Annotated in this window: 111 protein-coding genes and 2 tRNA genes (1 of these 113 cut by a window edge); 44 read left to right on the forward strand and 69 right to left on the reverse strand. The window is 59.6% G+C overall.

All coding sequences use genetic code 11. From position 1 onward, the window contains the following. Positions 1–80: 80 nt before the first annotated feature. Together QQL64_RS14440 and QQL64_RS14445 are read right to left on the reverse strand one after the other, a co-directional pair. The gene (locus QQL64_RS14440) at positions 81–2,165 is read right to left on the reverse strand and encodes a S46 family peptidase (RefSeq protein ID WP_284400920.1); all 2,085 of its coding nucleotides are present in this window, start codon (positions 2,163–2,165) and stop codon (positions 81–83) included. 169 nt (positions 2,166–2,334) lie between these two features. Next, on the reverse strand, positions 2,335–3,252 hold the full coding sequence (locus tag QQL64_RS14445; RefSeq protein WP_284400922.1) for a LysR family transcriptional regulator: 918 nt from the start codon (positions 3,250–3,252) through the stop codon (positions 2,335–2,337). A gap of 126 nt (positions 3,253–3,378) precedes the next feature. On the opposite strand from QQL64_RS14445, the gene QQL64_RS14450 reads away from it, so the two are divergent. The 4 genes from QQL64_RS14450 to QQL64_RS14465 all read left to right on the forward strand — a co-directional run bounded on the left by QQL64_RS14450 (position 3,379) and on the right by QQL64_RS14465 (position 8,817). After that, positions 3,379–4,128 (forward strand): SDR family NAD(P)-dependent oxidoreductase, encoded by a 750-nt coding sequence (locus tag QQL64_RS14450; RefSeq protein WP_284400924.1) that lies wholly within the window; start codon positions 3,379–3,381, stop codon positions 4,126–4,128. Positions 4,129–4,191: 63 nt separating this feature from the next. Then, a complete protein-coding gene (locus QQL64_RS14455) occupies positions 4,192–4,731 on the forward strand; it encodes a carboxymuconolactone decarboxylase family protein (protein ID WP_284400926.1) in 540 nt (179 codons plus the stop codon). Between the two features lie 806 nt (positions 4,732–5,537). Beyond that, the gene (locus tag QQL64_RS14460; RefSeq protein ID WP_284400928.1) at positions 5,538–7,277 is read left to right on the forward strand and encodes a phospholipase C; all 1,740 of its coding nucleotides are present in this window, start codon (positions 5,538–5,540) and stop codon (positions 7,275–7,277) included. A 142-nt stretch (positions 7,278–7,419) separates the two neighbouring features. After that, on the forward strand, positions 7,420–8,817 hold the full coding sequence (locus QQL64_RS14465) for a cytochrome-c peroxidase (protein WP_284400930.1): 1,398 nt from the start codon (positions 7,420–7,422) through the stop codon (positions 8,815–8,817). 75 nt (positions 8,818–8,892) lie between these two features. On the opposite strand, the gene QQL64_RS14470 is transcribed toward QQL64_RS14465, so the two are convergent. The 3 genes from QQL64_RS14470 to QQL64_RS14480 form a co-directional block, all read right to left on the reverse strand. Continuing rightward, positions 8,893–9,285 carry an STAS domain-containing protein gene (locus QQL64_RS14470; RefSeq protein WP_284400932.1) on the reverse strand — a complete coding sequence of 131 codons (393 nt, stop codon included), beginning with the start codon at positions 9,283–9,285 and terminating at the stop codon, positions 8,893–8,895. Between the two features lie 4 nt (positions 9,286–9,289). Continuing rightward, positions 9,290–11,605, reverse strand: coding sequence for a SpoIIE family protein phosphatase (locus tag QQL64_RS14475; protein ID WP_284400934.1), 2,316 nt, complete (start codon positions 11,603–11,605; stop codon positions 9,290–9,292). A gap of 471 nt (positions 11,606–12,076) precedes the next feature. Further along, positions 12,077–13,135, reverse strand: coding sequence for a 3-keto-alpha-glucoside-1,2-lyase-like domain-containing protein (locus QQL64_RS14480; RefSeq protein ID WP_284400936.1), 1,059 nt, complete (start codon positions 13,133–13,135; stop codon positions 12,077–12,079). 412 nt (positions 13,136–13,547) lie between these two features. Here QQL64_RS14480 and QQL64_RS14485 point away from each other — a divergent pair, with 412 nt between their 5' ends. Together QQL64_RS14485 and QQL64_RS14490 are read left to right on the forward strand one after the other, a co-directional pair. Next, positions 13,548–14,099, forward strand: a complete 552-nt coding sequence (locus QQL64_RS14485; protein WP_284400937.1) for a carboxymuconolactone decarboxylase family protein — start codon at positions 13,548–13,550, stop codon at positions 14,097–14,099. A 146-nt stretch (positions 14,100–14,245) separates the two neighbouring features. Further along, positions 14,246–15,094: a helix-turn-helix domain-containing protein gene (locus tag QQL64_RS14490; RefSeq protein WP_284400938.1), complete on the forward strand. Its 849-nt coding sequence runs from the start codon at positions 14,246–14,248 to the stop codon at positions 15,092–15,094. Between the two features lie 66 nt (positions 15,095–15,160). Here QQL64_RS14490 and QQL64_RS14495 read toward each other — a convergent pair whose 3' ends face one another. Further along, positions 15,161–15,547: a nuclear transport factor 2 family protein gene (locus QQL64_RS14495; RefSeq protein ID WP_284400940.1), complete on the reverse strand. Its 387-nt coding sequence runs from the start codon at positions 15,545–15,547 to the stop codon at positions 15,161–15,163. 299 nt (positions 15,548–15,846) lie between these two features. Here QQL64_RS14495 and QQL64_RS14500 point away from each other — a divergent pair, with 299 nt between their 5' ends. The 3 genes from QQL64_RS14500 (at position 15,847) to QQL64_RS14510 (ending at position 20,074) form a co-directional block, all read left to right on the forward strand. Next, entirely contained in the window at positions 15,847–16,902 is a 1,056-nt protein-coding gene (locus QQL64_RS14500; protein WP_284400942.1) for an alpha/beta fold hydrolase, read from the forward strand. 141 nt (positions 16,903–17,043) lie between these two features. Further along, positions 17,044–17,997, forward strand: a complete 954-nt coding sequence (locus QQL64_RS14505) for a hypothetical protein (protein ID WP_284400943.1) — start codon at positions 17,044–17,046, stop codon at positions 17,995–17,997. Between the two features lie 121 nt (positions 17,998–18,118). Then, complete coding sequence (locus QQL64_RS14510; protein WP_284400944.1) at positions 18,119–20,074, forward strand: alpha/beta hydrolase family protein; 1,956 nt, start codon at positions 18,119–18,121, stop codon at positions 20,072–20,074. A 228-nt stretch (positions 20,075–20,302) separates the two neighbouring features. On the opposite strand, the gene QQL64_RS18275 is transcribed toward QQL64_RS14510, so the two are convergent. The 4 genes from QQL64_RS18275 to QQL64_RS14525 form a co-directional block, all read right to left on the reverse strand. Beyond that, positions 20,303–20,617 carry a DUF1634 domain-containing protein gene (locus tag QQL64_RS18275; protein WP_404601040.1) on the reverse strand — a complete coding sequence of 105 codons (315 nt, stop codon included), beginning with the start codon at positions 20,615–20,617 and terminating at the stop codon, positions 20,303–20,305. Next, entirely contained in the window at positions 20,614–21,468 is an 855-nt protein-coding gene (locus QQL64_RS14515; RefSeq protein ID WP_284400945.1) for a sulfite exporter TauE/SafE family protein, read from the reverse strand. The genes QQL64_RS18275 and QQL64_RS14515 overlap by 4 nt, the downstream gene beginning before the upstream one ends. 7 nt (positions 21,469–21,475) lie before the next feature. Further along, complete coding sequence (locus QQL64_RS14520; RefSeq protein ID WP_284400946.1) at positions 21,476–22,228, reverse strand: GntR family transcriptional regulator; 753 nt, start codon at positions 22,226–22,228, stop codon at positions 21,476–21,478. Between the two features lie 90 nt (positions 22,229–22,318). Then, a complete protein-coding gene (locus tag QQL64_RS14525) occupies positions 22,319–22,807 on the reverse strand; it encodes a DUF417 family protein (protein WP_284400947.1) in 489 nt (162 codons plus the stop codon). 368 nt (positions 22,808–23,175) lie between these two features. Between QQL64_RS14525 and QQL64_RS14530 the strand changes: the two genes are divergently transcribed. The 9 genes from QQL64_RS14530 to QQL64_RS14570 all read left to right on the forward strand — a co-directional run bounded on the left by QQL64_RS14530 (position 23,176) and on the right by QQL64_RS14570 (position 30,454). Then, entirely contained in the window at positions 23,176–23,484 is a 309-nt protein-coding gene (locus QQL64_RS14530; RefSeq protein ID WP_284400949.1) for a YciI family protein, read from the forward strand. 152 nt (positions 23,485–23,636) lie between these two features. Further along, positions 23,637–24,728, forward strand: coding sequence for an alpha/beta fold hydrolase (locus QQL64_RS14535; protein ID WP_284400951.1), 1,092 nt, complete (start codon positions 23,637–23,639; stop codon positions 24,726–24,728). A gap of 163 nt (positions 24,729–24,891) precedes the next feature. After that, positions 24,892–25,263, forward strand: a complete 372-nt coding sequence (locus QQL64_RS14540) for a YciI family protein (protein WP_284400953.1) — start codon at positions 24,892–24,894, stop codon at positions 25,261–25,263. A gap of 90 nt (positions 25,264–25,353) precedes the next feature. Next, the gene (locus QQL64_RS14545; protein WP_284400954.1) at positions 25,354–25,782 is read left to right on the forward strand and encodes a VOC family protein; all 429 of its coding nucleotides are present in this window, start codon (positions 25,354–25,356) and stop codon (positions 25,780–25,782) included. A 180-nt stretch (positions 25,783–25,962) separates the two neighbouring features. Beyond that, complete coding sequence (locus QQL64_RS14550; RefSeq protein WP_284400956.1) at positions 25,963–26,550, forward strand: hypothetical protein; 588 nt, start codon at positions 25,963–25,965, stop codon at positions 26,548–26,550. A 153-nt stretch (positions 26,551–26,703) separates the two neighbouring features. Then, positions 26,704–27,012 (forward strand): DUF1161 domain-containing protein, encoded by a 309-nt coding sequence (locus QQL64_RS14555; protein ID WP_284400958.1) that lies wholly within the window; start codon positions 26,704–26,706, stop codon positions 27,010–27,012. Positions 27,013–27,127: 115 nt separating this feature from the next. Further along, positions 27,128–27,802 carry a hypothetical protein gene (locus tag QQL64_RS14560; RefSeq protein ID WP_284400960.1) on the forward strand — a complete coding sequence of 225 codons (675 nt, stop codon included), beginning with the start codon at positions 27,128–27,130 and terminating at the stop codon, positions 27,800–27,802. 637 nt (positions 27,803–28,439) lie between these two features. After that, positions 28,440–29,243: a DUF4349 domain-containing protein gene (locus QQL64_RS14565; RefSeq protein ID WP_284400962.1), complete on the forward strand. Its 804-nt coding sequence runs from the start codon at positions 28,440–28,442 to the stop codon at positions 29,241–29,243. A gap of 653 nt (positions 29,244–29,896) precedes the next feature. Next, a complete protein-coding gene (locus tag QQL64_RS14570; protein ID WP_284400964.1) occupies positions 29,897–30,454 on the forward strand; it encodes a sugar O-acetyltransferase in 558 nt (185 codons plus the stop codon). 16 nt (positions 30,455–30,470) lie between these two features. On the opposite strand, the gene QQL64_RS14575 is transcribed toward QQL64_RS14570, so the two are convergent. Then, positions 30,471–31,667 carry an FAD-dependent oxidoreductase gene (locus QQL64_RS14575; protein WP_284400965.1) on the reverse strand — a complete coding sequence of 399 codons (1,197 nt, stop codon included), beginning with the start codon at positions 31,665–31,667 and terminating at the stop codon, positions 30,471–30,473. Between the two features lie 869 nt (positions 31,668–32,536). On the opposite strand from QQL64_RS14575, the gene QQL64_RS14580 reads away from it, so the two are divergent. Further along, entirely contained in the window at positions 32,537–32,827 is a 291-nt protein-coding gene (locus QQL64_RS14580; protein ID WP_284400966.1) for a hypothetical protein, read from the forward strand. A 402-nt stretch (positions 32,828–33,229) separates the two neighbouring features. On the opposite strand, the gene QQL64_RS14585 is transcribed toward QQL64_RS14580, so the two are convergent. The 6 genes from QQL64_RS14585 to QQL64_RS14610 all read right to left on the reverse strand — a co-directional run bounded on the left by QQL64_RS14585 (position 33,230) and on the right by QQL64_RS14610 (position 40,683). Beyond that, positions 33,230–35,239 (reverse strand): ATP-binding protein, encoded by a 2,010-nt coding sequence (locus tag QQL64_RS14585; RefSeq protein WP_284400968.1) that lies wholly within the window; start codon positions 35,237–35,239, stop codon positions 33,230–33,232. 16 nt (positions 35,240–35,255) lie between these two features. After that, positions 35,256–35,966: a DarT1-associated NADAR antitoxin family protein gene (locus tag QQL64_RS14590; RefSeq protein ID WP_284400969.1), complete on the reverse strand. Its 711-nt coding sequence runs from the start codon at positions 35,964–35,966 to the stop codon at positions 35,256–35,258. Then, positions 35,966–36,601, reverse strand: coding sequence for a DarT ssDNA thymidine ADP-ribosyltransferase family protein (locus tag QQL64_RS14595; RefSeq protein ID WP_284400970.1), 636 nt, complete (start codon positions 36,599–36,601; stop codon positions 35,966–35,968). Before QQL64_RS14595 ends, QQL64_RS14590 begins: the two co-directional genes overlap by 1 nt. A gap of 231 nt (positions 36,602–36,832) precedes the next feature. Then, positions 36,833–37,369, reverse strand: a complete 537-nt coding sequence (locus QQL64_RS14600; RefSeq protein WP_284400972.1) for a hypothetical protein — start codon at positions 37,367–37,369, stop codon at positions 36,833–36,835. A 128-nt stretch (positions 37,370–37,497) separates the two neighbouring features. Then, positions 37,498–38,919: a glycosyl hydrolase family 28-related protein gene (locus QQL64_RS14605; RefSeq protein WP_284400973.1), complete on the reverse strand. Its 1,422-nt coding sequence runs from the start codon at positions 38,917–38,919 to the stop codon at positions 37,498–37,500. A gap of 255 nt (positions 38,920–39,174) precedes the next feature. Continuing rightward, positions 39,175–40,683, reverse strand: coding sequence for an MFS transporter (locus QQL64_RS14610; protein ID WP_284400974.1), 1,509 nt, complete (start codon positions 40,681–40,683; stop codon positions 39,175–39,177). Between the two features lie 613 nt (positions 40,684–41,296). On the opposite strand from QQL64_RS14610, the gene QQL64_RS14615 reads away from it, so the two are divergent. Next, complete coding sequence (locus QQL64_RS14615; protein WP_284400976.1) at positions 41,297–42,790, forward strand: porin; 1,494 nt, start codon at positions 41,297–41,299, stop codon at positions 42,788–42,790. Between the two features lie 72 nt (positions 42,791–42,862). Here the strand turns inward: QQL64_RS14615 and QQL64_RS14620 are convergent, their stop codons facing one another. After that, a complete protein-coding gene (locus QQL64_RS14620) occupies positions 42,863–43,303 on the reverse strand; it encodes a hypothetical protein (RefSeq protein WP_284400977.1) in 441 nt (146 codons plus the stop codon). 129 nt (positions 43,304–43,432) lie between these two features. Further along, positions 43,433–44,458 (reverse strand): patatin-like phospholipase family protein, encoded by a 1,026-nt coding sequence (locus tag QQL64_RS14625; protein WP_284400979.1) that lies wholly within the window; start codon positions 44,456–44,458, stop codon positions 43,433–43,435. Between the two features lie 686 nt (positions 44,459–45,144). On the opposite strand from QQL64_RS14625, the gene QQL64_RS14630 reads away from it, so the two are divergent. Next, entirely contained in the window at positions 45,145–45,735 is a 591-nt protein-coding gene (locus tag QQL64_RS14630) for a dihydrofolate reductase family protein (protein ID WP_284400981.1), read from the forward strand. Positions 45,736–45,988: 253 nt separating this feature from the next. On the opposite strand, the gene QQL64_RS14635 is transcribed toward QQL64_RS14630, so the two are convergent. The 4 genes from QQL64_RS14635 to rplM form a co-directional block, all read right to left on the reverse strand. Then, positions 45,989–46,336 (reverse strand): YciI family protein, encoded by a 348-nt coding sequence (locus QQL64_RS14635; protein WP_284400983.1) that lies wholly within the window; start codon positions 46,334–46,336, stop codon positions 45,989–45,991. A gap of 403 nt (positions 46,337–46,739) precedes the next feature. Beyond that, positions 46,740–46,813: transfer RNA gene (locus QQL64_RS14640), tRNA-Gln, on the reverse strand. A gap of 67 nt (positions 46,814–46,880) precedes the next feature. Beyond that, on the reverse strand, positions 46,881–47,273 hold the full coding sequence (rpsI, locus tag QQL64_RS14645; protein ID WP_284400985.1) for a 30S ribosomal protein S9: 393 nt from the start codon (positions 47,271–47,273) through the stop codon (positions 46,881–46,883). A 9-nt stretch (positions 47,274–47,282) separates the two neighbouring features. Continuing rightward, complete coding sequence (rplM, locus tag QQL64_RS14650) at positions 47,283–47,711, reverse strand: 50S ribosomal protein L13 (protein WP_284400986.1); 429 nt, start codon at positions 47,709–47,711, stop codon at positions 47,283–47,285. Between the two features lie 126 nt (positions 47,712–47,837). Here rplM and QQL64_RS14655 point away from each other — a divergent pair, with 126 nt between their 5' ends. Both QQL64_RS14655 and coq7 read left to right on the forward strand, forming a co-directional pair. Then, positions 47,838–49,040, forward strand: a complete 1,203-nt coding sequence (locus QQL64_RS14655; protein ID WP_284400987.1) for a (Fe-S)-binding protein — start codon at positions 47,838–47,840, stop codon at positions 49,038–49,040. Next, a complete protein-coding gene (gene coq7 / locus QQL64_RS14660) occupies positions 49,040–49,693 on the forward strand; it encodes a 2-polyprenyl-3-methyl-6-methoxy-1,4-benzoquinone monooxygenase (RefSeq protein ID WP_284400988.1) in 654 nt (217 codons plus the stop codon). Before QQL64_RS14655 ends, coq7 begins: the two co-directional genes overlap by 1 nt. A gap of 183 nt (positions 49,694–49,876) precedes the next feature. Here coq7 and speD read toward each other — a convergent pair whose 3' ends face one another. Beyond that, on the reverse strand, positions 49,877–50,662 hold the full coding sequence (gene speD, locus QQL64_RS14665; RefSeq protein WP_284400989.1) for an adenosylmethionine decarboxylase: 786 nt from the start codon (positions 50,660–50,662) through the stop codon (positions 49,877–49,879). 246 nt (positions 50,663–50,908) lie between these two features. On the opposite strand from speD, the gene crp reads away from it, so the two are divergent. Continuing rightward, positions 50,909–51,646, forward strand: coding sequence for a cAMP-activated global transcriptional regulator CRP (gene crp, locus QQL64_RS14670; protein WP_404601041.1), 738 nt, complete (start codon positions 50,909–50,911; stop codon positions 51,644–51,646). A gap of 146 nt (positions 51,647–51,792) precedes the next feature. On the opposite strand, the gene QQL64_RS14675 is transcribed toward crp, so the two are convergent. From QQL64_RS14675 to QQL64_RS14740, 14 genes are all read right to left on the reverse strand, one after another. Beyond that, positions 51,793–52,749, reverse strand: a complete 957-nt coding sequence (locus QQL64_RS14675; RefSeq protein WP_284400993.1) for a bifunctional helix-turn-helix transcriptional regulator/GNAT family N-acetyltransferase — start codon at positions 52,747–52,749, stop codon at positions 51,793–51,795. 79 nt (positions 52,750–52,828) lie between these two features. After that, the gene (locus QQL64_RS14680; RefSeq protein WP_284400995.1) at positions 52,829–53,515 is read right to left on the reverse strand and encodes an HAD family hydrolase; all 687 of its coding nucleotides are present in this window, start codon (positions 53,513–53,515) and stop codon (positions 52,829–52,831) included. Positions 53,516–53,530: 15 nt separating this feature from the next. Beyond that, the gene (gene trpC, locus QQL64_RS14685) at positions 53,531–54,325 is read right to left on the reverse strand and encodes an indole-3-glycerol phosphate synthase TrpC (protein ID WP_284400996.1); all 795 of its coding nucleotides are present in this window, start codon (positions 54,323–54,325) and stop codon (positions 53,531–53,533) included. A gap of 41 nt (positions 54,326–54,366) precedes the next feature. Further along, positions 54,367–55,434, reverse strand: coding sequence for an anthranilate phosphoribosyltransferase (gene trpD / locus QQL64_RS14690; RefSeq protein ID WP_284400999.1), 1,068 nt, complete (start codon positions 55,432–55,434; stop codon positions 54,367–54,369). Continuing rightward, complete coding sequence (locus tag QQL64_RS14695) at positions 55,431–56,030, reverse strand: anthranilate synthase component II (protein WP_284401000.1); 600 nt, start codon at positions 56,028–56,030, stop codon at positions 55,431–55,433. Before QQL64_RS14695 ends, trpD begins: the two co-directional genes overlap by 4 nt. Positions 56,031–56,111: 81 nt before the next feature. Then, on the reverse strand, positions 56,112–57,068 hold the full coding sequence (locus QQL64_RS14700) for a DMT family transporter (protein WP_404601068.1): 957 nt from the start codon (positions 57,066–57,068) through the stop codon (positions 56,112–56,114). Between the two features lie 33 nt (positions 57,069–57,101). Then, positions 57,102–57,776 (reverse strand): hypothetical protein, encoded by a 675-nt coding sequence (locus QQL64_RS14705; protein ID WP_284401002.1) that lies wholly within the window; start codon positions 57,774–57,776, stop codon positions 57,102–57,104. A 3-nt stretch (positions 57,777–57,779) separates the two neighbouring features. Continuing rightward, positions 57,780–59,255, reverse strand: a complete 1,476-nt coding sequence (gene trpE, locus QQL64_RS14710; RefSeq protein ID WP_284401004.1) for an anthranilate synthase component I — start codon at positions 59,253–59,255, stop codon at positions 57,780–57,782. A gap of 53 nt (positions 59,256–59,308) precedes the next feature. Further along, positions 59,309–61,315 (reverse strand): ATP-binding protein, encoded by a 2,007-nt coding sequence (locus QQL64_RS14715; RefSeq protein WP_284401006.1) that lies wholly within the window; start codon positions 61,313–61,315, stop codon positions 59,309–59,311. Between the two features lie 36 nt (positions 61,316–61,351). Continuing rightward, positions 61,352–61,957: a hypothetical protein gene (locus QQL64_RS14720; protein ID WP_284401008.1), complete on the reverse strand. Its 606-nt coding sequence runs from the start codon at positions 61,955–61,957 to the stop codon at positions 61,352–61,354. Continuing rightward, positions 61,945–62,634 carry a proteobacterial dedicated sortase system response regulator gene (gene pdsR / locus QQL64_RS14725; RefSeq protein WP_284401010.1) on the reverse strand — a complete coding sequence of 230 codons (690 nt, stop codon included), beginning with the start codon at positions 62,632–62,634 and terminating at the stop codon, positions 61,945–61,947. Before pdsR ends, QQL64_RS14720 begins: the two co-directional genes overlap by 13 nt. Before the next feature lie 736 nt (positions 62,635–63,370). Further along, positions 63,371–64,039 carry a ribulose-phosphate 3-epimerase gene (rpe, locus tag QQL64_RS14730; RefSeq protein ID WP_284401012.1) on the reverse strand — a complete coding sequence of 223 codons (669 nt, stop codon included), beginning with the start codon at positions 64,037–64,039 and terminating at the stop codon, positions 63,371–63,373. Between the two features lie 108 nt (positions 64,040–64,147). Beyond that, positions 64,148–64,945 (reverse strand): co-chaperone DjlA, encoded by a 798-nt coding sequence (gene djlA / locus QQL64_RS14735; protein WP_284401014.1) that lies wholly within the window; start codon positions 64,943–64,945, stop codon positions 64,148–64,150. Then, positions 64,942–65,265, reverse strand: coding sequence for a c-type cytochrome (locus QQL64_RS14740; protein ID WP_284401016.1), 324 nt, complete (start codon positions 65,263–65,265; stop codon positions 64,942–64,944). Before QQL64_RS14740 ends, djlA begins: the two co-directional genes overlap by 4 nt. 82 nt (positions 65,266–65,347) lie before the next feature. Between QQL64_RS14740 and QQL64_RS14745 the strand changes: the two genes are divergently transcribed. From QQL64_RS14745 to QQL64_RS14755, 3 genes are read left to right on the forward strand one after another with little or no spacing between them, the layout of a single operon-like run. Then, a complete protein-coding gene (locus tag QQL64_RS14745) occupies positions 65,348–66,244 on the forward strand; it encodes a phosphoribosylaminoimidazolesuccinocarboxamide synthase (protein WP_284401017.1) in 897 nt (298 codons plus the stop codon). Positions 66,245–66,257: 13 nt separating this feature from the next. Further along, entirely contained in the window at positions 66,258–66,740 is a 483-nt protein-coding gene (locus QQL64_RS14750; RefSeq protein ID WP_284402204.1) for an Mpo1 family 2-hydroxy fatty acid dioxygenase, read from the forward strand. Next, positions 66,737–67,150: a hypothetical protein gene (locus QQL64_RS14755; RefSeq protein WP_284401019.1), complete on the forward strand. Its 414-nt coding sequence runs from the start codon at positions 66,737–66,739 to the stop codon at positions 67,148–67,150. Before QQL64_RS14750 ends, QQL64_RS14755 begins: the two co-directional genes overlap by 4 nt. Positions 67,151–67,198: 48 nt before the next feature. Here the strand turns inward: QQL64_RS14755 and tkt are convergent, their stop codons facing one another. Next, a complete protein-coding gene (gene tkt, locus QQL64_RS14760) occupies positions 67,199–69,193 on the reverse strand; it encodes a transketolase (RefSeq protein WP_284401021.1) in 1,995 nt (664 codons plus the stop codon). A gap of 280 nt (positions 69,194–69,473) precedes the next feature. Here tkt and QQL64_RS14765 point away from each other — a divergent pair, with 280 nt between their 5' ends. Beyond that, positions 69,474–70,076 (forward strand): outer membrane protein, encoded by a 603-nt coding sequence (locus QQL64_RS14765; RefSeq protein ID WP_284401023.1) that lies wholly within the window; start codon positions 69,474–69,476, stop codon positions 70,074–70,076. Between the two features lie 105 nt (positions 70,077–70,181). Here the strand turns inward: QQL64_RS14765 and QQL64_RS14770 are convergent, their stop codons facing one another. From QQL64_RS14770 to QQL64_RS14790, 5 genes are all read right to left on the reverse strand, one after another. Continuing rightward, the gene (locus QQL64_RS14770) at positions 70,182–71,186 is read right to left on the reverse strand and encodes a class I fructose-bisphosphate aldolase (RefSeq protein WP_284401025.1); all 1,005 of its coding nucleotides are present in this window, start codon (positions 71,184–71,186) and stop codon (positions 70,182–70,184) included. A gap of 131 nt (positions 71,187–71,317) precedes the next feature. Then, a complete protein-coding gene (locus QQL64_RS14775) occupies positions 71,318–71,833 on the reverse strand; it encodes an energy transducer TonB (protein WP_284401028.1) in 516 nt (171 codons plus the stop codon). A gap of 101 nt (positions 71,834–71,934) precedes the next feature. Then, on the reverse strand, positions 71,935–73,407 hold the full coding sequence (gene pyk / locus QQL64_RS14780) for a pyruvate kinase (RefSeq protein ID WP_284401029.1): 1,473 nt from the start codon (positions 73,405–73,407) through the stop codon (positions 71,935–71,937). A 143-nt stretch (positions 73,408–73,550) separates the two neighbouring features. Then, positions 73,551–74,363 carry a S1/P1 nuclease gene (locus QQL64_RS14785; protein ID WP_284401047.1) on the reverse strand — a complete coding sequence of 271 codons (813 nt, stop codon included), beginning with the start codon at positions 74,361–74,363 and terminating at the stop codon, positions 73,551–73,553. Positions 74,364–74,415: 52 nt separating this feature from the next. Then, the gene (locus QQL64_RS14790; protein ID WP_284401049.1) at positions 74,416–74,880 is read right to left on the reverse strand and encodes an OsmC family protein; all 465 of its coding nucleotides are present in this window, start codon (positions 74,878–74,880) and stop codon (positions 74,416–74,418) included. A gap of 167 nt (positions 74,881–75,047) precedes the next feature. On the opposite strand from QQL64_RS14790, the gene gap reads away from it, so the two are divergent. Beyond that, complete coding sequence (gap, locus tag QQL64_RS14795) at positions 75,048–76,061, forward strand: type I glyceraldehyde-3-phosphate dehydrogenase (RefSeq protein WP_284401051.1); 1,014 nt, start codon at positions 75,048–75,050, stop codon at positions 76,059–76,061. Positions 76,062–76,136: 75 nt separating this feature from the next. On the opposite strand, the gene tpx is transcribed toward gap, so the two are convergent. The 6 genes from tpx to hppD form a co-directional block, all read right to left on the reverse strand. Continuing rightward, entirely contained in the window at positions 76,137–76,637 is a 501-nt protein-coding gene (gene tpx / locus QQL64_RS14800) for a thiol peroxidase (protein WP_284401053.1), read from the reverse strand. 85 nt (positions 76,638–76,722) lie between these two features. Further along, positions 76,723–77,706 carry a fumarylacetoacetate hydrolase family protein gene (locus tag QQL64_RS14805; protein WP_284401055.1) on the reverse strand — a complete coding sequence of 328 codons (984 nt, stop codon included), beginning with the start codon at positions 77,704–77,706 and terminating at the stop codon, positions 76,723–76,725. Positions 77,707–77,728: 22 nt separating this feature from the next. Further along, positions 77,729–78,313, reverse strand: coding sequence for a lectin (locus QQL64_RS14810; protein WP_404601069.1), 585 nt, complete (start codon positions 78,311–78,313; stop codon positions 77,729–77,731). 5 nt (positions 78,314–78,318) lie between these two features. Further along, positions 78,319–79,617 carry a homogentisate 1,2-dioxygenase gene (gene hmgA / locus QQL64_RS14815; protein WP_284401058.1) on the reverse strand — a complete coding sequence of 433 codons (1,299 nt, stop codon included), beginning with the start codon at positions 79,615–79,617 and terminating at the stop codon, positions 78,319–78,321. A gap of 209 nt (positions 79,618–79,826) precedes the next feature. Continuing rightward, positions 79,827–80,117, reverse strand: a complete 291-nt coding sequence (locus tag QQL64_RS14820; RefSeq protein WP_284401059.1) for an endonuclease domain-containing protein — start codon at positions 80,115–80,117, stop codon at positions 79,827–79,829. A 53-nt stretch (positions 80,118–80,170) separates the two neighbouring features. Further along, positions 80,171–81,265 (reverse strand): 4-hydroxyphenylpyruvate dioxygenase, encoded by a 1,095-nt coding sequence (gene hppD / locus QQL64_RS14825; RefSeq protein WP_284401060.1) that lies wholly within the window; start codon positions 81,263–81,265, stop codon positions 80,171–80,173. Positions 81,266–81,378: 113 nt separating this feature from the next. Here hppD and QQL64_RS14830 point away from each other — a divergent pair, with 113 nt between their 5' ends. Next, positions 81,379–81,852 carry a MarR family winged helix-turn-helix transcriptional regulator gene (locus tag QQL64_RS14830; protein WP_284401061.1) on the forward strand — a complete coding sequence of 158 codons (474 nt, stop codon included), beginning with the start codon at positions 81,379–81,381 and terminating at the stop codon, positions 81,850–81,852. A gap of 57 nt (positions 81,853–81,909) precedes the next feature. On the opposite strand, the gene QQL64_RS14835 is transcribed toward QQL64_RS14830, so the two are convergent. Next, positions 81,910–83,367 carry a peptide MFS transporter gene (locus tag QQL64_RS14835; protein WP_284402205.1) on the reverse strand — a complete coding sequence of 486 codons (1,458 nt, stop codon included), beginning with the start codon at positions 83,365–83,367 and terminating at the stop codon, positions 81,910–81,912. Between the two features lie 129 nt (positions 83,368–83,496). Next, positions 83,497–84,345, reverse strand: coding sequence for a tryptophan 2,3-dioxygenase (locus tag QQL64_RS14840; protein WP_284401063.1), 849 nt, complete (start codon positions 84,343–84,345; stop codon positions 83,497–83,499). A 213-nt stretch (positions 84,346–84,558) separates the two neighbouring features. On the opposite strand from QQL64_RS14840, the gene pdhA reads away from it, so the two are divergent. From pdhA to QQL64_RS14855, 3 genes are read left to right on the forward strand one after another with little or no spacing between them, the layout of a single operon-like run. Beyond that, a complete protein-coding gene (gene pdhA, locus QQL64_RS14845; protein WP_284401065.1) occupies positions 84,559–85,644 on the forward strand; it encodes a pyruvate dehydrogenase (acetyl-transferring) E1 component subunit alpha in 1,086 nt (361 codons plus the stop codon). A gap of 3 nt (positions 85,645–85,647) precedes the next feature. Further along, positions 85,648–86,628 carry an alpha-ketoacid dehydrogenase subunit beta gene (locus QQL64_RS14850; protein ID WP_284401067.1) on the forward strand — a complete coding sequence of 327 codons (981 nt, stop codon included), beginning with the start codon at positions 85,648–85,650 and terminating at the stop codon, positions 86,626–86,628. A gap of 21 nt (positions 86,629–86,649) precedes the next feature. Beyond that, the gene (locus QQL64_RS14855; RefSeq protein ID WP_284401069.1) at positions 86,650–88,020 is read left to right on the forward strand and encodes a dihydrolipoamide acetyltransferase family protein; all 1,371 of its coding nucleotides are present in this window, start codon (positions 86,650–86,652) and stop codon (positions 88,018–88,020) included. A gap of 46 nt (positions 88,021–88,066) precedes the next feature. Here QQL64_RS14855 and QQL64_RS14860 read toward each other — a convergent pair whose 3' ends face one another. Continuing rightward, entirely contained in the window at positions 88,067–89,443 is a 1,377-nt protein-coding gene (locus tag QQL64_RS14860; protein WP_284401070.1) for a sensor histidine kinase, read from the reverse strand. Further along, the gene (locus QQL64_RS14865; protein WP_284401072.1) at positions 89,440–90,135 is read right to left on the reverse strand and encodes a response regulator; all 696 of its coding nucleotides are present in this window, start codon (positions 90,133–90,135) and stop codon (positions 89,440–89,442) included. The genes QQL64_RS14860 and QQL64_RS14865 overlap by 4 nt, the downstream gene beginning before the upstream one ends. A 183-nt stretch (positions 90,136–90,318) precedes the next feature. Between QQL64_RS14865 and QQL64_RS14870 the strand changes: the two genes are divergently transcribed. Then, complete coding sequence (locus QQL64_RS14870) at positions 90,319–90,831, forward strand: Spy/CpxP family protein refolding chaperone (protein WP_284401074.1); 513 nt, start codon at positions 90,319–90,321, stop codon at positions 90,829–90,831. Positions 90,832–91,026: 195 nt separating this feature from the next. Then, positions 91,027–92,610 (forward strand): inorganic phosphate transporter, encoded by a 1,584-nt coding sequence (locus tag QQL64_RS14875; RefSeq protein WP_284401076.1) that lies wholly within the window; start codon positions 91,027–91,029, stop codon positions 92,608–92,610. Positions 92,611–92,635: 25 nt separating this feature from the next. On the opposite strand, the gene QQL64_RS14880 is transcribed toward QQL64_RS14875, so the two are convergent. From QQL64_RS14880 to QQL64_RS14905, 6 genes are all read right to left on the reverse strand, one after another. Then, positions 92,636–94,006 carry a tryptophan--tRNA ligase gene (locus tag QQL64_RS14880; protein ID WP_284401077.1) on the reverse strand — a complete coding sequence of 457 codons (1,371 nt, stop codon included), beginning with the start codon at positions 94,004–94,006 and terminating at the stop codon, positions 92,636–92,638. Between the two features lie 113 nt (positions 94,007–94,119). Beyond that, complete coding sequence (rocF, locus tag QQL64_RS14885) at positions 94,120–95,043, reverse strand: arginase (protein ID WP_284401078.1); 924 nt, start codon at positions 95,041–95,043, stop codon at positions 94,120–94,122. Positions 95,044–95,147: 104 nt separating this feature from the next. Further along, a tRNA-Thr gene (locus tag QQL64_RS14890) sits at positions 95,148–95,223 on the reverse strand. A gap of 30 nt (positions 95,224–95,253) precedes the next feature. Beyond that, positions 95,254–95,976 carry an SPOR domain-containing protein gene (locus QQL64_RS14895; protein ID WP_284401079.1) on the reverse strand — a complete coding sequence of 241 codons (723 nt, stop codon included), beginning with the start codon at positions 95,974–95,976 and terminating at the stop codon, positions 95,254–95,256. Between the two features lie 32 nt (positions 95,977–96,008). Continuing rightward, positions 96,009–96,767: a type III pantothenate kinase gene (locus QQL64_RS14900; protein WP_284401080.1), complete on the reverse strand. Its 759-nt coding sequence runs from the start codon at positions 96,765–96,767 to the stop codon at positions 96,009–96,011. Then, positions 96,764–97,735: a biotin--[acetyl-CoA-carboxylase] ligase gene (locus QQL64_RS14905; RefSeq protein WP_284401083.1), complete on the reverse strand. Its 972-nt coding sequence runs from the start codon at positions 97,733–97,735 to the stop codon at positions 96,764–96,766. The genes QQL64_RS14900 and QQL64_RS14905 overlap by 4 nt, the downstream gene beginning before the upstream one ends. Before the next feature lie 186 nt (positions 97,736–97,921). On the opposite strand from QQL64_RS14905, the gene QQL64_RS14910 reads away from it, so the two are divergent. Further along, positions 97,922–98,278 (forward strand): hypothetical protein, encoded by a 357-nt coding sequence (locus QQL64_RS14910; protein WP_284401084.1) that lies wholly within the window; start codon positions 97,922–97,924, stop codon positions 98,276–98,278. A 56-nt stretch (positions 98,279–98,334) separates the two neighbouring features. Here the strand turns inward: QQL64_RS14910 and QQL64_RS14915 are convergent, their stop codons facing one another. From QQL64_RS14915 to dusA, 4 genes are all read right to left on the reverse strand, one after another. Continuing rightward, positions 98,335–99,747 carry an ATP-binding protein gene (locus QQL64_RS14915; RefSeq protein ID WP_404601070.1) on the reverse strand — a complete coding sequence of 471 codons (1,413 nt, stop codon included), beginning with the start codon at positions 99,745–99,747 and terminating at the stop codon, positions 98,335–98,337. After that, the gene (locus QQL64_RS14920) at positions 99,713–100,399 is read right to left on the reverse strand and encodes a response regulator transcription factor (RefSeq protein WP_284401086.1); all 687 of its coding nucleotides are present in this window, start codon (positions 100,397–100,399) and stop codon (positions 99,713–99,715) included. The genes QQL64_RS14915 and QQL64_RS14920 overlap by 35 nt, the downstream gene beginning before the upstream one ends. Continuing rightward, positions 100,399–100,719, reverse strand: a complete 321-nt coding sequence (locus QQL64_RS14925) for a PepSY domain-containing protein (RefSeq protein WP_284401088.1) — start codon at positions 100,717–100,719, stop codon at positions 100,399–100,401. The genes QQL64_RS14920 and QQL64_RS14925 overlap by 1 nt, the downstream gene beginning before the upstream one ends. A 90-nt stretch (positions 100,720–100,809) precedes the next feature. After that, positions 100,810–101,811, reverse strand: a complete 1,002-nt coding sequence (gene dusA / locus QQL64_RS14930) for a tRNA dihydrouridine(20/20a) synthase DusA (protein ID WP_404601042.1) — start codon at positions 101,809–101,811, stop codon at positions 100,810–100,812. Between the two features lie 226 nt (positions 101,812–102,037). Between dusA and QQL64_RS14935 the strand changes: the two genes are divergently transcribed. Next, positions 102,038–102,814, forward strand: coding sequence for a ferredoxin--NADP reductase (locus QQL64_RS14935; RefSeq protein ID WP_284401090.1), 777 nt, complete (start codon positions 102,038–102,040; stop codon positions 102,812–102,814). Between the two features lie 7 nt (positions 102,815–102,821). Here QQL64_RS14935 and QQL64_RS14940 read toward each other — a convergent pair whose 3' ends face one another. Continuing rightward, positions 102,822–103,397 carry an RIO1 family regulatory kinase/ATPase domain-containing protein gene (locus QQL64_RS14940; protein ID WP_284402208.1) on the reverse strand — a complete coding sequence of 192 codons (576 nt, stop codon included), beginning with the start codon at positions 103,395–103,397 and terminating at the stop codon, positions 102,822–102,824. Positions 103,398–103,585: 188 nt separating this feature from the next. On the opposite strand from QQL64_RS14940, the gene QQL64_RS14945 reads away from it, so the two are divergent. After that, complete coding sequence (locus tag QQL64_RS14945) at positions 103,586–104,065, forward strand: DUF456 domain-containing protein (RefSeq protein ID WP_284402210.1); 480 nt, start codon at positions 103,586–103,588, stop codon at positions 104,063–104,065. 80 nt (positions 104,066–104,145) lie between these two features. Then, positions 104,146–105,921, forward strand: a complete 1,776-nt coding sequence (locus QQL64_RS14950; protein WP_284401091.1) for a DUF885 domain-containing protein — start codon at positions 104,146–104,148, stop codon at positions 105,919–105,921. Positions 105,922–105,990: 69 nt separating this feature from the next. Here QQL64_RS14950 and trhA read toward each other — a convergent pair whose 3' ends face one another. Both trhA and QQL64_RS14960 read right to left on the reverse strand, forming a co-directional pair. Then, positions 105,991–106,659 (reverse strand): PAQR family membrane homeostasis protein TrhA, encoded by a 669-nt coding sequence (gene trhA / locus QQL64_RS14955; RefSeq protein ID WP_284401092.1) that lies wholly within the window; start codon positions 106,657–106,659, stop codon positions 105,991–105,993. A 94-nt stretch (positions 106,660–106,753) separates the two neighbouring features. After that, on the reverse strand, positions 106,754–107,194 hold the full coding sequence (locus tag QQL64_RS14960) for a hypothetical protein (protein ID WP_404601071.1): 441 nt from the start codon (positions 107,192–107,194) through the stop codon (positions 106,754–106,756). A gap of 347 nt (positions 107,195–107,541) precedes the next feature. On the opposite strand from QQL64_RS14960, the gene QQL64_RS14965 reads away from it, so the two are divergent. Next, complete coding sequence (locus QQL64_RS14965; RefSeq protein WP_284401096.1) at positions 107,542–108,201, forward strand: energy transducer TonB; 660 nt, start codon at positions 107,542–107,544, stop codon at positions 108,199–108,201. 88 nt (positions 108,202–108,289) lie between these two features. On the opposite strand, the gene QQL64_RS14970 is transcribed toward QQL64_RS14965, so the two are convergent. Beyond that, on the reverse strand, positions 108,290–108,577 hold the full coding sequence (locus QQL64_RS14970) for a hypothetical protein (RefSeq protein ID WP_284401098.1): 288 nt from the start codon (positions 108,575–108,577) through the stop codon (positions 108,290–108,292). Between the two features lie 459 nt (positions 108,578–109,036). Between QQL64_RS14970 and QQL64_RS14975 the strand changes: the two genes are divergently transcribed. The 3 genes from QQL64_RS14975 (at position 109,037) to cls (ending at position 112,673) form a co-directional block, all read left to right on the forward strand. Next, positions 109,037–109,615 (forward strand): cysteine dioxygenase, encoded by a 579-nt coding sequence (locus QQL64_RS14975; protein WP_284401100.1) that lies wholly within the window; start codon positions 109,037–109,039, stop codon positions 109,613–109,615. A gap of 48 nt (positions 109,616–109,663) precedes the next feature. Next, entirely contained in the window at positions 109,664–111,031 is a 1,368-nt protein-coding gene (locus tag QQL64_RS14980) for an FAD/NAD(P)-binding protein (RefSeq protein WP_284401102.1), read from the forward strand. 241 nt (positions 111,032–111,272) lie between these two features. Continuing rightward, positions 111,273–112,673 (forward strand): cardiolipin synthase, encoded by a 1,401-nt coding sequence (gene cls / locus QQL64_RS14985; protein ID WP_284401105.1) that lies wholly within the window; start codon positions 111,273–111,275, stop codon positions 112,671–112,673. A gap of 3 nt (positions 112,674–112,676) precedes the next feature. Here cls and QQL64_RS14990 read toward each other — a convergent pair whose 3' ends face one another. Beyond that, on the reverse strand, positions 112,677–113,060 hold the full coding sequence (locus QQL64_RS14990) for a hypothetical protein (RefSeq protein WP_284401116.1): 384 nt from the start codon (positions 113,058–113,060) through the stop codon (positions 112,677–112,679). Between the two features lie 87 nt (positions 113,061–113,147). Between QQL64_RS14990 and pncA the strand changes: the two genes are divergently transcribed. Beyond that, positions 113,148–113,683, forward strand: the 5' portion of a protein-coding gene (gene pncA, locus QQL64_RS14995) for a bifunctional nicotinamidase/pyrazinamidase (RefSeq protein ID WP_284401117.1). It continues 103 nt past the right edge of the window; only the first 536 of its 639 coding nucleotides appear in the window; its start codon is at positions 113,148–113,150; its stop codon lies beyond the right edge, outside the window.

Raw genomic sequence — 113,683 nt, forward strand, 5'->3', positions numbered from 1 at the left:
CGAATGCAAAAAGCCCCGCTAATGCGGGGCTTTTTTTGTGCATCCTTTTAAGTTGTCTTGTGCAGCAGCATCTGGATTCGTTACAGATGGCCCTGCGTCAGCTCATCGGCCAATCGCGGCAGGTTGTAGACCTTGCGCACGGCCTCGACCAGCGCGGCGGTGTCGACGGCTACCGCACGGTTGTTGCTGCCGTCGTAGACGAAATCGCCGCCGAGCGAATGGATGTTGCCATCGAAGATCAGACCGACGGCGTGCCCCTGGCGATCGATCACAGGGCTACCCGAGTTACCGCCAATGATGTCGTTGTCGGTGACGAAGTTCATCGGTGTCGACAGGTCCAGCTTGTCTTGTGCCTTGATCCAGCTATCCGGGAGCTTGAAGGGATCGGCACCCGTGGCGCGCTTGTACAAGCCATCGAAGTGAGTAAAAGGCGGCACCGGTTCGCCGTTTTCATTCCAGCCCACAACTTTGCCGTAGGAGAGACGTTGCGTGAAGGTTGCGTCCGGATAGCTGGACATGCCATCGCGATCGAAACGTGCTTTCGCAATCGCCTCGTCGGCCTTGTCGGTGGGCGCCTTCACTTCGTCTTCGTAGGCTTTGCGAATCTTGCGCGATTCCGGATCGATCTGTCGTGCCAGCTCGATCATCGGATCGTTGGAAGCCTCGATGGCTTTCTCGCCACCATCCCATAGCTGCTTACGCACCGCGGCATCGCCAAGCTTGGTGCCGCCGACCAAATGTTGTGCGAGCTGATCAGGCGATTGTTTGCCGAGTACTTCATGCACGGTCGAATCGTCTGCACCGAGCGCCTGCCGCAACTTGCCCAGCGACCAGGCCAACATGTTTTCTTCAAACTGCGGATAGAACGGAACGTCGGATTCCACCTGTTGCTGCACAGCCGGGAGATTCGCATCGCGGAATTCAGGCAGGCGATCAGCATCTGGCTTGTTGCGTTCGGCAGCGGCGCGAACCAGGGTGCGGGCATCGCTAAACAGTTGCCCGGTCTGGTCACCGAATCCAAGGCCCGCCTCCAATTGCATGAAGCGCACCTGCAGATCCTTCGCACGCTGTTGCGCGCGTGCTAGATCCGCCCAAGGATCGCCATATTTGGCGCGCCGCGCCGGCGTCGCCGCCATCCACTGCCGCAGCGATGCATCCTGCTGCTGTTTGTGCTGGATGAACTGCTCGTCGTTCAAGGTCTGCAGCCAGCCGTCGTAAACTTTGATGGCGTTTTCGATGCCGAACTGCAATTCCTGTGATTCCTTGGTTTGCTGGGCACCGCCGCGGCTGTATTGCCACAACACACCGCGCACCTCGGAAAGCAGCGCATAGATAGGTATGAGACGGTAATCGCGCAGCGCGGACAATTGGCTCCAGGTCAAACCGCGCCGCGTCGAGCCGGGATTGCCCACGACAAAGGTCATGTCGCCCGCTTTCGGTCCCTGCGTATCGAATTTGAAGAATTGCGGCGTGTTCGCCGGCTTGCCGTCGACATAGGCGCGAAAGAACGTCACGTCCAGGTCATAGCGCGGAAAATTGAAGTTGTCCGGATCGCCGCCGAAGAAAGCGATGCTCTGCTCCGGTGCGAAAACCAGGCGCACATCTTGGTAACGGCGGTACTTGTACAGCGCATAGCTGCCACCGTTGTAGAGGGTGATGACATCGCAACGCCAGGTCTTGGCATCGCCGTTGACGCAGCCCTTCTCCAGCGTGCTGTCGATTTCGTGTTCGGCCTTGATGCGGTCGGCACCGCTCTTGCCGGCCGTGGCCGCATTCACCTGGCTCGTGACGTCGGTAATGGATTCGAGCTGGTTGAGCTCGACATCGGGGCATTTCGGTTCGTCCTCTTGCTTGAGGGCGACGTATCCGGCGGACATGTAATCCTCATGCCCTTTGGACAACTGGGAGAGACAGGCGTTGGCGCAATGGTGATTGGTCATCACCAGACCATTGGCCGAGACGAACGAACCGGAACATCCTTCCGCAAGCCGCAAAGCCGCGTGCTGCACCAGATCTATCCACTGCGGGCTAGGCGTAAAGCCATAGCGTTGCTGCATCTGTTTGACCGGCAAGTGATCCATGGTCCACATGCCTTCGTCCGCCATGGCCGCTCCTCCCCCCGCAACGAGTAGGCCAGCCAATGCAAAACAGAACACCTGCTTCATAGCGATCTCCTCGTGGCGGAAGGGTCCCGATGTGGCCCTTCGCAGTGCAACGGAGTATGAGATCGGCGTTACAACATAACAACGTGACCCTTGGCATGGGGGACAGTTCGACTCTTTTCCCCTCGGTGCTGTCATGACACCCGTCGGGCAAGACAATCATGCAATGACCTCAGGTCACGCCGAGTCCCTGGGCGAGATGATCGGAAAACGCCCGTACCTTCGCCGAGTGACGCCGCTCTTGCGGCGTGACGATATGGATCGGCGACAGTACCGACCAGTCGGGCAGCACGCGGACGACCTCACCACTAGCGATTTCATCTTCAAACAGCCATGAAGGTGTGTAGCCAATACCCATGCCTGCAAGGACGGACGCGCGAATGACTTCACTGCTATCGGTCTGCAGGTTGCCCTCCACTTTGATGACCCGCGCAGTACCTTCGGGATCGGCAGCACCCGGACCTGCGGCGACGCGCCAGGTGTTGCGCATGGTCGTTCCGGTGTAGACGATGCAGTTGTGTCGCTCAAGATCGTCCGGCGATTTGGGAGGCTTGATTCCCTTGGGTAAGTTGCGCAGATAGTCCCGATGCGCCACCAGCTCGCGCCGCGACATCCCAATGGGTCGAGCAATGAGACGGCTATCCGGCAATTCGCCAATACGCACGGCGACATCAATGCCACGTTCCACCAGATCGATGAAGCCGTCACTGAGTCGCAGGTCAATTTTTACTTCGCGATGCTTGGCCAAAAATGTCTGGACCAATGGCATGAGTTTGAGCCGTCCAAAACCGACCGAAGCGGCGACACGCAACCAACCCTTCAATTGCTGTTCGCCACGCTTCAGTGACGTTTCCGCTTCGGCGATCTCCCCCACCACACGCCTGACCTGCTCGAAATAGCGTTCGCCTTCTTCTGTAAGAGCGAGCGACCGAGTGGTGCGAATCAGCAGTTTCGCGCCGAGCACATTCTCAAGCGCTGCCACCTGCTTGCTCACGGCGCTCTGCGTGGTGTTGGATTCCTTGGCCACGGCAGAAAAGCTCCCCGCTTCCACCACGCGCACAAAGACCTTCATGGCTTGCAGCTTGTCCATGACGATGCCTCATTAATTCCAAATAGGAATTAATGATATATCAAATAAAGGTCTAGTTGATGTGTGTGGAATCAATCAAAGTGCTCCCAACGGCAACACACCTACCCCGCCTAAAGGAGCCACCTCATGAACACTTCCGTCGTACTCGTCACCGGCGCACTCACCGGCATCGGTCGCGCCACCGCCATCGCTTTTGCCAAGGAAGGTGCTCGCGTCGCCGTCAGCGGCCGCCGCGAAGAAGCTGGCCAAGCGCTGGCCGCAGAACTTCGCGCCATGGGTGCCGAGGCCGAATTTATCCACGCCGACGTGCGCTTCGAGGCTGATGTTCGCCAGCTGATCGAGCAGACCATTCAGCGCTTCGGCCGCATCGATGTGGCAGTCAACAACGCCGGCACCGAAGGACAGCTAGGGCCCATCACCGAACAGTCCTTGGACAACTACGAAAACACCTTCGCGACGAATGTGCTGGGCACACTCCTGTCAGTGAAACACGAGATGCGTCCCATGCTCGCCCAGGGTTCGGGTTCGATCATCAACATCTCGTCGATCGCCGGAAAGGTCGGCATCGCCGGCGCCGCCATCTATGTGGCCAGCAAACACGCGGTGGAAGGCATCACCAAGAGCGCCGCGCTTGAGGGCGCCGCGTCGGGTGTTCGTGTCAACGCCGTCGCCCCTGGCCCGGTTGCCACCGACATGCTCGAGCGGTTTGTCGGTCGCAGCGAGGAAGCCAAGTCCGGATTTCTCTCGTCGATACCTGCCAAGCGCGAAGCAACGGTAGACGAAATCGTGCAGACCATCGTGTTCCTCGCCAGCGACAAGGCGCGCTACCTCACTGGCCAGTCCATCGGTGTCGATGGCGGCTACACCGCGCAGTAATCCAACGATCTTTACACCGCTGATTCAACAACCCCCACCACCTCACGTTCCAGGAGAATCATCATGACCAAGTTCAATGTTCCCACCCGCGACGAAGTCTCCCCCGCCAACCAGGCGCTGTTCGACACCCTCAAGAAGGGCCTGGGCTCGGTTCCCAATCTCTACGCCACGCTGGCTTATTCCGAACATGCATTGGGCAACTATCTGGCCTTCCAGAATGCCAAGAGCAGTGTCACTGGCAAGGCTCGCGAAGTCGTCAATCTGGTCGTGAGCGAAGTCAACAGTTGTGAGTACTGTCTTGCGGCGCACACCGTCATCGGCAAGATGCATGGCTTCACCGATGCGCAGGTGCTCGAAATTCGCAGCGGCACGGCCAGCTTTGACAGCAAGCTCGACGCACTGGCCCGTTTAGTAAAGAGCATCGCCGTCAAGCGTGGCCACGCCGATCCTGCCTTGGTCGACGCCTTTCTCGCCGCGGGCTGGACCAAGGAGAACCTTGTGGACGTCATCGTGATCATCGGCGATAAGACGGTGACCAATTACTTGCACGGCGTGACCGGCGTGCCGGTAGATTTCCCCGTCGCTCCCAAGCTCGCAGCCTGATCGCAGAACAAAAGGCGAGTGCGCTATGAGTTTCCCCCCAGCGCATTCGCCTCATTAAATGCAACGTCTTCAAGTTTTCAACAAATGACCTATCCAGCGCAAAGTCCGCTTTGGGTCGAGAGCGGACCTTTTCGCAAAACGCTGGCAAGGCACGAGTATTCAGGCTGACTAGCAAAACTCAATCTAACCCTGGTCTCTGCCTTTTTCTTTTTGCTCGCTGCTCTGAACGGCTTTTGTGACGAAGCGCATGCAATTAACACCCATCGCCAAGCAAATAGACGTCTCATTAAGAAAAAACCGTCTAGATTGTGCATAGGGATAGCGCAAGCAGCTTCTTCTCGTCCGCACTGTCTGGAGCGGTTCCATTTCCGTTTGCGCCTCGACGGTGCGCACTAATACAAAAGGTTTCTATATCGGCCACACCGCGCGCGGTGGAGTTGGCGCTTGCCTGAGCCCAGCTGTCGCCAGCCAGTTGCTGGCTCGCCTACCTTCAGGAGCACATACATGAAACGTATGCCCGACAAGCCAGCCGCGGCGACGATACCGGGGCTGAGCGGACATTGAGGGATGTGCGCATTCCTGCCGGAAAGTACCCGAATCAAAACGAAAAGTGAGACGGAGTTCCTGCGATGTGTGCGGGTGCGCTCGGCTGTCCCGGAACCTTCACATCCAGATGGTTCAATTCGGAGCATGCCAAGGACTTTGCCATCAGCGCAGCCCGTGGCCTGTCGTGAGGGGAAATCTACAGAAATGAAATGGGTGCTGTACCAACCCTGTGTCGTCGTACCCACTCCAGGAGTTTGCACATGTCCAGTCTTCGTATGTTCCGCAAGACCATCTTGCCCGCGTCGATCGCCTTGATGGGATTCTCGCTCGCCTACGCCCAGGTTGATCCGAGCTCGAATCAGAACGCCGATTCTTTTGCGCATTCTCCGTGGCACGGCGACGGCCGCTCGCCACAAGATCGGATCCCGACGGCAACGCCGATCAAGCATCTCGTGGTGATCTTCGATGAAAACCGTTCGTTCGATCACTACTTCGGCACCTATCCCGTGGCGGCGAATCCTCCGGGCGAACCGGCGTTCAGGGCTAAGCCCTTTACGCCCGCGGTTGACGGCCTGACGCCGGCACTGCTGAACGACAATCCGAACAAGCTAAACCCCATCAACGGCGTGAATGCGGTGAACCCATTCCGACTTGATCGCACTCAGGCCAACACCGAGGGCCAGAACCATAGCTACACGCCGGAGCAACTCGCGTACGACAACGGCATCGCCGACCGTTTTCCCGCCTTCACGGGTAACAACACGGTGACCACCACCGGCGCGTTCGGTACGAATGGTCTTGTGATGGGTTACTTCGATGGCAACACCGTCACGGCGATGTGGAATTACGCGCAGCACTTCGCCATGGACGACAACGCTTATACCGACACCTACGGTCCCTCGACGCCGGGTGCGATTGCCGTGGTATCCGGCACCAACAACGGCGCCAAGGTCGTGCTCGGTTCGGCCTCGACCATCCCCGACACCCAGGGCGGCCTTACCCTGATCGGCGATACCGATCCTGCCTATGACTCCTGCTCCTCGACCAGCAACACGGTGATGATGACATCGAAGAACATCGGCGACTTGCTCAATGCCAGCCACATCACCTGGGGCGGTTTCATGGGCGGCTTCGACCTGACCGCCGTAAACGAAAACGGAACCACCGGTTGCAAGCGCAGTACCTATTCGAGCGTACTGGATGCCACCCCAACCGACTACACGCCGCACCACAACTGGTTCCAGTATTACGCAAGCACCTCGAACCCGATGCACACGCGCCCCACCTCGACGGCCCAGGTTGGCTACACGGACGACAAGGACAGCACTTCGACGCCCGTGCACCACGAATACGACGTGAACGATTTTTTCAACGCCGTGTCGTCTGGCAACTTCCCGTCGGTCAGCTATATCAAACCGCCCGCGGTGGACGATGCGCATCCGGGCAACTCCGATCCGCTGGATGAGCAGTCCTTCGTGGTGAATGTGATCAACTTCCTGGAGAAGCAACCTGATTGGGACAGCACCGCCGTCATCATTACCTACGATGACTCCGATGGCTGGTACGACCATCGCTATGCCTCGCCCACCACATCGTCCTTCGATTCGACCACTCCGGAAGGAAAGGTGGTCGGTGCCGACCAGCTCAATGCTCCGGGTGTCTGTAATGCATCGGGCGCCGCGCCGGGCGTAGGTGTGAATGGCGGTACCGTCAACGGCCGCTGCGGCCCCGGTACGCGTACGCCGTTCCTGGTGATCTCGCCTTATGCGCGCGTCAACTATGTCGATGACACGCAAATCACGCAGGCTTCGGTGGTGCGCTTCATCGAAGACAACTGGTTGAATGGCGAGCGCATCGGCCAAGGCTCGGGCGATGCCACCACCGGCAGCATCATGAACATGTTCGACTTCAACCGCCGCCGCTTCGATCTTGCGCAACCGTTGTTCCTCGATCCCAATCAGGGTACGCCGATCCACAAACGCTCGCCCTGGCATTCCTGATCACAGGCATGCAATCAGATCGTTGCCTGATTCATCCTCGCACATGGCAACTGAAGCCCATCTCTGCTCCGCGACACATCGCGGAGCAGAGAAGTTTTAAAGTCCATATCGCATCCCGTCACGTCATCGCCTTGGAGTGCCTTTGACATCGGAATCCTCGACATTGCGCATGCACGCACAGTGCAAGCGGCATCGCTTATTCAAAGTTCTGCTTGGCACGGTTTGCGCGTTCAGTTGCGTCACTAGCTACGCGTTTCTCGACAAGGCCACGACGCTGCAAAGCGATGTCGCTGACGTTAGCGGTATTAATCCGCATCCGGTCCACCTGAAACTTCCGCAGGCGAACCCGCTGAGCGCCGTTGCACAACTTGGTAAATCGCTGTTCTTCGATCCGATGCTGTCGGGCTCTGGACGGCAGTCCTGCGCCTCCTGCCACAGCCCCGCCTACGGCTACAACCCACCTAACGCGCTAACCGTGCAGCCCGGCGGCGTGGACCTGCACAAGGTCGGGTATCGGCCACCTCTATCGCTTGGCTACTTGTACCGGCAACCGCCTTTCAGCATCGGACCGGATCCAGCCGATAACGATGTGGCGCCCGACCTCAATGCGATAGCCGCATCCGCGCGCGGCAATCCGCGTGCAAGCAAGCAAGCCGGCATGGTGCCCGCCGCGCCCGCGATGGTGGCGCAAGGCGGCCTGTTCTGGGACGGCCGTGCCGATTCACTGCAACGACAGGCCTATTTGCCTTTGCTCAATCCGGTGGAAATGGGCAACACCAGCATCGATGACGTTGCCAACAAACTCGTGCACAGCCGCTACCGTCAAACGTTCGCCCTGCTGTTCGGGCCCGGCATTCTGAATGACCCGCAGCAACTCGTTTCCGAGGCGATGTTTGCCATCGGCCGCTTTCAAATCGAAGACACGTCTTTTCACCCTTTCACCAGCAAGTACGACGCTTGGTTGCAAGGACTGGCCCCACTGACACCCGCTGAAATGCGCGGACTGCGCCTGTTCAACGACCCTAAGAAAGGCAACTGCGCGGGCTGCCACCTCAGCCAACCTGGGCGCGATGGCCTACCCCCACTGTTCACCGACGCCCAATACGAGGCATTGGGCGTACCCCGCAACACAACACTGGCGTTTAACCGGGATCCGCATTACTACGATCTCGGCATCTGCGGCCCGTTCCGCAAAGACCTCGCGCGTCAAACGCAATACTGCGGCATGTTCCTCACGCCCACTCTGCGCAACGTGGATAAGCGCGCAGTGTTCTTTCACAACGGCGTCTACCACTCGCTGACGCAGGTACTCGATTTCTACAATTTGCGCAGCGTCACGCCGGCGAAGATCTACCCGCACGATGCCAGCGGCAAGCTGGACCTCTACAACGATATACCTGCCGCCTATCAAAGCAACGTGGACACCACTGATGCACCCCTCGACCGCCACGTTGGCGATCCGCCGCCGCTCACCGCCCGGGACATCCAGGACATCATCACCTTCCTCCACACACTGGACGATGGCTACCTGCGTGAGTGACAAAAGCAAAGCAAGGCGGCGCACACTGGTGAATAGACAGAATCACCACTTTTCTGCTGCCCCTGCCTTACCCAGTCAGTTATCTTCCTCATCCCCATCGACAATTTGCCGTTGGATACGGTCGAGGTAGTTATCCAGCTCCGTCACGCTGGAGAAGACGTCGCTGACGGGCACCGCTTTCACAATATCGAATACCTTGCGTACCTGAGGTTGCGGGTTGACGAGGAGAGCGTAACCACTGCGTGCTCGCATCGCCTTGCGAATCTTTGCGACGCTGCGCAGTCCAGCGCTGCTTATGTAATCCAGCGAAGAGAGATCGAGTACGACGGTGCTTCCCGTCGCCATCTGTTGCAACACCCCAACAGCCGCCTCGTCGAACTCGCCGAAAGTCATTGCATCGAGCCGGCCCTGCAAATGCAGAGTAACGCGTTGAGGCGACGAACTTTCACTACGCACACTGAAGCTCATGGTCTTACTCCGGCTTATGGGGATAGATAAAGCGCAGTTGGAGGTGATTGCCCTGCGCGTCGTGCGCGTAATTGAGGTCACTGGCCATAGCGCGCACTAGATGAACGCCGAGGCCGCCGTCGGTGTCGCGATCGGCGATGTCGCCGGTGAGCAGGATCGGAGGTGACTGCAGCGGATCGAAAGCTTGCCCGTCGTGATGCAGCTCAACCATGATGGCGCCGCTACTTAACGTCAGGCGCAAGCCAATCTGGCCCGCACGTGGCTCCTCGCGACCGTGCTGAACCATGTTGACCATCAGTTCCTCGAGCACCAATCGCACGTCATGACGAACGTCGGGATCGATGCCAGCCGAATGCAGCTCTCTATCACAGCGTTCGAGCATGTCGAACACTGCATCCATGGAAGCGTCGATAATCACGTCCAGCATTGACGCGCTCCTCCCCGGCCCAGCGTGGTGCCAGCGTAACGCAAGCACCGTGATGTCATCGGCCTGACTACGGCCTGCCGCAAAGCTCTCGACGTCGGTCACAAGATAGCCCGCGGGGTCGCCATCTTCGTTTTCTGCGTATCGAGCTAGACAGGCAAGCATCCTCTCCTGACCGTACATCTGCAAAGCATGATCGGTGGCTTCGGTGATGCCATCGGTATACATGAGCAAGTTGTCACCGGGACGCAATCGCAGACGATGCACGGGATAAGTGGCTTCCTCATCCAAGCCTAGTGCCGGACCCGTATCGAATTCCAGTAGACGTGGCACATCCCTTCCCCACAGAACCGGAGGCTCGTGACCGGCGCTGGCCATGATCAGTTGACCGCTGATGGTATCCAGCAAACCGCATAGCAGACTGACGAACATGCAACCATCGTTATTGCGGCAAAGCTCCTCATTGAGTAATTGCAGCAGTTGTTGCGGCGACTGAGCGCGTGGCGCCATGGCCTTGGCTAACGTGATCGCGCGCGCCATGAACAAGGCCGCAGGAATGCCTTTGTCCGAAACATCACCCACGATGATATAGAGACGCTGATCATGCAGCATGAAATAGCTGTACAGGTCACCGCCGACCGTTCGCGCGGGTTGAAGAACAGCATGCAGTTCGAAGTTGCTGCAACGTGCATCCAGATAGTGAGCTCCTGGGAGTAGCGCCGTCTGAATCTGTTGAGCAATCTCCAACTCGCTAGTGAGACGTTGCTGTTCGCGCGCTACCCGGGTTCGCTCGGCCAGATGTTCTGCAAGATCGAGACGCATCCGATCGAAGGCGTGTGTCAGCCTTCCGATCTCGTCGTGCTGGCGAACCTTAGGCAAGGTAAAGTCGAGCGCACCGCGAGCCACTTGCTCCGCCCGTTCTGTCAGCACGCCGAGCGGGTTCATGACACGCCGGGTAATGACGAATACCAACACCGTCATGGCCAGTAGCGCCAGCCCGCCTATACCCAGTGCGGCGAGGAAGGCGCGTTGGACGCTGGCATAGATCCAGGATTCCGGTATGGCAAGTATGAATTGCCATTGCGTGCCCTTGATGGGCGAGTGATAGATCCATACGGGATCGTCCGAGCGCGAAATCTGGGTGGTCATTTCGCGTATAGGTTTGGCGTCGGGGTGGCTGAAAACGTCAAGCAGTCCATCTTTAGCCTGCTGTCCGATCAACCCAGGGTTGTCACTCGCGAGGTAAATGCCCTGCTGATCGATGACGAAAGCCTCGCCCCCGGGAGGCTTGTTCAATCCGCTCAAAACACCCTGCAGCCAATCAAGCGTAACGTCTGCATTGAGAACACCCGTGACCTGCCTGTTAGCCAGAATGGCGACCGAGTAGTTGACCAGCTTGCGATGCCTGGACTGAGAGAAGAACGGTTGCTGCCAGCAGCCTCCTATGCAGGTCAAACCTGTGCGAAACCAAGGCCAATCCCAATAGGGGCTGGGATCTTGCAACATATCGCGACTTAGCAATGTGCCATCGTCACGCCGACTGATGAAGGGAGAGCCGCTGGTCGTCGCTGCAGCCGTCGAGTGCGGAATGTATGCCGCCGCCAAGCCTGCCAGATCAGGATTGTGCTGCATGACATCGTGGATCAGAGACTGTGCGTCATCCGGCCGTGGGCCTATGAGGCTGGCAAGCATCTGCGCACTGTTGGTGACTTTGTCGAGGCGTTGCTGGATGCGATTACCCCCATCGCTGGCCAGCGCCTCGGATTCACGATGAGTCTGTTCAAGGATTTGATGGCCCATGAATCGAAAGAGCAGCAACCCGCCGGTGACGATCACCAGCATGGTGCCAGCCAGAACCCATAGCGCCAGCCGTGAAGCAATGCCGCGTACCGCCATGCTGCCCCCTTTAAAAGGAATCTGGCCAGGCGGCCTAATCGCCCGCAAGAGAACCTGACCTCCATCGTAGACAGTTGATCCGCTTACGACCTTGAGAGTCGTCGCAAAAAAGGCGCCACCCAGGCACAAGCAACCACGCCGAATAAAGCTCAAAAAAGCGGTGCCAAAAAAGCAACGCCAGCCCTATCGAGCCACCGCCACTGACCAAAGAAAGTCTGCCCCTTTACATGCTGAGCCCCGCTCAGTGGATACCAGTTTACTCCGGTCATTTGCGCGACCTGCGCTCTGCGACACATCCTGAGATGTGCTGGCACCTTCCTTTTGGTGCCGGATCCGGCCGTAACGGCACTTTTTCTTTCCGCGTATCAGGGCATCCGCTATGGGTCGAAAGCAGACCCTAGTCATCGGTAGGACAAATTTAATCGGCCTATGACAACGGGCTTCATTGTTCTCGACGGAAAAGTTGCCCACTCACCATTGAATGCCATCGGTGTTGGGAAACCGCATCATTAAACCCCAGCCGAAATGCTGTACGCCGCCGCCAAAGCTATCATCCAGTAGCACATCAATCTCATTTCTGCCTTGTTTTAAGGGCAAATTAAACGCTCCGTTGTCAAGCGATAACCGTCCATCTGGCGTCTTGCTCGCCCCCGGGACGCCGTAGAGATTCTTATCGGCGTAGACCAGCTCGCCGTTTACAAAGACCCATGCTTCGCGTGTCCAGCCGACAGAAACGTGTTTGACCTGTGCATGCTCGGACGTCACCTCTGTCTTGAGCCAAGTCGCAATGATCGCGTTACCTTTTTGAGACTCGCCCAAGGCTGCCGTTACGTTGATAAGGCCTGTCGAATCCGCATGCAGCACGTGCTTGAACGCATCCGTAGCGGGGAGAGATTTAATAGATGGAGCGACGCCCGTGTTCTGACCTAGCTTCGCATCGAAGGTGGACGGCATGATGAATGCGTTCGACGCCAGCCAACGTGTGACGAGATGGGCGTCGCCTACGGCAAGCGATTGTTTCGGAGTTTCTGTAGGAGTGGCCGAGGCAATCGTCAGATGCGCGTAGGACGCGGGGCCGTGAAGTTTGATGGTCCCGTTGTCGAATGCGCCAACTAGAAGATTGTCTCGTGGCGCAGATACCAGCGTGCCGTTAACCCAAACGTGCATGGATCGGCCATCCACGGACAGTTTGACGTGATTCCAGACGTTAGCTCCAAAAAGCGCTCGTGCTTGGTTGTCGCCAAACAAATCCCATTCGAAGATTCCGTGGTCAAGCCGCATGTATTGAACACAGTCATCCGACGTTGCACAGTCAGCGGACGGTCTGAAATAAAGCGCCTCCCCCGTATTACCTCGCAAATGAAAAGTGAGGCCAACGTTGCCGCCCGGGGACTTCATATCGAACTCGATCGTTCCACTGGAAAAAGTCGTCGAGTTGAGTTCAGCACTGCCTCCTTGGGCGATAACGATGGCGCTCTCATCGGCCAGAAATGTAACGTTTCCTTTTGTCGTCCAGGCACTCGCAATCATGGGTGTTGAGGTAGGAGCACGACTGGTAGCTCTCAATGGCGTAGTTGAAGCAAGCGCAAGTACAGCGGCAATACTCAGCTTGAGATGCTCTGCCCGTAAAGAAATGCGGGGCGTAGATGGGACACGATCCATGATGATTTGTGCAGTAAGCGGCGCATGCCGGGGAGCCAACATAGGCGTCGGCGAGCCAAGTGAACAATACAAATGTTGTCAACTGGACTAGTTACGTCGCGAAACGGGCAAGACCTGCAACCAAATGGACGCGACTCGACGCCCCTTATCGGCTGGGGCTTCTAGCGTTCGTATTACCTCGCACGTAATTGCGGCTATTTCCACAACGGCTAATGATGTCGCCAAGCCGACGAACGCAGCCGGTCAATGTCCCCTATCCCCAACTTGTGAGATCACCATCATGAAACCGTTCCCCGTTCACACCATCGAGTCCGCACCTGAAAAGTCCCGCGCTTCGTTGGAAGCACTGCAGAGTGCTTTCGGCATGATTCCGAACATCGCGGCCGCCATGGCGACGTCGCCTGTGCTGATCGACAGCTTGGTAGGCCTTTTTGGAAAGGTCCACGGCGGAAGCTTCCCCGAAGACCAGATTCAGATCGTTTTGCTCACCGATGCCGTCGCCAATTCGAGCCGATGGGCGGTCGCTTTCCACAGCGCACTCGCTTTACAGCAAGGGATTGACGTTGCTGACGTCGACGCTATCCGCGCCGGACATCTTCCGGCCGATCCAAAACGTGCGGCATTGTCGGCCTTGGCGCGCGCCATGATCGAGAAGCGTGGCCACCTCACCCAGCAGGACATGGATCAGTTCCTGGATGCCGGCTTTGACAAGGCGCATTTGCTCGAAGTCATCGCGATCGTCGCGGCATCCACGATCACCAACTACACTGCCACCATCACGAACCCGCCACTCGAAGAGGCTTTCAAGCAACACACTTGGGCGCGTGGTTGATAGCCTTTCACCGCTGGCTCGCTGCACCCCTGCACATCGCAGTGGGTGCAGTTTTTGCCGATACGTGCCCTTGCACTTACCTCGTTCTAGCTCTCTATTGGACAGACAAGAAGAGCTGATCGCTGGCAACGCACTTCGGAACTCCCATGAGCACACCTAAGAACCCCCAAGACTCGTCCCACAATGAACTAGGTCGCCTACTCCGTCATTGGCGCGACATTCGCCGTAAAAGCCAAATCGAGCTTTCGCTCGATACCGGCGTATCGCAGCGACATATCAGCTTCATCGAAAGTGGACGCAGTGCGCCAAGCCGGCCAACGCTGATCAACATTGCCCAGGCACTGGATGTGCCATTCCGCGACCGCAACGCATTGCTGATGGCGGCTGGCTTTGCGCCGGTCTACAAGGAAGACGCCTGGAACGCCGAAGAAATGAGCAGCGTAACGCGCGCGATCGAACGCATCCTTCTTCACCATGAACCGTTCCCAGCTCTCGTGATGGATCGCTACTGGAACGTGTTTATGAGGAACGCGTCAGCCTCACGCTTTTTCAACGCATTCATCGACCTCGAAGCACGCCCCGAACCTCGCAACATGCTCCACCTCATGTTCGACCCGACAGGCATGCGCCCATTTATCGTCAATTGGGAAGAGACGTCCAAAGCGTTGATCCAGCGCATCCATCGGGAGGCGGTGGGCCACACGCTGGATGAGCGCGCCCGCGAGCTCTTAGCGTCGCTGCTTGCCTATCCAAACGTCGATCCCACCCTTCGCATCATCGAAGCCTCGGGGCATGAACCCACACTGCCGATGGTCCCGCTCAGTTTTCAAAAAGATGGGCAGGTGCTGCGCTACTTCTCCATGATCACCACGGTTGGCACGCCGCAGACCATCACTACGCAAGAGCTACGCATCGAGTCGATGTTTCCCGCTGACGAAGCCACTGAGGATGCTCATCGCCGGTTGATAGAACATCCAGGCAAAGGCCGGCGCTGAAAGTACGCCGCCGCGATCTTACTGAGTATCGCTGAGCTGCTACTTGTGGAATATGGAGGCCATTGATCACGCCCCTCGCTCGACCCACTGAGCACGCCAAGCAGGCGCGGCGAACGGATCGGCGAAGTATTGAGTCTCGTGCGCCACCTTTCCATCCCGGAACTCCATGATGCTCACGGTGTACGCGGGCTTGCCCTCGTAGGTAATCACATACTCGGTAACCCAGAGATTGCCCTCTCCTGCGATACGCCGGATCGCGAACCCCGACGGTTTACCTGGGTGATGGCTACGAAGCGCTTGCAGGTTATGCCGGCCGTGAATGATCTCGCCTGACTGTGGGTACTCGCACACGGCATCATCGTGATAGATCTCATGCTCGGCAATTTGATCACCCGCAGCGGATGCAGCCCAATGTCGATCGATGGCCATCCGGATGTTCTGCGCTTCCATCATCGGCCTCCCTATTGAGCCTGCGTGCTTGCGGCACCAACACTTGGTACGTATCTAATGCCTGAGTCAAGCGACGTGCGATACGCGTATCCGCTTGGACGGTTAAATAGGTTGCGCTTAGCCTAGCTGGCACACAAGTGCTCGCGTAGTCTGTGGGTGTTGTGTCGACCGGCTGAAGTCGCAACCCAAAACGGACACCGCTGAGCGATCCCGATTAAAACCAAAGCCGGCATAGCGTTTGATTCATCTTGTGGTAAAGATAGCCTTTAAAGAAAGTGCGTTAAGGGAACCAGGGGGAATTCATGATGAAAGCAACCGCATTCGCGGTGTTGGCCATTGCGGGCTTGTCACTGGCTGCGCCAGCCTCCGCGCAAAAGACGCCAGTAAAGCCGCAAATTATCGACGACCCGGCCTACACCAAACCTCAGCAACTTGTAGATATCGGAGGCGGCCGACGCCTCAATCTTTATTGTCGCGGCGACGGCTCGCCTACCGTGGTGTTTGATACGGGCCTGGGCGCTTCCACTGTCGCTTGGGGCCTGGTCCAGCCGACTATTGCCAAGAAATATCGAGCCTGCTCGTACGACCGTGCCGGGATTGGCTTCAGCGATGCCGCTACACGACCGAGCGACGCCCAAAACGACGCCGAAGATCTACACGCGCTATTGCATGCCGCTCATGTCGATCCGCCCTATATCCTGGTCGGGCACTCCGCCGCCGGCATGGCTGTGCGCGTTTTTGCTGATCGGTATCGCGACGAAGTGGTCGGCATGGTCATCGTCGACGGCTCGCATGAAGACCAGTCCAACCGCGAATGGGCCATCGATCCGCCCGGCGGCAAAGCGCGATGGGATACCAGCCTAAAAGACACAAGCTGCCTGGATGCCGCAAAGAATGGCGCGATTGCCAAAGGCAGCCCGGCCTACAAGAAATGCGTGGGGGATGCCGATCCGCGTTATAGCCAGGCCATCAACGATGCCATCTTGAAGTACGGCGCAATGCTCAAATGGCAAGCGGCCATCGCCTCCGAGTTTAAGAGCGTCTTCTACGCTAGCGCGGAAGAGACACGCGCCACCCGCAAGGATTTCGGCGACATGCCCATCATCGTGCTGACGCATGCGCCGTATCCGCGCAATAAGGATTGGACGCAGCAGATGCAAGACCAACATACGCTGGTATGGGAAGACATGCACAACCAGGTCGCCGCGATGTCGACTCACGGCGTCAATGAAATCGTGCCGCGCTCGGGTCACCTCATTCAGCTCGATCGGCCCGAAATCGTGATCGATGCGATCGAACAAACCATCTCAATCGCCAATGACGAAGCTCAGCAATCCATGGTGACATCGAGCAAATAGTTACGTGTGGCTTAGTCAGTCATTGGGTCGGCTGTCACCGTAACTGATAGCCGAATGTCCCCTTCCGACCCGAAGCGGACATTTTTTAACTAGCGAACACAATTATTAACTCAATCGGATCAACCCAAACAGGGAGTGGGCATGGAAACCATTTGTGAGGCTTGTGGCTATCAAAGGAAACCGACTGATCAGGCACCTGATTGGCAATGTCCTTCTTGTGGCAAGGCGTATGCGAAGACCTCGCATCATTCGCAAGGGTCATTTTCGGGCTACGCACAGAGCTCCGTCTCTGAGTCGGGCAACAGACTGGACGAAGTGCCTGCCTACCAGCAACAGCCGAGCGACTCTGCTTATAGCGAAACAGAGAAAACCAGTACGAAGTATGCATGGGTCTTTGGCGCTGTTTTCGGGATCTTCGTTATCTGGGGTATCCCGATTCTCAGCAATCCGTCGTCAGCATCCGCCATCCTGCTGCACGGCGACGTTGGATTTGTATGTATCGCCCTTCTCGCGATCATGGGAGTCGTTGTTGTCACTAGGCGCCTAAGCGCGAAAGTCGACCTCAATGATCCCATGTCCAAATTTGCATTTTTTGCCAAATTTCTCGCACTGTTTTGCACGGTATTTTTTGTCCTCATGGCCATTTGGCTACGCAACCAAGAACGCACTGAGGTCAAAATCCAGCTCAATGGTCAACGAGCGATGGCGGATGTCGTCCGCATCTATACGGGATCCTGCGGAAAACGTTCTTGCAGCATAAATGTGGAATATGCGTTTACGCCGACGTCTGAAACGAGCGGAGTATCGCAACCTATACATGGCTATGCCCAGCTTGGAACAAGCAACCGTCCAAATGACCCCGATGTCGTTTATGCCAAGACAAATCAGCATGTCCCCATCGCCTATGAAGTTGATCATCCTCAAGTATCGGCACTGAACTTCAATGACGATGTTTTTCGGATCGATCATGGCGAACAGTACCGCCGTACCCTCGCCTTATTTGGCGAGATTTTCTTGGGGATCTTTCTGATAGGGCTCGCAGCAGGGGGCCTTAGCTATTGGTTGAATTCGGGCAAACAACCCAATCCCGATTGAGTTGCGACGTCAGGACACTGCCAGCCTGCGACTGTTTGGCTACACTGGCGCCACGCGGGCGGCCCTGGGGAGCAGGTTGGTCGAACCGTATAACGCATCGTGTGCAATCAGGGGATAAAACATGAGGAATGGACGTGCGCGCGCCTTGGCGGCCGCGCTGTGTTTATTGATGCCTGCCGTCGTCGCAGCCGGCGACCCAGTGTCGGTGGAAGCTTTCGCGCATCGAGGCGGTTTTTCGATGCCCAGGCTTTCGCCCGACGGAAAGTATCTCGCCGTAGCCCTTGAGCAGGGCGAAGACCACTCCGTGCAGATTTACCATCTCGACGACATGCACCATCCGAAAAATCTGCGACTGCCCTTTCACCAGCTTCCGTACGACATCGAGTGGGCGGGACCCGAACGCCTGGTGGTCGAACTGGCTAAATTCGTGGGCACGCTCGATCACCCGGAACGGCAGGGCGAAATCATCGCCGCCAACGCGGACGGCAAGCGGATCCTACCGATGTTCATTCGCGAAGAGGCCCAGGCCGGGCGCGGCGGCCTGCAGTACACGGCCGACAACGGTTATGCCACCATCGCCAGCTTGCCTTCGAAAGCCAACGGTCACTTCTACATGCAGACGTACATGTGGAACGACGAAAAGAACACCTGGCTGTACGACGTCAATGCCGACAACGGCGTCCGCCACCTGATCGGCCAGATCAATGTGGGTGACATGGACTTCACCCTGGATCCAGACGGCAAGGTGCGCTACGCGCAAGGCTTGGACTTATCCGCTAATTACGTCGTCTATCGCATGCAGAACGACCGGTGGGTGTCGCTTGCCGACGGCGAACACGGCGACCGCTTCGAACCCATTACCTTCTCGCAAGACAAGCAGCATCTGTATGCACGCACCAGCGTCAAAGGCGGCCCGTTGTCGCTCGTGCAAACGAATGCGGACGGTACCCAATCGCAGCTGCTGGCCAAGGACGACTTCGGCAGCGTCGGCTACGTGCAATGGACGCCGCAAAACGAACCGATCTCCGCTTCGCCCGTTACCGGCATTCCGACGTCGATCGTTATCAACGGCGACCAGCCGCTGTCTCAGATTTATCAAGTACTGCTCAGCAAATTTCCAAACCAGTTCGTTAGTTTCTCCAGCTTCAGCGAAGACGGAACCATCCTGATTTTCAAGGTCAGCAGCGATCGCGACCCTGGCACGTATTACCTGTTCGACATGAAAGCCAGGACGGTGGCGAAATTATTCTCAGAGAACGCAAGCATCGATCCCGACAAGATGGGCTCGCGTGTGCCCATGCATTTCATTGCCAGTGACGGCATGCCGCTGGAAGCGATTCTTACCGTGCCGCACGGTGCCACCATGAACAACCTGCCCATGGTGCTGTTGCCGCACGGTGGCCCGTTCGACATCAGCGACACCTGGTTTTTCGACACCGATGCGCAGTTCCTCGCGAGCCGCGGCTATCTGGTCCTGCAAATTAACTATCGCGGATCGGGCGGTCGCGGCCCTGGGTTCGTCGATGCCGGATACGGCAAATGGGGAACGCGCATTCAGCAGGATCTGATCGACGGTGTGAAGTGGGCCGAAGCGCAACACTATGGCGACCCTAAGCGTGTCTGCGTCTTTGGCGGCAGCTTTGGCGGCTATTCGGCGATGATGACCGTGATCCGCGCGCCGGGCCTTTTCAAGTGCGCGATCGGTGAGGCTGGCATCTACGATCTGGCCATGATGTACGACAAGGGCGACATCAAGGAGCGGACGATCGGAAGAAGTTACCTGGAGCAAGCCATTGGCAAGGATCCGTCCGAACTCGCAGCCAATTCACCCGACAAGCTCGCCGACAAGATCGACGTGCCCGTGCTATTGATTCACGGCGAGGCAGACGAACGCGCGCCCTATGCACAGGCCAAGGCGATGCGCGCCGCATTGGAGGCCGCGCACAAGCCTTACGAATGGCTGATCAAACCAAACGAAGGGCACGGTTTCTACAAGGAAGAGAATCGCGTGGACATGTACAACCACGTGCAGAGCTTTCTCGAAAAAAACATCGGGCCTGGCGTGCAAGCGAACTAACGGTCTGAAACGATTCCCTCCGCTTTGGGTTGCTGATGCCGCAACCCAAGGCGGACAGTTCGGTCCAGGCCTGTGTGCACATATGTAGTTAGTCAGATGTCTGGAAATCTTCATGTCCCAGTCAAGTGATCCACTTGGCGCTATCGTGGACGCCTTGACCCTGTCGCCGAGCATCAAAGTCTGCTTAACCTTGTCCCCTCGATCGATTCATCGAGTGCCTCACTGCAATCATCCCGCAGCAACGCCAAGCAATGTCGATGCAACCAAGATCGCGAGGACAAGAGCAGAGATCAGAGCGAAGTCGAATTCACGGCGGAAAAGAAAGCACACACCCATCGTCGCGACGCGGAGGGTCGGGAGCGCAATCAACAGGACGATTCCGGTTGAGACAAGTCGATCAGCTCCCGATCGTGCGCTTGCGCCAAACATGCGCAGCACCATCCCGATCGCGATGAGCCAGCATGACGCCCCGCTTCCACGGCTCAGGAGCCACGCCAGGCGGCCGTCCAATCGATCAGCAGCGCTGCATGTCGGCGTCGTCATGCCGCAAAGACTCTGCGTACGCCCACCGCTGCGAAAACCATCTGAATCGCCAGGACCAGCAGCGCGACTACGAAGACCAAGCGAAGTTTGTTCGGCGAGACGAACACCAGGAGGCGTGCGCCCAGAAGCGCACCGACGACCGACCCCAGGGCGACAGGGCCCGCGATCGCCGGCACGATCGCGCCGCGGATGAAATAGGCGCCCGCGCTCGCGGCTGCCGTTACACCGATCATGAAGTTCGACGTCGCGGACGAGACCTTGATCGGCAAGCGAAGTGCGGTGTCCATGGCCGGGATCTTTAGTACACCGCTGCCGATCCCAAGTAGCGCGGACAGCAGCCCGGCACCGTACATCAGGGCGAGGCCCGCCGGCAGGCGCTCGACCCGATAGGCCACGTCGCCGCCGATGGCGCGGTCCGGATAGACAGAGTCCAGCCGGCGCACCCACCCATCGGTCGGTCCGCCATCAGGATGCGCAGTGGCGTTCCCTCGGCGCATCAGCATCTGCCAAGCGGAAACCAGAAGCACCATGGCGAATACCGCATAGAGAACGGGAACCGAAACGACTCCGGAAAGCAGCACGCCGGTCGCGGCTCCGAGGGTGGTCGCTGTCTCCAACACAATCGCGAGCCGCACGTTCGTAAGACGCTCCTTGAGGAACGACGCAGCACTACCGCAGGAACAGGCGATCACGGAAACGACGCTGGAACCAATGGCGACACGAACATCCACACCCGCGATGAGGGTCAAGATGGGGACGATGAAGATGCCGCTGCTCATTCCAAGCGCCCCACCCAGGGCACTCGCACCGACCGAGATACAAAAGAGTCCCGGAACAGAAGTTGCCAGCACGTCTATCTCACTTCTGGGTATGTGAGACGCGGCGTCGCGCCAGGCGTGTCTTGAACCGAATGTAGTCGCCTCGGTAATACAGCCTTTCGTGGTCGACGGCGCGATGTCCCGAGGTGTAGGAAGTGCGTTCGATCAAGAAGATCGGACTGCCGACAGGAATTTCCAGCGCCATCGCAACGGTGGGATCAGCCACGGTGGCTTCCAGAACATATTCAGCCTCGACCAGCGGCGTGTCGTATCGCTCTTCCAGCAGAGTGAAGATGGGCTCGTTGGCGAGGTCATCGGTCATCACCCTGCGGCCGAGTTCCTCCGGCAGATAGGTCTCGTCGAACGAGAGCGGCACGCCATCTGATAATCGCACGCGCCGGATTTGCACCACCGTTGTCCCTGCAGGAAGTGCAAGCTTGTCTGCGACGAGCGAGGTGGCTGGAACAATCTCTCGACTGAGCACGCGGGCTGTGGGCGTTCGGCCCAAGGCCCGCATATCCTCGACGAAGCCGGTCAACTCTGCGAGTTCTTGAACCATTCTCGGCGAGGCCACGAATGTCCCTCGACCACGCCGGATTTCCACCAAGCCCTGCCGCACGAGGTTCTGAATCGTCACGCGGACGGTGGTCCGACTCACGCCAAACTCGCGGCTCAGTTCCTCTTCCGATGGAAGTTGCGTTCCAACAGGCATCGCACCGCTCGAAATGCGAGCTGCGAGAACATCTTCGATCTGGGCGTAAAGCGGCAGACGCGTTGAAGGGCTTTCGGACATGCTGAGACGCAACCTCTTTGGGGTGTCGACGAATATCTAGTTGGGCACCTGCTTGGCGTCAGCGGAAAGCGTGGCGGGCATGGCAGAAACTCAGTTTATTCGAAGACGAATAACCGTTTTCGGCAGGGATGCCAAAAACAAGACGAGGCAAACACAAAGAAGCACGATGTCCTTGTATAGAAATTCTCCGGCAAGGTTCCACGCGATGGGGTCCGTGGACAGGCTCCATGTCACGACGCCTGGTGTCGTGAAGAAAAACGACCAGGTGATCATGAACGTGCCGACACCCATCAAGGAGCCGAGGGCCGACAGAACGGGGACGAATGCTCCAGCAGCAAGCAACACTGCCGTTGTCAGCTCGACAACACCAAGCACATTCGCCTCACCCCGAATTCCGAATATGGATAGCCAGGAAACAAACGGGCTGTTGGCGATATACACGGCGATGCCATGTGCCGATTGCGGCGTGAATTTCTGTATGCCGAACGAAATAAAAATCAGAACCATCACCCATCTGAGAATGGCCAGCAGCCAATAGGAGCCTTCGCCCCGCTCGGCGATGTTGAACTCTTTAAGCATACGTATCCTCTTCTTTCGTCTGCCGCCGCGCAGATACTGCGGGCAAGGTATTCAGGTCGATCCTGCGCCAACGGTCCTGTGATTCGGTCTTCACGCAGACAGTTGGGCGTCCGCAAACCATCCGACCCGGAGGGATGGGCGTATCACGGCGGTCCTTTATCTGTATGGGCACATCATGACATCATGATGTCTCTATGTCAAACGTATCCATGCCAGGCGGTGCTCTCGGGTCTTAGACGAGTTGAGAGCAAAACCATGTCCGCTTTCGACCCCTGGCAGACATCTCATAGCCTGGCTCTAACCGCCTTTGCCCGTCCGTATATTTAGGTAGTTAGGCATCACTCGACACCCCAGGAGCCTCCTGTGCCATGAAATACTTCTTCTGCAAATTGATTCCTCCCCGCGCCACCTTCGCTCAAGACATGACTCAGGCGGAGCGGGCCCTCATGGGTCAGCACGTCGCGTACTGGCAAGACCTGATGCACAAGCAAAAGGCTCTCGCGTTCGGACCTGTGGCAGATCCTCAAGGCGGCTACGGCATTGGGATCATTGCCGCGAGCAGTGACGCTGAGATGGAGATACTTCGCGAGAACGATCCAACCATCAAGGCGAATGAGGGCTTTCGGTTCGAAGCTCTGCCGATGCCGCGGTTGATGAGCCCCTTAGTCACCCAGTGACGCTGGCGCCGCCGAACAATTTGCTGCAGTTGACCGTCATCCCACTACGCGGGCTGCCGGCAGCTGAGCTTAAGCGTTGAACGTCTGTTTTCGACCCGAAGCGGACACTGCGGAGCTAAACGTTTTTCGGATCGTACGCATCACAGTGCCTCTTGCTGTCAGGCGACAAGGAATTCTGCATGACACGTTTTCGTTCCGTACTTACGGTCGTATCGATTCTCAGCTCGTTAATAGCCACCACCGCACCCGCCGCTCCACCGGAATCGCTTCCGGCATCGGCATACACGCATCCGCAAGAACTCGTCGTCGTGGCACCCGGCCGGCGGCTCAACGTTTATTGCCTCGGTGAAGGCTCGCCAACGGTGCTTTTCGATGCTGGGCTGGGTGACGGCACAATGGGTTGGCGCGCGGTGCAAGGTGAGATTGCCAAGACGACGCGCGCATGCACTTATGATCGGGCCAACTATTTTTTTAGCGACACCGTCGATCGGCGCGCGACAGCGCAAGCGGCCGTCGAGGATATGTTGGCGCTAATCGATCACGCCAAGCTGGGTGATCGCGTGATCCTAGTTGGACATTCTCGCGGTGGATTAAATGTCCGTCTGTTCACCTACGAACATGCCAATCGTGTCGCAGGGTTGGTATTGGTTGACCCCACCGTCACAGAGAAGCTGTCTTCGGCAGCGACCGCATACTATGTTCACAAATACGAAAACTATCTCGCGCGAGGCCAGCAATTGGAAAATTGCTGGCACGCGGCGCAGCAGCACGCATTGCAACCTGAGGGCGCGGACTCCTTGAAGTGCCTGGACGACTTCGGCGCCCAGCAAGATCCAAACGAACGGGTGCTGGCGCACACCATCCGAACCATGGAGACGCAACCCGCCTACCAGGCGACCCTTTTCTCGGAACGACAAAACTTGTTCTATCCCATCGACAACGACGGGGATTCGATCGACGGGCGGAGTATCGCACTGGCCGAGCACTCGCTTGGCGACCTCCCACTGGTAGTGATTTCGGCCGATTGGTTCAAGTCGATCACCTTCAAGGGCACGCCAACGGTCGAGCAAAGAGAGTTTTTGTCATGGAATAGTGAGCAAATGCGCCATATCGCCGACGAATCGACGCGAGGTCAGTTCATCAAAGTGCCGAGCCGACACTACGTCCAAAAAGAACGACCCGACGTGGTGATTGGCGCCATTGAGCATCTTATCCACTTGTGCCGTGTGCCGGCGTATCCCTAGGCTGAGAAATGAGGTGGATTCTCCAGCCAATGGAGCAGGTTTAATGTCCGCTTTCGACCCATAACGAACAGGGTGGTCGGGACCCGCTACAAACTCCCCAAAGAATTGTCGATTTCCGATCATCAGCTTCGTCGCCAGTGCATCCCAACCCAATGGAGCTCCCATGAAATACCTCGGCCTGGCCTACTTCACCCCCGAAAAATTCGCTGCGATGGCGCCGGACAACGTCAAGGATTTGATAAGCCAATGTCCGGCATTGGACGAGAAGATGCGCGCTACCGGCAAGGTTCTGGTTTCCGCGTCGCTTGGCGATCTGGACAGCTGGAAGACGCTTCGCCCACGCAACGGTAAGACGCACATCAGCGATGGGCCTTACATCGAGTCGAAGGAAGTAGTGGGCGGCCTGTTCATCATTGAGGCGGACAGCCATGACGAGGCGCTACGCATCGCATCCATGCACCCGGCTGCCACGCTGGGCGAAGCAGGCGGATGGGCCGTTGAGCTTATCCCTATGGATTTTTACCTGGCCCGATGAGGGTTGCTGTGCGCATCAATTGGGAGTGTCTGCTCTCGACCCGAAGCGGACCTTTTCCGCATTGGCTTTGAAGCAACAAGAAGAGGGAAAATGATCGATCACGTCTACATCTCCGTCACCAACATCGACAAGTCGCTGGCGTTCTACTCTGAAGCCCTGAAGCCGCTCGGCTGGCGCCTGTTCGGCAACTACGACGCCGCTTCAGGTCCCGAGAGCGTCCCGGATCTTTACGGCATTGCTGATGATGCGTATCTCAGCGGGAAGGCGGTCGGATCAAGCGTCTGGCTACGGCAACGCAAGCCCGGCGAGACCGGGCTCTACATCGGCATCGTCTGCGATACCAATGAATTGGTCGACGCTGCCTACGCGGCTGCCATCAAAGCCGGTGGCACCGACGAAGGTAAACCAGCAGATCGCACCTACTTCGCCCGAGGCTACTACGCAGCTAACGTCGCCGACTTCGATGGAAACCGTATTGAGTTCGTGCACAAAGCGTGGAACCCGAAGCGGCACCCGTAGCCATCGAACAAGAAGGGATCACCTTTATCTCTTCTGTATGCTGGAACCGTATGGTCGCTAATAGTCCAAGATAGGAGCGCCGCGGTGCCCCATTCGCCATGTCCGCTTCCGACCCGAAACGGACGCTCGTAAGACAAGTCTTGGATCGCAATCGGCACTAGCAGCGAAAGGGCGTGGCACATGGACACCGCTATCTCAAAACCAACCATCAGCGCACGCTGGGCCCCGGTTTTAGTTCTGCTTTTGATCGTTGTCTTAATGGGCAACGGGGCGCAAGACACCCATCTATATGACAACGTCACCTGGTACGCGGTAACTCCGCTCAGCGGCATTCTAGGGGCCTTGGTGGCGTGGCTTTGGATGCGTGACTTCCGGGCGAAAGATTACAAATACAGGGACCAGTGTGGGGGTAACTCTCAGGATGAGCCTTCCACAGCTGCCCTTAAGGCATTGTTTATTGGCTGCGTCATGGCCGCCTTCTTTTGGGGGATCATTCAAAGTCTGCTATTACTTGCAGTCCGAATCATGCCGGCAACGCCAGTTACATTCGCGACAACCGTGACTGGTTTGGAAAATCGCAGAGGATGTCATTCCATCGTCGTTGTTTACAGGGACACCTTTACCTCTGGTGAGGCAAGGCAGTGTGTCGCAAATGCGCCAGGGCAAAGACGGATTGGCGAACCGGTAACTGTGGATGAATTCGCCGGGCTTTTGGGTACAAGGTTCGACCGAATCACCTACAAGGATGTGCCCTATGGCGGCAGGTAACATGTACGCCTTGGCTTAGGAATTAATTGTCCGCTTTCGACCCAAAGCGGACAGTTGAAAAAAGGTCAGAGTGCCTCTTCTGTGAGTTAAAAGTGACTCTGACCTTTTTTCTCGCTACCCCATTTCTTAAAGAAGTCCAACCAAGGAGTAAACATGAAGTCGCATATGTCTATCGTTGCCCTAGCATTGATCACGTTGCCATTGTTTGCCCACGCCTCTTGCGATGCCGTGAAATCCGATATCGACGCAAAGATCAAAGCGCACGGCGTTAATAGTTATAGTTTGGAAGTGGTGTCTGCCGATCAGGCAGATAAGAACGAAGGCAAAGTGGTCGGGCGATGCGAGGGCAACAAAGTCATTGTGTATTCCCGTGGGCAATCCAAGGTAAGCGACGAGAACTCAAACAGTGTGCTGCCTCTGCAACCTCCCGCACCGACTCGATCAGGCCAAACCGGCGGGTGATCGTAGGTACTCTGCGAAATTAGCCAGGGTGAGACGAGGCTTCAAATGCATGGCCTGAAGCAAGCAGATGTCCGCTTTCGACCCAAAGCGGACATACTTCTGGAGGGGGAGGCACATGACGGCGGTTGCAACATCGCGGGTGGTCGCAGAGATATATCGTGGCATCGATTTCCCATCCGATTGGATAAGCAAGCCCGAAACAATCGGTGTTGGCATGACCCGGGACGTGCTCCTTTCAGTCGTGGTGCTCTTCGATGAAAAGCTCGAGCTTCTCGCTGCCTGTTGGCGGGTGGAAAATGGCGATGAAAAGTTTGTCCGAAGATGCGTGGGAGAGGCCGGACAGAAAGACCTCCTCGCGGATTTCGACAGGGTGTTGAGCGAGGAAAGTCTTCGTGTCGGTGCCCCCGACCTATTCGCCACTCTGGTGTGGGCTCCCACGGACCTGCGACCGGACCAAGGCAAGAAGATCAATAAGCTGGTAGTCCAGTCTGGCAGATCTGCATCGATAACCGGTTGGAACATGGCGCCGCCGCTTATCGTGGCCAATGCAGGCAATCTTCTCCTGATGACACGGCGCGCGGACAATGGGCTTGATCTTCCCGTTCCAGAATCGGCTGGGGAAATGATCGCCTCCCTGAGCGAAGAGGTTCCGCAGCTCATGATTGTGTTGCCTGGAAACTATGCGCTTGAGCCAGAAAGGTGGTCGATCCAGAAGAAGATGGCGGTGTTCTTTGGCAGTCTGCTATTGCTCGGCATTGCCCTGAGCGCTTTGGCCCTGAGATTTGAATGAGAGGCGGCGTTACATTGGGCGAGGTCAAGCGTGCGGTGAACATCCGGTTTCGACCCAAAGCGGCCCATGCGGTGATAGACGTCTTGTCAATACGGAGAGCCTGTGAGTATTTCGATTTACTACAGCGCAGCGAGAGGTCATCCGCTGACAAAGGCGGAAAGCAGCGCTATTGCAGCGCTTGTTGACCAATACGCCATCAACAAGCAGACCGCAAAACGAAGCTGGTTTAGAAGGCCGCCCAACTGGGAGGCTTTTGGCATTTACGATCGCGCGAACCCAGGTCAACCGAACGCGATCTTTGAGGGTTCCACGAGGCTTCCTGACAATAGTCAGGAAGCTATGTGGATCGGGTTGCAGCATTGGTGTCGGTTGCTGTCGGAGATCAGGAGGTCAGTGGCAGGTGCATCTTGGTCCGTACACGTCGACGATCACGAGATTCCTTGGAATTCGGCAACGTCTTCCTACGATCCAGCCAAGTAAACCCGCTGTGATTGAGCGGCCAATCCTTGGAGAGCGTTTCTTCCATGGAAGCCGTAGGATTAACGTCCGCTTTCGACCCATAGCGGACATAATTTTCGCGGCTCGACTTGAAGCTGAGTTAAGCAAAAGCGGACAACTACATTTACAGGGAGAGGGCATGTCCACTGCGAAGCGTTGGATACTGGTAGCGACACTGGTGCTAGTGGTCGCCGGGTGTTCGAAGAAGCAAGAAGTAGGGCCGTTGCCTGTTGCGGGTGAAACAGGCAAAGCGGGAGCTAAGCTGGCCTATGAGCATCATCTGCGTATTGAATTGCAGCGGGAACAAATTGCGCCACGTATGGCCGCCGTACGCGAAGCCTGTGAGTCGGCACGATTCGGTGCTTGCAACGTATTGCGCCTCGATCAGAGCGAAGAAAGCGGATCTCTAACGGTACGTATAGTCCCCTCAGGCGTCGAACCAATTAGCGCTCTGGCTAGTCAGAGTGGAAAGCTGGCTTGGCGACAGACGCAGGCGGAAGATCTGGCCGACGCGGTGAACGACAATCAACAGCAACTAAAAGAACTCGAAATCTATTCGACTCAGATAGAGCAACTTGCCGAGCGCAAGGATCTCTCGGCGAGTGACCTCATCGCGTTGAGCCATGAACGCGCGCAAATACAGATCGAGCGCGAGAATTTGCAAAATACCGCCGCGCAGCAGCAAAGGCGCATCGACACGAACCTTCTGCAGATGGATTTCACCGACGAGGCACACGGACGTCATCTTGGTATTACTTTCGGCGAATGGACTGATCAGCTGTATGACGGCATTCGCGATACCCTCTCGATGCTTGCATATGGCATTCCGTTCTTGTCGCTGGCTTTCCCACTGGCACTGTGCTGGCGATGGCTCTGGCGCCGGGTGACGCGAAAATCACGCGAACGTCGCGCTCGTTTAGAAAATAAGGACGAAAGTACTTAATACGGTTGGTCATGTTTTAGGACATGGTGGATCAATTTGGTGCTAGTGGAGTGTCCGCTTTCGACCCAAAGCGGACCTTACTCGTGAAAACTCGAGGAAGTGATGAAAGTCGGTTACGCGAACACCATCGTCCTCCTACACCTCAGACAAGCGTTAGAGAACCTCTTGATGGGGAAAGTCTGCTTAACGGAGGGCGTTAGGGAGGTTGTGCAGTGGTGTTGGTCCAATCATGGTTTGGATGACGAGTTGTTTCGCCCGTTTATCGGAGTCGACTCTGAAACAGATCGGTTTCCTGTTGGCCAGGTGCGCCAGCTGTGGAGCACTGAGGGACTTGCGGCGGTAGATGCGGGGAGAGTCGCAGCTGAGGAGCACTACAGGGCCTGGATCATGGATAGTGTAAATAGTTTGCTGGGTGCTGTGGCCGCGGAATTAGCGACATCCGCGTTCACCGATCCGGCTCCCAAATGACGTCCGCTTTCGACCCAAAGCGGACGCTTCGAAACGGAGCAATACAACCAGGCCGATGAACCACATCGCCTCGGTCATGACGATGCTCGCATTGGCGGGATGCCCTAATGCTTACTATCCAACGAATCTCGGCGCCGCGACAATGCGCCGAACGCTAACTCGACCGCGCCGGAGGAAAATAACGAATGACGAGTGATGATCGCACCAAGATCATTCCCAGGAGAACACCGGAATCAGCGGCCATGTCGGCAAATGTCAGACGGGCGATGGCGATCACCGCCGCTCTCAACCGTTTGACGTACGACGATGCAGATGAAGTCCGGGCCTTGTTCAGCGATCTCATCGGCAAGAAGGTGGACGACAGCTTCTTATTGATACCGCCCTTCTACACCGCAAGCGGCGTCGATATCAGTGTCGGGCGCAATGTCTTCGTCAATCAGAATTGCACGTTCTATGACCTTGGCGGGCTCGACATTGCCGACGATGTGATGATCGGGCCGAACGTGAGCATCATCACGACGGGTCATCCCATTGAACCTTCTCAGCGGCGCGCCTCCGTCATCGCGAAGCCCATCGCGATTGAGAGAAACGTCTGGATCGCAGCCAGCGCGACCATCATCGGTGGCGTAACCGTTGGAGAGAACTCGGTCGTCGCGGCGGGTTCGGTCGTCACCAAGGACGTTCCACGGAATACCCTTGTCGGGGGAAATCCGGCGCGGGTCATTCGTTCGATTGCCGAATGAGGAAACGTCCGCAGCGTCAGGTGCTGCGCATCGTCGCCATGATGTCGGCAAGCTGCCGCACTGCAGCCTCGGAGGCTGCACGATTGGGCGTGAGGTCGCTGTTGTTGAAGTTGCCGGTGTCGCCCATCACCTGCACCAGCACGCCGTCACGGCGCGGCACCATGCTGAGGCCGCGGGCATTGAGCGCGTAATTCACTTCGGGCTGCGGAATCAGACGCGCGGTCTGGCCGCGCACGGGAATGATCGACTCGTCGTTGAACAGAGCCCTGGCGCCGTAGCCTGTGGCATTGATCAGGGTGTGCTCGGGCAGCGCCTGCAATTCGCGCGGATGGTTGAATTCGCGCACGATGATTTTTCCGCCGGCCAGCTGGAAGTCGGATATCAGCATGCGTGCATAGCTGGTGATGTTGAACATCATGATGCTGAAACGCCGCGCCGGTTGCGGGAAAGGCGTGCTGCCCACGGGCAGCGTGACGGACTGCGGCCCGAGATCGCTGATGCGATCGCTCAAATCACCGTACTCCGGTTCATCGGAGACCGTGTCTTTTTGCTGGCCCTGCGTAGTGTCGAGCAGGTGATAGCCGTCGATCCATTCGATCGGATCGCCGGGCAGCCCCAGCATGCTCTGGTACATGGCATAGGAGGTGCGCGCCATGGTTTCCCAGCGATCGCCGAACTCCGCGGCGTGCTGCGCGTCGCAGATGCGCGAGTCCGGCGTCCACAGGCCGGTGGCGCGCATCGAGAACACATCCGGCGGCAACGCTTTGGCATAGATGCGCACCGACATGCCGGCACGCTGCGCCAGCAGCGCCGACGTGAGCCCTAGCGCACCGCAGCCGATGACACCCAGCTCGCGCACGCCGGTGGCCTGCGCCATGCGCACGGCGAGCGTGCTCGAACCCCACGACAACGACCAACCGCTGCCGCCGTGTCCGTAGTTGTGCACGACGGCTTTGTTGCCGAACTTTTCCAGCTCGATACGCGGCCCCGCCGCGCGGAAAGGACGGGTGCATACGTAGACGCCGGTGATGCGGTCCACCTCCGCCCTGACCGGCGCCAACTCCGCGACGCCTGATGCCAACTGCGCGGCGCGCGGCGGAACCGTGGGCTTTGCGTTCGGCACGATGGCTTGCCGGGCGCAGCCGGCGAGTGTGGCGGTGGAAGCCAGAGCGAGCATGGTGCCCGCGTGGCGCAGAAATTGACGTCGTTGCACGGACACACTCCCTTGCGGTATGGAAACAAGCCGCTGTGTAGATGGATCGGCGAAGCGTAACCCAACCAAGCTACCCACTGCCGACGCGATATCTGTGTTCGTAAACCACGCGTTCGCTGCGTCAGTCAGGTTTTGCACATGCGTGAACATGCGCAGCGATGAAGCCTTGCTGCTTTCACATCGTGTCGACGCGGTCCATGACGTTGCACTCGCGTTATAGCGGTTTCATGGCAAGCATCTGTCAGGCGGCTGTCGAGACGGTCGCAAACGCATGGCAACGTGTTCGTGCTACCGGAATTCGCACGTCGTTGGCGATCGGCAATCCATAACTTCGCCGACACGTTCGCAAAACCTCAGCATTGTCATCGGCGCTGCGTCTGTATTCGCTGACAGATGCGCATACGGCACCTGTGCCAAGGTCCGACTGTCGGGCGTGCCCATCCGCATTGATGACACGACACGCCCGACATGAGTGAAGTAGCGCGGATCGCCTGGGCTGCAACCCAAACGATCCGCTGGCCACAACCAACTAAAGAGACTGGAGTTGATCATGGTTACGCTCGATCATAAGGCACTCGCACGTCTTCGTGCCCCCGCTGTGCTGATTTTGTACTGCTTCACCGCCGCTCATTCTGGGCGACGTCGAGCAACCTAGGACGTTTGCTGAAAACGGAATCGGCCGGTTCCGACGACGCATGCAGGATTTTTCCTGTAGTCCTTCACGCCGCGCGCAATACGCGGCGTGACCTACGGTTATGGAGCAACCCTATGAACGACAAAATCGCTGGTTACACGTTGTCCGAAGATAGCTATTACGCCGCCCACATCGTCTTGAGTGGCGCCTACCCCATCGCGCAAAGGACCGTTCGATGAAAGAGAAAGACGCAGGAGCGTGGCTCACCCTCAGCACCAGTTACTACCCTGCCGCTGTCGGCAGCCCGCTCGCCCTGTTGGATGATGCCTACATGCTGTTAGAACGCGCGCATGGCGTGGTTCACATGATGCGCGGAGCCATCCAACTCTCGCCGTGCGTCGATATGCGTTCGCTGGCGCTTGCCATGCAAGCCGTAGAGACGCTGATGGAAATGAGTGCAGGCTCGACCGAAGCGGCGCATGTGCGCTTCGAGCAGATTGGAGATAGCTGGATCACAGGCCACTGACCTACCGGTCAGAGTCGCGCATCAAGGTGACTCTGACCACTTTTCTCCCCAGCGACTCAAGTAAAGCCGCCCCTGGCCGATAACCCTACTGAAGGCCCTCAGCCGGCACGGGAACCGGTGCGCCTATCGAAGGGAGAAGAGCCATGACCACATCCGTCGTTAACGAACTGATCCTGCATAACCTGACCTGCTCGCAATGCCGAGCGGGCGAGCCCTGCCTAGTCGCCGAGCACATTCATGACTGTTGGCCTCGACGCGTTGGGCCGCTAGCTGCTGCCAGCTTGTTGCAGATTTCGACGGGTGTCGAAAATGAGCGGATGGCGCCTATCAAAGTTAGCGTGCCGCAGTTCAGTCGGTTTTAGTGCGAAGAAAGTGCTCCGTAACGTCTATCAGCCCGAAACCTTACAAACCCAACTTGTAGAAGAAAACTCTGTTCCTCAATCCAGCGTCCTTAAGCACTTTGTCCCAACTCAGAACTTCGATATAGAGGTTGATGTTGTCGTGCCAATTAAACCAGCCAAGACCATCCGGCATAACTTTGAAGTCCTTCTCACGCGCAAGCCACTTCTTGACCTTCTCCGTCAGGTCACAAACCACGTAACCGTAGAACGGCGTGTTCTCCGCCACTAGGATGTTTCGCCCTTCCGGAGTCTTGTACTTTCCGTCTTTAATGTTGTTGACGTAGCGAATGATTTGCTGAACCGGGTCTTCCTTGGAAGATGGATTCACGAAATCATCGCGCTGGGGCTTCTTGAACTCAAAGATGGTGACTGGGTTGCTTGCCTCGTTGTCTCCACGGTAGGCAACGGGTTGGTCATAGACGATGATATCTGGGCGTTCTGAACGCCCCTTGTTCAACGGGATGTCTGAGGAAAGGTATCGAGTGAAGTTCAACCTCTCATCAAGCAACCACAAATTATGTTCTTTGTACTCCAGCGATTCACTGTCTTTCTTTCTTGGGAAGATGATGTCGTGAAGGACACCCTCATCTTTGTACTCATTGCTGGCAGTTAGCTGAAGGCTCTTCTCGAATAAATCTAAAACGTTCTTGCGTAGCGCTACATAGTGAACCAAATCGTTTTTACTGGTCTCTGATATGCGCTCAACGATATCGGATATGCTCTTCTCAAAATTCTCAACACTTCCGTCGCTGAGAATCCTGCTTACTTCACGACGAATTCTGGCCTCGTCCTTAAACTTCTCCTCCTGAAGCCTCGCCTCAATCTGCTCGCTGGACGGGTTATAGGGAAACGAGTTCAGGTCCGTCTTCTTCAGAATGTCCTTGTGCCAGGGCGCCTCTTTTTCGACGTAGGACGTGATTTGCGCGACCTTCTTCTCTTGACGAGAAGTAACTTCAGAAGCAATGGCGTCCCGCGTCAGTTCGGCCGCTACTTTTTCAATCTGAGATTGAGAGATGCCATACAGCGCATCGCTCTCCTTTTGGAATTCAAACCCTCCGCGCTCAAGTGATACGTGGTCGTTCAGATAATCCCCGAACACGTATGTCTTGATAACGTAGTTCCTCCCCTCATCAGCAGACTCATCAGGTCTATGCTCATAGAAATCTTCCACAAACTCTGGAATGTAGCTATGCGTCGGATTCTCTGTGACCTCACGATTGTGAGCAACGAGACTAATTTTACTTTTCGTATTGCGTGGAGAGAAGAACTTAAATATACGAACATGAAAAGTATGCTCACGACCGTTCACATCGAAAGAGAATGAACCATCTTGGACGGGTACCTCCTTGATGACCGCTGTCTTCTCTCCGAGATAGTCATTGAGGACAATCTCTGCACTACCATCCCCCTCCACCAAGGTTATCCGAGGGCAGACATAGTTCTCTGCGATGAAGTAGGGCAGGAGCTTTTCTACAATGCCTTTGGCTATAGTGAGGAGTCTCTTATTAAGGCGATCAGCGTGCCTCACCGAACCCAAGCAAACCTTGGTTCCCGTAGTGCTCTGCGTTGCTTCAGAGATCCGTTCGTTAACGATAATCTCCGTGTCTTTCCCCATCTCAAACTGACGGCGCTTCAACGAGCTTCCATTCGAAAATGTGCTGTCAATCGTGACGCTGTCGAAGTACTTCAAGCAAGTGAACCGACCAAACCCCTTACCTCCCTGACTGATCTTGTTGTCGGTGTAGAGAGTATCGAAGGCGTTTCGATTCACATCGTTGAAACCGACCCCGTTGTCTTCAACATAGATGGAGTCAACAGCAGGGATTGCGCCATCCTCGTCATCCATCTCCATCTGCGGAGAGCGCTTAACGGTGACCATCACAAGACCACCCTCAGGCTTACCATCTTCAATAGCCTGGATTGCATTGACTACAAGCTCGACAACCGGAGTGTAGACAGTCGTGCCCGTCTTGATATTTTCGACTGCACGCTTGATGTTGACATTGCTCATCGTTTAACCATCCAAGTCAATTGAACCCCAGACCTTCCTGCGGGGTGCTATTCATGTGTGCGTTGCTTACCTTGGCGGAACTTATCGTATCCAGATAGTAGTCTCGATCTTTGAGAAGGTCGCTCGTCAAAAGCCCCCGCTTGCATAGGGATACATACAGTGCGGCCGCGTACGCTTGGCAGTTTACGGACCTCTCAGGATTGAAAGCGATATCCGAGAAAGCACTGTACTTCAGCACCTGCAATGCAAGGTCTTCTTGTTTATGAAGTGCGTTGATATACAGCCAGTCGTAGAAGGCAGTTCGCGGCAGCAAATCCCAATCCATCCCAAAGAATTGGAACTTGATAAGTCGACCCGACTCTTTCAGCCTCGGATCTCTCTTAGCATCTATGGAACGCTTATCGAGAAGGTCCTTGTAAGGCCCCCCCCTCTCAAAAACCTTGCTGGCCTGGAATGCACATTCCAAGCTGAATTCCCGACCATGCTTTACGGTCTTGATCATCAAGTTGAAGGCACTGAGAGAAACCCCGAGCTCGTCCTTTGACTTGCTCGATATCTCAAGCACACGATCTAATTTAAGTAATTTCCCTGCTTCTTCATGCAGCGAATCGATAGACTTCTGAGACTGACTTACAGCCATCCCAGGGAACCATTTGAACTGCACCATCTGAGTCTTGACGAATTCAGGACCGTGCAGTGATGGCATGAAAATTGGCCGCTCAGCCATTACGCAACAGCCTTCTTCCAATGCTTGAAATCTTTACGGGGAGAGAAGTAGCCTGGGATTGTCCTCACGATCAATCCCGGATATGCCGCTTCGAGTCGCTGCTTTAGGTCTTCCTTTTCAACAATCACACCCAAAATGGCATCACGCGGAACGCCATCCAATAAAAGTACCTCGGCCTGAGGATGCGTGGGCAATTTATCGAGGATGCCCAAATCGACCCTTCGCTTCTCCCCAAAATCGTCATACATTGCCCTGAACGCCTGTAACGTCATCCTCTCTGCGATGGAGATATCCGTCACCAAATTCGAAGCAGCATTGCATTGACAGAATGCCACGCGTGTCTTCCAAAGAACGGCTGCATTGATGACTACAACCACCCATTGCACATCCGGGTTTTCCTGACGAAGCCTGTAGAACATCTGATAGTTTGGAAATTCAATAGAGGCGCAGATAGCATCAGTTCCGTCTAACCTCATGTCGTCGTTACAACCGTCCTTGTTCACCAGACGATTTCGCGGAATCAGGCCTTGGGCCAGAATTGAATCAAGGTTGGCCAACCTAGTGAAGTGCATCAGATACCTAACCTGTCGTTCGGTAGCGAACGCTTCAATATACCTAGCAATTCCTGCACTCATCCCTGAAGCCCCCTTCAGACACCAGACAGTTCTGTTCACTTAAATGGCTAAAAGTTCTTTTACAGAGCGAACGTCCAACCACCCTCCCCATTTCAACCCATCCCACCGAGCATACAGCGCAGTCGCAATCCATAGCTCATGTGTACAGAAAAAGGGGCAGCCCCCCTTGCAGCGAGACATTTACAGAAGGACTCTAACCCCTATTTTGCGGGTGAACAAACCCGATCTTGATCAGTTGAGCACGAACGAACTCTGCAGCGGCACGACAGCGCCCCTTACGTTGTCTTTAAGCGTTACGCGCACCACCCATTTTCCCGATGGGTCGTCCGGATCTCCCCTGAAGCCAATAACAGGCGTCGAGAGAAAAAGATGGGTTGGAGCCTCCTTGATCTTCCCCTGGAAACATACCGCCCCGACTTGATGGATCGACGAGGTTCCATCAGGTCGTGTTACATCTAGATCGCACGTTACATTCGCGCCGCCATTGCTGTCGAGCAGAGGATTGGCGAAAAGAATAAGTACAAAGATTTCCTTTCCCCGGGCAACGGTCTTCGCCTCGGTGAAATGAGGAACAGTGTCGGAGGGCGTTTGCCACTTCGCATTCCAATCGGCGTCTGACGTGACGACAAGCCAGCCGCCAAATTCATCTACTGAATTGCGAGATTCGGTGTTTTGTGTGAGATGGCCGCCCTGATCTTTCCAACCTTCTTGACCAAATGCCGGTATCGCCAAGGTAGCAAGAGCGATCAGCAAGATTAGTTTCTTCATGACGATCAATATCCTGGAAACGAATAAGGGACGGAGGTAGTTAAAACCATCTCAGCTTACCTACGTCCGTCGCCTTACCGCAGTGCCCATATGGCAAGATTCCACTAAATCAACCTTGAAGCGTTGTTTCAAACTTCTGCTTGCCAGTAGATAGTCGCGGCTGAGCCGCTTGCGCCCGCCACGTTGCGAACAGAGACCTGGAACGACGTGGAAGTAATACCGAATGGTTGGTACGTCTGAGCGGCAACCGAGCCATTGACCCATACCTTCGTAGGAGTTGCGCCAAGGCCGTGCGCAATGGTGCCACCATCAGAAATGTTCGCTGCTGCACCGGAATTGCTTATGCCGCGTACACGTACTGTACCGCCACCATTATTGACAACCGGAATTGCAAAACCCTGAATTTCATTGGCGACCACAGAACCATTAGTGCAATTGGCCCCAATATTCACACCGCTGCTGGACCCTGGACCAATGATGAGATTGTCGGCGACGAGGAACTGGTTCACATAGTCGAGTACTACCATGCCGCCACCGCTAAAGGAACCTCCCGTATTAGTGAAGCTATTTCCGATGATCATCACCTTATTAACGATTGCGGTCGCGAGGCCGATGATCTGAATCATTACGTCCATCGCGTAGTAGCCGACAAAGATATTGCCGGTCACAATTATGTTCTGGAAAGGCACCGTGCCACTGGAGCATATAAGTTGAACAGGTAGTGCGGAATCAGCATTCTGATTAGCATCAATAGAATTGTTCGCAATCATAAATTGAGCGGTTGGAGTCGCCGTGCTGTTGGCGAGTTGTGCCCATATCGCCTTAGACATGAGGAACTTGTTGTCTACGATACGCGTGCCACCTCCACCTACCCAGTAGATGCCAATTGCCGTGACTGCGCCGAGAAACGTATTTCCGCTAATACATTGGTCGCCTTGATCTTTGCTGTACTGATTGTCCAGAAAAATGCCATAGCCGCCAGCGGGGATGCTCCAGAACGTGCAATTAGTAATATTGAAGCTGCTAGCAGATATCGCTCTGACACCAATATAGACATTATCGAATCGACAATTGAACACAGACGAAAAGGTATTTGCCACGCCCATGGTGACCGTAGTGTCTTCAAGCGCAATTGCTGCGCCATCAGTAGGTGTACCGGTAGATCGAAAGCAAAGATCATTGAATGTAACTGCTGCCTGTGTATTCACTAGAAAGACGTACGCAGTTGGGCTGTTGGGCTGAATGACCGTACCGGTTCCAGATGTGTTATCGCCTGACCCCGCGCCACAGATCACCATACCAGTGCTGACGGTCACCTGGCCGCAGACACATGTACCTGCTGGGAATTCAACGATACTGGCCCCTGAATTTACAGCAGACTGAACTGCCGCAGTGTCATCGGTTACACCATCCACTTTGGCGCCAAATTGCGTAACGTTCACCACATAGGTAGAAGTTGGCGCTGATTGTGCCGATGAATCGGTTGCGCTTAAGGCGATTGCTCCGCCTACAGCAACCGGTATGGCACTAAGAAATTTTCTTCTTTCCACGAATTTGGCCCTGTATCGTTAGTTGAAATCGGAAAATTATCAGGAAACCGTCACTCTTTGTGATTCCAAAAACGGTACCAAAACGGTGCCAGCTTGACTTTCTGACAGTATCTACCAACTCCCGGGACCAGCCACAGGCGACCGATAAACCAATCTGCGCCAGTCGTTAGGCTGGCGGTGTGCCTGATCGTTATCTTGATTGCTCAGCGGCACCGCGAACTTCCCTGGCAAACCACGTTGCCATCGGCAAGATACCTACATACCGCTGCTTTCCAGGGAAACGCCATTGGTTGCCGGCCCGAACAAACCGATCACCGCAATGCCCACCACCATCGCCATGGCAATAAAAAACGCCACGGCCATCACGCCGCCCGCATTCAAGAAGTAGCCCACGGCAAGCCCCGCGAAAGCCGCGGCAATACGGCTCCACGAATAGACAAAACCCACCGCCGTCGCCCGAATCCGGGTTGGATAAAGCTCCGCCTGATAGTTGTGATAGGCGTACGACATCACGTTGGAGGCGAGGGTGAATACCACGCCCAAGACGATGAGCACCGCCGGCAACGTCGCATTGGCGAAGCCGAGCATGGCAAGCCCCATGATCAAGAGGCCCCAGATGATCTGCGACTTCCGTTCAATCCTGTCCGCGAACAGCACGCCAAGCAGCGGCCCAAACGGATTGGCCACGGCGATGATGAAGGAGTACTCCAGACTATGCGTAATGGTGATGCCGCGCGCGATCAGCAGCGTCGGCACCCACGCGGCAAAACCATAGAAGCCGATCACCTGCGCCATATTGAACAGGGACAGCATCAGCGTGCGTCCACGATAGTGCGCGGAGAATATCTCCCCGAAGCGCCCTGCTCCCACCTCCTCGGCAATGTCGCTCTTTGGCGCCGGCAACGGTCGCCCGGTTTCTGCCTGAACTCGGGTTTCGATGGCGGTGGTCACCCTGTCCGCTTCTTCCAGGCGCCCCTGTAAGGCGAGCCAGCGAGGGCTCTCCGGTATGCGGCGTATCAGCAGCCATACAAGGCCTGCTCCCGTGGAACCGATCAACACAACCCAGCGCCAACCATCCAGTCCCAACGGCGCAATAGGCACCAACAACCAGGCAAGCAAGGCCACCACCGGAACCACGCTGAAGGTGATGAACTGGTTGACGGAAAACGCACGGCCGCGCTCAGCGCTGGGAATGAGCTCCGATATGTAGGTGTCGATGGTGACCAGTTGCACCCCAAAACCGACACCGGCAACGAAGCGCCACACATTGACCATTTCACCCGAATGCTGGAACGCCATGATGGCCGTACACACGACGTACCACACCAATGACCACGTAAACACGGGACGGCGGCCGAAACGATCGGCAAGCTGACTGAAAAGCACGACACCCGCCCATAGGCCGGCAAAGGTGCTGAAGACGAAAGTACCGAAACCGGCGACCTTGATCGCGTCCAGATGCGCAAAAAAACCTAACGACTGTGCCGTGAACAATCCGGACTTCGTCATGCCGGGCGCGACGTAACCGGTGAAGAACAGATCGTAGAACTCGAACACACCGCCCAATGAAATCAGAACGATGATGGTCCACACCGTGCGCGACGGCGGCAATCTATCCAGGCGTGCCGCGATTTGCGCAGAGCCGATGTTGGATGCCGTCGCTTTGGACGGCGATGATTTCATATCGGATGACGCATGCGCGGATGCGCCATACGAAACCTGCGAATTCACGGGGATGTCGCCATCGTGTTCTGCGTTTTGCATCGATCCGTTCCTTTATTCCCCGAAAAAATAACTCTGCGTGATTACTCGCCGTGACTGGCCGTGAGCTTATGAATGTCTCACGAATATGCGGTGACGCCCATTGATTCGCCGCCCCAGCATGCGAAGACAACGAACACGTAATTAATTCGTCCCCACCATTGCAGATAGACGGCTTTATCACAACAGGTTGACGCATCGTGCCGCGATGTCGGCAGCAATAAGGGAATTACCTTACTTCCAGACACAGCAGATGTTGACAGTTGCCGGCAGCGTTAAAGAGCTGGCAAGTGTTGAACAGACGCGCACGATAACGACAACGAAAGCGTCGTCGCGTTCGGCTTCGAATAATTTCGAATGAAGTCACCGCACGATGCCGTTCGTATCGTAATTCAAGAGCTATTGATCGCTCGTAAGGCGCCGCAATGGCGTAAAGACAAGATCGATAGAACAAAACTAAAAGCAACAACTATGGAGAGGAAGACTTTCGATGTTAGCCACGAGGGGTAAGGTTTTGACGTTCCAAAAATCGCGACGCCTACGCATAGCGCTTCTCAGTAGCGCCGCTCTCGCCATATCGCTGCCCGTCATCGCCCATGCCGACGAACTTTCTGACTTGAAGAAGGAAGTCCAGGCTCTTAACGCGCGCCTGGCACAGCTCGAAAAAGAAAAGTCCCAACCTGCGGCTCAAGAAACGCTGGTCCGCCAACAAGATGCCAAGGTGATCGCCAACACGTCTGCCGGCGATGTACCGGCAACGCCCAAGACGGAGAACAGCGACAACGTGCTCGGCGTTCTTCAGCAGCCCATCATGCTTTATCACGGCCATGACACGTCGCTGCATATTTACGGCATTATCGAAGGCACTATCAGCGGCTGGTCGAACCAGCCGAACGCCAACGGCAACGGCAAGCCTTCATGGGCTACCGGTTTCCAGACCGCTTGGTTCAGTGGTAACCGCCTGGGCTTCGATGTCGATCATGCCCTGACATCAGCCGAAAAGTTCGGCCTGCCTGATTTGAAGGTCATCGCCAAACTCGAGGCCGAATTTGAATCACCCTCCGGCAATATGGACACTCCCGGCGTGTTGTTTAACCGTGACGCCTGGATTGGCTTTCAGAGCCCAGAACTCGGCAAGTTGACTTTCGGCCGTCAAAACACGGTCACGCGCGACTTTACGCAAACGTGGGGCGACCCTTACGGAACGCCGTTCGTGTCTCTGAACGAGGGCGGCTACTCGAATGTCAACAATTTCAAGCAGATCATCTTCTATTCCGCCTCATCGACCACCACGCGTAACGACTCTGGAATTGTCTGGAAAAAGTCGTTTCTTGGCGACCATATGATCGTCGGCCTCGACTACTCCTTCGGCTCCCAAGGCGTCGGCGGCAGCGGCAACGGTGGCATTGGCAATATGCCGCTGCTGGACGGCGGCGGCGGCAGCCCGGGACAATTCAAGGTCGGCAGCAATCAAGCCATTTCGCTTGCCTACAACAATTTGGAGGTCGGCGGAGGCCAGTTAAGCTGGAACGTCAACTATAACCGCTCCTCTTGCGGCAACTTCGGCGACGATCATTGTGACGCCTCCGACCCAAGCGCCGGCAACTATGTCAACCAGAACACTAACCAGGCCTTCCTGACAGGCGGAACGTACGTCTTTGACGGTTGGCGAGTCGGCGCCGGTTATATCCGCTACATCGCGCAACAGCACACTAACACGGGCAATCTCGGCGACCGGAAGGATAATGTCTGGATCGTCGACGGTACGATTCCTGTCAGGCCGATCAGCAAAGATCTCGACTTGTACTGGGGCGCCTGGGAAGCGTTTGGGCATAACAGCGCTCTTTATGCTGGCAACAACCTTGTCGTTCTACCGTTCTTTATTTCAACTGCGAACAGCACGAAGACCGTCAACGGCAGCCGCATCAATGCGACGGTGAGCCTGATGTATCACCTGGACAAGCAGACCGATATCTATTTCGCCTACGACTACCAATTGGGTAGAGGTGGTTGGAGCCATACTCTTTTTGACACACAAGGCAATGGTGGTGGCCCCAGCTTGCGTGCTGAGACGACTGGCATCGGCACTGGAGTCCGGCTCAAGTTCTGATCGACGTCGTTCTGGCCCAAGAACAAAGAGTCAACATTTCGTGGAAAAAGGAGTCAGAGTCCTTTTTCCACGTCATCGATAGCGGCGTCCGAATAGCCTTCTCCGCAACTCTTTGAGCAAGAAGTCGATCAATTCCTGTGCAAATGAACCAAACCCAGGAATAGCACCTGCCAAACTCCCAAGAATCGTACTGCCCTTGGACAAGACTTCTTCAAGCCGATCGTCACTGGCTGTATCGCGGAACGACAGCAAGGAAGATTCAAACGAATCTAGCTTGATGGCAAGATGATCGCCGGTAAGTCCAGCCAAATACATGCTTTCAAATCCTTCGGGCGAGCGAATTTCCTCGCGACCGGACAACTCCTCGATACGCTTCATTGCATCATGAAGAACAGATGCAAGATGCCTTCTGAAACTTGCTCGAAACAGAACTTCCTGACAACGATCGAGCATGTCGAGCAGTTCAATCATTGTCAGCATGAAATCGCGCAGGGATCTGACTTCGTTAGGCATGGGAATATCCTCATGATGTGTTGCCCTGGCCGGCAGTGATTCGACTTACCGAGCTGGATGCATGAGCTCACTGCACGTTGGCACTGAGCTCTGCGGTGTCGTGTATCCGCGCCGTTTTGCCACAACAGCTCACTGCCAGTTCTGTTTCACCCAATTGCGCACGCTCTGCCATGTCGGCGTATTCATGTATTTGCTCGTCGCCTGGACCAGCACGTCTACATCCTGCCAGTTGTCCAGCGGGTAAGGTTTATTGAGGGGAACGTTGCCGCGCTGATAAGCACCACCCAACACTTGGCCGGTCTGGACCGCAGCCAGTTCCGCCGTGGCATCCATGGTCAGATTAAGGAGGGCCATCGCAGGGACGACCCCATTGGCGCCACTACTCCACGGATAGAGCCAGCTGGTCACCCCCCAATTCAATGGATCGCCGATGGCGGAAGGCGGAATGCCCTGGGGGCTATCGCCGGTGCCCAGCGATAGCATGCGCAGGCTGGCCAAATTGGGCACGATTTTCTGATACAGCAGCTCTGTCACCGCCGTCATCGACGGGTTGTTGGCAAAGACTCCCCCATCGGCAAAGAAACCGTAGTCGTAGCCTGCGCCCATCACGCGGTGCGGTGGGAAGTAGGTGGGCGCAGCGGATGTGGCGAGTGCTGCATCGACCATGGTGATATTGCGATAGGCGTTGCTGGGGCCATTGGAAATCGTGCAAGGAATCCAGCTGCGACTGGCGCTATCCCACAGTTGCGCAGAATTGACTGCTACAAATTTTTTTGCCGACGACATTAGCGCATTGCCCACCAACTGCTGGGCGATCTGCTTCAAACCACTGGCGACATACGCGCAGCTGAAATAGCCCGGTCCGCTGGACAAGTCGGTCGCAGACGCGCCCAACGGCCTTTCTTTGTGCTTGTCGTCCAAAAGCCATCCGTTCGGCGTAAATACCGTCGAACCTTGGTTCAAATAGACGTCCACAATGGTCCCGATGGGCACGCCGGTCGACAGTCCCAGTGCTAACAAACCGCCTGTGGAGGTTCCAACGAAGCCGTCGGCATTGGCGACGATCCCAAACTTTGTATCGAGGTCCTGGATGAGCAGCGCGGTGATCAACCCACGGATTCCACCGCCATCGCAACTGAGTATCTTGAAAGCCATAGCATCACTCCTTTAATGAATGGACTTGCGTAAAGAAAAATGCGTTCGTCGCATCCGCCGTACCTCGCATCGTGTGCGATGCGATCACGTCCAGACATGACCTCTGCGACACGCGTGGAGATCGCGCATTGAACAAATACCCACGTTGAAACGTGTCTAAGACGACAGACGCGTCGTTTCCTGCTTCATAAGCCCCCGGTTCCTTTGATGACGCTCACCACTCGTGGCATTGCGCCCGCGAATTCCGCTAAATCTGCGCCCGGGCTTGTGACGCCCATGTCTTTTCCAAGTTACTCGCCTGCTAAGAGCGAAAAGGGGGTCAGAGTCTGAGGTTTCCCCACGATTTTGCTCGTCATCCCGGCGCAGGCCGGGATCCAGTTCGAATAACGGTGCGAAGCACTCAACCACTGAAAAGCTATTCAGTGTGCTGCGCACGCTTTTTTCACTGGATCCCGGCCTTCGCCGGGATGACGAGCAAAAAAGCATGTGGTATGTCGTTCTAAATCTATCCCCATGACTTGTTCTCGATTTTCGATGGCAGAACGTGGGGATACCTGAGGCTCTGATCCCTTTTGGAAATTTTCCTGGACAACGTGTCGAAGTCTGGTCTCGCCGTTCGTTGTCATAGTGACGCACAAGACAACCAACCCGACTGACGCAGCGACACACACTTGAGGAGACCCAGCATGCGCAAGCTCAAAATCATCGAACATATCTCGCTGGACGGCGTCATCGAGGTTTCCAACGGTCTGGGCGACAGCGACTTCCCCTACGGCGATTGGACCGCGCCGTATCGCTCGCCTGCGGGGTTAGAGAAAGTACTCGCGATTTATGGCGAGACCTTCGATGTGTTGATTGGCCGCCGAACCTACGATCTGTGGTCGGGTTTCTGGCCGAAGGCACCGAAGAGTCCGATGGCGGACCGCCTGAATGCGGCGACGAAATATGTCGTAACCCATAGGCCAGAGAGCCTGGCATGGGGACCGTTCGTGGGTGTTGGACCGGATCTCGTGGACAGCGTTCGTCGCATCAAGGCGAAGGACGGTCCGGACCTGATCCTCGCGGGAAGCTCGACGCTAACGTCGGCACTGATCGAGCATGGGCTGGCGGATGAGATGATTCTGCTGGTCAATCCTGTCCTGCTGGGCAAAGGAAAGCGCCTTTTTGCAGAGGGAACTCCGCCGCGAGCATTCGCGCTGGAAAGTTCGCACACGTCGCCAACGGGCATCGTCATCAATGCCTACAAGGTCGCTGGACCTTTGCAGAACCTGAGATAAGCAGAAAAGGGGCAGCGCTCGAGGTGTCCCCACGTTTTTGCTCGTCATCCCGGCGCATGCCGGGATCCAGTTCAAATAATGGTGCGAAGCACTCAACAACTGAAAAGCTATTCAGTGTGCTGCGCACGCTTATTTCACTGGATCCCGGCCTTCGCCGGGATGACGAGCAAAAAAAGCCTGTGGCATGTCGTTCTAAATCTATCGAGCAAACTCATTGAATGAAGCTGCAGCGATTTCGACTTACATTCGCCCCTTAGCTGTAGCCAAGAAACGCACGCACCTCGACGGGTGCACGGCAGGCGACGACGGCCTTGCTCCCCCACGCCAGCGCCTCATCCATATCGGCGGCTTCCAGTATCCAGAAACCGCCAATGTGCTCCTTGGACTCGATGTACGGGCCATCGGTAACGACCACTTTGCCGCCGGACTGCTTACGCAACGATTTCGCCTTATCGGCTGACTCCAAGCCGCCGGCGAAGAACCTGGCGCCCGCGGCGGCCATCTCTTCGTTGAGCGCGTCGATGTCGCGCATCATCGCCTCGCCTTCGAGGGAGGGGTCGTAGTTTTCGGGGTGATGAATTGCAACCAGATATTGCGGCATGTCTTACTCCCGTAAATCAGTTTCAGGCGGGTTGATTGTCGGCCTTCATTGTCACAACGAATGGATGGAACTGGATTCGACTGATTGTTCGGAAAATTTGCGTGTTGGTATGTGTCGGACAATTTCTGGGGAGCAGAAAAAAGGGCGTCAGGGACCTTTTTCGAATAATTGCCACCGCTAGTGCTTAAAGCATAGCGTGGTGTGCTTCGCACGGTTTATTGGATGGGAGACTAGGATTGTTCGCCCCATCCATGGGGCTCACCCCTCCGCGCTACGCGCTCCGGGGCCAGCGCATTCGCGCTGTCCAAATTCGTTCCAGACGAATTTGTCGAACGGAAGGTTCGAGTCCGAAAGTCTCCCAGCCATACGCAAAAAGCCCGCCTTCCGGCGGGCTTTTTGCGTATGGCTGGGAGACTAGGATTCGAACCTAGATAAACGGAGTCAGAGTCCGTTGTCCTACCGTTAGACGATCTCCCAATGTCGTACCGAGCGGCGCGCTCTGACTTGGTGCGCCGGACGGCCGAATCGCTGCCTCTTGCGAGGATTAGCGCTTCGAGAACTGGGTAGCGCGACGTGCCTTGTGCAGACCGACCTTCTTACGCTCGACTTCACGGGCGTCGCGGGTCACGAAACCAGCCTTGCGCAGCGGGGACTTCAAGCTTTCGTCGTATTCGATCAGGGCGCGGGCGATACCGAGGCGGATCGCACCAGCCTGGCCGGTGATGCCACCGCCGGCGACCGTCACCTTGATGTCGAACTTGTCGACGCTCTGGGTCAGTTCGAGCGGCTGGCGCACGATCATGCGCGAGGTCTCGCGACCGAAGAACTGCTCGAGGGTCTTGCCGTTCACTTCGATCGCGCCGTTGCCCTTGCGCAGGAACACGCGAGCGGCGGAGGTCTTGCGGCGGCCGGTGCCGTAATTTTGCTGAATCGCCATGATGCTTCCTTAGATTTCCAGCGCCTGCGGCTGCTGTGCGGTATGCGGATGTTCGGTGCCACCGTATACCTTGAGCTTGCGGTACATGGCGCGACCCAGCGGGTTCTTCGGCAGCATGCCCTTCACGGCGATCTCGATCACGCGCTCGGGATGGGTCGCCAGGAGATCTTTCAGGCTCATGGTCTTGAGGTTACCGACGTAACCGGTGAAGCGGTGGTACATCTTGTCGTCCAGCTTGGCGCCGGTGACAGCCACCTTCTGCGCGTTGATCACGACGATGTAGTCGCCGGTGTCGACGTGCGGGGTGAATTCGGGCTTGTGCTTGCCGCGGAGGCGACGCGCGATCTCAGTCGAGAGACGACCGAGGGTCTTGTCCGTGGCATCAACCACGTACCAGTCGCGCTTGACGCTTTCCGGCTTGGCGCTGAACGTTTTCATTTCGGAATACCTGTCTGCCGCCACAAGGACGGTAAGCGGAATCGATGGAACAAAGGCGCGAGATGATAGCGAAGCTTTCATCCATCGCGCAAGCCCAACAACGGGCTGCGAGCTGCGAATGATAGCATGAACGGCATGCCTTCTGAGAAGCCCCACCATCGCATTGCCGTGCTGGCCGACCAGTGTGTGCAATGCGGCCTGTGCCTGCCGGTCTGCCCCACCTATGCCCTGGACGGCAACGAAGCTGAATCGCCACGCGGGCGCATCGCCATCGCCGCGGCGCTGGCGCGGGGTCAGGTTTCGCCCTCTCCGGCGCTGCGCGAGCCCCTGGATCACTGCCTGGGCTGCCTGAATTGCCAGCGCGTTTGCCCCGCAGGCGTGCAGTATGAGGAATTACTGGTGGAAACGCGCGCCCTGCTCGGGCCTGCGCCAGCGCGACCCCGGCTTTTGCTGGGGCTGGTCAAACGACCGAAGCTGAATCGTTGGCTGCAGCGGGTGGCCCACTGGACTGGAGCGGCCAGCTGGCTTCCAGCCATTTTCGGCACCCGGGGCGATTCTCCCTGGAGGATGGCCTTGTCGCTGCTTGGGAGTAGCCAGCCGTCATCGCCACTTCCCGCTTCGCCCAAGGCGGAGTCGTCAAGCCAAAGCGACACCGTCGCCTTGTTTCCCGGCTGCGCGGCGAGTGTTCAAGATGCCGAGGCCGAACGTGCCGCAGAAATCCTGCTGAGTGCCGCCGGTTATCGCGTGGTGCGCATGCCCGCTTTCTGCTGCGGGGCGCTCGATCTGCATGACGGTGCGGCGGCCGATGCCGAGAAATCGGCCGCGCGCGTGCAGCAAGCGTGGGCTTCCCTGCGCGCCGAGCGGCTGGTGACGGTGACTCCCGGTTGCCTTAGCGCGTTGCGCCGCGCGCTGCCGGATGTGCGGGTGGATGACCCTTACCGCTTATTGACCGAGCGCATCGAATCGCTGCGATTCCGCCCGCTGCCACGTCGGGCCGCCTTGCATGTGCCCTGCACGCAGGCGAACGTCGCTCGCAGCGATGCCGCGCTGATGCAGCTGCTGCAACGCATCCCTGATCTTGAGCTGCAACGCCTGCCCGCCCCGCCCTACTGTTGCGGTGCGGCCGGCAGTCACGTCCTGCAATTTCCCGAGCGTGCCCGACGCCTGCGCGATGACATGCTGTCTCACGTCAATACGCTGGATGTGCAACTGCTTCTGTCGTCCAATATCGGTTGCCGACTTCATCTCGCCGCCGGACTCGCCGAGCAGGTTTCGACGTTACCGACCATGCATCCGCTGACCCTGCTGGCGCAACAATGGGAATCTTGATGAGCACTGTCATGAACGCGCGCACACTTTCTCCACTCGATCGTCTGCTTGCCGGCATCGAACGCGCCCTCGAAACCGTAGCCGGTGCGCCGGAGGCCAACCGTGCATCGCCTGCACACGGCATCGCTGACGCCGAGATGGATGATGCCGAACGTCACCATGCCGCTGGCCTGATGCGCGTCAATCACACGGGCGAGGTTTGCGCGCAGGCCTTGTACGACGGTCAGGCAGCGCTCGCGCGCAAGGAAGAAAACCGCGCCCATCTGCAACATGCTGCCGCCGAAGAAACGGATCACCTTGCTTGGTGCGCGGAACGTTTACGCGAACTGGACAGTCACCCCAGCCGGCTCAATGCACTGTGGTATGCCGGCAGCTACGCCATCGGCGCCATCGCTGCGTTGGCCGGCGATCCGGTCAGCCTTGGTTTTGTGGTGGAAACGGAAAAGCAGGTGGAAGCTCATCTGGCCGAACATCTCGACAAACTGCCGGCGCAAGACGAGCGTTCGCGCGCGGTGCTGCAGCAGATGCAGGCTGAGGAAGTGCAGCACGCGGAGAATGCGCAGCAGCGCGGCGGTATCGCGTTGCCGTTTCCGATACCGCAGTTGATGCATGTGAGTTCGATGGTGATGAAGACCATCGCATATCGGGTCTAGGCCAAATGCTTAGCCCTCTCCCCTACGGGGAGAGGGTTGGGTGAGGGGCCAATCTTGCGCAGCTCCATCTTTCGAAGCGTGCTCCGATGCAGTTCTATCGCAAGATCGCCCCTCACCTCAGTCCTCTCCCCGAAGGGGAGAGGAAGTAAAAAGAAACCCGCCTTTCGGCGGGTTTCTTTTGGATCACATCAGGTTGCGGCCGTGGAACAGTTCTTCGATTTCACGACGCAGCAGCGATTCGATGCGCTGGCGTTCCTTGAACGAAAGATCGTCCGCGTGCGCCTCGAACAGGTAGGTGTCGAGGTCGAAGTCTTTGATGTGCATCTTCGTGTGGAAGATGTTTTCCTGATACACGTTCACATCGAACATCTCGTACTTCTGGCGGATGTGGCGCGCCAGGTAATCCTGCACCGAGTTGATCTTGTGATCGATGAAGTGCTTCTTGCCCTTCACGTCGCGGGTGAAGCCGCGCACGCGGTAGTCGCACACCACGATGTCGGACTCGAAACTGTCGATCAGGTAGTTCAGGGCCTTCAACGGAGAAATCACGCCGCAGGTGGCAACATCGATGTCCGCGCGGAAGGTCGCGATGCCGTTGTGCGGGTGCGTTTCCGGGTAGGTGTGGACGGTGATATGGCTCTTGTCCATATGCGCCACCACGGCACCGGAGATGGTGTCGCGGCCCAGCTTCTCCAGCACCGGTTCCTCGGAGATGAGGATGGTGACCGAGGCACCCTGCGGGTCGTAGTCCTGGCGGGCCACGTTGAGGATGTTCGCGCCGATGATCTCGGCCACGTCGGTGAGGATCTGAGTGAGACGATCGGCGTCATACTGCTCGTCGATGTACTCGATATAGCGCTGGCGCTGGTCTTCCGACACTGCATAGCAGATATCGTAAATGTTGAAGCTCAGGGCCTTGGTCAGGTTGTTGAAACCCTGCAGGCGCAGACGGGGAAGGGGTTTCACCACGGCGACACTCCATGGCCGGGTCACGGCCGACAGGTGAGGCGGGTTAGCTACAAGGGTCCCCGCTGGATTGGACAGGCATGCTGGACCCTTATCCTGCACGCCTCTTGTGTACGGACGATGGCAGCTGCCACCATCCGGAAGACTGCGAAGTATGCGGCATATCGATGGAAAACAGAACCTACGGGGTTTTCATCGACTTTGCCATAATGCGAAAGTTGCCAGGGACGCACATGATATGGTCGCGGGATGGGACGGCCCTTAGGACAACTTAGCTTGGGGAAAAATTCTGTGGTGCAGCTGAAATATCAATTACAACAAGCTTTCGAAAAGTCACAGGCTCCACTCGGCTTCGCGCCTGACCCCGCCGCCATGGAGCGCTTCCTCGGTCTCTGCCATCGCCGCCGCTACCCCGGCAAGACGGCCATCATCCGTCCCGGCGACCCCGCCAATACCCTTTATTACGTCATGGAAGGCTCGCTGGCCGTCTGCACCGAGGACGAACAGGGCCGAGAACTGATCCTGGCCTATATCAGCCGCGGCCAGTTCATCGGCGAGATGGGGCTGTTCGTGGAGCAGGCCCAGCGCGAATCCATGGTGCGCACCCGCACACCCTGCGAAATGGCCGAGATCAGCTACGAGCGCCTGTTCCAGCTGATGGAAGGCCCGCTGCGCGACGAATGCCCGAAGATCCTGTTCGCCATCGGTTCCCAGCTCACCCACCGCCTCCTGCGCACCTCGCGCCAGGTGAGCCGGATGGCCTTTATGGATGTGACCAACCGCATCTCGCGCACGCTGCTGGATCTTTGCCAGGAGCCGGATGCGATGAGCCATCCCGCCGGCACCCAGATCCGCATTTCGCGCCAGGAAGTGAGCCGCATCGTCGGTTGCTCGCGCGAGATGGTCGGCCGCGTGCTCAAGCAGTTGGAAGAGCAAGGCATGATCGAGGTCTCCGGCAAGACCATCGTGGTGCGCGGCACCCGCTAATGCTCCGCCTCCTCTCCCCTCCGGGGAGAGGACTGAGGTGAGGGGACACGCTCGCCTCAGTCTTAATTAAGAGCCACGCTCTTACCTGTAACCACTCGGCAAGATTGGCCCCTCACCCCAACCCTCTCCCCGAAGGGGAGAGGGAGTTACGTGCGACCGGGTTCGTAAATCATGTAGACATCCGCCCGCTCGTAATGCGAGCCCGGGCGGATCGTCGGCTGCAGTCGGAATCCGGCCTGCTCGTACATGCGAAGCGCTGTCTTCAGGATGCTGTTGGACTCCAGAAACAGCTGCGTGCCCTCGCGCCGATGGTATTCGGCGATGGCAGCATCGAGCAGGCGCCGGCCCGCGCCTAACCCCCGAAAGGTTTCGTCCACGCTCATCTTGGTCAGCTCGAACACGCCGGGCGACTCCTGCAACAAAGCGCAGGTGCCGATGATCTCCTTGCCCAAGCGCGCGAAGAAAATGGCGCCGCCGGGTTGCAGGATGTAACGCTCGGGGTCATTCAGCACGACGCGATCGATATCCTCGATGCGGAAGTAGCGTTCCAGCCACTGTGCGTTCAAGCGATAGAAATGCTCACGCAGCTCTGGCGCATACGGCACGATTTCCAGCGGCTTGGCGATCAGCGCGGTATGTTCGGCCAAGATGGCCTCGGCCACCGGCCGCTCCTGCAACGCACGCTCGCAAGCCGCGATGGCATCCAGCAATTGCGTTGCATGTTCGCCCAGCGAAGCCGTGACACCCTGGCGCACCGCGCACCAGATGGGCCCCAGCTCGGACAATGAACTGTGCGCCTTGTCCGTCAGAGTCAGCACGCTGCGACGGCCATCCGCCGGATCGCGCCGGCGCCGCACCATGCCCGCGCGAACCAGCTTGTCAGTGAGCTGGCTGACGGCGGAGTGGGTTTGGCCGATCGCATCGGCCACCTCCGTCACCGAGCGGGGGCCGACATCCCATAGATAGCGCAGCACCGGCAGCCAGCGCGATTCGATGCGTGCGCCGCGTGCCTGATAGACCTCGTCTGCGGCGCCATAAAAGTGATCGCTAAGCGCCTTGAGGCGGCTTCCGATGGCCAATTTTCCCAATGATTCCAGGTACATGACTTGTCTCGCCGAACAGATACGTAAGTGCTAACGTATCTCGGCCGAACCTGGCCTGCAAGTGCCCACCAGAGGGAAATCAATACCAGGCGACCCGCGTCACCGAACGACCCAGCGCCTTCTCCATCCGCTTACACAGTTTGGGGGTGCCGTTAACCAACACCGGCTGATGCGCCTGCTTGAGCATCTGCATATCGAGCATGGAATCGCCGTAGGCGACGCGCCAGCTTTTCACGCCCTTCGCAGCAAGGCTTTGCACCTTGCGACGTCCCACGTTGTGCACTTTCCATCGCATGCCGAACCATCCCGGCTTGAACTGCGAGCCGATAACGCCGACTTCGGGCAAGCCGAGCTGCGACAGCAAACGCGTGGCCAGCGCTTGCTCGCATCCTGTCACGACGATCACTTCATCCCCTTCCGCGACGTGCCGGCGTAGAGCAAGCAAACCGTCGCGGCAAAACTGACCTTTACGACGTACCACCTGATCAGCAAATGCGTCGACGAGGCGCCGATAGCGTTCCTGCCCCATACCGAATAACGCCACGTGCACCAGCGTACGAGCCGCCCACCATCGCCAGAACACCAGGCAAAGGAGCCACCAGGGCATCGTCAGTACCGCGAGCACTTTACTCAGCAGCGACTGCCGGTAGCGGTCGCGCATGAACATGGCGAACGAATCGCCGTGAAACAGCACGCCATCGAAATCGAACAGCACCGTACGCGACGCGCTGGCATCGCTACCGGCAGTATCCGGCACGTCAGTCATTTCCCCTGTACTCATTCAGTGCGTGCCGAACAATCGCTTCAGCTCCAAGCCCGGATCGGCGGCGCGCATGAATGCTTCGCCGACCAGGAAGGCGTTGATGCCCGCATCGCGCAGACGTGCCACATCGGCAGGTGTGTGGATGCCTGATTCGGCCACCAGTACACGGTCGTATTCCATCAAGTGTTGCAGTTCGAGCGTAGTGTCGAGCGAGGTCTCGAAGGTGCGCAGGTTGCGGTTGTTCACACCGATCAGCGGCACGGGCACGGCTTGCGCGCGTTCCAGTTCCTCGGCGTCGTGCACTTCGCACAGCACGTCCAGATCCAAGTCCGCGGCGAGCAAGGACAGCTCGAGCAAGGCGGCATCGCCGAGCGCAGCGACGATCAGCAGGATGCAGTCGGCGCCGATCGCGCGCGCCTCGTACACCTGATAGGGATCGATCACGAAATCCTTGCGCAACACCGGCAGCGAGCACGCCGCGCGTGCCTGCAGCAGGAAATCTTCGCAACCCTGAAAAAAATCTTTGTCCGTGAGCACCGACAGGCAAGCCGCGCCACCCACTTCGTAGCTGCGGGCAATCGCGGCCGGATCGAACTCGGTGCGGATCACGCCTTTGCTGGGGCTGGCTTTCTTCACCTCGGCGATCACGGCCGGAAGACCTTCTGCGATCTTCGCCTCGATCGCGGCGGCGAAGCCGCGGGTGTCGGGCATGTCGGCCACGCGCGCCGACAACTCTTTCAGCGGCAATTTCGTGCTGCGCTCGGCGAGCTCTTCCGCCTTGCGGGCAAGGATGCGTTGAAGAATGTCAGTCATGGGCGTGCGATCGGCGCTGGTAAAAAACGAAACCGTGGGGCTTAGCGACTGGAACTACCGATAGTATCGGCAAGTCGCTGCGTGGTTGCTACGAATGCGTCCATTTTGGCACGGGCGGCGCCGCTGGCGATGGTGGCACGGGCCAACTCGATACCGCTGGCGACAGAGCTGGCCAGACCCGAGGTATACAGCGCGGCGCCGGCGTTCAGGCAGACGATGTCGTGGGGTACGCCGTGCCGGTCCTCCAGCGCCTCCAGCAGCATCGCTTTCGAGGCGTCGACGCTTTCCACCCGCAGGTTCCGGCTGGACGCCATGGCCAGGGCGTAGTCCTCAGGCTCGATTTCGTATTCATGCACTTCGCCGTTGCGCAGCTCGCCCACCAGGGTGGCGGCGCCCAGCGAAATTTCGTCGATGCCGTCGCGGCCCCACACCACCATGGCGCGCTGCGCGCCCAGCGCCTGCAGCACGCGCACCTGGATGCCGACCAGATCGGGGTGGAACACGCCCATCAGGATGTTCGGCGCACCCGCCGGATTGGTGAGCGGCCCAAGAATGTTGAACAGCGTGCGCACACCCATTTCCTTGCGCACCGGCGCGACCACTTTCATGGCCGGATGGTGATTGGGCGCGTACATAAAGCCGATGTCGGTTTCGGCCATGCATTGCGCGACTTGCGCCGGGGACAGATCGATCCGCGCGCCGAGCGCTTCGAGCACATCCGCGCTACCGGACTTGGACGACACACTGCGTCCGCCGTGCTTGGCGACACGCGCACCCGCGGCCGCGGCCACGAACATCGAGGCGGTGGAAATGTTGAAACTGGAAGCGCCGTCGCCACCGGTACCCACGATATCGATGAAGTGCGGATGCGGCGGCGCGTCGACCTTGCCCGACAGCTCGCGCATCACGCGCGCCGCGCCGGTGATTTCACCGACGGTTTCCTTCTTCACGCGCAGGCCAGTGATGATGGCAGCCGTCATCAACGGACTCACTTCTCCGTTCATGATCTGCCGCATCAGCGCGATCATCTCGTCGTGGAAGATCTCGCGATGCTCGATCGTGCGCTGTAGCGCTTCCTGCGGCGTGATGGTGATGGAGCGTCCGGTCATGCCGCGAGCTTTTTCTTCGGCAAGCCGAGGAAATTGCGCAGCAGATCGTGACCGTGCTGGGTCAGGATCGACTCCGGATGAAACTGCACGCCTTCGACGGCCAACGTCTTGTGACGCAAGCCCATGATCTCGTCGATCGAACCGTCCGCGTTCTCGGTCCACGCCGTGACTTCAAGGCAATCGGGCAGCGAGGATTGCTCGACGACAAGCGAGTGATAACGCGTGGCTTCGAACGGATCGGGTAATCCTGCAAAGACGCCCTGCCCGCGATGGCGCACCGGCGAGGTCTTGCCATGCATGATCTGCTTGGCGCGAATCACCTTGCCGCCGAAGGCCTGGCCGATGGCCTGATGTCCGAGGCACACGCCGAACACGGGAATGTCGCCACCGAGCTGCGAGAGCACATCCAGCGAAATGCCTGCGTCGTCCGGCGTTCCCGGACCGGGCGAAATCATGATGTGCGACGGCCGCAGCGCACGGATGCCGGCGATATCGAGCGCATCGTTGCGCACCACCTTCACCTCCTGTCCCAACTCGCCCAGGTACTGCACGAGGTTGAAGGTGAAGCTGTCGTAGTTGTCGATCATCAGGAGCACGGGCGGGATTCCGGCAGGGATGCGATACGGGGCAGCCATTATCCATCGAACGCGGTGGATGTGGACGATGGGTACAGGCACTCAGACGGCGGGCGCCGGGGTCGGTTCGGCATGCCGCCACACCGACCAGCTCACCCCGGCCACCAGCAGCACGATGGCCGCAATTTCCAGCGGTCGCGGCCAGCGATGGTCGTAAATGAAGGCGTAGAGCAGCGCGAACAGCGTCTCGAATACCAGCAACTGGCCGGCCAGGGTCAGCGGCAAACGGCGGGAAGCGGCGTTCCACAAGGCGTTGCCCAGCCAGGAAGCGCCGATCGCCAGCAGCAGATTGACCAACCAGAACACTTGCCAGCGTGCGGGAGGAAGGGCCTGCTGCACCCAACCCGCAGGCAGTAATAGGACAAACAGCCATAACAGCAAGCCAAGCAAGCCCGTCACGGCACCCCACAACATGGCCCATTCATTGCCGGAGAAATGGGCGGTGCGGCGCAGGTAACGCGCATTCTGCACCGCGTACCATGTCCAGCAAGCCAAGGCGCCCATCGCGCAGGCCATGCCGATGCAGCGACTGAGGACGCTGGCATGTGGCCCGCTGCCCACGCTAAATACATCTGCATTGATGCAGGCGATACCGGCCAACACCATCAACAGCGGCCATGCCAGTCGCGACAATGGCACCGAACCATGATCGCCATGGCCGATCAACGTCACGGACACAGGTAACACACCGATGATGAGTGACGTTGCCGCTACGCCAACTTCATGCACGGCAAAGCCGAGCAACACGTAATACAGCAGGTTACCCACCAGCGCGAAGCGCACCAGCGCAAAAAAATCACCGCGCGTGAGTCGCGCCATCACACTGCGCGCCGTCGGCAACAACGCCAGCGAGGAAACGATGCCGTACATCACGTAACGTCCCGCGCTCAGCAGCACAGGCGAAAAATCGCCCAGCAGGCGCGGCACCAGAAACACCATGCCCCACATCGCGCCAGCCAGTAACCCGTACAACACGCCACGCTGCATGACGTTCCTTATGCCCTCAAAACCCTATAGCCGCGCGTCCCATGTTTACGGTCGCGCCAGTACTTGCCGCGTATAGCTTTCGATGACAAGACTGAAAGGCTGGTTGTCGCCGGTGTACAGCACCGCGCGATGCTGCAACACGTGATCGGGAATCGCCAGCGGCTGGTTGCTGGTTGGTGGCAACGGGGTGCCGCTGTCCCAGCCTTCCGGCAACGGCGACCACAGCAGATCCGCTGAAAGCGTCTGGCGACGGAAGTGCAACGGCTGAACGACTTTGCCGAACGGCACATCGGACGTATCGAGTTGCCGATTCATCTCTGGCGTCAGGTGCGAAGGCACGTACCAGTTGTCCGCATCCGACAGCACCGCATCGCCGCAGCTCAAGGCGACCCGGCGGTAGCGCACCGGTTCTTCCGGACCGATGCCGAGTAAGGCGCGCGCACCATCAGGTAACGGCTTGTCGGCACCATGCACGCGCTGCGCAACGATCTTGGCTTCCGGCGCGAGGTGATGCGCGCCGCACCATTGCTCCAGTGTCAACGTCGCACTCGGGTGGCTGAGCAATTGCGCATTGAGCGTCTGCAATTCGGCCAACGCCTGCGTGCGGCTAAACGGCGTATCGGGCCAGCCTTGCGATGATTGGCGTGCCGACAACGACGACGCGACGATCAACATCGACAACACAGCAAGATGGCGAGCACAGCGAATGACGTTTGGCATGGCTCACAATCCCTTGGCGGCTTGAGCGACCGCACGGAACAGCGCGCGGCCCTTATTCATCGTTTCTTCCCATTCCGATGCGGGATCGGAGTCGTACACGATGCCCGCACCCGCCTGCACATGCAGACGGCCGCCTTGAATGACCGCCGTGCGAATGGCGATGGCGGTGTCCGCATCGCCCCACCAGCCGATCCAGCCGATCGCGCCCGCGTAGATGTTGCGTTTGTAGGGCTCGAGTTCCTGGATGATCTCGATCGCACGAATCTTCGGCGCGCCGCTGAGGGTGCCGGCGGGAAAGGTCGCCTTGAGCACGTCCATGTAGGTGAGATCCGGTTTCGCCCTGCCCTGCACTTGCGACACGATGTGCATCACGTGCGAGTAACGCTCAACGGCGAACGATTCGCTGACTTCGACACTGCCCGTTTCGCTGATGCGGCCGATGTCGTTGCGGCCCAGGTCGATCAGCATCACGTGCTCAGCGCGTTCCTTGGGATCGGCGAGCAGTTCCGCTTCGAGCGCCTGGTCCTCTTCGTCGGTGGCGCCGCGCTTGCGCGTGCCGGCGAGTGGGCGCACCACCACTTTGCCGTCCTTGAGGCGAGCGAGAATTTCCGGCGACGAGCCGACGATCTGCGTATCGCCCAGGTCGACGAAATACATGTACGGCGAAGGATTCATCGCGCGCAACGCACGGTACACATCCACCGGTCGCGCGTTGAAACCTACACTCAGGCGCTGTGACGGCACCACCTGGAAAATATCACCGGCGCGGATGTATTCCTTTGCGCGCTCGACCATCGCCTCGAATTCTTCACGCGTGAAGGAGGATTTGAAATCGCTTTCGTCGAGCGCCGTGGATTGCGTGAGCTGCGGATACGCGGCGCCGCTTTGGCGCAGACGATACGTCAGTGCATCGAGCCGGCGCTGTGCTTGCGCATATGCCTGCGGTTGCGCCGGATCGGCGTGCACGATGAGGTACAGGCGACCTTTCAGGTTGTCGAAGACGGCAACCTCCTCGGCCAGCATCAACAGCACGTCCGGCGTGCCGAGTTCGTCCGCGCGATCCCATTGCGCCAGCCGTGGCTCGATGTAGCCGATGGTCTCGAAGCCAAAGTAACCGACCAGGCCGCCGCTGAAAGCCGGCAACTGCGGTAAGCGCGGTACGTGATAGTGCTGGCGAAGTTTCTCGATTTCGGCGAGCGGATCGTCCAGATGGCGGCGCTCGACGACCTCGCCCGCGTCTTCCACTTCCAGCTCGTGCCCGCGCAGGCGATATACGCGCTTGGCCGGCAAGCCGATGATCGAATAGCGCCCCCAGGTCGCACCGCCTTCCACCGATTCGAACAGGAAGGTATACGGGCCGTCGGCCAGCTTGAGATACACCGACAGTGGCGTATCCAGATCGGAAAACACCTCCCGCACCAGCGGGATGCGGGTATGTCCTTGCGCGGCAAGCGCATCGAATTCGTCGCGGGAAATCACGTAAGGTTCCGGATGGCCGAACGGGGAACGGCCATTGTAGGGGATGAACACGCTCAACCCGCTAGGCGCTGCCGTGGCATACCGTGCAGACGAAGGCTGAAAGCCACGCCGCTGCCGTCTTCGAGGTTGCGCGCGGAGGCAACGCCGCCATGGCGTTCGGCGACCAGACGCACCACGTACAGGCCCAGACCGAGATGCGGCGCATCACCCGGCGTGGCCTTGTCACGCAGGCTCACCAGTGAATCGAACAGGCGGCCCTGCATCGCTGCCGGCAATGGCGGCCCCTGATTCGCCAGCTCGATCTCGGCGCCGCCGTCGATAGCGCGCAAGCTGAGGCGTAGCCAGCCATCGGAGGGCGTGAACGAAAGCGCGTTGTCGAACAATTTGTCCAGCGCCTGCGCAATCAGTTCCGGCGCGCCATGCATGTGCAGCGGCTGGTGAGGCAACGCGCATTCAAGCGAACGAGTGCCAGCTAAGGGCCGATAAGCCTCTGCACAACCGCGCACTACGTCGGCCAGGTCCACATCCTCCGGCTCGGCAGCGGCGATGGCCCGCTCCATCCGGCTTGCCTCGCTCATCGCACGGACCAGCGTGCCTAGACGCGCCACGCCATCGCGCGCACGTGCCAGATAAGGCTGCGCTTCGTCGGAAAGCTCGGCGTGTTCGAGATTGTCGAGCGAGGATTTCACAATCGCCAGCGGCGTATTGAGCTCGTGCGAAAGCTTGGAGGCCAGCGTGCGCAGATAATCGGTGTAGCCACCCACAGCTTCGAACAGGCTCTGGAAGCTGCGCGCCAGATCACCGATTTCATCCTCGGCGTGCGCCATCGGGAAATGGCCCTGTATCCACTGGCCATCCAGACGTCCATCGTTGAGCTGCGCACGCTCCACCGCATCGCGCAAGCGACCCAGGCGCAAACTGAGGCGTGTGGCAAACCACAGCAAGATGGCGCCAGCAACCAGCATCACCCCGAAACTGGTGAGCAGCAGGCTCAGGAACGCGCGATTGGCAAGCAGCGGCACAGCGCGACTAGCCTGTTCCAGCAAAAGCACACCGACCACGGTTTGATCGCGCTCCACCGGAACGGCCGTCGCCAACACCACACTGTCGCGTTGTTCGCCCTGGCGCCAGACCGTTGCGGAGGTTCCGTCGCGCGCGCTTTGCACTTCCGGCAGATCCAGCCGCGGCACATCGGTCGTCCAGGGCTCGGCTTCCTCCAGCGGATTGGCCAGCAGCGAGCGGTAAACCACGGAAGAGAGCCAACCCGGCTGGGAACCGGAGGTCGTCAGCTTGCCGCTTTGAGCGAGCAACCAACCGGAGGGGGTGAGCAGACGCGCACGCGTGTCTTCCGGCGCCAGCCGCGACAGCTCCTGCGAAACATTCGTGGAGTAACGCCAGAGCGGGCGCACCTCGGCAGCAACGGGATCGCCGCCATTGGCGGCCGTGTAAACGCCGACACCCAACGCATTGAGTCCAAGGCCGGATGGCAGACGCAATTCCGCGTGATAGCCGCTGCCGTCCTCCTGCCATTGACCGGTTATCCGGTCCGGCAAGTCGCCAGCCGGTGGATCGAGCAGTTGCGCGGTGAACGCACCCGGCGCCGCGCTCGCCAAAAGATAGCGGCGATGCTGCGCGCCCTGAATCAAATCCAGTACCACGTGATCAGACGAAAGCGCGTTGGCATCGCCGGCATCGGCGCGCGTGCGGCGCGCCGTGCGCACGTCGATGTACATATAGAAACCACTGTCGTCCTCGGCGAGCAGCAGCTTGCCCTGCTTACCTAGCGGCTGGCTCCACGGCGTCATCGGCGCCCAGTCGTCGCCGTAACCATCAACGGTGATGGGGTTCAGCGCCTGCTGCACATACCAGCCCGTGCCCGATTGCGGCAGCGGCACATCCGTAACGGCAAGGCTACGCGCTACCGCCGTAGCCGTAGCCGTCAGCGCCTGCTCCTGCCCCTGGCGCAACAGAGTCTCCATCTGCCGCACGTACAGCCATCCCGCCACCGGCAGTGCAAGGGTACACAGTGCGACGAGCAGCAGTTTTTGGCGCAGACTCATGCTTCAACGTTCCAACCAGCGTAGCCGTGAAGCAGCCTAATGCGCCGCGGGTTTGCCAGTCGAGTGGGATGGTGGAACAAAGGTGGCGTAGCTGGAATGCTCCGCTACTTCCTTGAATAACTTGAGCAGCTGCTGACGCATCGGATCCGTTGCGCCAATGGCCACCGACCAACTGTATCGGATACCGGCAACCTTTCCGGGATCGCAGAACACGATCGCGTCATCGGTGTGGTCACTGCCCGAATACAGCACGCCACGACAGGGCATATGCGGATTGTTCACGGGCAACGATGCGACTTTGCCGGCCGGATCGAGTTGCAGATAGTGCTTGCGATCGTCTTGCAATTCGGCATCCAACGTCGGGAGTTTGGACGGCCATACATTGAGCACCATGACTCGATTGGGTTTGCCCGTCCACTCACCCTGATAAAGCACGTAATTCACACCAATCGCGCTTGCGTATGTGCAGCAGTCTTTTGTCCACCCGGTCGGCGCTGTCGTGCTGATCGTCCAACCAGGCACGTTGGCATCGGACGCACCGTGCGCCTCAACGGCGGGATTGGCCTGCTCCGCAGCCATCGATACACCGGCACACAACAGCAGGCCGGCAAGCATCCAGCGTACGCATGTCACGGACGCCACCGATACCCCACACCATGCACGGTCTCGATCGCATCGAACTCCGGCGCCACAGCGATGAACTTCTTGCGGATGCGCTTGATGTGCGAGGTGATGGTGGCGTCGTCCACGACGAGTTCGGCTTCGCGCATCAGCTGATCGCGGTTTTTAACGTGACCCGGGAAGCGCACCAGGGTGTGCACCATCCAGAATTCGGTGACGGTGAGCGGTACTTCGGCGTTGTTCCAGGTGATGCGCATGCGCTCGGACTCGAGCTTCAATGGTCCGTGTCCGATCACGGTTTCGCTGGACGTCGGTGCCTTCAGCGATTCGATGCGCCGGAACAGCGCGGCGATGCGCGCTGCCAGCTGATGCAGGCTGGTGTCTTTGCTGAGGTAGTCGTCGGCGCCTAGGCGCAGGCCGGAAATCACGTCGAAATCTGAATCGCGCGCCGTGAGGAAGATGATCGGCAATGTGGCCGACTTCGCGCGGAGTTCGCGACAGAGATCGAAGCCGCCCTCCGGTTCGTCGCCGAGGCCGATGTCGATAATGACCAGCTCCGGTAGGCGCACGGCAAAGGCACTGGATGCCTCTTGGCGCGAACCATAGCCGCGTGTGTCGTAGCCGAAGCGGTTCAAGGCTTCTACGTAATTGGCGCGGATCAGCGGTTCGTCTTCGACGATGGCGATGTTGCGACCCATGGGGGATTCCTCCTGAAGATGTCGGGCAGGTTGCTATGTGGGTCGCACTTGCGCAAGCCGCACAACGTGTTTGCCCGCGTTCCGCCAGATTCCGTCGGCTGATCGCCCTTGAGGCGTCGGTTGCCGCGCCCTAGCGAGGTGTTTGATATCCCCAAGCCAACCACGAGCATCACACCATGCGCGCCGACCCCTCCATCGACCCCAATGCCGAACTTCGTACTTTCGAGCCGCTGCGCGTGGTGCTGGCATTAGGTTCCCTGCTGCTCGGCCTCTTGCTGAGCCTGCATTGAGGAGACATCTATGCCATCCCGCCACTTTGTTGATGCTGCCGTGGAAAGCCTCGGCGCGACCGGTCCGCAAGGATGCTTGCCGGTCGCGCCAGCGGGCGAGCCGGATCCGGACTGGCAGCCTTTATAAACCGCATTACCAAGCCGTTTCCCGAGTCGTTCCTGTCCCGGCGTTCCTTCCCCTCCCTTGACCCCGGAGGGGATTTTTTTGGGGTGTCGAAATTATTTGCCCCAGCCGGGAACCATTCGGGGAAGACCCTGTCCGAATATTTGGCAGGCGTGTAATCCATTTTGCCGTGGAACTCGCCGGGGCTGAAACGACGGCCGAGCCTCCCGTCCTTCAGCCACGTGCAGGCCACTCCTGCCAATGGTGTCTCCTCTAGCGTCTTTCCGACGCCCCTCCAGCCCGGCACAGATTTCCCCCTGTGCCGGGTTTTTCTTTTTGCGACTTAGCCGATGGTTTCGCGCATCCGCTTGATCACGGCCTGATAGTCCGGCGCGTTGAAGATGGCCGAGCCGGCCACGAAGGTATCGGCGCCGGCCGCCGCGATCTGGCCGATATTGTCGGCGGTCACGCCGCCATCCACTTCGAGCCGGATCGCACGGCCGCTCTCATCGATGCGACGGCGCACGAGGCGCAGCTTCTCCAGCGCTTCGGGGATGAACTTCTGGCCGCCGAAACCCGGATTCACCGACATGATCAACACCATGTCCAGCTTGTCGAGCACGTGGTCGAGCCAGTTCAGCGGTGTCGCCGGATTGAATACCAGGCCAACCTGGCAACCGGCATCCTTGATCAAGCCGATGGTGCGATCCACATGCTCGCTCGCTTCCGGATGAAAGCTGATGCAGCTGGCGCCCGCCTTGGCGAAATCCGGCACGATGCGATCCACCGGCTTCACCATCAGGTGCACGTCGATCGGCGCGGTAATGCCGTAATCGCGCAGCGCCTTCAGCACCATCGGCCCCATGGTGAGATTGGGTACGTAGTGGTTGTCCATGACGTCGTAGTGCACCCAGTCGCCACCCGCGGCCAAGACCTTGGCGGTGTCCTCGCCCAGCCGCGCGAAATCGGCGGAGAGGATGGAGGGAGCGATGATCGGAGACTGCTTGCTCATGACGAAGCCTTGGGGGCAATAGTGAGTGGCGAGAAAGCGAAAAGCGGCTGCCACTCTCCGCATGACCCACCTGGACGAAAAGCCATTGGGATTTGCTAGGCGGCCATTCTACTTGAAGCCCCGCTCCGCCTTGATCCGCTCGTACGCCGCATTGATGTCGCTGGCGCGAGCCTCCGCGCGCTTGCGCATCTCTTCGGGCAGGTCGCCCAGTCGGTCGGGATGATGTTCGGAAATCAGCTTGCGATAGGCGCGCTTGATGGCGCGATCGTCCGCATCGCGTGCGATGCCTAGTACGGCATACGGATCGGGCCCCTGGGTGTTGCGTTGTGGCGGAACATAGCCGCCTTGCCCCGGGCCATGACCACGCGCACCGGTGTGCCAGACAAAGCCCTTCATCGCCATCAGAGCCATCAACTCCATGTCGCTGACGCGCAGGGCGAAAGCGAGCTGGCGCAGGATCGCCATTTTTTCCGGTGGAGGATTGCCCTCGGCCAGCACGGTTTCGATCACGACATCGAGCAGTGGAAAAGCATGGTCGCGACGCAAGCCGGCCCACTGACGCAGCGCATTGATCGGCGTACTGACATCGAACTCGGGCTGCTTGCCTGCATTGAAGGCGTTGATGGCCTGCTGGCGCATGGCGGTATCCAGGCCCATGCGGCCCATCATGCGTTCGGCAACGGCGATTTCCGCTTCGGACACGCGGCCATCGGATTTGGCGATCGCTCCCAGCAAGGCGAACAACGGCGATACATAGCCGCCGGCCTCGGGCGTTGCGCTACGGCGTTGGCTGAAGCGCAGGTTGTCGAGCACGAAGCCGACGATCGCGCCCACGCCGGCACCGACGATGCCATGACCAAGCAACAGGCCCGCCATGGCGAACCAGAAGGTATAGGTGTAGCTCATGGTTGTGCGGCAGCCTGTGGTTGCGGTGTTTGCGCGCTATACCAGCGTGCCAACTGGTCCAAATCGGCGTCACTGACCGGGCCGATGGCCGCGCGCATCAGCGGCACATTGCGGCTGCCGTCGCGGTAGTCCTGCAGTGCCTTGCGCAGGTAATCCAGCCGCTGGCCCGCCAGATTCGGCGCGCCAGGTATCTGCGCCATGCCGGTTTCGCCGTGGCAAGCAGCGCACAGGCCGAGCCGTACCGGCTTCTGCGGCATATCGGTGGCAAGCGCTGGCAGGGCACAGATCAGACCGAGTGCCGCGATCAGTACGGTTCGCATCAGCAGAGAGTGAGGGCTAAAGCGGCCGATTCTAGCAGCGTCGCTTACAATAGCCCGCTCGTTTGGCCCATCGGAGCGCACCGTGCCCACCACCCTGTTGCAATCGAACCTGCCTGGCCTGGAACTGATCCATCGCGGCAAGGTGCGCGACGTCCACGCCCTGCCCGGCAACCGGTTACTGATCGTCGCCACCGACCGGCTCTCGGCATTCGACGTCGTGCTGCCTGATCCGATTCCCGGCAAGGGCGAGATGCTCACCCAGATTTCCAACTTCTGGTTCGGCAAGACGGCGCACATTGTGCCCAACCATCTGCTGCACACGCCGCTGGACGAGGTGCTGCCGAAGGGCACCGATCTCGCGCTTTATAGCAAGCGCGCCGTTGTGACCAAGCGATTGAAGCCGGTGCCGGTGGAAGCCATCGCGCGTGGCTATCTGATCGGCTCGGGCTGGAAGGATTACCAGGCCACCGGTTCGCTGTGCGGCATCAAGCTTCCCGCAGGGCTGCGTCAGGCCGAGCAATTGCCGGAACCGATCTTCACGCCGTCGACCAAGGCTGCCGTGGGCGATCACGATGAGAACGTTAGCTTCGACGCCGTCGTCGCAGCGGTCGGCAAGGATCTGGCAGAGCAGGTGCGCGACGCCACGCTGGCCATCTACAAGTGGGCAGCCGCGTTCGCCGCCGAGCGCGGCATCATCATCGCCGACACCAAGTTCGAGTTCGGCACGGACGAACACGGCAAGTTGTACGTGATGGACGAAATGCTCACCCCCGATTCCTCGCGCTTCTGGCCGGCCGAGCAGTACAAGATGGGTATCAGCCCGCCCAGCTACGACAAGCAGTTCGTGCGCGACTACCTGGAAACGCAGAACTGGAACAAGAAAGCGCCCGGCCCGCATGTTCCCGCCGAGGTCATCGCCGGCACCGCTGCCAAGTACGCCGAAGCGCTGCAGCGCCTCGCCGGCATCACGCTGAGCTGAGCACGTGAATACGATGCACTCCAACACACGCAGCATGCGCGATTGGCTCGATAGCTACAGTCGCGACCACCAAAGCTCGACTAACCGTCTGCTGCACTGGATCTGCGTGCCGCTGATCGTGTGGAGCGTTATCGCGTTGCTGTGGACGATTCCGGTACCGGCATCGTTGCTGCGCCCGGGTGCGTGGTCCGTGTTCGCGATCGTGCTGGCGTTTACCTGGTACTGGAAGCAGTCGCGTCGACTTGGCGCGGCGCTTTTGCTGGCCTTGGCGCTATTCGCGCTGATCAGCTATGTCGCATTCCAGCAGCTGGGACCTAGCCAATTGCGCTGGGTTGCGGTCGGCGTCTTTGTCGTCGCGTGGATCGGGCAGTTCATCGGCCATCTGTTCGAAGGACGCCGCCCGAGCTTCTTTACCGACCTCGCCTATCTGCTGATCGGCCCGGCCTGGTTGATGGATAAGCTGCTGCGCCGAATCGGTTTCAAGGAAACCACATGACGGGCTTGCTCACGCTGCTCAGCAGCATCATCTGGTGGGTGTTGTGCAGCAGCGTCGTAGCCATTCTTCCCGCGCTGATTGTCTGGATCGTGTTGCGCTGGAGCGAACGCACGGCGGTGGTATTCAACCGCACCTATTTCGCGTGCCTGGTGTGGAGCCTGCTCACCGTTTTGATCAGCGTGATGGCCGCCGCGCGCGTTGGCGTGGCGCATCCACCGTTCGGTCCGCTGCTCGCCAGCAGTACGTTCCGCGCTTCGCTAGTGGTGTCGATGCTGGTGGGGGTCATCGCTTTATGGCGACTGATTCCGCGCGTCGATGCTCGCCGCATTCGCCTCGGTAGCGCCTGCGTAGCGGTCGCTGTCGTGATGGCGATCAGCTTTGGCGTACTCACGACGCTGATCAGTCTCTGAGCGAATGCCATCCCGGCGTCACCGGGATGGCACCGCGCCACGTCTTGCTTAGCCGATCACCTTCTTCACGGTGTCGACCACATGGGCGACCGTGAAACCGAAGTTCTCAAACAGCTTCGGCGCCGGTGCGGAAGCACCGTACGTGGTCATGCCGACCACCGCGCCATCCAGACCCACATACTTGCCCCAGAAATCGACGCTGGCCGCTTCGACGGCCACGCGCGCGCGGCACCAGCCCGGCAGCACGCCTTCGCGATATTCCAGCGGCTGTGCGTCGAACACTTCGGTGCAGGGCATCGACACCACGCGAACGGGCACATTCTGCTGCGCCAGCGTGCGTGCTGCTTCCATCGCCAACTCCACTTCCGAACCGGTGGCGATCAGGATCGCCTTGAACTTGGTATCCGCCGGATCGGAGAGCACGTAGGCGCCGCGCGTAATGTCCGCCAGCTGCTGTGGCGTGCGCTGCTGATGCTTCAGCGTTTGACGCGAGAAGATCAGGCACGACGGCGCGCCCTTGCGCTCGATCGCCACTTTCCACGACACCGCAGATTCCACCGCATCGCAGGGACGCCATACACGGTTGTTCGGAATCAGGCGCAGCGAGCCGAGATGCTCGATAGGCTGATGCGTCGGACCGTCTTCGCCCAGACCGATCGAATCGTGCGTGTAGACGTGAATGACGTGCGCCGGAATCAGGCAACCCATGCGCACTGCGTTGCGCGCGTAGTCGGAGAACACCAGGAAGGTGCCGTCATACGGAAGGAGGCCGCCATGCAACGCAAGACCGTTGGCGATCGCCGTCATGCCGAATTCGCGCACGCCGTAGTGAATGTAGTTGCCACCGGGGCCGGTGATGTTCTTGCTGCCCTTCCACATGGTGAGGTTGGAACCGGCCAGGTCGGCCGAACCGCCGACCATTTCCGGCAGCAGCGGACCGAACGCATCCAGTGTCATCTGCGAGGCTTTGCGCGAAGCGACATCCGGACCATCGGCCTGCATCTTTTCGACGTAAGCCTGCGACTTGCTCGCCCAATCTTTCGGCAATTCGCCGGCGATGCGGCGGCGGAATTCGGCCGCGAGTTCGGGGAAAGCCGCTTCGTATTTGGCGAAGGTCTCGTTCCACTTCTGTTCGCGCAGCGCACCTGCCTTCTTCGCATCCCAGCCGGCGTAGATCTCGGCAGGAATTTCAAATGGCGGATAACGCCAGTCGAGCATGTCGCGTGCGGCGGCGACTTCGTCTTTGCCCAGTGCTGCGCCGTGCGCTTCTTCCTTGCCCTGCTTGTGGGGAGCGCCGAAACCGATGATGGTTTTGCAGATGATCAGCGTGGGCTTTTCGCTCTGCGCCGTGGCCTGGGCCAATGCGTTCTTCACTGCTTCGGCATTGTGACCGTCGACCACGCCGATCACGTTCCAGCCGTAGGCTTCGAAACGTTTGGCGGTGTCGTCGGTGAACCAGCCTTGCACTTCACCGTCGATGGAAATGTTGTTGTCGTCGTAGATCGCGACCAGCTTGCCCAGCTTCCAGGTACCCGCGAGCGAAGCCACTTCATGCGAGATACCTTCCATCAGGCAGCCGTCACCGACGAATACGTAGGTGTGATGGTCGACGATGGTGTGATCAGGGCGATTGAAGTGAGCGGCCAGCACCTTCTCCGCCAGAGCGAAGCCGACCGAGTTGGCGAGACCCTGGCCTAGCGGACCGGTGGTGGTTTCCACGCCTGGGGTGTCGCTGGCTTCCGGGTGGCCCGGCGTCTTGGAATGCAGCTGGCGGAAGCGCTTGAGTTCGGCCATCGGCAGATCGAAACCGGTCAGGTGCAGCAGTGCGTACTGCAGCATCGAGCCGTGGCCATTGGAGAGCACGAAACGATCGCGATTCGGCCACTTCGGATTGCCGGGGTTGAACTGCAGGAAGTCGTTCCATAGCACTTCGGCAATGTCCGCCATCCCCATCGGCATGCCGGGGTGGCCGGAGTTGGCCGCCTCCACAGCGTCCATGGCTAAGGCGCGGACGGCGTTGGCGAGTTCGCGACGCGTGGTCATCAGGCAAGTCTCCAGAGGGGCAGCTTATAAATATAAAGACGCTATTGTCGCCGATCGTTATCCGGCTGTCGCCCAAACCGGGGGCAAGTACGACATTCGCCTACCGATCAAAGGGTTGACATTAACTAGCGCTTAATACTGTACCCGACGGTATTGAAACGCTTCAGGGCCTTCCCCATCTAATGCGCAGGCACCGACAACGAGCGGTTGCCCGGCCGGGGTTTTACCTCTCCCCAAGGCGCCACCGGCCCGGATACAAACAAGAATCAAGGAATTCCCCATGAAAAAGACGTTGTTTGCTATTGCCCTGACTGCCGCTGGCCTCGCTACCGGACCCGCCGTTTTCGCCCAGACCGCTCCCGCCTCGATCTCCCAGCAGGGTTGGTATGTAGGTGCAGAGGCCGGTTACGGCGAAATCAACAAGGGACCCTATAACAACAATGGCAACGCCATTGGCGGCCTCAAGGGCGGCTACCGCTTCGCCATCAACCCCAACACCTCGATCGGCGTGGAAGCCGGCTATCAGTACCTGGGCCAAGTGGATGCCCGTGGCGCTTCGGGCGATTCCTCGCTGCGCTCCAAGCTGTACGGTCCGACGCTCGGCGCGAACCTGCGCTACAACTTCACGCCGAACTGGTACGGCGAAGTGCGCGGCGGTGCTTTCTACGCCCAGGGCCAAGGCCTGACCGATAGCGCCAACCCGTCGTATCAACGCTTCGATCGCACCCGTTACTACGCCGGTGTGGGCGTGGGCTACAACCTCACGCAGAACTGGAGCGTGGGTGTGAACTACAACTACTACGACGGCACCAGCAGAGGTGGTAACCACGGCGTGCAGTTGCAGACCAACGCTGTTACGGTCGCCGCGGAATATCGCTTCTGATTGCAGTTGCGTAGTAGTACCGACGTAACATCGTCGATGTTGAAACAGAAAGGGCGCCTTCAAGGCGCCCTTTCTTTTATTTGCATGACCCGTTGTGGCGAGCGATCAGCCTTTCCACTGGCCCAATGCGGCGAGGCCATTGTCCTTGGCACGCGCGGAGACGGTCTTCTGCGCTTCGGTGTAGTTGGCCTTCATGTCCTTCGACCACAGCTTGAGTGCAGACTGCTGCATGGCGCGACCGTAGGAGAAGGAAAGCGGCCACGGGTGCGGGCCCATGCGATTCATCGCATTGAGGTGCGCGGTGGACTGCTCATCGGTCTGACCACCGGAGAGGAACACGACGCCCGGCAGCGTGGCCGGCACGGTGGTCTTCAACACGCGCACGGTGGCTTCGGCGACTTCTTCGACGCTGGCCTGCTCGTCCGAATCCTTGCCCGGAATGACCATGCTGACCTTCAGGATCGTGCCTTCCAGCAGCACGTTCTGCTCATACAGCGCATTGAACAGGCTGCGCAGCACGGCTTCGTGCACTTCGTAGCTGATCTCGATGCTGTGATCGCCGTCCATGATCACTTCCGGCTCGACCATCGGCACGATGCCGGCTTCCTGGCACAACGCGGCATAGCGTGCCAGCGCATGGCAGTTGGCTTCGATGGCGGTGGAGCTGGGATTGTCTTCGCTGATGTTGATCACGGCGCGCCACTTGGCGAACTGTGCACCGAGCTTGACGTATTCGGCCAGACGGTCGCGCAGACCGTCGAGACCTTCGGTCACCACGTCGCCCGGGAAACCGGCCAGCGGCACGGGACCCTTGTCGACCTTGATGCCCGGGATGATGCCGTTCTTCTTCATGACCTGGGTGAACGGCACGCCGTCCTTGGTCGATTGACGGATCGTCTCGTCGTACAGGATCGCGCCCGAAATGTGATCGGAGAGATTCGGCGCGGTGAGCAGCAGCTCACGGTACGCGCGGCGGTTCTCTTCGGTGTTTTCGATGCCGACCGACTCGAAGCGCTTCTTGATGGTGTTGGTCGACTCATCGATAGCGATGATGCCCTTACCGGGCGCGACCATCGCCAGGGCGATGCTCTCGAGATCTTCAATACTCATGGGACGACTCCGTAAAACTTGGGCGGCATTCGGCCGCAAAGATAGGTGCCGCCCTGGCGGGCGGTGAGGCGGAAGCGCGGAATTATAGCCTCATCCGGCCGGGGTGGTGACCCCGGCCGGGCCGAAGCGGGTCAGCTATAGCCGGGAAGCTTGCAGGCAGCGGTCACTGCCTGGCGCTTGGCGGGGTCATCGGGCGTATTGAAGGGAACGACGTAGTAAGTCGAAACCGGCATTTGCTGTCGGTTATCCCCCGTGTCTTGCCGCACGTCCAGGCTCTTGCTACTGGCAGCCTTCTGCCCGCTGGTGGGTTTCTTGCTCAGGTCCGTATAAGCCCCGTAACGAAAGTGCGAAACCATACCGACTGCGGCGGGACCCAGGTCGCTAGGCGGAACCATCTTTGCGACCTTGGCCTGCTGCGGTACGCCATCGGACCCGATGATGTAAGTCACGGCAACGCAGCCAGGTGTGTAGAGATTCACACCGCTGTTGGGCAGATCCACGTCTACATCCGTGGTCAGCAATATCCAGTAGTGACTGAGGCTCTCAGGCGAAACCATACGCATTTGCTGCGCCAGCGCCGCTGTGGTGGCGATCGACGTCGTCAAAGCGAATAGCCCTAGACAAAAGCGGCGGGGAATCCTGCTCATGGGGCAACCTCCTTGCGTGGAGAGCTTATTAAAGCAAATTTACCGTGTTTCTGCGTTGCGCCCGCGTTATCGCTGACGAATCATCTTTCCGCTCGCAGAACTCAAAGATCGCGCAGACTCTCCACCATGCCGTCGGCGCCAACCGAAAGTAGCTTGAGCGTGTTGGTGCCACCACCGCGGCCGATATGGTCGCCGTGGGTCAGCACCACGCGATCGCCTTCGGTGAGCTTGCCCATCGCAAACAGCTGACGCACTGCCTCGCGCGCGGAGACAGCCGGATTCAAGGTGTCGTGCGTGAATTTCACCGGCTGCACATCGCGCAGCACCAGCATGCGGCGACGCGCATCGTCGAACGGCGAGAGTGCGTAGATCGGCACCGCACTGCGGTAGCGCGACAGCCATTGCGCCGTGGCACCCGATTCGGTCAGCGCGACAATGGCGCGTACGCCCACTTCGCTGGCCAGCAACATCGCCGCCAGTGCAATCGCCTGATCGGTGCGATCGAGGCGGTGCCCGGCCGTGGCGAGGTCTTCCTTCGGCTCGAACTGACGTTCGGCACCGAGGCAGATGCGGCGCAACGCGGCGACGGCCTTGTCCGGATGCGCACCTGCGGCCGATTCCTCCGAGAGCATCACCGCATCGGTGCCATCGATCACCGCATTGGCCACGTCGAGCACTTCGGCGCGAGTAGGAATGGGCGAGCGCACCATCGACTGGAGCATCTGAGTTGCGGTGATGACCGCGCGATTGCGCTGCACGGCCTCACGAATGATTTTTTTCTGCAGACCCGGCAATTCGGCATCGCCGATTTCCACACCCAGGTCGCCGCGCGCCACCATCACCACATCGGAAGCATCGATGATTTCGCCGAGTACCGGAATCGCATCGGCGCGTTCGATCTTCGCCACCAGCGACGCCTTGCCGCCGGCCTCGTGCAGCAAACGACGCGCTTGATCCATATCGGCGCCCGAGCGCACGAAGGACACTGCAAGAAAATCCGCGCCGATCTCGGCGGCCAGACGAATATCGGCCTTGTCCTTGTCCGACAGCGCGGCAACAGACAAGCCGCCACCCTGTCGATTCAAACCCTTGCGATCGGAAAGACGTCCGCCGATCAGCACCCGGCAACGTACCTCGGCGCCGACCACTTCGAGCACGGTCAGCGCCACCAGGCCGTCGTCAAGCAACAGTACGTCACCCGCATTCACATCCTTCGGCAAGCCGAGGTAGCTCACGCCGACGCGGCTCGCGTCGCCCGGAGGGGCATCCGCGCGGCAGTCGAGCACGAACGAATCGCCATCGCGCAGTTCAACCGGACCATTGGCGAAACGCTCGACGCGGATCTTCGGACCCTGCAAGTCCGCCAAGATGCCTACCTCGCACCCAACCTTCTCTGCGGCCTTACGCACCGCGACAGCCCTGGCGCGGTGATCGTCGGACTGACCATGGGAAAGGTTGAGGCGCACCACATTCACGCCTTCGCTGATGATTCGTTCGAGCATGCCTGGTGCGTCGGTCGCGGGACCCAGGGTGGCAACAATCTTGGTGCGGCGGGAATGAGTTTCGGTAGTCATCGCTTCAGTAATCGCAGTCGTCCACAGAGCCTAACAGAATTACGTTAGAACTCGGCAACCTCTTGCGATGCTGCGCTGCATCGACATGCATCCCTGGACGGCCAGACGGCCAAAACAGAAATAAGACAACCCTTATTTCGTGCTTAGCCGTTCTGCAGCGCGATATTGAGTACTTCCGCCAACCGCCTCCCCGCGTCGCGCAGCCGACCATCAGCTACGGGCAGCTCAGCATCGATATAGGCCTGATCGATCTTGTGGCCTGACGGATAAATGTCGTGCGTGATCTGGCACGACTCTTCCGCCCATTGCGCAGCCGGGTTGTCCAAAGGAGCTACGGGGGGTGGTAGCGGCGCGAAGCCTTCCGCGTCGAGCATCTTTGCGTAAGCTTTCCAATCCAGACCGCGCGTACCGAGCAAACCGGAGTCCCACACGCGGTGCAGGTTCATGCCCTGCCCCTGGAATTGCACCTGGTAGGTGTTGCCACCCACGTCGTCGCGGTAACCGGCATGCAGTGGCTGGTGGATGTCGCCGATGAAGTGCACAAGAAATTTGAGCGCCTGCAACCTTGCCGTATCCGACTGGCTACGGTCGCTGAGGATGGCGATGTAGTGCGGGATAGCCGCGACCACGCACTTGCCGTCCTTGCAATCGCGCGGCGGCACGTAGACGCAGGACGGGTCGCGAAAATCGATGTAGTGCAACGGCCGCGTTTCCTTCCACAACGCCTGTTGCGCAGGATCATTGCGGATTTCGTCCGGCCAGCTGGCGATGTCGGCCAACGACTGCGTGTGATCTAGAGCGAGCAGATGTGCCACTTCCGCTTCAGCGGCAGGGCTCAGATGGCGCTGCGCGAGCTCGGCCACCACGCTGTGTCCAAGCGGCCCCCATGCCTGAGCAGCCGGCGCGATAGTCAGGGCGACGAACAAAGCGGTGGCGATGCGGCGTACCGGAGACATGCGAAGCGTCCGAGGTTGGAAACCCCGCATCGTGCCACACGCGTCATGACATTCAGACGTTGCTGGTATGCACCACGGTGCCCGAGGCATCGCGCACGCTGACATCTACCGCGATACCTTGCCGCACACTCTCGGTGACGATGCAGAAATCCTCGAACTGAGCCAGCGCACGATCGATGTGTTCGAGTGCGGAGGCTGCATCCGCCAACTGCAAGTCCACGGCGACATGCGTAACGCGCCAGCGACCGTGTTCGTTGCGCGTCATCGTGGCACGCGCCTTCGTCGCCAGCTGACCCGGGGCGTTCTTAAACTTGCGCAACGCGAACAACAAGCTCGCCGCGAGACAGTTCGCCACGGCCGCCACCAGCAAGCGCGAGGGATTAGGCCCCGCTTCGCCGCCCAGCGGGGCCGTTTCGTCGGTCACCAGATCCGGGATGGCGGTGCCATCGAAGCGGACGCGAAACTCGTAGTCGCCTGTCTGCTCCAGGCTCAGCTCGATCAACTGCTCGTCGCTCATGGGTTTCTCGGGGGAATGGGTGCCAGGAGCGTGATCCTGCCTGCGCCAGGCGGCTCGAACCAGTCCCAGATGAGAGCCACCCCCGGTTCGGGCTAAAATGCGGGTTTCGGCGGTCCGTCGGGGCCGCCGTTTTGCTGCTCCATCATTCCTTCGGAGGACGCTGTCCCATGGCCATCAAGGTCGCCATCAACGGTTACGGTCGCATTGGCCGCAATATTCTGCGCGCGCTGTACGAAGCCGGTCGCACGAACGAGTTCCAGATCGTCGCGATCAACGACCTCGGCAACGCCGAGACCAACGCGCACCTCACCCAGTACGACACTGCGCACGGCAAGTTCCCGGGCCAGGTCTCGGTGGACGGCGGCGATCTGATCGTCAACGGCGACCGCATCAAGGTATGCGCCGAGCGTGATCCGTCCAAGCTGCCCTGGGGCGCGCTGGGCGTGGACGTGGTGCTGGAATGCACCGGCCTGTTCACCTCCAAGGCCAAGGCCGGCGCGCATCTCGCCGCTGGCGCCAAGAAAGTGGTCATCTCCGCCCCTGGTGACAAGGATGTGGACGGCACCTTCGTGTTCGGCGTCAACGACGACAAGATCACGACGGCACACCAGGTCATCTCCAATGCTTCCTGCACCACCAACTGCCTCGCGCCGCTGGCCAAAGTGCTGCACAACAAGATCGGCATCGTGCACGGTTTGATGACCACCATCCATGCCTACACCAACGACCAGGTGCTGACGGACGTCTATCATTCCGACCTGCGCCGCGCCCGTTCGGCCACGATGAGCCAGATCCCGACCAAGACCGGCGCCGCCGCTGCGGTGGGCCTGGTGCTACCGGAACTCAACGGCAAGCTGGATGGTTTCGCCATGCGCGTGCCAACCATCAACGTGTCGGTGGTCGACCTCACCTTCGTCGCTGCCCGCAATACCACTAAAGAAGAAATCGACGCCGCTATCAACGAAGCCGCCAACGGCGCGCTGAAGGGCATCCTGGCGGTGAACACTCAGCCGCTGGTGTCGGTGGACTTCAACCACAACCCGGCCTCTTCCACCTACGACGCTACGCAAACCCGCGTCATGGGCGGCACGCTGGTGAAAGTGTTGAGCTGGTACGACAACGAGTGGGGTTTCTCCAATCGTATGCTGGACATCACCAAGGCGCTGATGGCCGCGAAGTAAGTCCAACCGCGACCAAACTCGAAAAAGCCGGGCTATGCCCGGCTTTTTTTTTCGCGCACTACCGAATGCAAGCCGTCACTTCAATGCAGAGAGCGCCGCATCGTAATTCGGTTCGTTTGCAATCTCACCCACCAATTCCGTGTGCACTACCTTGTCATGCTCATCGAGTACGACAACGGCGCGCGCAGCAAGTCCGGCCAGCGGGCCGGAGGCGAGAGCCACGCCGTAATGCTTGAGAAAATCGTGTCCGCGCATGGTCGAAAGCGTGACCACGTTGCTCAAGCCTTCTGCACCGCAGAAGCGCGCCTGCGCGAAAGGCAGGTCCGCCGAGATACACAGGACGACGGCATTGTTCAACTGGCTGGCTTTTTCGTTGAAGCGGCGTACCGACGTAGCGCACGTCGGTGTGTCGACGCTGGGAAAGATATTCAGCACCTTGCGTTTGCCGGTGAAGCTGGCGAGGGTGGCGTCCGAAAGATCCTTGGCAACGAGGCTGAAGGCCGGCGCCTTTTCGCCCACGGCAGGAAGATGGCCGTCAACCTTGACTGGATTGCCCTTGAGGGTGACCTGGGACATGGGTAACTCCTGGCGTTTGTGAGAGAGGTATCACGCGAAGATAGCGCCGATACTCCGGCGCGTCACCTGTTCACCGCGAAGGGTATTACTTCAACGATGCAATCACTTGTTCGATAGCGCCGAAGATCGATGCGCCGCGCTGGTCCGTAACATCGATGCGCAGCGTGTCGCCAAACTTCAGAAACGGCGTGCTCGGCTTGCCGTCGCGCAGCGTCTCGACGGTGCGCTGCTCGGCCAAACAGGAAGCACCTTTGCTGGTGTCTTCATTGGCAATCGTGCCGGAGCCGACAATGCAACCTGCCGCAAGCGGACGCGTCTTGGCGGCATGCGCCACCAACTGCGCAAAGTTGAAATGCATATCCACGCCGCATTCGGGTTCGCCGAACCACTTGCCGTTCAACCAGGTGCGCATCGGCAGGTGCAGCTTCTCGCCCTGCCATGCATCGCCGAGTTCATCGGGTGTGACGAATACAGGCGACAGCGCCGAACGAGGCTTGGATTGCAAAAATCCGAAGCCCTTGGCAAGTTCGGCCGGAATCAAGCCGCGCAGGCTTACATCATTCACCAGACCCACCAACTGGATGTGACCGGCAGCTTGCTCGGGCGTGACCGCCATCGGCACGTCATCGGTCACCACGACGACTTCCGCCTCCAGATCGATACCGTAATCCTCGCTCGGCACTACCACCGGATCGCGCGGCCCTAGGAAGCCGGCGCTGGTGGCCTGATACATCAGCGGATCGACATAGAAGGATTCCGGCACTTCCGCACCGCGCGCACGTCGAACGCGTTCCACGTGCGGCAGATACGCGCTGCCGTCGACGAATTCATACGCACGCGGCAGCGGCGCGGCCAGTGCTTTCATGTCGAGAGCGAACGCACCCGTCGCCTTGCCGGCGTTGAGCTGCTCCGACAACGCGTTCAAGCGCGGCGCCGTGTTTGACCAATCCTCAAGCGCCGCCTGCAGAGTTGCCGCGATACCTGCGGCCTTGACCGCCTGCGTCAGGTCGCGACTGACCACGATCAGCGTGCCATCGCGGCCGCCTTCCTTGAGACTGCCCAGTTTCATGCCTTCACTCCATCGGCCGCGTTCACGAGCAGCCTTCCACGTAATCGATTTGCGGCGGCACACCGATGCGCCACCTGCTAATTTTTCCTGCGGCATCCGTTTCGAACAGAAGCACGCCTTGATGGTCGCCGGCGATGCGCAAATAAAGTGCACCCGGCAAATATTTGTGCGGTGTTTCCTCGATGCGATTGCCGTACAGCGCGCGAATCTCGGCCACCGTCATACCGACCTTGCCACCACCGGGCGCAACTTCCTTGGCGTTGCCCACGTCGTAACGCACGAAGCGGCCCTGCTCGAACATAAAACCGAAATCGGAAGCCGACTTGATCCACTTGGGTGTCAGGTAATAACAACTTCCGTCGGTAGTGGCGGTGCCCGCCAGATCGCCCTGCCACGCGTGGCGGAATGTTCTCTCGTCCATGCCAAAGCGCATGTCGCCAAAGCCGTCATAGCGCGCCATGCTCTCTGGGGCTACCGCTGCCGATGACGTGACAGGTGATGTTGCCGCAGCAGCTGCCGTAGAAGCACTAGTCGTCGGCGACGATGCCGGCGGCGCGCCCTGACAACCTGCGAGCAAGGTTGCACTGGCGACGAGGATGGTCAGCACGTGTTTCACGCACGCTCCGGATCGAAGTGCTTGGCGATACCCTGCCAGCACGTGTAGTAATCCTGCTGCAGCTGCGGGGCCTGCATCGCCTGCTTGGTCGGATGGATCACTTTGCGCGTCTCGAACATGAAGGCCATGGTGCCGGTAAGGTGATCGGGCTTGCTGACATCCGCCACGCTCGCCTTCTCAAAACTTGCCGCATCCGGACCGTGCCCGCTCATGCAGTTGTGCAGACTGGCACCACCGGGCGCGAAGCCACCGGCTTTGGCGTCATACACGCCTTCGATCAGCCCCATGAATTCGCTGGCCACGTTACGGTGGAAATACGGCGGACGGAAGGTATGCTCGGCCACCAGCCAACGCGGCGGGAAAATCACGAAGTCGACGTTCGCGGTACCGGGCGTATCGCTCGGCGAGGTCAGCACCGTGAAGATCGACGGATCGGGATGATCGACGCTGATCGAGCCGACCGTGTTGAACCGCGTCAGATCGTACTTGTAAGGCGCGTAATTACCGTGCCAGGCCACGACGTCCAGCGGTGAGTGATCGATGCGTGCAGACCACAGCGCGCCTTGGAATTTGGCGATCAGTTCGAAGTCGCCTTCGACATCTTCGTAGGCGGCATGTGGCGTGAGAAAGTCGCGCGGCAAGGCCATGGAATTGGCGCCGATCGGTCCGAGATCCGGCAAGCGCAGCAGACTTCCGAAGTTCTCCGCGACGTAACCGCGCGCTTCGCCGTCCAGCAGCTCGACGCGGAAGCGCACGCCGCGCGAAATGACTGCAACCTCCAGCGGCTTGACGTCCAGCACACCCAGCTCGGTGGCGATGCGCAGACGTCCTTGCTGCGGAACGATCAGCAACTCGCCGTCGGCGTCATAGAAAAAACGCCCCTGCATCGAACGATTGGCAGCATAGATGTGGATGCCGCAGCCCGCCTGCTCGGCCGGACCACCGTTACCGGCTAGCGTCACTAGCCCATCGACGAAATCGGCGGGCGTTGTGGGCATGGGCCACGGATCCCAGCGCAGCTGGTTTGGCGTAGCGGGCATCTCGTCGAAACGATTGTGGAAGCTGGCATGCGCACGCGCTTCAAACGGCTTATGCATCGCCGCCGGCCGAATGCGATACAGCCAGCTGCGGCGATTGCTATGCCGCGGCGCCGTGAACGCGCTGCCCGACAACTGTTCTGCATAAAGCCCATGCGGCACGCGCTGCGGCGAATTCTGGCCGGTCGGTAGCACGCCGGGAATCGCCTCACTGGCGAACTCATTGCCGAAGCCGGATTGGTAGCCCTTCGATTCCATCGTCAGTTTCACTTTTGCCTTGTCGGAACTCCCCTCTCCCTCCGGGAGAGGGGCTGGGGGTGAGGGTACGGGGCTTGCGCGATCTCAAACAACACGCCCCGATCAAGTTCTCATCCGTATTACTTGCACAGCACTCAAAAACTGCGGCTTTCAAGCGCACACAAAATTCTTTCAAGCACCGCCTGTGTCTGCTGCAATGCTTCGTTATCCTAGAAACGTAAAACTTCCAGACCTTGCGACTCCAGATACCGCGTACGCTTTACGTCCACTTGCGCATTGTGCTGCGAACCATCCAGCTCAACCACCAAACGTTTCACATCGCAGTAAAAATCGACAACATAGGGTGGCACTGAATGTTGGCGTCGAAATTTGTATCCGCCTAGGCGTCTTCCACGCAGGTAGTACCACAGCTTTTGTTCCGCTTCAGTCTTTGCCTGCCGCAAATCTCGTGATTGATCTCGCGTTCTTGTCGGTAATGGCGGTTTGATGTGTCCCGGCACTGTCGCACCCTCACCCCAACCCCTCTCCCGATGGGAGAGGGGCTTTAAAAGCGTTACAGCACGCCGCGTTTCATCTGATCGCGTTCGATCGATTCGAACAGCGCTTGGAAATTGCCTTCGCCGAAGCCTTCATTGCCCTTGCGCTGAATGATCTCGAAAAAGATCGGGCCGATGTTGTTCTGCGTGAAGATCTGCAACAGCTTGCGTTGCTTGGTCTCGGGATCGGCGTCGATCAGGATCTTGTTCTTCGCCAGGCGCGGCACATCCTCGCCATGGTTGGGGATGCGCATGTCGATCACTTCGAAATAGGCGTCCGGCGTGTCGAGAAATTGCACACCCTTGGTGCGCATCGCCTCTACCGTGTCGTAAATATTGTCGGTGAAGCAGGCAATGTGCTGGATGCCTTCGCCATGATAGGCGTCGAGGTATTCGTTGATCTGGCTCTTCGGATCGCTCGACTCGTTGAGCGGAATACGTACGATGCCGTCTGGCGCGGTCATCGCCTTGGACACCAGGCCGGTCTTGGCGCCCTTGATGTCGAAGTAGCGGATCTCGCGGAAATTGAACAGACGCTCGTAGTAATCGGACCACTTCTGCATGTTGCCGAAGTAAAGGTTGTGCGTGAGGTGGTCGATGAAGGTGAGGCCGAAACCGGTCGGGTTCTGATCTGCACCAGGAATCGGCGCATAGTCGCCGTCGTAGATGGTGCCGGCGTTGCCGTAGCGATCGATCAGATAAAGCATGCAGTCGCCGATGCCCTTCACCACGGGCGCATTGACGGCCTTGGTGTCAGCCTTTTCGGTGACCGCCTCTCCGCCGTTGGCCAGCACCATCTTGAGCACGTCGGCGGCTGGCTTCTTGAAGCGGATCGCGAAGCCGCATGCGCAAGGGCCATGCTTGGCGGCAAAATCGGCGGCGAAGGAAGCCGGATCCTCATTGACCAGGAAGTTCACACCACCCTGGCGATACACCGTGATCGGACGATTCTTGTGCTTGAGCACGGCCGAAAAGCCCATGCTCTTGAACAACGCATGCAGCTCACCGCTACGGCCAGCCGGCGCAGCAAACTCGACGAATTCGAAACCGTCGATACCCATCGGGTTCTCGAACGTGGTGACCTGCATGCCGAGGTTGGGCTGGGCGTTCATGGTGCTCTCCTGATCGAGTCGAGGCGCGACGGCGACTATTGCAGCGTGCCACCATCGGGATAAGATCACCGTTATAGTTACATATGAAACTAATTGCAAGGAACACTGCCGCAATGCCCGCATCCCGCAAGCCCGCCCCTGTCGGTGCCGAACACGCCCCGCTGGAACTGGAGCATTTCCTGCCCTACCGGTTGTCGATTCTTTCCAACACCGTGAGCCAGGCGATCGCGGACGATTACCAACGCCGCTACGACCTCAGCGTGACGGAATGGCGGGTGATGGCGGTGCTGGCGCGATTCCACGGATTGTCCGCGCGCGAGGTGGCGGAGCGCACCGCGATGGACAAGGTGGCCGTAAGCCGCGCGCTCGCCCGGCTGGTGGAAGCCGGCCGCGTCCACCGCGATACCCACGGTAACGACAAACGCCGCTCGGTATTAAGCCTGACCGAGGCCGGCTGGCTGATTCACGACGATGTGGCGCCGATGGCGCGTGCGCGCGAACGCGAAGTACTGGCGAAGCTGGACGCGGAGGAACGCGATTGGCTGACGCGGATTCTGGACAAGCTGCAGCCTGTGCAGAAGCCATAAGTGGAAAGGCGTGAGAAACGAGTGTCGCTTTAGCCACTCGTTTCTCACTTCCGATCTTTACTTCACCCCATGCATCAGGCGATTGATCAGCGGCGAAATCAGCAGCAGCAACACGCCGGCACCCGCCAGCAGCCAGAAGCTGAAAGTAAACCCGCTCAAGGCTGATGCCGCGGTCATCCCGTTTTCGCCGCTGATGTGCCCGGCCAGTAAGCCCGACAGATTGCCGCCCACGGCGAGCGAGAGAAACCAGCCACCCATGGCGACACCCACCAGACGCGGCGGTGCAAGCTTGGTCACCATCGACAAGCCGATCGGCGACAGACACAGCTCACCCACCGTCTGCAGCACATAGCACGCGGTCAACGGCCAGAACGGAATCAATCCGCGCACATCGATCAATCGTGAGAGCGCATACATCAGCACCAGGAAACCGAATCCGTTGAAGATCAGGCCAAGACCGAACTTGCGCGGAATGGATGGCTCCTTGTGCCGTTTCGACAGATACGCCCACACCAGCGACACCACCGGCGCCAGCACGATGATCGCCAACGGGCTCACCGACTGGAACCAGCCGACAGGAAACTCCCAGCCGCCGAACATCTTGCGATCGACCATGTTTTCCGCGAGGAAATTGAACGAGGTGCCGAGCTGGAAGTAGAACATCCAGAACAGCAGATTGAAGGCGAAGATGATCAACATGGCGATCACGCGCTGCACCTGCACCGTGTCGTGGCGCACCGCCTCCACGATCAGCATGGTCGCTACACCGACGAAGAGCAGGCCAAGCAGCCACTGCAGCCCGATCGCGCCGATCTTCGACAACAGCAGATACACGATCGGCACGGCAACAACCACGCCCACGAATACCCACAGCACGCGCATGCGGCTCGAAGCCTCCGGCGCCGGACGCCCCACGCCACGCAAACCGCGACGTCCGAACCAGAACCACAACAGACTCAGCACCATGCCGACACCGGCTGCACCGAACACCAATCGATAGTTCTGCTGCAGCGGCGTGTCGGTGAAATAGCTGGCCAACCAGCCGGTGAGCAAGGGCGCGACAAACGCGCCAGCATTGATGCCCATATAGAACAAGGTAAAACCGCGATCGCGCCGTTCGTCTTTCGGTCCGTAGAGCTGTCCGACCATCGAAGAAATGTTCGGCTTGAACAGACCGTCACCGACCACGACCATCGCCAGGCCATACAGCATGGCTTGCTGACTCGGCAGCATGATCGTGAACAGACCGGCAGACATCACCAGTGCACCGAGCAGAATCGAACGCTGATAGCCGATGAGTTTGTCGGCCACGTAGCCGCCAAAGATACCCGTGGCATAAATCAATGCCGTGTAGGCGCCGTAGATCTTGCTGGCCCACGCCTGTCCGGATGCATCGCCGTGATAGAACTGCGCCACGATGTACAGCGCCAACGCCCAGCTGACGCTGTAGAACGCGAAGCGCTCCCAGAATTCGGTCATGAACAGCATCCACAGCGGACGCGGATGACCGAGCATCTGTGGAAAGTCGGGCGCGGTGTCGACGCCGGCTTCGGGACTCTGGCTCACGGATTTCCCCTTGGGTTGTGAATTCAACAGATGTAACTAGCTGTACGCGTGTCGTCAAATGCGATGCAGCATCGCCGCTCAGCTTCCCAAGACCGTACGCACATCCAGCAGTTCCGGAAAGAACTCAAGCTCCAGCGCTTTCTTCAAAAACGCCACACCCGAAGAACCACCCGTCCCGCGTCGGTGGCCGATGATGCGCTCCACCGTTTTCATATGGCGGAAACGCCAAAGCTGGAAACTCTCTTCCACATCCACCAGTTGCTCGCACATGTGGTACTCCGGCCAGAACGTCGCCCGCTCTTCGTATATGCGCTTGAACACCGGCAACAGCTGCTCGTGGCGCTGATACGGCTCGCTCCAGTTGCGCTCCGTCCGTTCGGCCGGTACCGCGTGGCCGCGGCGTGCGAGGTAGCGCAGAAATTCGTCGTAAAGCCCCGGCGCTTCCAGCACCGCGCGCAGCTGCTCCTGGGCCGCCGGGTCGTGGTCGAACACGCGCAACATCTGGGCGTTCTTGTTGCCGAGCAGGAATTCGATCACCCGGTATTGCAGCGATTGAAAGCCGGACGACGGCCCAAGCACATGGCGAAACTCCAGGTATTCCGAAGGCGTAAGCGTCTCCAGCACCGCCCATTGCTCGAACAACTGCCGTTGCACCTGCTTCACGCGGGCCAGGATCTTCAGGCAGGCGTCCAGATCGTCGATGCGCAGATGGGCAATCGCCGACTTCAGCTCATGGATGACCAACTTCATCCACAGCTCGGCCACCTGGTGCTGCACGATGAACAGCATCTCGTCGTGATGCGGCGGCTGGCTAAGAGGGTGCTGGGCGGTCAGCAGCTGGTCCAGCCGCAGGTAGCCGCCGTAGGTCATCTGCCCGTTCAGATCGAGCTGGATGCCTGCTTCGAGGTCACGCTGGTTGTCCGTCATGGTGCCCGCAAACCCGCAAAGATGCTCATGTTACCCGGTATGACGAAGCCCGCCGTACGGCCTCGCATGCTGCACTGTACCTTGCGGCGCAACATGGCAGCCTGCTAAAAAAAGCAGTCTTGTCTGGGACTTTTCCTGTGCGCCAGGCCCCACTGGATGGGCCGCGCCTCCCCCGCAGCGCTTTTCCATTACCCCACCCCCCGGGAGCGAGTCGTGTCCATCGCCGCCAAGTTTGAAATCGAATATCTGCAATACCTCGATGCCGAGGGCAAGCAGGTCCGTGACGATCTGCCTGCCTTCGCCAAGGATCTCGACCACATGGTCGAGCTGTACAAGCTGATGCTGTCCACCCGCGTGTTCGACGCGAAGTCGGTGGCCTTGCAACGTACCGGCAAGCTCGGCACCTACGCAAGCTGTCTCGGTCACGAAGCCGCACACGTGGGCATCGGCAGCGCCATGAAGCCCGAAGACGTGTTCGCCCCCAGCTACCGCGAATACGGCGCCCAGCTGTACCGCGGCGTGCAGCCCCGCGAGGTGTACATGTACTGGGGCGGCGATGAGCGCGGCAACGATTATCAGAAAGAGCCGGCGCGCCACGACTTCGCCTGGTCGGTGCCGATCGCCACGCAGTGCCTGCACGCTGCCGGTTCCGCGCTGGCGTTCAAGATCCGCAAGGAACCGCGCGTGGCCGTGTGCACCATCGGTGACGGCGGCTCGTCGAAGGGTGACTTCTACGGCGCCATCAACATCGTCGGTGCGCAGAACCTGCCGATGGTGGCGGTGATCGTCAACAACCAATGGGCCATCTCGGTACCGCGCAAGATCCAGTCGGGCGCACCTACGCTGGCGCAGAAGGGCATTGCTGCCGGCCTGTTCTCGATCCAGGTGGACGGCAACGACATCATCGCCGTGCGCAAGGCGATGGAAGACGCGCTGGATCGCGCCCGCACCGGCAAGGGTGGCAGCGTGCTGGAACTGGTGACCTATCGCCTCAGCGATCACACCACCGCCGATGACGCCCGCCGCTATCGCGGCGAGCAAGAAGTGAAAGACGCCTGGGCCAAGGAGCCGATGAAGCGCCTGCGCAACTGGCTGGTGGCCAAGAAAGTGTGGGACGACAAGAAAGAAGAAGCCTGGAAGGCCGAGTGCGACGAGTGGATGGACAACGAGGTCAATGCTTACCTCGAAACCAAGACCCAGCCCGTCACGGCGATGTTCGACTACACCTTCGCCGAAGTCCCCGCGGATCTCGCCAAGCAGCGCGATCTCGCCATCTCGCTCGACAAGAAGGCGCACTAAGCCATGGCACAAATCACTCTTATCGAAGCCGTTACCCAGGCGCTCGCTTATGAAATGGCGCACGACGAAAGCGTCGTGGTGCTGGGTGAAGACGTAGGCGTCAACGGCGGCGTGTTCCGCGCTACCCAGGGCCTGCAGGAAAAGTTCGGCGAACTGCGCGTGCTCGACACGCCGCTGGACGAAACCACCATCGCCGGCGTCACCGTCGGTCTCGCCGCACAAGGCATGAAGCCGGTCGCCGAAGCGCAGTTCGAAGGCTTCATCTATCCGATGATGGAACAGATCGCCTGCCACGCCGCGCGCCTGCGCAACCGCACCCGCGGCCGCATCACCGTGCCGGCCGTGTGGCGCGCACCGTGGGGCGGCGGCATTCGCGCGCCCGAGCATCACTCCGAAGCGAACGAACATTTGTTCACCAACATTCCGGGTCTGCGCGTGGTGATGCCCTCCTCGCCCGCCCGTGCCTATGGCCTGCTGCTCGCCGCGATCCGCGATCCGGATCCGGTGATGTTCTTCGAACCCAAGCGCATCTATCGCCAATACAAAGAAGAAGTGCCGGATGACGGCGAAGCCTTGCCGCTGGACGTGTGCTTCGTGCTGCGCGACGGCACCGACGTCACCATCGTGACCTGGGGCGCACAGGTGAAGGAAGCGCTGGAAGCCGCCGATGCGCTCGCCGAGGAAGGCATCAGCACCGAAGTCATCGACGTGGCCACGCTCACCCCGCTGGATTTCGACACCATCGCCGAATCGGTGCAGAAGACCGGCCGCTGCGTGATCGTGCACGAAGCACCCAAGACCGCCGGTTTCGGCGCGGAAATCGCCGCACGCCTGGCCGAAGAATGCATGTACGACCTGCTCGCACCGGTCGAACGCGTCACCGGTTACGACACGCATATCCCGCTGTTCCGTCTCGAGATGAAATACCTGCCGAGCACCGAACGTGTGGTAGAAGCCGCCAAGCGCACTCTCGCCGCCAGCTAATCATTCAACGGATCCCGACTCATGGCTGATATCAAGACGTTCTACCTGCCGGACCTCGGCGAGGGCCTGCCCGACGCCACCATCGTCGAATGGCACGTGAAGGAAGGCGACAGCATCAAGCTCGACGCGCCGCTGGTGTCGATGGAAACCGCCAAGGCGGTGGTCGATGTGCCTTCGCCGTACACCGGCAAAGTCACCAAGCTGCACGGCGCTACCGGTGACGTGATCGAGACCGGCGCTGCACTGGCCGAATTCGAGCCCGACCCGAATGCCAAGCAGCGTGCCGAGGCCGAATCCACTGGGCATCATCATGGCCCGAAGAAAGCGGCTGCCGAGCCGAAGAAAGTCGTCGCTTCCGATGAAGGCGGCGAAATCGAAACCAACGGCAAGGCCGATCGCGAAGACGAAGGCACCGTAGTCGGTGCGATGATCAGCGGCAGTCATGTGCATGTCGAGCAAGCCGCCAGCGTGGGCGGTGTGAAAGCCGTGCCGGCTGTGCGTGCGTTGGCCAAGAAACTCAAGGTGGACATCACTCGTGTGCGTCCGAGCGGCGCCGACGGCGTGGTGACCATGCAGGATGTGAAGAATGCCGCCGCCAACGGGTCGGCGGCACTCGGCGCCGCCCCGGCGCGTGCCGTGTCCGCTTCGGCCGGCCGTCATCTCGCCCCCGAACTGCCGCAGCCGGAACCCGCGCGCACCGCTGTCTCGCTAGCCGGCAAGCCGGTACGCACAGCACCGCCGAGCGTGCAGGCCAGCGGTCAGCCGGAACAGTTGAAAGGCGTTCGTCGCAACATGGCTCGCGTGATGGCCGATGCCCACGCTAACGTGGTGCCCACCACGCTGGTGGACGACGCCGACCTGCACGCGTGGATCGGCAAGCAGGACATCACCGCGCGCCTGATCCGCTCTATCGTCGCTGCTTGCAAGGCGGTGCCCGCGCTCAACGCGTGGTTTGACGGCAAGAACCTCACCCGCACGTTGCATCCGCATGTGGACATCGGGATCGCGGTGGACACCGATGACGGCCTGTTCGTGCCGGCACTGCGCAACGCTGACGTGCTCGATAGCGCCGGCATCCGCGCCGGTATCAAGCGGCTGCGCACGCAGGTGGAAGACCGCACGATTCCGTCGTCGGAACTGTCCGGCTACACCATCAGCCTGTCGAACTTCGGCATGTTCGCCGGTCGCTACGCGACGCCGGTCGTGGTGCCGCCGTGCGTGGCGATCATCGGTGCCGGCAAGCTCAGCCACGATGTGGTGGCAGTGATGGGTGGTATCGAAGTGCATCGCCGCATGCCGATCAGCATCACTTTCGATCATCGTGCGGCGACGGGCGGCGAAGCTGCGCGCTTCCTCAAGGCGTTGCTGGACGATCTGTCGTTGCCGAATTGATCGTTGGTCGCTCGAAAATAAAAAAGGCGCCTCAGGGCGCCTTTTTTTATGATGCGTTCGGCATATCCGCCAGGCGCATGGTCACTTCCAATCCGCTGCCCTCGCGATTTTTTGCATCGACTTCACCGCCGTGCACTTGCATGACACGCTGCACGATGGCGAGACCAAGCCCGTGGCCGCCGGCATGGGCGGCGTTTGTGCCGCGATAGAAAGGCCTGAACAACAAATCCAATTCTTCTGCCGGAACGCCAGGGCCGCGATCGCGGATACGCACTTCAGCGCGATGCTGATGAGTACCGACTTCCACATCAACGCGACCGTTGGCCGGGCTGAACTTGATCGCGTTGGCAATCACGTTGTCCAGCGCGCGCTCCAGCAGGATGCCGCTGCCATATACCGTGACCGATGCGGCATGGGCCATCGTCAGCTGGATGCCGCGCGCTTCCGCTTCGACACGGGCCGCGTCGAGGCGAGCCCTGGTCAGCTCCGTGAGATCCACCGGTTCGCGCTCCATCCCCGGAAGGCCGCCTTCAAGCCGCGACAGTGCCAGCATTTCCGCCGTCATGCGATCCATGCTGCCGATTTCCCGTTCGGCATGCGAAAAATGCTTGGCCGCTTCTTTCGGATCGGTGCTGTGCTGTGCCAGATCCAGAATCAGATGCAAGCGTGCCAGCGGCGAACGCAGCTCATGCGAAAGATCCTGCAGGACGCCGCGATCATGGGCGACCAGCAGTTCGATGCGTTCGGCCATACCGTTGAAATCTCGCGCAAGCTGACCGAGCTCATCATGGGCATCGCTCCAACGCCGGTCGACGCGCGTGGCGAATTCGCCGGCCGCCATCTTGCGCGTCGCATCGCGCATCGCTTCGACCGGGCGCGATACGCTGCGCGCCACCCACCAGCCGATGGTGCCGATCAACAGCAATGAAAGCACCAGCTGCACGCCGAGCAGGATTTTCTCGCGCGTGCGCGGCGGGACGCGTGTTCGCGAACTGCTGACCGCCACAAATTGCCGATCGTGCCCGTCGCTGCCGCTGACTTGTTGCACGGCGATATAAAAGCCCGGCCAAGGATTCAGTTCGATGTTGCGCCCTGCTGCTAGCCAGTCGGGAAGTGACTCGCGCACCGACTGCGGCAAACGTATCTGGCGCAGCGGTTGCCCATTTTCGTAAAGCGTCGCATCGACACCCTCGGCACGCTGCTGTCGCGCCCACGTATCGAGACCGTCCGCGCCACCCTTGTCATAAGCGCCCTCTGCCGCTTGCGCCAGCGCGTGCCAATCGAAATCTTGTTCGGAGGAATACACGACAAAGCTACGCGTCAGCAAACTTCCCACCACCAGCACCAGCAAGTTGGCAATGCAGAAGAAGATCAACAAGCGCCAGAACAGCGGACTGCGGAATGGGCTTTTGAAGGTGGTCATGCGCGCTCCCCACCGTTGGTCAACAGCACGTAGCCGGCGCCGCGTATCGAATCGATGCGCGGCGCTTGCGGCGACGCTTCGGCCAGCTTGTGGCGCAGGCGGCTCACGTGCACGTCGATGCTGCGATCGAAGCGCTCCAGCTCGCGGCCAAGCGCGACCCGGGTCAGCGAGGTTTTGTCGATAACCTCGCCGGCGCGCTGCACCAGCATCAGCAGCAAAGCGAACTCCGCGCCGGTGAGGTTGAGTTCCTGCTCGCCGGCATAGGCACGTCGTTCGCCCGGCAACAAACGCAACACGCCAGCAGTGAGTACACCGACGCTTTCCACCGTGTGACGCCGCAGTTGCGCGCGCACGCGCGCCAGTAGTTCGCGCGGCAGGCAGGGTTTGGAAAGATAGTCGTCCGCGCCAAGTTCCAGGCCGACCACGCGATCCACCGGCTCGCCACGTCCGGACAGCATGATGACCGGCAAACGATGTTGTGCCCGCAATTCACGCAGCGTATCCAGACCGTTACGGCCCGGAAGCATCACATCGAGAATCAGCAAATCAGGTCTCAACGCCGGATCGCGCAGCTGAGCCAGCACGGCTTCACCATCGTGCACGACATCGACATGAAGACCTTCTCGGCGCAGGTATTCGGCAAGCAGTGCGCACAGCTCGCGATCATCGTCGCCAATCAATATGCGGGACATGGGTGGGTAGCGATAAAACCATCAGATAGGCCGCGCTTACTATCGCATTACCTGCTGCGATTGGCTGCCCATAGCTTGCATCAGCCTGACTTTACCCTTCTTTACACGACGGCAAAGATCTTAAACGTGCCCCTGCATTCCAATAGTCACAACACCCCCCCCCACGCAAGCAGGAGCTTGAATATGCGCAAGACAATGACCCTTTCGATCATTCTGGCTGCGGCCCTTGGCTGCTCCGCACTCGTGCTCGCCGCCCCGGGCGGACAGGGCTTCGGTGAAGATGGTGGCTGGAATGGCGGCCACGGTCACCACCACGGTCTGATGGCGCTGCGCGGTCTGAATCTGACCGACGCGCAGAAGGCTTCGATCAAGCAGATCGTCCAGCAGAACATGAGCCAGATGAAGCCGCAGTTCCAGGCCGTCCGTCAGCAGCGTCAGGCGTTTGAAGCCCTGTCGCCGAGCTCGTCGGGTTATCAGGCCGCCGCTGCCAGCCTGGCCCAGGCCGAAGCCAACCTCACCAGCGCCCGCATCACCGCCCGCGCCGCGGTTACCGCCCAGATCTACAACACCGTGCTGACCAGCGCGCAACAGACTCAGCTGACCGCTCAGAAAGCTGCGTTCCAGGCCCGCAAGGCGCAGTGGCAGCAGTTCAAGGCCGAGCATCCGGCGCAGTCGACGTCGACCTCGGCTCAGTAAGTCACGCATAAAAAAGAAGTATCTCGGTTAGTCGGACTTAGCGGACGTTCTAGCCAGGTATCACTTGAGCGATCGCCGCTGCATCGGCGATCGCTTTTTTGTGGTCCGATTCCGAGCCATATCCACGCGCAGCTGTCACGTCTTTGTCTTGGACGATGCTTAGTTTCCATGGGGCTGACCTCAGAGGGCACGCCCATGCAGACGGAAGTCGCTGTTGCCACAACCACCTCATCGAACCAGGGTTCGGGGCGCATTTTCGGCATCGTTTTCGGCCTGATTCTGGTGGTGGGTGCCGTCTACGCCGGCATGCACCTCATCTCGGATCTTTCCATCGTCCGCTCGCATTCCGCGGCACCGTTCATCCTGCTCGGCATCGCCTTGCTGATCGCGCTGGGCTTCGAGTTCGTCAACGGTTTCCACGACACCGCCAATGCGGTGGCAACGGTGATTTACACGCATTCGCTGCCGGCGAATCTGGCCGTGATCTGGTCGGGTGCTTTCAATTTTCTCGGCGTACTGACGTCGTCGGGCGCGGTAGCCTTCACCGTGGTGTCGTTGCTGCCGGTGGAACTGATTCTGCAGGTTGGCAGCGAAGCCGGCTTCGCGATGGTGTTTGCCTTGCTGCTTGCGGCCATTATCTGGAATCTCGGCACCTGGTATTTCGGCTTGCCGAATTCGTCCTCGCACACCTTGATCGGTTCGATCATCGGCGTTGGCTTGGCCAATCAGCTCACAGCGGCGAAGAACGCCACCAGCGGCGTCGATTGGAATGCCGCGATCGGTGTATTCAAAGGATTGGTCTTCTCGCCCATCGCCGGCTTCATCCTCGCGAGCCTGCTGATGTTGCTGCTAAAGGCAGTGGTCAAGATTCCCGCGCTCTATCGCGCGCCGGAAGGCAACAAGCCGCCGCCGTGGCCGATCCGTGCGCTGCTCGTGCTCACCTGCACCGGCGTGAGTTTCAGTCACGGTTCCAACGACGGCCAGAAAGGCATGGGCCTGATCATGCTGATCTTGATCGGCACGGTGCCCACCGCTTATGCCTTGAACGGCGCGGTATCAGGCGGCCAGGTGAAGACCTTCCATGAGGTTTCCGTCGAAGCGCAGCAGGTACTGAGCAGCCTGGATCACTCGCAAATCGTTACCGGCGATCCGCGCAGCATCGTCACCGCCGCCATACAGCAGCACAAACTGCTGCCGGATACGGCACCGGCGTTGTCCGCATTGCTCGCCTCGATCGATCATCAGGTCGTCAATCGCACATCGCTGAGTGCGGTACCGCAAGAGCAGATGAGCAACGTGCGCAACGACATCTATCTGGCCAACACCGCGATACCGCTTGTGCTCGCGCAGCCGGGATTGAGTGCGGATCAGACGAAAGTGCTGACCGCATGGCGCGGTCTCGGCGCAAAGGCTACGCAGTTCATTCCACCGTGGGTAAAGGTGGCGGTAGCGCTCGCGCTGGGCCTTGGAACGATGGTGGGCTGGAAGCGCATCGTGGTGACCGTCGGCGAGAAGATCGGCAAGGAACATCTGACCTATGCGCAAGGTGCATCGGCTGAATTCGTGGCGATGGGATTGATCCAGGCGGCGGATATGTACCACCTACCGGTCAGCACGACCCATGTGCTGACCTCGGGCGTTGCCGGCACGATGGCGGCAAACGGTTCGGGCCTGCAGTGGGCCACCGTGCGCAATCTGCTGATGGCCTGGGTGCTGACGCTACCTGCGTCGATCTTGCTGGCGGGTATTTTGTTTGTGGTGCTGAAGCACGTGTTCTGAGTGTGCCCAAGCTACCGCGCTTGGCTTACTCGCCGTCTTGTGCGGCGAGCAGATCCAGCGCTTCGCGTAGATAGACGAGGGCTTCGTCGCGTGCTGGCTCATCCACGTAGTCGGGTGTACTGGCGACCGGCTCGCCATCCAGTTCCAGCACCAGTGAGAGCGGCAACGTATGCAAGGTAGCGGCCGCGCCGCCAAGCGTCTTCAGTTGTTTCTGCACGGCGCCGGCGGCTTTCGGATCTTTGAAGGACTTCGATAGCAGCAGTTCATCGCCCTCGGAAGAGAACAAGCGAAAGCGAAAGCTACCGTCGGAATCGCGGAAACTGGCGAAACGCGGCGACCTACCGGACTTCGACGGCAACTTGGACGTGCCAGCGTGCATGGTCACCGACGACATCGCACGCAAGCCGATCGCATCGCGCAGTTCTGCGATTTTCGGTCCGGCGATCGCACGGGCCTTGCGTGCACCTTCTCGCAGAATTTCTTCGATCGCGGCTGGCCGCGCGATCAGGTTCTCATAGCGTTCGCGCATTGGCGCCACATCGGCTTCGATGCGTTCGTACAGCACTTGCTTGGCCTCACCCCAGCCGATGCCCTCTTCCAGCGCACGGCGGAACGCGGCGCTTTCGGCTTCACTGGCAAAGGCTTGGAAGATAGTGAAAAGCGAAGAACTATCTGGATCTTTCGGCTCGCCCGGCATGCGCGAATCGGTGACGATGCGCATGATCGTTTCGCGCAACTGCTTGGTGCCGCCAGCGAACAACGGAATCGTGTTGTCGTAGCTCTTGGACATCTTGCGACCATCCAGGCCCGGCAGCGTGGCCACCTGTTCCTCGATCAGCGCTTCGGGCAGCACGAAGAACTCACGCTGATAGATGTGGTTGAAACGTTGCGCGATATCGCGCGCCATCTCGATGTGTTGAATCTGATCGCGCCCCACCGGCACGTGTTGCGCGTTAAACGCAAGAATGTCGGCGGCCATCAGCACCGGATACATGTACAGGCCCGCCGTAACGCCTGCATCGGGGTCTTCACCCTTCTCGGTGTTCTGATCGACCGAGGCCTTGTAGGCATGCGCGCGGTTGAGCAGACCCTTGGCGGTGACGCAGATGAGAAACCAGGTGAGCTCGGGAATTTCCGGAATATCGGATTGCCGATAGAAGGTGACCTTGTTCGGATCGAGCCCCGCCGCCAACCAGCTGGCCGCAATTTCCAGGCGTGAGCGTTCGATGCGGGCCGGGTCGTCGCTCTTGATCAGCGCGTGATAGTCGGCCATGAAGAAGAACGCATCGACATCCGCACGACGACTGGCAGCGATCGCAGGCCGGATGGCCCCGACGTAGTTGCCAAGATGCGGTGTACCAGTGGTGGTGATGCCTGTAAGGACGCGGGTTTGCATGCGGCGGTATCGGCTTGTGCAATGGATGGTTACGCGTCCGCGTTGAGTTGCGCGGACAGGATGCAGGCAGTGTACGGGCAAAACACACCGAACATGATCGACACGCCGTTCGCTCAGTCCGGTCCGCGCATCAGGGTAGATTTACCGAACAGCGATTCGACCAACTCGACCGCCAGTTTGGCGGTCTGGTTGCGCTTGTCGTAAGCCGGATTCAACTCGACGATATCCAGCGAACCCAGCCGACCGGTATCGGCGATCATCTCCATGCAAAGCTGGGATTCGCGATACGTCGGACCGCCGCGCACCGTGGTGCCGACGCCGGGCGCGATGGAAGGATCGAGGAAATCGACATCGAAACTGACGTGCAGATGGGTGTCCGCATCGACACCGTCGAGCGCTTCTTCCATCGTACGTTTCATGCCCACCTCGTCGATGTGGCGCATGTCGTAGATGTCCATCTTCGCTTCACGCACCAGACGCTTTTCGCCTTCGTCGACCGAACGGATGCCGATCTGGCGAAACACATCCGGTGACGTGGCAGGCACGCGGTCACCGATCTCGACCAATTCGCGCGGCCCATTGCCACACAGGCAAGCCACCGGCATGCCGTGGATGTTGCCCGACGGCGTGACCTGCGAGGTGTTGAAATCGGCATGCGCATCGAGCCATAGCACGCGCAACTTGCGCCCTTGCTCGCGACAATGCCGCGCTACGGCGCTGATCGAACCGATTGCCAGGCAGTGATCGCCGCCCAGCATGATCGGCAGTCGACCGGCCTGCAGTTCGTGGTGGATGGCGCCATGCACCGCGGTGTTCCAGGCGATGACTTCGGGGAGATGACGATAGCCATTCTCCGGCGGCTGCCAGGGATTCATCGGCCCATGCAGATTGCCGCGGTCGATGACCTCCAGCCCGCGACGCCGGAGCTTCTCCGCCAGCTGCGCCACGCGCAGGGCTTCCGGCCCCATCGAGGCGCCACGATGTCCCGCGCCGATATCGGTCGGCGCGCCGACCAGGGCAATCACCTGCTTGTTCATACCGCTTTTCTCGCGTCTTTCTGCGTTGATACGCAAGTGTAGCGGGTCGAAAGCAGCTCAGGCGCGCAGCAAAAAGCCCGCATCGCTGCAGGCCTGGATAAAACTGGTGCCGACACCCGGATTCGAACTGGGGACCTACCGCTTACAAGGCGGTTGCTCTACCAACTGAGCTATGCCGGCACTGGGCCGCCTATTCTAACAGGGCTTCGCCTAAAAGCAGCCTGCGCTGTGGGATCCGATGGACGAATCGTGGATCCGGCTACGCCAGTCGAAGTGCTCGCTGTCGACAGGGATCAGGTCGAGCCAGTACTCCGGCACGGTTTCGGTGCGCTCGCTCATCTGGGCCTGAAAGCCGGCGGCGACGATTTGATCGCGGCGTTTGCGCGCATTGGCCGGGTCCTTGAACAGGCCCAGCGAAACGGTGTTCTGGTCGTCGCCGGAACCGACCACGAAGTAATCCTGGATGTTGCGCGCACCCAGCTGACGGGCCTGGGCCAGCGCTGCCGCATGGCTCGAGCTGGGTGGCAAATGCACCCACCAGCCCCGCGTTTGCGTGATCTGTTCCTGCCGCGCGCGCATGCGTTGTACTTGCGGACCCAGGGCATTGCGCGCGATGCGCAAGTCTTCCTGTGTCGCAAAGGGCCCCAGCGCCATGCAGGCGTAGCTGAGTGCACTCGTCGTGGCGGGAGTCAGTGCCGTTCCCGCCGTGGTCGCCGATGCCGGAGTCGATGCGGACGACGTCGCTGTCGGCGGGATGGCGGCCGTATGAGCTACCGTCGTGGTGGGTGGCGGCAGCTCCGACAGCAGGTGCAGTTTCGGTACGCCGGGATCGGTGGCGAGGTAGCCATGCGTATCGTTCTGGCCCAATAGCAGCCATGCGCCGACGGCGATATTGAAGGCGATGAGCAGAACGAATAGCAAGCGCAGGAACATCGGCCATTCACCATTATGGGTCGCGGATGATTCTAGGGTGATGCGGGGACCGGATGTGAGTCTGCCCACACAAGGAGTCCACGCAGCACGCTATCGGCGGCTATGTCGGCAGGGACCCGCAGCAACGGCAGCAAGGCGGCCGCATCGCCCCCGTCCAGCAGCAAGCGTGGCGTTCGTTCGGCGTGTTGATCCGCCATATGCGCGGCGAAACGCTCGATCAAGGCCGCAACGGCCTGCCAGCAACCTGAGACTACGGCATCGGCGGTGTTATCCGCGATATCGCGTATCGCACCGGCTTGCTCGGGCCGGACGCGCGCGGTGGCGCCGAGCAAGGACTGCTGCATCAGCCATGGACCGGGTGCGATCAGGCCGCCCAAATGCTGTCCTTCCTCGGTGAGCGCATCGAGCGTGAGCGCCGTGCCGATGCCGGCCAATACGCAGGGCGCGTGACCAGCGGCATGAGCGGCGACCATCGCCAGGAAGCGATCCACGCCCAGCCGCTGCGGTTCGGCGTAAGCGTTGCGCACACCGCAGGCCTCGGCCGGGGTTCGCACCCACACGACGCCTCGCGCGAAGACATCCGCGGCTAGTGCTTCAATCTGTTTCTCGCGTGATGTATCGACGACTGAAGCGCCCAGCACACGGTCAGGACGCCCTAGTCCTTGCCACGCTTGAACAAGTGCGGTGGAAACATCTTCTTCCCACGCCACGGCGCCGCGTGCGGACCAGCCATCCGCTGCCGCGATAGCCCACTTCAGTCGCGTATTGCCGAGATCGAGCAGGAGTTTCATGCGCGGCGCACCGTCACGTCGGCGCTATCGATGCCATGCAAACCTGTCGCTGTCTGCAATTGCAACGCACCGCGCGCATCGATGCCGGCGCCCACACCATCGAGCTCGCCGGAGGCACCGCTTACGCGGAGCGGGACGTCGCGCAAGGCATCGTGTTCGGTGTATTCGTCGACGAATGCCGCAAAGCCATCACGCTCGAACTGGTCCAGACCTTCTACCAAGTTGGCGATTAGCGCGGCCACCATGCGATTGCGATCGGGTGGCGTGCCCCGTGCGACGTCAGCCAGATCGGATACCGGTTGACCGGCCTGCTCGCGCAGTGCCGTCGTCAGCCGCAGATTGAGGCCGATACCGATCACCGCCGCGCAAGGCCCCTGATATTCCCCGCTCAGCTCGACCAGGATGCCCGCCAATTTACCGCCCTCGGCCAACACATCATTGGGCCATTTCAGGGAGGGACCCGCCATGCCGAGCGTGTGCAACGCCCGCAGCACGATGACGCCGGTCGCCAGCGACAAACCCGACAGGGACGCAAAACCGGCGTCGAATCGCTTCAGGCATGACAGATAGATATTCAAACCAGGCGGCGATAGCCAACTGCGTCCCCGTCTGCCCCGCCCCGCCGTCTGCGTCTCTGCCGCCACGATGCTGAAGTCCGGCGCCGCAGCACCGCGGCGCTGCAATTCGCTAGAGGTGGAATCGAGTTCCCAATAAAGATCCAGCGCACCGAGCCGGCGGCTCATCGGCGCCGGCAGGGCCTCCCGGATGCGAGACTCGTCCAGCATCTGAATGGGCCACGGCAAGCGGTAGCCGGCGGCGCCCGCCGACTCGATCGGCACGCCCCGATGACGTAGCGCTTCGATCTGCTTCCAGATGGCGGCACGGGTCACGCCGGTCTCGGCGGCCAGACGGGACCCAGAAAGGGTCTCCCCGGAAGCCAGAGCGGCCAGAAGTTGTTGCGGCTGCATGGTCTCAGTATTCCGAGAGACATTCGACCGGGCACGGCCGCAATAAGGGATGAGAACAAGAACGTGTCATCACGCGATTCTAATGGCTGTCAGCAGTCTTCGAGATGCGGGTGCAGGGCACTGGTATCCACCCTGGGTTTCTGGGACTATCCGGTCGATAGGCTTACGCCTTGGGGGCTGATCGCCATGCGTGCCATACCATTGCTGCTCGGATGCTTGCTAAGTGTTGGCGCTATCGCCAACGCGACGGCGACTGGCACCAAGGCTGCTGGCGGCATCAGTGCAACGTCCGCCTACAACTGCACCGACCAATCCGCTGGTCATGCCACCAGCCACGACACGACCTCGGCCAACGGCGACGCGCTCAATATTCCTCGCGCCGGCAGCACGGCTGGATCGTCGGGCAGCATTCACGCCAGCAGCCCAAGAAGCAGCACCGAAGATAGCCCGGCCCATGCCGCCGCCGACGCTTTGCCTGGCAACACCTCCCATGGCTCCTCGGGCCTTGGATGGCAGTCGCTGCTGCCCGGCTCGATTCAGTAAGGCTGTTTTCTCTCCGCCCTTAAAGCTTTGCGGACAAGATCCGCAGCTCCCGCTTTTCAATTCGGCGGCAACTGCACGCTAAAACGCGCGCCGCCAAACTCGGCCGAGCGGTCGACCGTCAGCTCGCCGTTATAAGCACGCACGATGTCCTGCACGATGGCCAAGCCGATGCCGTGTCCCTTGACGCGCTCGTCCCCGCGCACGCCACGCTGCAGCAGCTTCTCGATCTTGTCCTCGGCGATCCCTGGGCCATCGTCTTCGACACTGAGCAACAGACCCGGTCGCTGACGTCCCGGCTGTGGCCGGGTCTTTACTACCAGCAGCACGTGGTGGCCTGCCCATTTGAAAGCGTTTTCCAGCAGGTTGCCCATCAGTTCCAGCAGATCGCCCTGCTCGCCGTAGAACGCGGCGCCGTCCTCGATATCGAATTCGCACAACACGTTTTTCGCGGCGTAGACCTTTTCCAGGCTTTGCACGAGATCCTCGGCATGCCCGGCGATCGGCACTGCGCTGGCAAAGGTTTGCCGGCCGGTGGTGGCACGCGAAAGTTGGTAAGCCACCAATTCATCCATCCTGCGCACCTGATCGAGCAGCGGAATGCGCGCCTCATCGGAAAGATCACCGGTCGATTCCATCTGCGAGCGGATCACCGCCAAGGGTGTCTTCAGGCTGTGCGCAAGATCGGCCAGCGTGTTGCGATAACGCGTGCGCTGCTCGCGCTCGCTGTCGATGAAAACATTGATGCGATCGGTAAGACCGGTGAGTTCGAGTGGGTACTGGCTATCCAGATGATCGCTGTCGCCGCGTTCGACCCGGCTCATGTCGCTGGCGACTTTGCGCAGCGGCGTCAGGCTCCAGCGCAACAGTGCCATTTGCAGCACGATCAGCACCACACCCAAGACCGCAAGCCATCCCACCAGGCTACGCCGGTAGACAGCGGTGTTGCCTTCCAGCTCCTCCTCGGTCTCCGCCGCCGTGAAAGTGAGACGCACCGGCGCGCGCTCGGGCATATCCAGCGCCACGCCGAAGCTGTAGTAGTAAAGCCTGCCCAATTCGGTATCGACCGGACCGATGAATTGCGACTGCCCGGGCTCCAGCGGATGCAGGAAACTGAAATCCCGGCCCAGGGCGGAAGTCGATTCCCAGCGAAATCCATTTTCGCCCAGCACCACGGCATACAGGCCGGAACCGGGGCGCGAAAACATCGGATCAGGCGGTGTATCCGGCAACAGCGGCGTACCGTCGCGTCGCGGGTCGGTGCCGGCAATGTAGGTGATGACGTAATCGTGCAGGCGATCCTGCAGTTTGTTGACCTCGCTGGTGGCATAGGTGCGCGACAGCGTCCACCCGATTGCACCAAGGAAGGCAGCCAGCACGAGGCCGGTCGTTAGGGCCGCGCGCGCCGCCAGCGAAAACGGGCGGCGCTCGGCGGCATCATTCGTCTTCGCTGCGAGGAATAGCAAAGCGATACCCACGCCCACGCACCGTTTCGATCGGCTTCATGCTGCTTTCCGGATCCAGCTTCCTGCGCAAGCGGCCGATGAAGACCTCTAGCACGTTCGAATCGCGATCGAAATCCTGCTGGTAGATGTGTTCGGTGAGGTCCGCCTTCGATACCAGTTCGCCGGCGTGCAGCATCAGGTATTCGAGCACTTTGTATTCGTAGCTGGTGAGGTCCACCGCCTTGCCTTCCACCGTCACGGTTTGCGCGGTGGTGTCGAGCTTGATCGGACCACAGGCCAGCACCGGCTTGGACCAGCCGCTCGCGCGGCGCACCAGCGCGTTGATGCGCGCCAGCAGTTCTTCGACATGGAACGGCTTGACCAGGTAATCGTCGGCACCGTGCTTGAGGCCTTCGACCTTGTCCTGCCAGCTGCCGCGCGCGGTAAGGATCAGGATGGGATAACGCTGACCGGCCTCACGCAAGGCCTTGACCAAATCCATGCCCGACATCTTGGGCAGGCCCAAGTCGATGATGGCCAGATCGAACGGCACTTCGCGTCCGAGGTAAATGCCCTCTTCGCCATCCTGGGCGGCGTCCACGGCAAACCCATCGCGCTTGAGGCGGGCTGCCAAGGTTTCGCGCAGCGGCGCTTCGTCTTCGACCAGGAGGATGCGCATCAGTGTTTCTCCTTTTTGTAGCTTCCGCCGATAGGGGATTTCTTGGGGGATTGTGCCGCAGCCGGCGGACGCATGGCATCCGACGGTACGGCGAGGACCTTCACATGCCCGTCCGGCGTGAGCACCTTAATGCGGTACTCCACCTTGCGCCCGATATGGCGCGGCTCTGCCGACAGCACCTTGCCACCGACCCGCTGCTGTACCTGCTGCACGGCCTCATCCAGGCTCAAACCGCCCTGCGGCGACGACTGAGCGACCACCGTACCGGCCGCCAGCAGCAGCCCGGCAGCCATCCATGCTAGATCGTGCTTTGAACGCATAGTCCCGTGATCGATGCCAGAGAGGGAGAACCGGCTAAAGCGCCATACTGCGAAACCGGGGCTGAATACTGACCGGACGGCCGGCCGGTGTCACGCCGCTACCCGCGCCGGAGCCATGGCTTGCTCGATAAGCGGCCATCCGGCGCCCGCCTGATGCGCACCCTCGCTGAGCGTGCGACGAAAGCCGCGCGCACCCGGCTCGCCTTGGTACAAGCCCAGCAGATGCCGGCAGATATGCTTGAGCGCAGTACCGCGCGCCAGCTCGGCTTCGATATAGGGCCGCATGTGCTGCAGGACGCTTTCGCGCGACGGCAGCGGCACGCCATACAACGCGGCCTCGACCTGCGCGAGTACGTAGGGATCGTGATACGCGGCGCGACCCAGCATCACCCCGTCGACATGCGCGAGATGTCCCTGCACCGCTTCCACCGTCGTGATGCCACCGTTGACGATCACCACCAGCTGCGAAAATTCGCGCTTTAGGCGATAGACGCGCTCGTAGTTGAGCGGCGGTACCTCGCGGTTTTCCTTAGGCGACAATCCTTGCAGCCACGCCTTGCGCGCGTGCACGACGAGTATGTCGACGCCAGCCTGCAGCATGGTTTCAGTGAAATGCTGCAAATCGGCGTAATCGTCTTGATCGTCCACACCGATGCGGCACTTCACCGTGACCGGCACGGACACCGCATCGCGCATCGCTTTCACGCAATCGCCGACCAAGGCGGGCTCGCGCATCAGGCAGGCGCCGAAGCGGCCCGATTGCACACGGTCCGATGGACAGCCCACATTGAGGTTGATCTCGTCGTAACCCGCCTGCGCACCATGCCGCGCCGCTTCGGCCAACTCCTGCGGATCGCTGCCGCCCAATTGCAGCGCGACAGGATGCTCTTGCTGGCTGTGCTCAAGCAGACGCAGCTGCTTGCCGCGCACCAGCGCAGCGCTGGTCACCATCTCCGTATAAAGCCGTGCATGCGGCGACAGCAGGCGGTGGAAATAGCGGCAATGGCGATCGGTCCAGTCCATCATCGGGGCGACGGACAGGCGCCAATCTTCTTTTCTCAAGCTTGCGGGCGAAAAAACGTTGGACATCATGCGCCTATTCTACGTGGTGACTGCTTAGGCGTGATGGTTATAACCCGCCGAAAACGGCTTCCACTACACGGAAACGGCCCGAATCGCGTAATCTATAGCTGTAACGCCGCGGCACGCCCGGCGCTCGTAAGGCACAGCGGCACCCCAGCCCTTCCCGCGAGTTACCCCGCCGCGTCGCGCGGCACGCACCCCCCGTACCCCGCAACAACCCGAGAAGACAACAACCATGGTGGCTTTGGCGACCGAGCAAGTAATCGACGTCCAACACTGGAACGACAGCCTTTTCAGCTTTCGCACCACGCGCGATCCCGGCTTCCGCTTCGACAGCGGCCAGTTCGTGATGATCGGCATGGAAGTGGATGGCCGTCCGCTGATGCGCGCCTATTCGATCGCCAGTGCCAGCTGGGAAGAACACCTGGAGTTTTTCTCCATCAAGGTACAGAACGGCCCGCTTACCTCGCGCCTGCAGCACCTGAAGCCCGGCGACAGCATCACGGTGAGCCGCAAACCGACCGGCACACTGGTGCTTACGGATCTCAAGCCCGGCAAGCATCTTTACCTGCTCGGCACCGGCACCGGCCTTGCGCCCTTCATGAGCATCATCCGCGACCCGGAAACCTATGAGCGTTACGAGAAGATCGTGCTTGCGCACGGCGTGCGCAACATCAACGATCTCGCCTACGCCGATTATTTGCAGAACGAGCTGCCGCAGCACGATTATCTGGGCGAGCTGGTGCGCGAAAAGCTGATCTATTACCCCACCGTCACACGCGAACCGTTCCGCAACCGCGGCCGCATCACCGACAACATCGTCGATGGTGCGATGAGCCAGACTATCGGACTGCCGCCGCTCAGTCCCGACACCGATCGTCTCATGCTATGTGGTAGCCCCGCGATGCTTGACGATCTGTGCGCATTGCTTGATGCACGCGGCTTTCATGCCTCGCCGCGCACGCGCGAGCCGGGCGATTACGTGATCGAACGGGCCTTCGTCGAGAAGTAGTGCGCGCTCAGTCGCGCACGCGCCCTTTGCCTTCGTTGTCCCAGTAACCGAACACGCGACGCGCAATAAGTTTGTACAACCGCTTGCCGGTCGCACGCCACAAGCGCGAATGCCAGGCCGGTGTTTTCAGCATCGCTTGTTGACGCGCACTGAGCGCATGCACGCAATACGTGCGTTTGTGCTTAAGCAGATGGCGCAAATCTTCGCGCGCTAGCAGACGAAACAAACGGCCGCGCCGGCCGCGCGTCCAGGCGATCTGGAAATCGACAAGAGCCGGACGCCCATCCGTGCGCACCAGCCAGTTCGGTTCTTTGGCGAGATCGTTGTGCACGATGCCGTGCCGGTGCAATTGTGCGAGCAGGCGCAACGCATCGCGGTAATAAGCGGGTTCGCGCGGCTGCGCTTGTTGCATCGGCTGGCCGGCGATGTAGCCGCGCAGAAGTTCGCGACCGTTCCATCCCAGCAATGACGGCACGCCGTCCACGCCGTTCAATCTTGCGAGCGCACGTGCTTCGCGCGCAGCGGCGCGGCGTGCAAAAGCGCGCGCCCACCAACGCGCCGCACGGATATCGCGACGGATCATCCGTACGCCATCGCGTTCGACGATCTCGATGCGACCGAGCTCGTCGGCCTTGAGCAGGATGGAATCGACGTTTGACACAAACCTACCGATGAAAGAATGGCAGACGGCTTGCCGTCCGCACCGCGGCGACAGACTATTGTGGCCGATCCGCGGCTACGTCGCCGCCCCGAGGACGACCGACTGCCATGCTGGATATCGCACTTTACGTATTGGCGGGCCTGTTGATCGTCGGTGGACTGATCGGCGCCGTGCTCCCCACCTTGCCCGGCATCCCGATGATCTTCGGCGGCATTTGGCTCGCTGCGGCCGTCGATGGTTACCGGCACTTGGGCACGGGTTGGCTGATCGGGCTCGGCATACTGGCCGCTTTCGGCGTACTGGTGGATTTCATCGCCGCGTCGATCGGCGCGAAGCGCGTAGGCGCCAGTCAGCGGGCCATGTGGGGTGCCACATTGGGAACCCTGGTCGGCCTGTTCTTCGGCTTGCCCGGTCTGATCCTCGGGCCGTTCGTGGGTGCGCTTCTTGGGGAGTTCACGTCGAGCAAGAGCGTATTGCGCTCTGCTCACGTGGGCCTCGGCACCTGGCTGGGTCTGCTGTTCGGCGCCCTGGTGAAGCTGGTGATTTCGCTCATGATGGTCGGTCTTTTCGGCTTTGCCATGCTTCTGTGACAACGACCCAACCTTAGGTACATGACGCCTAGCACGACGCACGCATAAGCTCGTCCCACCAAACTCTGGGGATATCCACCATGACCAAACGTCTCGCCTTTGCCGTGGCGATCGCACTGGCTGCTGCCGGATCGGTTCACGCCCAAGCGACCCACGCCCCATCCTGGGTCGAACGCAGCAACGCCGACGCCAAGGTGCTGCTCGACGAGCAAGCTCGCTTCAGCCCTGAATTCGCCACGCAGGTGGGTCTGCCGGGCTACGACGACAAGGTGGCCGACCTCAAGCCCAATGTCGACGCGCGCGCCCGCGCTGCGCTGGTGGACGCCAAAGCCAAGCTCGGGAAGATGCTGGCCGGCGAGAAGGACGCCAACGTACGGCAAGATTTGCAGATCATGATCAAAGCCGCCGATCTGCAGATCGAAGGTATCGATCTCAACGACAAATACATGCTGCCGTACCAGGACGTCGCGCAGCTGATTTTCAACGGCGAGTTCTACCTGCTGAAAGACGATGTGGACGCCAAGCGCCGTCCGCTCGCGCTCAAACGTCTCGAGTGCTACGTAGGTAAAGCGCCGGGTTGTACGCCGATTACCCAGTTGGCCGAAGCGCAAACCACCGAACGTCTCGCCGACAAGAAGCTGCTTGGTCCCTACAAGGGCGATGTCGATCAAAGGCTTGCCAATACCCAGCGCTATACGCAAGGCATTCGGCAGTTATTCGCCAAATACAAACTCGATGATGCCGAAGGCAAGGCCGCGCTCGATGCGATGGACAGCCAGCTGAAGGAATACGACGCATGGGTGCACAGCACCATCGTGCCGCGCCAACGCGACGACTTCCGTTTGCCCGAGCCGCTGTATGCCTACAACCTCAAGCAGGTAGGCATCGACATTCCGCCGGAGCAGCTCATCAAGCAAGCGCAGCTGGAATTCGTGGAACTGCGCTCCACCATGCAGATGATCGCGCCGACGGTCGCCAAGGCCGAAGGTATTCAGTCCACCGATTATCGCGATGTGTTCAAGGCGCTCAAGCAACAGCAATTGGGCAAGGATGACGTCGTGCCGTGGTATCACGAAGTCATCGGCAAGATCGAAGACATCATCCGCCGCGAGCACATCATCACGCTGCCCCAGCGTGACATGCAGATGCGCATGGCCTCCGACGCGGAAGCCGCCTCCGTCCCCGCACCGCATATGGATCCGCCGCCTCTCGTCAACAATCACGGCGAGCAAGGCACGTTTGTGCTGACCATGGGCAACCCCTCGACAAACAAAGACACGTCCGATGCGTACGACGATTTCACTTACAAGGCCGCCGCGTGGACACTGACCTCTCACGAAGGGCGCCCTGGCCATGAGCTGCAGTTCGCCGCGATGGTAGAACGCGGCGTATCGCTGGCGCGCAGCCTGTTCGCGTTCAACAGCGTCAACGTGGAAGGCTGGGCGTTGTATTCGGAAGCGGAAATGCTGCCCTACGAACCGCCGGCCGGCCAGTTCAGCGCGTTGCAGGCCCGCTTGATGCGTGCTGCCCGCGCTTTCCTCGATCCGATGTTGAATCTCGGCATGATCAGCAAGGAGCGCGCGCACGACGTGCTGCGCAATGACGTCGGTCTATCCGAAGCGCTGACGCGCGAAGAACTGGATCGCTACACCTTCAATAGCCCCGGTCAAGCGACCTCGTATTTCTACGGGTACATGCGCTTGCAGCAGCTGCGTCTGCAAACCGAACTGGCGCTAGGGAAAAACTTCAATCGTCAGGCCTTCAACGATTTCGTCGTCGGCCAGGGCCTATTGCCGCCCGATCAATTGGCGGAAGCGGTTCGCACGCAATTCATTCCTTCGCAACAGAAACATTGATGGTTGTCGACGGGCGGATCGCGCAGCGCTCCGCCCGTCCTTTCCTGCTGCACTAGGCAGAAAGTCCGCTCATAACGGCGCAGTAGGAATCACATAGAAAAGCACGGCAAGAAATTGCAGCACACTTCCGGTCAACACAAAGAAATGCCACACCGAATGGTGATACGGCAACCGGCGCCAAAGATAGAACGGCACGCCTAACGTGTAAGCTGCACCGCCCGCGAGCAGCAGCACCATACCGCCCGTCTGCAAATGAGCGAGCAGCGGCCGGAATGCAATCATGCCGACCCAACCCATCGCGATATACAACAGCACGGCAAAGCGGCGGTAGCGCTTGAGCATGCCCAGCTCCAGCGCACTACCAAGCAGCGCCAGACTCCAGACCATGCCGAACAGACTCCAACCCCAGGCGCCGCGCAACGCGATCAGGGTAAACGGGGTATAGGTGCCAGCGATCAGCAGAAAAATCGCAATGTGATCGAGCGTACGCAGCAAACGCCTAGCCGACTCAGTGCGGATCGTGTGATAGAGCGTCGATGCGGTGTAGAGCAGAACGAGCGACATGCCATAGACAGCACTCGCCAATACGTCACTGGCGGTGCCGGTGTCAGCGGCGCGTACGACAAGAACGACCAAGCCTAGGATGCTCAGCAGAATACCGATGCCATGAATCACGCTGCTGGCCAGCTCGTCGCCGAACCCGTAACGAGGCAGCACCGCTTCGCTTGTTGCCGACATGCAAACAACTCCTGAGCCGCTCGACAAATCACCGGGCCAAGCCGGCACATTAACCGGCTGGCCACGATTTACCTAATGGAATACAGCTAAAAAATCAGGGTTCGATGATGAACGCGCCGAAGGCGATACCAAGATTCCATCCGTGCCCCTTGCCGCTCAGCGCGAGGGAAACATTGCCCTTCGTCAGCACCTGGCTATCGGCACTGGCCTGCGCACCGGCATGCGCTTCGGCCGTTGCGTAGTGACCCAATGTTTCGTGGATGTTGTAGACGCCGGTGAAGACACCTTTGCCGTCATCGATCTCGGTCGTGCCGAAGGTCAGGCCGCCGCCTTTCGCCCGGATATGCACATGCATGCTTTGGCCGTTGTTGCAGCTGATCGTGCCGCTGCCGGTCGCTGTCTTGTAGAACACCGACCACCCGGACAACTGGAAATGCATCCCGCAATCGACGCTATGACTGGCATGCACGGGCGCCGATGCACCTAGCCAGCCGAGGCACAGCACCGCTGCTCCCACCCATTTCATGATGCCCATCGTTTTCATTGGCCTATTCTCTCGTTTGCTAATGCCAGTCGATTGTCGCAAGGGCCGCCGCCCCGCTTTCGTGAAGGTGGTCATCACAAGGCGTGCACGCCCAACCAAGCTCCATCCAGGCATGATGCGCGTCAAGGGTATCGCCTCCCCGATACCCGTATCCTGCAACCCCGCACCCTTGCGGGGTTCTTTTTTTGTCCCGGCACCGCCGTAGCCCGTCTGGGCGGCTATTGCGCAAGCCAAGGCGACAGGCATAGGCTGAAGCCGCGCGTACCACGATCCCCCTGCGTCCCCACGCAGCGTGGCCAAAGCGCATCACAACCCACATCGCCGTCAGGAGGTCGCTTATGCCGTCCGCAAGCCTGGCTGTTGTTCGTCGTGCGCACCCGGATATGGTGCGCGTTACCGCGCTCAGCGCGGCCATCGCTCTCAACCTCGCTGCACTCCTGTTCGCCATGCGGCCCTTGGCGCCGCAGTTCGCGAACGCGTTGGAAACGGTCAAGACTGAAACCGTGCGCATCATCGAACCGCCGCCAAAAGCACCGCCGCCGCCCGACATCGTTGTCAAAGCGCTACCCAAGCCCACGCCAGTCGTGCACGCTCCCGTTGTGCAGGTCAAACATGTCGACAACCCGGTAGCGACCGCCCCTCCGACGACCGAGCCGTCGCCGAACAGCAAACCCGTGACAACGACACCGCCGACGACTACGCCGCCAACGATGGCGCCAGGCGTGGTATCGCTGGCCTACCGATCGTCGCCCTTGCGCTTTCCGGTACAGGCGATACGGCAGCACATGTCAGGCACGGTGCTGTTGCGCGTGCTGGTCGATGAGAACGGCAAGCCACTCGAAGTGCAGATCGAGCGCAGCAGCGGCCATACCTTGCTCGATCAAAGCGCCAGGGAACAGGTCTTGGCGGGCTGGCTATTTCAGCCGACGGAGATCGACGGGCACGCGGTACGCGCATGGGCGCGCGTACCGGTAAATTTTGCGTTACAGGAACTTTGAAACGCCGTCTGCCGTAAAGGGATCGGGACCCGGCCAGCGTCCAGCGACTGGACCGGGTCTCGCTCCACGGCTACCGCAAGAAAATGTTTCAGTGCGACACGGACGGCGCCACGGCCGGCCGGCGCGCAATATGCACAATCGTCCAAATCAACCCAAACAGCAGCAGCGCCGGCAGGCACAAGGGCAACAGCGATAAAGCGATCACCGGCAGAACAAGCAACATGACCAGGCCGCCGATAAACAACCCGAGGGCGCCCGCAATCAAACCGAACAGCCCGCCGATCAATCCAAACGTCAGCTTGAACACCAGGCCGATCAGCGACCCGACGATCCAAAGCCCGCCCACCAACATAGCTATCAGCATCAATTCGATCATGTCCGTTTCTCCGACGTCAGCCGTACGGTCAGATGCGCCTTACCCGATGAAGGTTTAAGGCCTGTCATAAGCATAGGCCGATGTGCGCTGTGGTCCATGCTGCAAAAGTCATGCTTGTAATTTAGAGCCTGCCCTCATGGTCCGCGTGGCCCGCGCCGGGATCTGTTTGCGCGCACGACAAGGAGGAGCGAGGGAGTGTATGTCGATACACGGCTGAGCGAGGACGCAGGCGTGTGGGCAAACAGACCCGGCCCGAAGGGTTGTCGCTGAGTGGCCGCCAGGCGGCAGTGCGTGGCGCGGCGCCTGACTGGCCGTCAGGTCAAGCCGCGCGCTGCCGCCTGGCGGCCACTCAGCGACAACGCGGGCTACGCGGACCATGAGGGCAGGCTCTTCGCCTTACGCCTACTTAACGATAGGCATGTTCCACTGCCGATCGTCCCCAGTCTGCCCACGAAACCTATGCGTACGTACAGACATAGCCTTAAAACATTACGTGACGTTGCGCTGGCGCATACGCTCGAAAAAAATCCGGATCTCGCTTCGCTTGCCCGCGAACTCGGCGGCATCATCCATCGCGATATGCGTGCGCTTGCTGATGGCTTGTCCGATCTGCGCAACCACAATCGCGGTTTCGAGCGTTGGCTGGTAGGACGTCGCGGCCGCCCTGGTGTAAGCGTACTGGTGATGGCATGGCCTCCCGGATACACCACGCCTTCGCACGATCACTCAGGTCTGTGGGGCATCGAATTGAGTTTGTACGGTGCACTGGAAGTGGAATCGTGGTCGCGCGCTTCCACCGCACAGCCGTGGCAGCTGCGCGGGCGCGATTGGCTGGGGCCGGGCGACGCCACGTGGTTCGACGCCGATATGCCCTACATGCATCGCTGTCGCAATCTTTCGCGACAAGAAACGGCATTGACGCTGCATGTCTATGGCGGCGATCTCGACGATTACACCACGTACGAACAAATCGAGGCCGAACCGTTCTGGCAAAGCCAGCCTCAGCGCGCGAGGATTGCCGGTCCGCTTCGCGTCTGATATCAAGACAGATCAGCCTTCAACCACGTTGCAACAACAAGGAGTGACATGTTTCGACGGGTCGCCATCATTGGCGGCGGCGCCGCAGGGGCTACGCTGCTCAGCGAATTGCTGGAGCGCCCTGTCGCGCAGCCGTTGCACCTGGACTGGTACACCGGCGGTGGCACGCCCGGTCGCGGCGTGGCGTATGGCACACGATCGGAACGACATATCCTGAATGTACGCGCGGCATCGATGGGGATGTTCGCCAGCCGACCCGGCGGCTTTCTGGAATACATGCAGCAGCGCGACCCCAGTATTTCCGGCACGGATTTTTTGCCGCGCTGCTGGTACGGCGATTACCTCGAAGCTGAAACGGCCAGTGCGCTGGCACGCGCCAAGTCGCGCGGTCACGACGTGCGCATCGTGCCGCATGAAGTCGACGCCATGGTGCCTGAGAACGATGGTGTGACCTTGTTCCAGGGCGAAAGCACCACGCGTGTCGAAGCCGCCGTACTCGCGCTCGGCGCATTGTCGCCGCGCCCGCTTCCGGGCGTCGACGAAGCCGCACTTGCCAGCGGGCGCTATGTAACCCTTCCGTGGCCTCTGCTCGATGACGCAAAGCCCGACACGCAAGCGCATAACGTGCTGCTCATCGGCCTTGGCCTAACGGCGGTCGATGTCGTGCTCGAACTCGCTGCAAAATGGCCGAACGCACACTTCACTGCGCTCTCGCGCCATGGCTTGCTGCCGGAAGTGCATCACTCCAGCGCATCGTTGCCGTACGAAGACAGCGCCGAGCTGGTGGAGACGATGCGCGACGCGCCGGATATTCGTACCTGGATCCACGTGCTGCGGGAATCGATAGCGCATAGCGACGACTGGCGCAGCGTGATCGACAGCCTGCGTCCCCACACCTCCTCTCTGTGGCAGTTGCTGCCGCACGCCGACCGTGCGCGCTTCTTGCGTCATGCACGCTGGGCGTGGGAACGCGCACGCCACCGCATGGCGCCGCAGGTTGCCGCATCCATCAAGGCGCTCGAAAAAGAAGGACGATTGCAGCGCCTGCGCGGACACATGCATGGCGTCGCGCTCACGGACCGTGGCGTGCAAATGACGTTCGTCCCTGCCGGTGAAGCAACGGAACACACCTTCGACGCTGACCTGATCATCCAGAGCACCGGCCTGGAAACCGACGTACGCCGCACCAAGCACACCTTGCTGCAGCAATTGATGACCAACGGACATATCCGTTCCGATCCTTTCGGTCTCGGCATCGACGCCACCCCGGAGGGACGTCTGCTGCACAACGGCCGTGCCTGGCCGCGACTATTCGCCATCGGCAGCATGCTACGCGGCACGCTGTGGGAATCCACCGCCATGCCGGAAATCCGGCAACAGGCGCGACAACTTGCCGATCAGTTGCTGGCCGACTAGGGCCATAGGTACGGCTCTTTGCGCTGGCCCCTTCTCCCCTCCGGGGTACGCGGGGAGAGCACATGGATGTGCTCGGCTTTGAGGAGCGAGGAGAAGGTTGGGATGAGGGGACAATCTTGCGTAAGTGGTAATTGGAAGCTGGCTCCGATACAACACCATCACAAGATTGACCCCTCACCTCAATCCTCTCCCCGAAGGGGAGAGGAAGCGAACGTAAAAAGCCATACTCATCGCACCCACCATGAGCCTCCCGCAGCTTCTCACCCTGCTCGCCATGTTGTTGCACGTGGCGGGTATCCTCGCCGCGATGCATGCGGTCATGAATACGCGCACCCCGCAAGGCGCATTTGCCTGGGCGCTCGGATTGACGCTGCTGCCCTACGTCACCCTCGTGCCTTATCTCTATCTCGGACGCAGTCATTTTTACGGCTACGTCACCTTGCATCGTGCACGTCGCCAGCGGCTTTCGCAGGTATCGCGGCGCGGCAGGCATGCCGGCGTACCGGCATCTTGCGCACCATATGCGGCACTGGCTGAAATGCTCGGCAATAGTTTCCATGCCGGTCAGCAATTGCAATTGCTGATTGATGGCGATGCAACGTTCGAGGCGATTTTCAGCGCCATCGCCAAAGCCGAGCGCTGCGTGCTGATGCAGTTTTTCATCTTTCACGACGATAACCTCGGCCGGCGCATGCAAGAAGCGTTGCTGGAGCGCGCCGCCGCTGGCGTGGAGGTGTTCGTGTTGTTCGACGGCATCGGCAGCCATGCCCTGCCTGGGCAGTACGTGGAAACGCTGCGTCGCGGCGGCGTAGCCATCCATCCGTTCGCTACCGAGCGCCACAGCAACCGCTTCCAGCTCAATTTCCGCAACCATCGCAAGATCGTGGTGGTAGATGGCTGGCTGGGCTTTCTCGGCGGTCTCAACGTTGGCGACGAATACCTTGGATTGAAACCACCGCTCGCGCCCTGGCGCGATACGCATCTGCAAATGAGCGGCCCCGCCGTGGTCGATCTGCAGCGCAGCTTCGCCGTGGACTGGCATTGGGTGACCGGCGAACTGTCGCCGATGCTGCCGCCGCGCTCTGCACAGGGCAATACCCATACGCTGATTGCCGCCACCGGGCCGGCCGATCCGCAGGAAACCTGCTCGCTGTTCTTCACCGTCGCGATCAATGCCGCGCGGCAAAGGCTATGGCTCACCACGCCCTATTTCGTACCCGACCAGGCGGTGATGTCCGCACTGCGCCTAGCGGTGATGCGCGGCGTAGACGTACGCGTACTGATTCCATCGCGTCCGGATCATCACACCGTGTTCCTCGCGTCCACGCTGCACGCTTATGACGCCATCAAGGCCGGCATTCGCATTTACCGTTATCAACCGGGCTTCGTGCATCAGAAGGTGATACTGATCGACGACGACACCGCCAGCGTCGGCAGCATGAATCTGGACAACCGCTCATTCCGCCTCAACTTCGAGATCGGCGCCTTGAACGTGGATCGCGTCTTTGCCGCCGACGTCGAGCGCATGCTGATCGACGACTTCGACCGCGCCGTGGAAGTGACTCGCGACGAATACCGCAAAGCGCCCTACCTGCGCCGCCTTGCGATGCACGTGGCACGACTGTTCGACCCTATTCTTTGAACCTTAGTCGCCGCGCAAAGCGCCTCGCCAGTCGCCGCCAGTGACGATCCAGCCCACGCTCGCCCCCACCAAGGCACCCACCATCTCCCAGAACACCCGCAGGCCGATGTTGTCCGGATCGTGCACCTGAGCCAGTTTGGCCTTGAGCAGCTGGATCGAGTCCAGCCCCGCGTAATTGAAATAGAACAGATCCCACATGTCGCCGCTGGCCGTCAGCAACAAGGCCAACAGGAAGGCGATAGCGATTTGCTTGAGCGGACTCCAGCCCTGCCGGCGACCGATCGCGTGCAGAATCAGGTAGAGCAGAAAAGCCACGACCGCGCTGATGGCGCCCGCTTCCAGGCCACCCGTCAGCCCATAGCCCATCCACGACTGGTCGTAATGCATCGGTGTTGTTTCCTTGAATCGATCGCTTGCATTATGCCGGTCATTGGCGGTGGAATCTTGCGATACGCCTAGTCGCGAGCGATCTACATGCAGAACCACACCGCCTTGATCCTGGTCGATGTGCAGCCGGATTTTATGCCTGGCGGCGCTTTAGCCTGCCACCAAGGCGACGCCATCGTGCCTGGCATCGATCACCTGCTGCGCCGGCGTTTGTTCAAGCAGAACGTAGCCACGCAGGATTGGCATCCGCGCGGGCATATCTCCTTCGCCAGTATGCATGCCGGCATGGCGCCGTTTCAGCAGATATCGCTGCACGGTTACCCGCAGACGCTCTGGCCCAACCATTGCGTGCAGGGTACGCCGGGAGCGGCCCTGCATCCGGACATCGATTGGTCGCTGGTGGATCTGATCCTGCGCAAAGGCAACGATCCGGATGTGGATTCCTATAGCGGTTTTCGCGAGAACCATGGTCCGGAGGGCGCACGCCCCAGTACCGGGCTGGCGGGGTGGTTGCGCGAGCGCGGCGTGAGCGAGGTCTATATCGCCGGCTTGGCCAGGGATGTCTGTGTGTTATGGACGGCGCAGGATGCGCTGGCGCTGGGTTTTCGCACGCACGTGTTGTG

The sequence above is a fragment of the Dyella lipolytica genome (genome assembly GCF_030160075.1).
Taxonomy (GTDB): domain Bacteria; phylum Pseudomonadota; class Gammaproteobacteria; order Xanthomonadales; family Rhodanobacteraceae; genus Dyella_B; species Dyella_B lipolytica.

What these genes read in the sequence shown, in the direction of transcription:
- QQL64_RS14440 (WP_284400920.1), bottom strand. Translation starts at nt 2,165, where the DNA reads ATGAAGCAGGTGTTCTGTTTTGCATTGGCTGGCCTACTCGTTGCGGGG.
- QQL64_RS14445 (WP_284400922.1), bottom strand. Translation starts at nt 3,252, where the DNA reads ATGGACAAGCTGCAAGCCATGAAGGTCTTTGTGCGCGTGGTGGAAGCG.
- QQL64_RS14450 (WP_284400924.1), top strand. Translation starts at nt 3,379, where the DNA reads ATGAACACTTCCGTCGTACTCGTCACCGGCGCACTCACCGGCATCGGT.
- QQL64_RS14455 (WP_284400926.1), top strand. Translation starts at nt 4,192, where the DNA reads ATGACCAAGTTCAATGTTCCCACCCGCGACGAAGTCTCCCCCGCCAAC.
- QQL64_RS14460 (WP_284400928.1), top strand. Translation starts at nt 5,538, where the DNA reads ATGTCCAGTCTTCGTATGTTCCGCAAGACCATCTTGCCCGCGTCGATC.
- QQL64_RS14470 (WP_284400932.1), bottom strand. Translation starts at nt 9,285, where the DNA reads ATGAGCTTCAGTGTGCGTAGTGAAAGTTCGTCGCCTCAACGCGTTACT.
- QQL64_RS14475 (WP_284400934.1), bottom strand. Translation starts at nt 11,605, where the DNA reads ATGGCGGTACGCGGCATTGCTTCACGGCTGGCGCTATGGGTTCTGGCT.
- QQL64_RS14480 (WP_284400936.1), bottom strand. Translation starts at nt 13,135, where the DNA reads ATGATTGCGAGTGCCTGGACGACAAAAGGAAACGTTACATTTCTGGCC.
- QQL64_RS14485 (WP_284400937.1), top strand. Translation starts at nt 13,548, where the DNA reads ATGAAACCGTTCCCCGTTCACACCATCGAGTCCGCACCTGAAAAGTCC.
- QQL64_RS14490 (WP_284400938.1), top strand. Translation starts at nt 14,246, where the DNA reads ATGAGCACACCTAAGAACCCCCAAGACTCGTCCCACAATGAACTAGGT.
- QQL64_RS14495 (WP_284400940.1), bottom strand. Translation starts at nt 15,547, where the DNA reads ATGATGGAAGCGCAGAACATCCGGATGGCCATCGATCGACATTGGGCT.
- QQL64_RS14500 (WP_284400942.1), top strand. Translation starts at nt 15,847, where the DNA reads ATGATGAAAGCAACCGCATTCGCGGTGTTGGCCATTGCGGGCTTGTCA.
- QQL64_RS14505 (WP_284400943.1), top strand. Translation starts at nt 17,044, where the DNA reads ATGGAAACCATTTGTGAGGCTTGTGGCTATCAAAGGAAACCGACTGAT.
- QQL64_RS14510 (WP_284400944.1), top strand. Translation starts at nt 18,119, where the DNA reads ATGAGGAATGGACGTGCGCGCGCCTTGGCGGCCGCGCTGTGTTTATTG.
- QQL64_RS18275 (WP_404601040.1), bottom strand. Translation starts at nt 20,617, where the DNA reads ATGACGACGCCGACATGCAGCGCTGCTGATCGATTGGACGGCCGCCTG.
- QQL64_RS14520 (WP_284400946.1), bottom strand. Translation starts at nt 22,228, where the DNA reads ATGTCCGAAAGCCCTTCAACGCGTCTGCCGCTTTACGCCCAGATCGAA.
- QQL64_RS14525 (WP_284400947.1), bottom strand. Translation starts at nt 22,807, where the DNA reads ATGCTTAAAGAGTTCAACATCGCCGAGCGGGGCGAAGGCTCCTATTGG.
- QQL64_RS14530 (WP_284400949.1), top strand. Translation starts at nt 23,176, where the DNA reads ATGAAATACTTCTTCTGCAAATTGATTCCTCCCCGCGCCACCTTCGCT.
- QQL64_RS14540 (WP_284400953.1), top strand. Translation starts at nt 24,892, where the DNA reads ATGAAATACCTCGGCCTGGCCTACTTCACCCCCGAAAAATTCGCTGCG.
- QQL64_RS14545 (WP_284400954.1), top strand. Translation starts at nt 25,354, where the DNA reads ATGATCGATCACGTCTACATCTCCGTCACCAACATCGACAAGTCGCTG.
- QQL64_RS14550 (WP_284400956.1), top strand. Translation starts at nt 25,963, where the DNA reads ATGGACACCGCTATCTCAAAACCAACCATCAGCGCACGCTGGGCCCCG.
- QQL64_RS14555 (WP_284400958.1), top strand. Translation starts at nt 26,704, where the DNA reads ATGAAGTCGCATATGTCTATCGTTGCCCTAGCATTGATCACGTTGCCA.
- QQL64_RS14560 (WP_284400960.1), top strand. Translation starts at nt 27,128, where the DNA reads ATGACGGCGGTTGCAACATCGCGGGTGGTCGCAGAGATATATCGTGGC.
- QQL64_RS14565 (WP_284400962.1), top strand. Translation starts at nt 28,440, where the DNA reads ATGTCCACTGCGAAGCGTTGGATACTGGTAGCGACACTGGTGCTAGTG.
- QQL64_RS14570 (WP_284400964.1), top strand. Translation starts at nt 29,897, where the DNA reads ATGACGAGTGATGATCGCACCAAGATCATTCCCAGGAGAACACCGGAA.
- QQL64_RS14580 (WP_284400966.1), top strand. Translation starts at nt 32,537, where the DNA reads ATGAAAGAGAAAGACGCAGGAGCGTGGCTCACCCTCAGCACCAGTTAC.
- QQL64_RS14585 (WP_284400968.1), bottom strand. Translation starts at nt 35,239, where the DNA reads ATGAGCAATGTCAACATCAAGCGTGCAGTCGAAAATATCAAGACGGGC.
- QQL64_RS14590 (WP_284400969.1), bottom strand. Translation starts at nt 35,966, where the DNA reads ATGGCTGAGCGGCCAATTTTCATGCCATCACTGCACGGTCCTGAATTC.
- QQL64_RS14595 (WP_284400970.1), bottom strand. Translation starts at nt 36,601, where the DNA reads ATGAGTGCAGGAATTGCTAGGTATATTGAAGCGTTCGCTACCGAACGA.
- QQL64_RS14600 (WP_284400972.1), bottom strand. Translation starts at nt 37,369, where the DNA reads ATGAAGAAACTAATCTTGCTGATCGCTCTTGCTACCTTGGCGATACCG.
- QQL64_RS14610 (WP_284400974.1), bottom strand. Translation starts at nt 40,683, where the DNA reads ATGCAAAACGCAGAACACGATGGCGACATCCCCGTGAATTCGCAGGTT.
- QQL64_RS14620 (WP_284400977.1), bottom strand. Translation starts at nt 43,303, where the DNA reads ATGCCTAACGAAGTCAGATCCCTGCGCGATTTCATGCTGACAATGATT.
- QQL64_RS14625 (WP_284400979.1), bottom strand. Translation starts at nt 44,458, where the DNA reads ATGGCTTTCAAGATACTCAGTTGCGATGGCGGTGGAATCCGTGGGTTG.
- QQL64_RS14630 (WP_284400981.1), top strand. Translation starts at nt 45,145, where the DNA reads ATGCGCAAGCTCAAAATCATCGAACATATCTCGCTGGACGGCGTCATC.
- QQL64_RS14635 (WP_284400983.1), bottom strand. Translation starts at nt 46,336, where the DNA reads ATGCCGCAATATCTGGTTGCAATTCATCACCCCGAAAACTACGACCCC.
- rpsI (WP_284400985.1), bottom strand. Translation starts at nt 47,273, where the DNA reads ATGGCGATTCAGCAAAATTACGGCACCGGCCGCCGCAAGACCTCCGCC.
- rplM (WP_284400986.1), bottom strand. Translation starts at nt 47,711, where the DNA reads ATGAAAACGTTCAGCGCCAAGCCGGAAAGCGTCAAGCGCGACTGGTAC.
- QQL64_RS14655 (WP_284400987.1), top strand. Translation starts at nt 47,838, where the DNA reads ATGAACGGCATGCCTTCTGAGAAGCCCCACCATCGCATTGCCGTGCTG.
- coq7 (WP_284400988.1), top strand. Translation starts at nt 49,040, where the DNA reads ATGAGCACTGTCATGAACGCGCGCACACTTTCTCCACTCGATCGTCTG.
- crp (WP_404601041.1), top strand. Translation starts at nt 50,909, where the DNA reads ATGGGACGGCCCTTAGGACAACTTAGCTTGGGGAAAAATTCTGTGGTG.
- QQL64_RS14675 (WP_284400993.1), bottom strand. Translation starts at nt 52,749, where the DNA reads ATGTACCTGGAATCATTGGGAAAATTGGCCATCGGAAGCCGCCTCAAG.
- QQL64_RS14680 (WP_284400995.1), bottom strand. Translation starts at nt 53,515, where the DNA reads ATGACTGACGTGCCGGATACTGCCGGTAGCGATGCCAGCGCGTCGCGT.
- trpC (WP_284400996.1), bottom strand. Translation starts at nt 54,325, where the DNA reads ATGACTGACATTCTTCAACGCATCCTTGCCCGCAAGGCGGAAGAGCTC.
- trpD (WP_284400999.1), bottom strand. Translation starts at nt 55,434, where the DNA reads ATGACCGGACGCTCCATCACCATCACGCCGCAGGAAGCGCTACAGCGC.
- QQL64_RS14705 (WP_284401002.1), bottom strand. Translation starts at nt 57,776, where the DNA reads ATGCCAAACGTCATTCGCTGTGCTCGCCATCTTGCTGTGTTGTCGATG.
- QQL64_RS14715 (WP_284401006.1), bottom strand. Translation starts at nt 61,315, where the DNA reads ATGAGTCTGCGCCAAAAACTGCTGCTCGTCGCACTGTGTACCCTTGCA.
- pdsR (WP_284401010.1), bottom strand. Translation starts at nt 62,634, where the DNA reads ATGGGTCGCAACATCGCCATCGTCGAAGACGAACCGCTGATCCGCGCC.
- rpe (WP_284401012.1), bottom strand. Translation starts at nt 64,039, where the DNA reads ATGAGCAAGCAGTCTCCGATCATCGCTCCCTCCATCCTCTCCGCCGAT.
- djlA (WP_284401014.1), bottom strand. Translation starts at nt 64,945, where the DNA reads ATGAGCTACACCTATACCTTCTGGTTCGCCATGGCGGGCCTGTTGCTT.
- QQL64_RS14740 (WP_284401016.1), bottom strand. Translation starts at nt 65,265, where the DNA reads ATGCGAACCGTACTGATCGCGGCACTCGGTCTGATCTGTGCCCTGCCA.
- QQL64_RS14750 (WP_284402204.1), top strand. Translation starts at nt 66,258, where the DNA reads ATGCACTCCAACACACGCAGCATGCGCGATTGGCTCGATAGCTACAGT.
- QQL64_RS14755 (WP_284401019.1), top strand. Translation starts at nt 66,737, where the DNA reads ATGACGGGCTTGCTCACGCTGCTCAGCAGCATCATCTGGTGGGTGTTG.
- tkt (WP_284401021.1), bottom strand. Translation starts at nt 69,193, where the DNA reads ATGACCACGCGTCGCGAACTCGCCAACGCCGTCCGCGCCTTAGCCATG.
- QQL64_RS14765 (WP_284401023.1), top strand. Translation starts at nt 69,474, where the DNA reads ATGAAAAAGACGTTGTTTGCTATTGCCCTGACTGCCGCTGGCCTCGCT.
- QQL64_RS14770 (WP_284401025.1), bottom strand. Translation starts at nt 71,186, where the DNA reads ATGAGTATTGAAGATCTCGAGAGCATCGCCCTGGCGATGGTCGCGCCC.
- QQL64_RS14775 (WP_284401028.1), bottom strand. Translation starts at nt 71,833, where the DNA reads ATGAGCAGGATTCCCCGCCGCTTTTGTCTAGGGCTATTCGCTTTGACG.
- pyk (WP_284401029.1), bottom strand. Translation starts at nt 73,407, where the DNA reads ATGACTACCGAAACTCATTCCCGCCGCACCAAGATTGTTGCCACCCTG.
- QQL64_RS14785 (WP_284401047.1), bottom strand. Translation starts at nt 74,363, where the DNA reads ATGTCTCCGGTACGCCGCATCGCCACCGCTTTGTTCGTCGCCCTGACT.
- QQL64_RS14790 (WP_284401049.1), bottom strand. Translation starts at nt 74,880, where the DNA reads ATGAGCGACGAGCAGTTGATCGAGCTGAGCCTGGAGCAGACAGGCGAC.
- gap (WP_284401051.1), top strand. Translation starts at nt 75,048, where the DNA reads ATGGCCATCAAGGTCGCCATCAACGGTTACGGTCGCATTGGCCGCAAT.
- tpx (WP_284401053.1), bottom strand. Translation starts at nt 76,637, where the DNA reads ATGTCCCAGGTCACCCTCAAGGGCAATCCAGTCAAGGTTGACGGCCAT.
- QQL64_RS14805 (WP_284401055.1), bottom strand. Translation starts at nt 77,706, where the DNA reads ATGAAACTGGGCAGTCTCAAGGAAGGCGGCCGCGATGGCACGCTGATC.
- hmgA (WP_284401058.1), bottom strand. Translation starts at nt 79,617, where the DNA reads ATGGAATCGAAGGGCTACCAATCCGGCTTCGGCAATGAGTTCGCCAGT.
- hppD (WP_284401060.1), bottom strand. Translation starts at nt 81,265, where the DNA reads ATGAACGCCCAGCCCAACCTCGGCATGCAGGTCACCACGTTCGAGAAC.
- QQL64_RS14830 (WP_284401061.1), top strand. Translation starts at nt 81,379, where the DNA reads ATGCCCGCATCCCGCAAGCCCGCCCCTGTCGGTGCCGAACACGCCCCG.
- QQL64_RS14835 (WP_284402205.1), bottom strand. Translation starts at nt 83,367, where the DNA reads ATGCTCGGTCATCCGCGTCCGCTGTGGATGCTGTTCATGACCGAATTC.
- QQL64_RS14840 (WP_284401063.1), bottom strand. Translation starts at nt 84,345, where the DNA reads ATGACGGACAACCAGCGTGACCTCGAAGCAGGCATCCAGCTCGATCTG.
- QQL64_RS14850 (WP_284401067.1), top strand. Translation starts at nt 85,648, where the DNA reads ATGGCACAAATCACTCTTATCGAAGCCGTTACCCAGGCGCTCGCTTAT.
- QQL64_RS14855 (WP_284401069.1), top strand. Translation starts at nt 86,650, where the DNA reads ATGGCTGATATCAAGACGTTCTACCTGCCGGACCTCGGCGAGGGCCTG.
- QQL64_RS14860 (WP_284401070.1), bottom strand. Translation starts at nt 89,443, where the DNA reads ATGACCACCTTCAAAAGCCCATTCCGCAGTCCGCTGTTCTGGCGCTTG.
- QQL64_RS14865 (WP_284401072.1), bottom strand. Translation starts at nt 90,135, where the DNA reads ATGTCCCGCATATTGATTGGCGACGATGATCGCGAGCTGTGCGCACTG.
- QQL64_RS14870 (WP_284401074.1), top strand. Translation starts at nt 90,319, where the DNA reads ATGCGCAAGACAATGACCCTTTCGATCATTCTGGCTGCGGCCCTTGGC.
- QQL64_RS14875 (WP_284401076.1), top strand. Translation starts at nt 91,027, where the DNA reads ATGCAGACGGAAGTCGCTGTTGCCACAACCACCTCATCGAACCAGGGT.
- QQL64_RS14880 (WP_284401077.1), bottom strand. Translation starts at nt 94,006, where the DNA reads ATGCAAACCCGCGTCCTTACAGGCATCACCACCACTGGTACACCGCAT.
- rocF (WP_284401078.1), bottom strand. Translation starts at nt 95,043, where the DNA reads ATGAACAAGCAGGTGATTGCCCTGGTCGGCGCGCCGACCGATATCGGC.
- QQL64_RS14895 (WP_284401079.1), bottom strand. Translation starts at nt 95,976, where the DNA reads ATGTTCCTGCGCTTGCTATTCGTTCTGCTCATCGCCTTCAATATCGCC.
- QQL64_RS14900 (WP_284401080.1), bottom strand. Translation starts at nt 96,767, where the DNA reads ATGAAACTCCTGCTCGATCTCGGCAATACGCGACTGAAGTGGGCTATC.
- QQL64_RS14905 (WP_284401083.1), bottom strand. Translation starts at nt 97,735, where the DNA reads ATGCAGCCGCAACAACTTCTGGCCGCTCTGGCTTCCGGGGAGACCCTT.
- QQL64_RS14910 (WP_284401084.1), top strand. Translation starts at nt 97,922, where the DNA reads ATGCGTGCCATACCATTGCTGCTCGGATGCTTGCTAAGTGTTGGCGCT.
- QQL64_RS14920 (WP_284401086.1), bottom strand. Translation starts at nt 100,399, where the DNA reads ATGCGCATCCTCCTGGTCGAAGACGAAGCGCCGCTGCGCGAAACCTTG.
- QQL64_RS14925 (WP_284401088.1), bottom strand. Translation starts at nt 100,719, where the DNA reads ATGCGTTCAAAGCACGATCTAGCATGGATGGCTGCCGGGCTGCTGCTG.
- dusA (WP_404601042.1), bottom strand. Translation starts at nt 101,811, where the DNA reads ATGATGTCCAACGTTTTTTCGCCCGCAAGCTTGAGAAAAGAAGATTGG.
- QQL64_RS14935 (WP_284401090.1), top strand. Translation starts at nt 102,038, where the DNA reads ATGGTGGCTTTGGCGACCGAGCAAGTAATCGACGTCCAACACTGGAAC.
- QQL64_RS14940 (WP_284402208.1), bottom strand. Translation starts at nt 103,397, where the DNA reads ATGATCCGTCGCGATATCCGTGCGGCGCGTTGGTGGGCGCGCGCTTTT.
- QQL64_RS14950 (WP_284401091.1), top strand. Translation starts at nt 104,146, where the DNA reads ATGACCAAACGTCTCGCCTTTGCCGTGGCGATCGCACTGGCTGCTGCC.
- trhA (WP_284401092.1), bottom strand. Translation starts at nt 106,659, where the DNA reads ATGTCGGCAACAAGCGAAGCGGTGCTGCCTCGTTACGGGTTCGGCGAC.
- QQL64_RS14960 (WP_404601071.1), bottom strand. Translation starts at nt 107,194, where the DNA reads ATGGGCATCATGAAATGGGTGGGAGCAGCGGTGCTGTGCCTCGGCTGG.
- QQL64_RS14965 (WP_284401096.1), top strand. Translation starts at nt 107,542, where the DNA reads ATGCCGTCCGCAAGCCTGGCTGTTGTTCGTCGTGCGCACCCGGATATG.
- QQL64_RS14970 (WP_284401098.1), bottom strand. Translation starts at nt 108,577, where the DNA reads ATGATCGAATTGATGCTGATAGCTATGTTGGTGGGCGGGCTTTGGATC.
- QQL64_RS14975 (WP_284401100.1), top strand. Translation starts at nt 109,037, where the DNA reads ATGCGTACGTACAGACATAGCCTTAAAACATTACGTGACGTTGCGCTG.
- QQL64_RS14980 (WP_284401102.1), top strand. Translation starts at nt 109,664, where the DNA reads ATGTTTCGACGGGTCGCCATCATTGGCGGCGGCGCCGCAGGGGCTACG.
- cls (WP_284401105.1), top strand. Translation starts at nt 111,273, where the DNA reads ATGAGCCTCCCGCAGCTTCTCACCCTGCTCGCCATGTTGTTGCACGTG.
- QQL64_RS14990 (WP_284401116.1), bottom strand. Translation starts at nt 113,060, where the DNA reads ATGCATTACGACCAGTCGTGGATGGGCTATGGGCTGACGGGTGGCCTG.